Here is a 115,343-nt window from a genome sequence, read left to right as displayed (position 1 = left end):
AAGTTGTTTCTCCGCCAAATCCCATCGTACCAATGCCAAGCTTATTTGCATTCTCTAATACGTACTCTTCAAGCTTTTGTAATTCTGGAACTGAATTTACATCATCTAATGTACGGAATAATTGATTTTTTGCTAATTCGTAACCTGATGTGCGGTCTCCCCCGATACCGACGCCGATTACCCCAGCGCTACACCCTTGCCCTTGCGCTTGATATACTGCATGAAGAAGGCATTTACGAATTCCTTCTAAATCACGCCCAGCTCGTCCAAGTCCTTCTATTTCACAAGGCAAGCTATATTGAATATTTTTGTTCTCACAGCCCCCGCCCTTTAAAATTAAACGTGCATCAATGTAATCTTTTTCCCATTGTTCAAACTTAATAACAGGTGTACCTGGTCCTAAATTATTTCCGCTATTGTCTCCAAAAAGAGAATCAACAGAGTTTGGACGAAGTTTACCATCTTTTGTCGCCCGCTCAAGCGCACTATAGATAGCTTCCTTCAGTTTTAATTGATTCACACCAACTGGTGTATAAATTTTAAACGTTGGCATCCCTGTATCTTGGCAAATTGGCGAGATATTATCATCTGCCATTTTAATATTATTCGTAATTGTGCCAAGTGCCATAGCCGAACGAGTTCCTGCATTTTCTCGTTCTTTCGCTTGTTGAATTGCGCGACGAACATCTTTCGGTAAGTTCGTTGACGTTTCAACAATTAGTTGATACATGCTTTCTTGAAGCTTTTCCATTGTTACTTCCCCCTCAATTGTGAACGCTACCAAAACGTTATGAAATGAAAATTCCATTGTTATACTCTTCAGCTGTTTATTTATCCCGCTATTTGCGGGCAGTAAGACTCCCACCTCAAAATTCAGGTGGAGCAAAGAAGTTAGGTGGGAGATCAACTGCCCGTAAACGCCCGATTGGTTCAACTAATACTCAGTGGGGAATGACCCCCACTGAGTAAAGTTTCACTTTATTTCACGCCATTAAAGGTTAAATGAAATTTTTCACAACTTGATTATACCTTTTTTTCTATATTCCTTCTATTATCCGTACAGAAAAAGGCTGCCAATTTTGTAGTGGCAGCCTTTTTAATATATTATTCGTCTTTTTTAAATTGCTCACATTTCAGTTCTAATTCATCTAACATTGCAAGAAGACGATCTACATCTTCTAATTCTACCTCTTCTGGTTCAATCGTATCAATTACTTCAATGAACATATTTAAACGTTTTTTCAAATATACTAGTTGTGAATCTTTATCTTGAATTGCTTTTCCCATGAAGGCACTCTCCTTTTAATTCGAGTTGCTTTTATTATACCGCAAAAATGATGGATATGGGCATGTAATTTCATCAAATTTGTCGCAGTAATTCATTATAATGTAAGCCCTCTCTCTTTTTTCACAAAAAAGTTTCACTTTATAAAAAGCACATATTCTTCTATTATAGAGAATGGACAAATTGTTATTTCAATAGTCAAAGGAGTATTTCATATGACGATATCACAAATAATGAAGCCGATTACTCCTTCTTACGATCCATGGGAAGCGTATATGGACCTTGAAGAGTACGGCAAACTACTATTAACAAACGTTGAGTTTACAACGACGACGTTATGCAATATGCGTTGCGAGCATTGCGCTGTTGGTTACACATTACAGCCGAAAGATCCAAATCCGCTTCCGATGGAGCTTTTATTAAAACGATTAGATGAGATTCCTTATCTGCGTTCTTTAAGTATTACAGGCGGAGAACCTATGCTTTCAAAAAAATCCGTCGACAACTATGTAACACCACTCTTAAAATACGCCCATGAACGAGGCGTTCGCACTCAAATCAACTCAAACTTAACTATAGATTTAGCACGTTACGAACAAATTATTCCCTACTTAGATGTATTGCACATTTCACATAACTGGGGAACAATCGATGACTTCGTTGAAGGCGGATTTGCAATGATGGAGCGTAAACCTACTTATGAACAGCGCGCTAAATTATTTGAAAGAATGATTACAAATAGTAAAGCTCTATCAGAGGCAGGTGTACTCGTATCAGCCGAAACTATGTTAAACAAACGAACTCTACCACATATTGAACATATTCACCGTCAAATCGTTGAAGAAATGGGCTGTAAACGTCATGAAGTGCACCCAATGTATCCGAGTGACTTCGCTAGCACACTTGAAATTTTAACAAAAGAAGAAATTCGAAATGCAATTGAACATTTATTAGAGATCCGTGAAGAAAATGTATGGATGTTATTTGGAACATTACCTTTCTATGCATGTAGTGATGATGAACGTGATTTATACACATTGAAGAGATTACATGAAAGTAAAAATGTAACTGTCCGCAATGATCCAGATGGTCGTTCTCGTTTGAACGTAAATATTTTCGATGGAAATATTATCGTGACCGATTTCGGTGATGTCCCGCTTCTAGGTAATGTACAAACAAATACACTACAAGAAGCTTACGACAAATGGTGTGACTCAAAAACAGCAAAATCATTAAGTTGCCATTGTCCTGCCGTGAAATGCCTTGGACCAAATGTTCTTGTAAAAAATAGCTACTATCCAAAAGAAGATTTCTTATCAAAAACATCAAACATTATGTTATAAAGTGAAACTTTAATCAGTGGGGGTTTTATTCATCCCCCACCGATTATTAGCCTTCACCATTCGGGCGTTTACGGGCAGCAGGGCTCCCACCTAACTTCTTTGCTCCAGCCGAATTTTGAGGTGGGAGTTTTACTGTCCGGCAAATAGCGGGATAAATAAAAAACGTCAGCTTATAGGCTGACGTTTTTTATTTCATTGTGAATGTGATGAAGAAACAAATTTAAAAAATAAATGATCATGAATTGGAATAGCAGCTCCGATTCCTTGAGATGTAATATTTTTCACGACAAGTCTTTTTTGATTCCCTTTTAACACAAGGTAGACTTCTCCAAATGTTACTTTTCCTTTTTCATTTACTGCTGGTGTATACGCATATAAATATCCAATTTGACTTGGACTAATATTATAAACACGCTCATGTCCGGTACCATAACCAATGGTTGTTTTAAATGAAAGTGGCAATTGTACTTTTTCAAGCGCTTTTAGAAGCATCATTTTTTTCACATCTGTGGCATCTTTCATATCTGCTGTTAAATCACCTTCGATTGTCTTTTGGGTTTCTTGCTTATAGCGAAGTGGGTATAAGCGATCCCCTCCGCGATTATCGTACACATTGCGATTCACTTGCTTATATTCCCAATTAATCGATGTATCTATTGACTCATAATTTAATGCCCATTGACCTAAATAAATTTTCGCCCGGTATCCTACCGCAAGCGGTGCATTCGAAATTGTTGTTTCATTAAACATTCGAATTAAATCTGGATTTTCAATTTTGATATTTGCTGTTTTCAATAGTTCTTGCGCAAACTTACTTGGCTGTAAACGCGGTAAATCTTGTGCATCATTCGGAAATGTATTATCTTTTGAAATATTTAAAACAGATGAAGGCATTTTTACTTCTACCGGTGTCTTTGCAAAACTACTGTTAGGAAATAATAAAATAAACGAGACCATGGTTGAAAGACATATGCTGTATACTCGTTTCACCTGTCTGGCTCCTTCCTACATAAAGGTATATAAATCTGTATTTATTGTTTTCCCTCTGAAGCATTGTTATCCCTATTTTTCATAATAAATAAAAACCAATTCCCATAATGACATACGCCGCTAATAAAGTGCCTCCTTCAAACCAGTTTGTATCCCCATCATTTGAAATCGCAATGGTTAAGAAAACAGCTGTAATCATAGAAACAAGTTCTGGTATTGTAAAGACTAAAGGCATCTTTTGTGCAAAAAGCATCGAAAGAAGTACTAACACAGGAGCAACAAACATGGCGATTTGTAATGTAGAGCCTACTGCAATTTCTACTGCGATATTCACTTTATTTTTATATGCCATAATAATCGCAGATGCATGTTCTGCTGCATTACCAACAATTGCAACGATAATAACTCCTATAAATAACTCTGACCAGCCAAACGACTTTGCGACCGTTTCAAAAGTATGTACAAGGGCCTCTGACACATAAGCAACTGCAAGTGTTGCTATCGCTAAAATGAGTAGCGCTTTACCCTTTGACCACTCTGGCTCTTCCTCATGCGCTACTTCATCACTTTTATGTTGATATACACCACGGTGCGTAACTAACTTAAATAGCAATGCAGCAAGGTACATAATAATCATGATAATAGAAACACCAATACTTAATTGATACGTCTTTCCAGCATCCATCTTCATTGAAAAAATCTCTGGAATAACAAAGGCTACGACAACAGCGAATATTAATAAAGCTGAATTATGTCTTGCATCATAAACATTGAAACTTTGTCTTTTATACTTAAGGCCACCTATAAAGAAGGATAGCCCTCCTACCAGTAATAAGTTTCCAAGTACAGAACCAGTTAAGGAAGCTAAAACAACTTCTGTTAACCCTGCCTGAAGTGCAAAAATTGAAATGATAAGTTCAACGGCATTACCGAAAGTGGCATTTAATAAACCACCTATCCGAGGCCCAGAAACGATTGCTAAACTTTCTGTCGCCCTCCCCATAAAACCAGCTAATGCAATAATAGTAATGCAGTATACAGCAAACATAATGGTTTGTGGCCAATGAAGTGTTTTTCCGATTACAGAAAGTGGTACACCTATAAGCGCTACTGTAAGAAATATTTTATTAAACATGCTTTTCATCCTTCCATCGTATGTATTTCTCCTCGATATTATTATTATTCATCTCCTAACTTGTCCGATTTCATCACAATTACGTTTAAAAAATCGGATTGAAGAAAACAGTATGAAAGATATTTAAATTATCTTGTTCAGACAGAAAAAATTACGAATTATGAAAAGAGGCTAAAAATATGCACTTAAAAGAAAAAATCGCAACTATTATTCAAGGTCAACGTACTGGTGTATTATCTACTGTACGTAACGATAAGCCACATAGCGCCTTTATGATGTTTTTCCACGAAGATTTTGTACTATATGTTGCAACAGATCGAAATTCAAAAAAGATAACAGATATCGAAAAAAATCCCAATGTACATGTACTACTTGGACGTGAAGGAAAGAAATTAGATGAAGATTACATTGAAGTTGAAGGTATAGCTTCCATCGAAGAAGATCAAACATTAAAAAACAAATTTTGGACTAATAGCTTAAAACGCTGGTTACTCGGTGCGGAAGACCCTAATTACGTACTAATAAAAATCAATCCCGATACAATTTATTACATCGATGGTGCTGGTACGACCGAGCCCGAGTTTTTACGACTTTAAAATGAAAACAAGCCCTTTAAGCGGGCTTGTTTTGTCGAAAGGTTCTTCTAAAAAAAATAATAAAATAGGTGGAACTTTCTAAAGATTCTGTTATATAATAGCAGTAACTTAAATAAACTGTATTAAAACAGATTGAGGGGAGAAATAAAAATTGATGAAAAGAGAAGAACGAAAAAACATGATTGAGTTTATTGAAAAGAAAAAAGGGATTGAACGTGACGAATTATTATTTATGACGGATGATGAAGTAGAACATATTTATAATGTAACGTACTTTTTATATGAAGAAATAGCAGAGTAGCATAATAAACCCCCACCTTATTAAAAATATAGGGCGGGGGTTTATTTCGTTATTTATACATGAGAATGATTTTCATGTATAATAATGTAAGATTGGAGGAATTCCCCTATGAGTTCATGGCTATTATTCGCACTATTATCAGCAGTTGCCGCTGCCCTCGTATCTATTTTTGGAAAGATCGGCTTAGATGGAATCGATGCCAACGTCGCAACAACGGTTCGCTCTATTATTATGGCATTATTTATGGTAGGAGTTATTATTATACAAGGTAAATTTCAAAATATCGGTGATGTTCTCTTAAATAAAAAAGCACTGCTATTTATCACATTAAGTGGAATCGCTGGTGCTTCGTCATGGCTATTTTATTTTCTTGCATTAAAAACAGGAAAAGTTTCACAAGTAGCACCTATCGATAAATTAAGTGTAGTATTTTCCATTATTCTCGCGATGATTATATTAGGTGAAAAGTTAAACTTTATGACTGGTATTGGTGTAGTCTTTATTACAGCTGGTGTATTATTTATTGCTTTCAGCTAAAAAACCGCTATTATTAGCGGTTTTGTCTTTTCCTTATGTAAATCCACACAATCAATGTTACAATTGCCGAAACTAATAAAATCCATATTCCATAATGATGTAAACTATATTCAACAAAGCGCCACTTCTCTCCCAGTTTCCAACCTAGGCCAATAAAAACACTTATCCAAATTAGTGCACCACCGTAAGCATACAAACAAAAACGCCACCATGTTAAATTTGAAACTCCAGCAAAATATGCTGTTAAATGACGTACTCCTGGTATAAAATATCCAATCATTAAAAGAAATGGACCGTATTTTTCAAATAAAATATGTGTTTTTTCAATATGATGTTCCTTAATTCTAACTTTCGGACCATATTTTTTTAAAACAGGGAGCCCAAGTTTTAAACCTAACATGTAACTTAATGTAATGCCCAGCATTGCCCCTGCCATTCCACTTAAAAAAGCAGCTGTTCCTGACATAACTCCTTTTGAAATGTTATATCCAATAAAAGTTAATAAAAACTCATCCGGTATAGGTAATCCAACAATCCCGCCAGCTAGAGCTATAATAATTCCAAAATAACCATAATGTGCGATTAACTCGCCAATATGTTGTTCCATTCGGAAGACACATCCTATACACGATCGTTATTCCATATTGTGCCCATTCTATCTTTAAGACAAACATGGTATACATATTCACTATACATTGTTTTTATAATGAACTCTACTTCTATTCCATTCCTTAAACAGAGATTTAATCAGTGGGTTTTTTATCCATCCCCACTGATTATTAGCCTGCACCAATCGGGATTAAAAAATAAAAATTCATAGGCTTGTTTTTTTGTTACAATAAAGGAAAGTTACTTTTCGCAACGGTTTAACTCTCAGGAAAAATGATATATCTAGCAAAAACGTAGTTTGGTCTATATAATGCAACTTCTACCTAATAAAGTAACATGCACCCTTTTACATACAACATCATTTTTCTAAATTATACAGGGGGAACGAACATGACCATTGAAAAACAATTTATCCAAAAGATTTACTATAAAACATTTTTAACAGAAGAAACTTCCATTCCGGTAACGGAAGTACTCGGTGAAGCATATATAAATGAATCAAAAAATGAATTCTCCAATATATCTAATATTCGCTTCGCACAAGGTGAAGTTTACTTTCAAAATAACGACTTTGAAGCAGCAATATTTAAATGGGAGAAAGTAAATAATGAACTTGCTCTCTGGGCCATGAAGAATATTGCAGATGCTTATTTCGAATTAGGTTTCTTACCAAAAGCAGAGGAACTTTATAAATCTATTCAATCAGAAGATACAACTCTTACGATGGAAGTTTCCCTACAACTTCTTTCTCTTTATATCGAGCAAGACCGTCTAGGACTGGCATTTAAGACGATTAGTGAAGCTGTTGCATTTCAACCAGACTATCCGAATATTACTGCGATTGCTCGATCGTTCTATGAAAAACAAGAAGATTGGAATAATGCTATTGAACTCGCTGTTCAAGAAGGAATTCGAACAAAATCATTACACTGGTTCGATACTTTAATAAATTATGTGAACAGAGGCTTTACTAAAAAAATTAAACCTGAGTATTTCTATGAATCTTTAAAAGCCTTATATACAATTGATCAAGTTCAATTTAAAGAGCTTGTTATTTCACTTTGGAACAGTTATCAAAATGAATCATTACATCTACCTTGGATTCAAACAATAAATCACTTATTCTTACATATTGAAGTAGACGCTAATGATGATTGGAATGAAATTTCTACTCGCTATCAAGAGACGTATTTTGAATTGATTACTGGACAATATTTCATGCACGAATTACAAGGACTTGTACCAGATTTATTAACAAATTGGTTTAGTTTAACGAAAACCCAGGATTCTTTACTTGTCTCCGCAGCAGTATTAGCATGGAATGAAGTTTCACCGACAACTCTAGAATCATTACTCGTAAAAAGCGCAGGTGCCTTACTTTCAAATGCATCAGCTCATGCAAATGTTGATATGGCAGACGTATCAGCATTATTTGAAACGATTGCTGTATGGGCTGAGAAGAATGATGTAGATTTAGGTCATCAATTCACACTACTTGTTCGTGAGTTATACGATTTAACTGTTACACAACTTCTAGTAGCAGGCGCTAGCGATTATGATAAATCAGCCTTTATTAACTCTATTCTAGGAGAAAATATATTAAATGGGGCTATAACAACTTCAATTACATTTAAAGATGATAGTCAAACTGAAATAACTGAGCTTACAGAGCTAGATATACGAAATATACCAAACTTTGACGAACTTCATAACATACTAGCGGCACCTTCTCAGTCAGAACTAGAAAAAAAATGTATTGAAGTTAAATTACCAAGTAGATTTTTACGAAAAAATAAGTTTTCATTCCTTGTCACACCTACTGTGCATGGACAACTTGACAAAAACAGCTCTCACTTTGAATACTTACAGGCAGCAGATAGTCTCATCTATGTACTAAATTCAGCTTCACCATTACATGATGAAGAGCTCGATACATTATTATATATTCGTGAGCAAGTACCAAATTTACAAATTCAATTCGTCTTACAAACAATTGATACGAATACTAGTGAAAACATCACGAACAACATTAAAAAGAAAATACTCGTCCATTTCCCAGAAGCACAATTTTTCCCTTACTCTCCTTCACAAGAGAGTAGTGAACAGCTAGGTAACGTAACAGACTCTATTCTTTCTAACCTTACTCAGCGTAACGTTGAAAAAGAACGCATTGAAAAATTATTATGGTTTATCCAAAAAACAATCGCATACCTTGTCAATGAACGTGTGGAATTAGAAAATACGTTAGTGAAATCCGTCCGCTGGAATAAACATATTTTAGTAAAACTTGATGGTTTTATTAATAATCTTACTGCCATCCAAAAAGATAAAATTCGTTCCATTACAGAATCTTATCTCTTAACGAAAGAAGAGATTACGCAGGATATACATTCTCAAATTCCTGAATTGTTGCAGAGTTGCTCTGATCTTGTTCAAGAAGATAGTGATTTCAAATTGGTCCATGAAGAACTAAATGTAGCAATGAATGAAAGAATTCAAAAACATGTACAGCAAGTGCTTCTCCCTAAATTTACTCAATCTATTCAAGAATGGATTGAAACTGCTCATAATGAATTCATTCAAGCTCAGGCTTATTTAGATGAAATGGGCGATACCTTTAATAAGCTCTATGAGGAAGAGCGTATTAAACTTCCTTGTGATTTCAAATTACTAGATGACTGGGATAGAGATGTTGCAAGAATGACGAATAGAATTACAGTAGCTAACATCAATATTTTATTACGCTTTACACCGACACAATTTTTCTTAAAGAGTGCAGGGAAATTATTCGGTAATATGCAAAAAAATCAATCTATGCTATCAAATAAATATAAACAATATATTGAAACAGAAGATTATACAGAAGTTGCTCAGATGATTTCAAAACAATTTTTCCTTCAATTTGAAGTATTTGAAGGTGCACTAGAACGTGATATCATGATGTTCTTTAAAGACCCTCTTAGCATATTGAAACAAACCGTAGAAGCGGCCCAACTTGAAATACAAGAAGATGAGCAAACATTAACAAAGCTAAGAACGAACCCAGAAACTTATCATGATCCTTTAACACTCTTTAAATTGCAATTGTTACAACGAAAATTCATGTTAAATATCGACCGAAACAATGAAATCATTACTTCACAAGAAACAATAAATAAAACACCAACTGTTTAAATAAGAAAAACCAAGCAACTAATTCGCTTGGTTTTTCTTATTTCTAATTATCCATTTTCACATGTTCAAATGGATAATATATCGCCATGAGCTTTCCTAATACTTCTGTTCTATCAATGAGCCCTAAGCCGTTCCTACTATCCCTACTAACTAAACGATTATCTCCCATCACAAAAATTTTGTTTTTAGGAATTGTAATCGGTCCAAAATCTTCAGTTAAATTGATAAGTAATTTTTCTGCCTGTTTTTTATTATTCTTTAAATACTCTTCGTTTTTCACTTGATGATTCACATATAATTGATCATTCTTCATCTCAATTACATCTCCTGGCAATCCAATAACTCTCTTCACGTAGAAATTATCTGTCTTCACGACAATAATATCCTCTCTCTCATAACTTTCAAATCTCTTTGCAAGTTTATTAATAATTACTTTATCTCCATCTTGTAACGTCGGCCTCATCGATGCGCCTTTTACAGTCGTAGGAAAAAACAAAAAGATTTTTGCCAAAAACACCACTAAGCATGCAATCGCAATTATTTCAAAGAATTCACGCAAACGTTTTTTCTTTTGCATCATTCCACCATCTCATCATCTTTTTATTTTTATTATAAGTACTCCGACTGGTGAATTTCCACAAAATTCTGAATTATAACATTAGAATATTACAAATATAAAAATAATAACCCCCCATAAATTTACTATCCTTATATACTATATTTTCCATCTACTAAACAGGACTTTTTCTATGACATTCATACTTAGAAAATATTGAATACTGTATAAGTTAAAAAACAAATATAGTAGCATAGCAATAAAAAAGATACTCTCAAAATAGTCTATCAACTATTTTTGAGAGTATCTTTTTATAATCCTACATATACGATACACATCTGCGCTGCGACATATGTAAACCAAATCCAAAGTGGTTCATACTTCAGTTTGCGCCCCCCGATATCTGTCACACCGATAATAAAATCAGAAATCACAAACAATAAGCCACCAAGTGCTGGCACCCACCATATTCCTGTATTCTCGTAATATAAGGCGAATGCAAAACATGCCATTCCTCCAACCCACAAACCGTAAATTAGAGCCCCAATCGTAAACAATTTATCCTGTTTTTCATTTCGGATAAAAAAGAACCATCCTATAATTAGAAAGAGTCCGTATACGAGTAAACCGATCCAAAAACCATTCCATGAAATACCTGTTTGTAAAAATGCTTTCACATAGAAACAATGTGCAAGAGCGAAAGTAACCATTCCTCCAATTAATCGATGACCAATTGGAATTAATCCTGCCATAAATAAATCCCCTACAGTTGACAATGTCATACCGAGTGCAACCCACGTACTGTACTCAACCGATGGATCTTGTAACCATATCCAAATTGCACTTCCTGTTAAAGAAAAACTAAGAATAAGACGAACCGCTAAAGGTAACGGCATATTATTTCTCGTTCTTTTCGTCTGTCCTATTGCATAAATTGCTCCCATTAAAAAAAGAATAATTTGCCCGACTAACACAATGTAAAGTACATTCATAATATGTTCTCCTCAATAAATGCTTTTTCTATCTTTTTTTCGTTACATATAGCACGTTCTCCTTTTTCTATGTAAAAAAAGAAGAACAATACTGTTCTTCCATTTTAATCGTTTTTCTGTTCTCTATGCTAGTTGTTTTTCTTGCTCAACTTTCTTTTTAACCGGGTTACGATTTACTACAATAATTCCCGCTGCGACACATGCTAAACCAAATAGTACAAAGGAATGAATTGCTTCCCCTAAAATCAGACTTGATAGTAGCACACCAAACACTGGTATAAAGAACATATACATCGAGACTTTCCCTACTTTGTTATACTTCATAATTGTATTCCATATACAGAATCCCGCTGCTGATAAGAACGATAAATATATGAGCATAAGTATTGCATGTAGATTAAATGCGAATGGCATCATTCCAACTTGAAATGCACCTATACATATCAAACCAATTGATCCGAAAATCATCTGATATGCTGTCATATACCCAATATCTAACGTTTTACTACCTTCTTTCGCTAATATGTTTCCATACGAATACATCATCGCTGCTCCAAGAAGTAATAAGCTACCTATTCCAAAATGGAATGATAAACTTCCATCACTCGGTACATTCACTAAAATCACACCGCAAAAACCGATAGCTACTCCAATTACTTTTCTCCTATTTAGAGCATCATCTTTATATAAAAAGTGTGCGAGTAAAATTTGAAAGAATGATGATGTTCCTGAAATAATCGCTCCTTCAATTCCTGAGCTGTAACTCATTCCAATATAAAAACATATATATTGAAGAAAAGTTTGAAACAAGCCAATTTGAACTAACTGCTTTCCTGTTCCTTTTTTGAACTTCATATCTTTTCCTAACGCTTTAAAAAATAATAAGAGCATTACACCAGATAAGAAAAAGCGATAGCCAGCAAATAATATTTGTTCCCCGACTTCTTGTGGCTGAATTCCAAGTTCAACATAGCTTAATTTAATAAAGGGAAATGCGCTTCCCCATAAAAATGTTGCTACTATTGCAGCAATAAACACGCCAATCGGATGGGTAAAAAATTTCTCTGTCTTCAACTTGATGTCTTCCTTTCCGACCTTTTTATGAACAATATTCATATATACCAAAGGAAATGCGAAAACACAAGTTTTCAGTTTATCCTGCTATTCGCCGGGCAGTAAAACTCCCACCTCCAAATTCGGCTGGGGCAAAGAAGTTAGGTGGGAGCCCTGCTGCCCGTAAAAGCCCGATTGGTGAGGGCTAATAATCAGTGGGGGATGAACAAAACCCCCACTAATTAAAGTTTCACTTTATACTAAAACAAAAACATATCATCTAAGAAAAACATATGCTATACTATAGAATAATTACAACATAATAACTATTAAAATCAGATTCAACAGAAATGCTGCTATCCATTATGGATGGCAGCTTTCGTCGTTTTATAGGGGTTTCGATTTTGATTCTTTTTCTCAATAAGAATTCGGAAGGAGCGAGTATTAATGAACGCAGAAGTAAAAACATTACAAGCACAAAAAGATATTTCTCATCCCTCTTTATGGGATACATTAAAGAAACATTATGAACTTATATTTGCAATCGCATCTGGTATTTTTATTTTAGCTGGCTGGTTATTCACAAAAAATGATGCAATAAGTGCAGGTATTACTTTCTATATCCTTGCTTATGTAATTGGAGGATTTGCAAAAGCGAAAGAAGGTATTGCAGACTCAATTGAAGAGAAAGAGCTAAATGTTGAAATGCTCATGATTTTTGCAGCTATCGGCGCCGCAGTTATCGGTTACTGGGCAGAAGGTGCTATTTTAATCTTCATCTTTGCATTAAGCGGAGCAATGGAATCTTATACATTAAGTAAAAGCCAAAAAGAAATTTCAGCGCTTCTTGACTTACAACCTGAAGAAGCATTACGTATTTCACACGGAACCGAGGAACGTATTCCAGTTGGACAATTACAAATTAACGATATTATTTTAATTAAGCCAGGTGAGCGTGTTCCTGCTGATGGCACAATTCATACTGGTGAAACAAATATTGATGAAGCTGCTATTACAGGAGAACCTATTCCAAATGAGAAAAAATTCGGTGATGAAGTATTTGCTGGCACTGTAAATTTACGTGGAGCTATTGAAGTTAAAATTACGAAGCCGAGCGATCAAACATTATTCCAAAAGATTATTCGTCTCGTTCAAAGTGCACAAAGCGAAAAATCACCATCACAACTATTCATCGAAAAATTTGAAGGAACATACGTAAAAGGTGTACTACTTGTTGTTGCGCTTATGATGTTCGTTCCTCATTTCTTACTTGATTGGAGTTGGAATGAAACGTTTTATCGCGCTATGATCTTACTTGTAGTCGCTTCTCCTTGCGCACTAGTTGCAGCCATTACACCGGCAACTTTATCAGCGATTTCAAACGGAGCGAGAAACGGTATTCTCTTTAAAGGTGGTATTCATTTAGAACGTCTAGCTTCAGTAAAGGCGATTGCCTTTGATAAAACAGGAACATTAACACAAGGAAAACCTACTGTAACAGATGTATATGTTCGAGAAGGCATAGCAGAAAGTGAAGTACTTTCTATTACAGCAGCGATTGAAAGTCACTCTACACATCCTTTAGCAGAAGCGATTGTTAAATATGCAAAACATGCTTACGACATTACGATAAAAAAACCAGAAAACGTTGAAGATGTAACTGGTTTTGGATTAAAAGGAATATTAGAAAACAAAGCTTATAAAATTGGTAAAGCTGATTTTATCGGGGAAGAAATAAAAACATTCCATAATGGCATTTCTGCTTCACTTGAAAAAGAGGGGAAAACTGTCGTTTATATTAGTGATGAGGATGGTATTCTTGGACTGATCGCTTTAAAAGATACCCTTCGCCAAGAAACGATAGCGGCTATTCGTGATTTGCAAAGCATTGGTGTCGAAGCAATCATGATTACTGGTGATAATGAAGAAACAGCAAAAGCAATTGCCAATGAAAGTAATATAAAAGAATATTACGCATCATGTTTACCGGAAACAAAAGTTGAAACGATAAAGCAGTTAAAAGAAAAGTATGGCATAGTCGCCATGGTTGGAGATGGTATAAACGATGCACCTGCACTCGCTACTGCTAGTATTGGTGTTGCAATGGGTGAAGGAACAGACGTAGCATTAGAGACTGCAGACGTTGTTCTTATGAAAAACGAATTATCTCGTCTCTCTCAAGCAATCCGTTTATCAAAACGAATGAACCGTATTGTGAAGCAAAACGTTATCTTCTCTTTAGCTGTCATTGCAATGCTGATTTGTTCAAATTTTTTACAGTTTTTAGCTCTTCCCTTCGGTGTTATTGGACATGAAGGAAGTACCATCCTTGTCATTTTGAATGGTTTACGATTATTAAAAGGAAATAAATAACGGGTCCCTGATGAAGGACCCGTTTTTTTTAATGGTAGCTATTATGACCGTTCGCACTGCTGCTCGTTTTATGCTTTGGATGCGAACTGCTCTTTTGTTTATTGTTGCTTTTATTATTGTGATTCTTTTTATTATTACTCATGAAATATCCCCCCTGTTCCCTTTTATTATGGAACAAGAGCTCATTATTCATTACGGGAATTATTGTCACCCGTTCTATAATGATGGAGTAAACCATTAATTTCACCGCCAAGTAAAATTACCCACGCAGTTAAGTAAAACCATAACATTAAAATAATGATACCACCGAGACCACCATATGTATTAGCGTAATTTGCAAATTTATCTACATAATAGGCAAATGAGTACGATACCACAATCCACCCTACAGTAGCAAATAAAGCCCCCGATATGACTTCTCTTCGCTTTAATTTCCGATCAGGTGCAAACGTATATAAAAAGCTAAACAAAGCGACCAAAACGAAGAAACTCGCTACTAAACGTGCAATACTCCACACATAAGCAAAACTATCCGATAAACCAATTGCTTTAAACACTGCTGCACCAATTACTTGTCCGAATACTGGAACAATTAGCGCAAAGACAATCATAAAAATAATAGCTAATGTAAACACAATTGATAAAGCTCTTGTTTTAATAAAGGAGCGTGTTTCTGTTACATCATAAGCACGGTTAAAAGCATTCATAATCGCATTTACTCCATTAGAAGCAAACCATAACATCGATAGTAAACCGAATGATAATAAACCACCATTTTGTTCGTTTACAACTTTATCTACGTTTACTTCAATTAAGTTCATCGCATCTTCTGGTACGTACGGTTCTAATAAATTGAGCACACTTTCTGTTTGAAGGTCAATAAAGCCAAGAAGCGTAATTAAGAAAACAAGCCCAGGGAAAATCGCAAGCAAGAAGAAATAAGCGAGCTGTGCTGCTAAGCCCGCTACATCATCGCGCATCGTCCGGTCATATAAATCTTTCCCAAACGAAAAAGTGCGATTTCTTTTTGCTTTTTCTAGAAATTTTTTCATATGTTTTAGACGCTTTTCTTCTCTTCTTTATTTTGCTTTAGCTCAATGTATGCTTCAGTTTTTTTTTCCTCTGCATTTGAGTCCTTCATAAATAATTCACGCGCTTCTTTCATACCACCATCTTCAGCTACCACTGGCTCTTCTTCTGCTTTAAGCTCATCTACCTTTGGAGATACAGCTTGAATTTCAATCGTTTCCGGCTTTTCTACTGGCACAATTTTTTTCTTACTAAAAATTTCTTTCGTTTCTTTTAACGTTTCTACAACAGACGGCGTCAATTTTTTAATTTCTGCTACTTTCGCTTTCACTACATTGAAATCAGCAAGTTCGCGTCCTTTATCTGTAACAGTTTGCACTTTTTCTTTTATCTTCGCATTTTCACCAATTTCAATCATCTTTGTTTTTGCTTTTTCTGCCGTGTTTTTTACTTTTTCACGGTTTTCTTTCTTTAACATAGATACAGCTACACCTGCAGCTACACCAATCGCAATGTTTCGAGCAATATTATTTTTCTTTGCCATATTCCTTCACCCTTTCATTTCTTATATTAGAAAGTATTACTTTCTAAGCTTCCTCATATTCCTTGTTCATTTCGAATGAAAGCTAATAGCTTTACACACCCTTCTGTTACAAGGTCATACACTTCTTGGAAGTTCCCTGTAAAGTAAGGGTCAGGAACGTCTGTCCAGCCACCGTCTGGAACAAAATCGGACAGTCTACCAATATAGCCTCCAGTTTTATCAAAACTTTTTAAATCCGCTATATTCTTGTTGTCCATGGCAATAATATAATCAAACTTTGTTAAGTCTTCTTTTTCTACTTGCCGTGCTTTAATTCCTTCAAAAGAGACTTCATTTTCTTTTAAAATTTTTTGTGTTCCTTTATGTGGTGGATGACCAATATGCCAATCTCCAGTTCCTGCAGAATCAATGACAATTTTCTCTTCGAGTCCCTCTTTTACGACAAGATCTCGAAAAATTGCTTCTGCCATTGGAGAACGACAAATGTTCCCAAGACAAACAAATAATACTCGGACCATATTTTTGTTTCTTCCCTTCTTGGTGCATTTCTTACTATATACTTATATAGTATAAACAACCAATTATTAAATATAAAGGAAATCCCTACTAATTTAATAGGATTGAAAAGTTTCATTAACGAAAATGATAAAAAAATGTTAAGATAACCTTATGTTATTTTAAAGGGGGACACTTCGGTGGATTTATCCGTAAAATCAGAAGCAAACGTTGAATATATGGTAGAAGCTATTAAAGAAAAATTACGCATGGTTAATGCTGGAGCAATGAGAGCTGCTAGTTTTAACGCAGAAATGTACGAGGACTTACGTGACATTTATGAGCATGTTATGAAACGTGAAACATTCAGTATTAGTGAAATGCAAGCTATTACTGAGGAATTAGGTACATTAATTAAAAAATAACAAAGAGCCTCACGTATTCGAGGCTCTTTTAATTTCAACAAATTCATGACAACTCTTCTCTTTTCCTCATCACATTCTAAAATACTGTACAATGAAAGTAGAACCTCACCTTAGATTTTTTCTCCATACATACTACTCTAAAAAAATTGCCACACTACCATTGCTAACTGTTTTTACTGGGGGTGCTTACTTATGAGCAATTGGTACAGTAAGACGAAAAATCAAACATTAATCGACCTAGAAACAAATGAACAGCACGGTTTAACAGATGAAAACGTAAATGAACGTTTAAAACAGTATGGTCCAAACGAATTGACTTCAAAACAAAAACGTACTTTATGGCAGCGCGTTTTCGCTCAAATTAATGACGTCCTCGTATATGTCCTTATTATCGCTGCCCTTATTTCCGCCTTTGTAGGTGAATGGGCCGATGCAAGTATTATCGCGCTCGTTGTAGTTTTAAATGCTGTTATCGGTGTAATCCAAGAATCGAAAGCAGAACAGGCTTTAGAAGCATTGAAAAAGATGGCAACACCTAAAGCTATCGTAAAGCGAGATGGTGAGCTTAAAGAGATTCCATCTGAGCACGTCGTTCCAGGTGATATCGTTATGCTTGATGCTGGGCGGTATATCCCCTGCGATTTACGACTTATCGAAACTGCGAATTTAAAAATTGAAGAATCTGCTCTAACTGGTGAATCTGTCCCTGTCGATAAAGATGCAGTCTACCACCCTTCCATGCAAAGTGATGAGCAAGTACCATTAGGCGATCAAAAAAACATGGCCTTTATGTCGACGTTAGTAACATACGGACGTGGCGTCGGTGTTGCTGTCGAAACTGGAATGAAATCACAAATCGGAAAAATCGCAACTCTTTTGCATGAAGCTGAAGATGATATGACACCGCTTCAAAAAAGCTTAGCACAAGTAGGAAAATATTTAGGTTTTGTCGCTGTAGCTATTTGCGTTATTATGTTTCTCATCGGTTTTTTACAAGGAAGAGATACTTTGGAAATGTTTATGACCGCAATTAGTTTAGCTGTTGCAGCCATTCCAGAAGGCTTACCAGCTATCGTTTCCATCGTTCTTGCAATTGGTGTTCAGCGTATGATTAAACAAAACGTTATCATTCGTAAACTACCAGCTGTTGAAGCTCTCGGTTCTGTCACGATTATTTGTTCAGATAAAACAGGTACATTAACTCAAAATAAAATGACTGTTACTCACTTTTATAGTGATCGTGCATACGATCAGCTAGAAAATTTGAATGTAAATAATGCTGCACACCGTCTATTATTAGAAAATATGGTTTTATGCAACGATGCTTCTTACGGTGCCGACTCACAAACGGGGGATCCTACAGAAATTGCCCTTCTTGTTGCCGGAAGCTCTTTTAACATTCAAAAAGATTATTTAGAAAATAAACATGAACGTGTTAACGAATTGCCTTTCGATTCTGATCGTAAAATGATGTCAACTGTACATACGTACGATGAAGGCTACTATAGCATGACGAAAGGTGCTATTGATAAACTTTTACCTCACTGTACCCATATTTTTATAAATAATAAACTGGAGGTCCTAACAGATTCTGATAAAAATCAAATATTAGAAGCTGCCGGATCAATGTCGCAAGAAGCCTTAAGAGTACTTTCATTCGCATATAAACGATACGATTCAAACGATGTGGATATTAATCACCTCGAAGAAAATCTCATCTTTATCGGTCTTGTCGGTATGATTGATCCACCACGCACAGAAGTAAAAGATTCAATTATAGAATGTAAAAAAGCTGGTATTCGCACAGTTATGATTACTGGTGATCATAAGGATACCGCCTTTGCAATTGCCAAAGAACTTGGTATTGCTGAAGAAAAATCTGAAATTATGATTGGAACTGAATTAGATAACATTTCAGATACAGAACTAGCAAGTAAAATTAATCACTTAAATGTCTTTGCTAGGGTTTCTCCAGAACATAAAGTGAAGATTGTAAAAGCATTACGTGATGAAGGAAATATCGTTTCCATGACTGGTGACGGTGTAAATGATGCTCCCTCTTTAAAACAAGCTGATGTTGGAGTAGCGATGGGAATTACAGGAACAGATGTCGCAAAAGGCGCAGCAGATGTAGTTTTAACAGATGATAACTTCTCATCTATTGTGAAAGCTGTTGAAGAAGGAAGAAATATTTATCGTAATATTAAAAAGTCTATTCTCTTCCTACTCTCTTGTAACTTCGGCGAAATTATAGCTCTCTTTTTAGCTATTTTACTCGGCTGGGCAACACCACTACGACCTATTCACATTTTGTGGGTAAATTTAATTACAGATACACTGCCTGCATTATCACTCGGTGTTGATCCTGAAGATCCAGATGTGATGAAGGACAAACCACGACATGCGAAAGAAAGCTTATTTAGCGGCAGCGTTCCTTTTCTTATTTTCAATGGGGTTGTAATTGGACTTCTTACTTTAACAGCCTTTATCGTCGGGGCAAAGCTCTATACAGGAGATACAAATTTATTTCCTCTCTTCCCAGATCAAATTGATGAAGACGCTCTATTACACGCTCAAACGATGGCATTTGTCGTTCTTAGTTTTTCTCAACTCGTTCATTCATTTAACTTACGTTCAAGAACGAAATCAATTTTTTCAATTGGGATATTTACAAATAAATATTTAGTCTTCTCACTTCTAATCGGTGTTCTTATGCAAGTGTGTATCATCTCCATCCCACCTCTTGCCAATATATTTGGTGTGCATGCATTAACAATGCGAGATTGGGGATTTGTTCTCTTGTTAAGTATCATTCCGCTTGTTGTGAATGAAATCATTAAATTATTTAAGAGAAAACAAAGTGCAAATAGCGAATAAAAGGCAATGAGGAATATTCCTCATTGCCTTTTTGTTTATCCTTGTAATTCTTTTTTAATGTTTTCTGTTAATGTAGCCATACGCTTACGACTTTCTTCACGCTCACGTTTATTTTGCTCTTCAATTTGTTGTGTTTCTTGCATACCTCTTGAAATAATGTTCCAAGTTTCCTCAAGTGTTTCCATCTTAATACTAGAAGAACCTGATATTCTCGCTACTTCCACACTTTGAGTTGCGATATTTTGTGCATTTTTCTTAAGTAATTCATTTGTACGGCGATCAAGTTCAGCCATAGAGTCCGCAACAAGTTTTTGACGTTTCGCATTTACTGCTTGAATGATACCATTTTTAAAAATAGGAATCGTTGTAATAAATGCTGTATTGATTTTACCGATTAATTTATTGTTACCGCGTTGAATCATACGAATTTGTGGCGCTGTTAATAGAGCAACCATACGTGCTTTTTCTAAATCATCAATACGTTGTTCTAAAATTTCAACAGAGTTTTTAAGCGATTCTAATTCAATACCTGCTAACTGATCATTATTACGTATGCGCTCTTCGTACATCGGAACTAACTCTGTATTTAAACGCTCTAATAACATTTCCCCTGCTACTACGTATTTTTCTAAGTCTAAATAATACTTTAAGTTTTGCTCATATAAACCATCTAACGTACCAATTGATTTTTTCATTTCATCTTGATACTTCGTAATTTCTACGTATACTTTATCCATTTCGCGACCCATCGTCTGATACTTACTAAAGATTTGTTCAATCATTTTATCTGCTTTTTTGAACATACGTGAGAAGAAACCACTTTTCTCTTCTGCAAAGTCTTTACTATCAAATCTGTCCATAATTTTACCAAGCTGTTTTAATAATTCACCAGAGTCTTCTATTTTCGATAAAGACATTGTATGTAAAATTTGATCAGCGAAACGTGAAATCTCCATAGAAGGCTCTTTTCCAAGCTCGATTAATTCTAGTTGGTCTTTAATGTCTACTGCATTATAAATACGTTGTACTTCAGCATCTTGTCTAAGTTGCAAGCGAACGTCTTGTGCGGTTTGCTCATTCAATTCTGTTTTCGAATCTAGTACGACTGGGTTATTCATATGATATTCTCCCTTTCCTTATAAAAATGGACGAAATAGTCCTTTTATTGTTTGTGATAAATTTTTATAGGCTGATGAACCATGAAATTCAAGATCGAAATTAACTTCTTCAAGCCAATGTGAATCAAATGCTCCCGATTCAATATACGGTTCAATATCGTTTCTCCCCGTTGGATTAAAGTGGAATACATCTACTCCAATTTGATTTAAAAATAGTAATAACACAGCATCAGAACGACTTAATTCTCCGCTCTTCTCATTATTAAATATAACAATTTTCGGTACTTCTTGCGAATAATCAAATTTCTCAAGCTGCTCTAAAATGTTCGGTGGTATTTGCGAGAGTTGTGCGAAAACATACAGTGCTACATCTTGTTTCGTCTCTCTCGCAATTGGTTTACACATTTCACTTTCACACGTATGAATAATCGCTTCTGCAATACCATGTTGTAATCCTTCTGGTAAACGCTTATGCGGCCACCAGTGGCTGTTCATAATTAAATCCGGATGTAACTTCCCCCCGCGGTCCAATGCATCACGATAATGATATTGGAAATTCGCTTTTTGTTCTTTCGTAAACGGGAATGTATTAATTAAAAAACTGTTATCAAATGATGTAACAGCCTTTAATCGCTGGAAATATTCTTTATCATTCTTTGAAACGCCTGATATTTTTGCAAATAAAGAAGGAATATAAATATGCTTATTTTCAACAAAGAATGTTGGACGTACAAATGCCTTTTCTTTCGTAATTAAAAAGAGTTCATCGTACGTTGTTTTGAGCGTACGGGCTACAGGTGTATACGAACGGAATTGCCACGGTTTGTATAATAATGAATTATCGTGGTGAAGTACTTGCTCGATTTCTTTTGAAGCTTGATAAGCTACTGTTGCGACGCGTTCACGACGCCGATCAGGAAATGGTTCTAATGAAATACGCCCCGAATGAGATATGACAAAGGTCTTTCCTTCCTCATCTACACTCTCAAATCCATCTTTTCCTTCTGGGTGATAATAAAGCACATCGCAGCCGAGCATAATAAGAAAGTATAAGAAATATATACGACTCTCCGTCGCATCACCGTACCAAACGATACGCGGCATTTGTTTCTTATAATTAATCGTAGAGAACCACTTCGCTACGTAATTTTCACTTAATTTAATCATATCGATTAAGAAACGCCGGAATCCTTCTGTTTTTAAAGATTGATTATGTTGTTTCTCATACAATTTCAATACAGCAATAAACGTCGTATATATATAATGCTGTAAATCCGGATTGTCTACTTGCGGTAATAGTTGTTTCCCAGACAAATGTGCTACAAGCCTATTTACTGTAAGTCCATTCGGCGCTTCTTGATGTAATGCAAAAACTTCTTGAATATGGCGCAGTTTTTCGGGATCAATCACCTTATTTAAATTTTGTTCATGCAAAACCTCGATCCCTTTTGCTTCACTATAATCAAATAGCCCATTGAAATATTCATCTACATCATTCGGAACACCAAGAATGCGACTTGCTATGTAACTAAATTTCATCTCATTCTCTGTCAGTTCATATTGTGGGCGTTTTTCTAAAAGTGCTTCAAATTGCTTTAAATCTGATTCATCTTTTAATGCACATGGTTGAAGTGTAAAACGTGAAAACACAACAGTTCACCTCCAAAAACATTTACGTTTTTTCTAAAGTCTCTCTTCTATTATAAACTATTTTTAGTTATAAAAAATGGGCGCTCGCATAACGAGCAAACCCATTTCAATTATTTATGTTCATTTTTAGTAGCTGCAACTTCTTCTCGTGCTTGTCCACTATTCTTCATGTAGTGAATTATAAATGTTATTCCAAACGCTACAACTAAAACAATAAAGAACACTGTATGACTTACTTCAATATGAATGACAGATAACAGCATTTTTGCCGCAATAATTAAGATTAAAATATATGCTGTCGTTTCAAGTTCTGGAATACGCTCTAACAATTTTAAGAATACGCCAGCGATACCACGCATCATTAAAATACCGAGCATTCCACCTAATAGTAAAATCCAAACTTCATTCGATACACCAAATGCAGCAAGTACACTATCTACAGAGAATGCGATATCCATTAATTCAACCATCGCAACCGTTCCCCAGAAAACACCGAACATTCTGAAGAGAATACTATTTTGGTTCATACCATGGGCTTCCTCTTCTTCTGAAGTGCCTTTTCTTTTATCAATGAAATATTTAATTGACAGCCAAGCTAAGTAAAGCGCACCTAACACTTTTACCCATGCCAGTTTAATTAAGAACATTCCGATTCCAATTGCAATAAAACGGAATACATAAGCTCCAATCAGTCCATAGAATAATGCTTTTTTTCGTTTTTCTTCTGGAAGATGTTTTACCATTACCGCTAACACAAGTGCATTGTCAGCAGATAATAAACCTTCAAGTACAACAAGTGTACCTATTAACCCCCAAGATACTGGATCTTGTAACACTTTAATCCACATGTCCAAGTCGAAAAACTGAGCATACGTATCAAGGATTCCTTGCAAAATACTCATCTTACCTTTATCCCCTATTCTTTGCTAGATTTATAGAAAGGTCAAAAAAAGGAAACGAATGCCGTTTCCCTTCTTATGCATCCAAGCCATACGCTTTTACAAGCGCACCTAATCCACCTTGGAATCCGCTTCCTACTGCACTAAACTTCCACTGTCCATTATGACGATATAATTCACAAAAGACAACTGCTGTTTCAATGGAGAAATCTTCCCCTAAATCAAAACGAAGAACTTCTTCGTTTGTTTCTTCATTTGCTAAACGAACGAATGCATTTGCAACCTGTCCAAAGTTTTGATTACGGCCTTCACCATCATAAATTGTAACTGTAATAGCAATTTTATGAACATCTGCTGGAACCTTTTTCAAATCGACAACAAGTTGCTCATCATCGCCGTCACCTTCACCTGTACGGTTATCTCCTGTATGTAAAACTGATTCACAAGGAGACTGTAAATTATTATAGAAAATAAAATCAGTTTCCTTCGTACATTTCCCGTTCGCATCTAATAAAAAGGCAGATGCATCTAAATCGAAATCAGATCCACCATCATAAGATTTAATATCCCATCCAAGACCAATTACTGCTCTTGATAAACCTGGGCTTGTTTTAGCTAAATCAATTTTCTGTCCTTTTTGCAATTGAATAACCATATATATTCACCTCTATATTTTAATTTCAAAAAATATATCCATCAGTAAATACGCGTTTCACTGATGGATATATAAATCTATTACTCTACATCTAAACCAAAGTTATTACATAGAGAACCTAATCCACCTTGGAATCCACTTCCGATTGCATTGAATTTCCATTCACCTGCGTGACGGTATAATTCGCTTACTACTACAGCTGTTTCAATAGAGAAATCTTCTCCTAAATCGTAACGAATTAATTCTGCATTCTTTTCTTCATCCAGAATGCGTACGAAAGAGTTAGAAACTTGTCCGAAGTTTTGGCTACGGCCTTCTCCATCATAAATTGTGATTGCGAAGCAAATACGTTCGATATGTGCAGGCACATTTTTTAAGTCTATTTTAATTGTTTCATCGTCGCCTTCACCTTCACCTGTACGGTTATCTCCTAAATGCTCTACAGCACCATTCGCACCTTTTGGATTATTATAGAAGACGAAATCCTCTGCTCCTGAAACTTTACCGTTAGTACCTACTAAGAAGATACTAACATCTAAATCGAAATCGTTTTGTCCGTCATAACGATTCGTATCCCAACCAAGTCCTACAAGAACTTTCGAAAGACCTGGATTTGTTTTTGTTAAGTCTACCTTTTGTCCTTTTTTCAATGAAATTGATGCCATATACAATTCCTCCTTGGTTTATTTTATTGGTAACGTGATACAATCTCACTTAAGTTTTTATCTTGTGTTCCTTCTCCAACTGCTGAAAACTTCCATTCGTTTCCGTCTCGATACATTTCCCCTGCAATTAAAGTCATTTTGCCAGCGTAATTATCTGACAAATTATAACGTGCTAATTCTTCACCTGTTTGTGGGTTTTGAATACGAATATATGCATTGCGAATCATCCCAAAATCTTGACGACGATTTACACAGTCGTAAATATTTACAACGAATACTAAACGATTAATACGGCTCGGAACTTTATGTAATTCTACGAAAATTGTTTCGTCGTCACCAGCGCCTTCACCTGTTAAATTATCTCCTGAATGAATGATACTACCACAAGTAGAAAGTTTGTTGCCGAAGTAAACTAGATCATTTTTGTTTAAAAAACGATCCCCTTCTAACATAACAACAGATGCATCACAATCTACACTTGGTTTACTTCCAAATAAAGAAGACAGAAACCCACCTGATTGCCCAATTGGATCCCAGCCTAAGCCAACCTGCAGTTTCGCTACTCTCGGTTGTCCTTTCGTTAAATCAATCTTTTGTCCTTTTTCTAAAATAATAGGCATGAAGTTTCTTCCTTTCTACAAAGCATTTTCCAAATCGGAAAACATTGTATTCTCCTCTTATATTGTAGCATTATTTATCTAATGAGAAAAAGGATAAATTCTCAATTATATGAAAACAGATACTATATTTATTTATACTGATGTAATAAGTGGTAAATAGAACCAATCATTCCTGCACAATTGCCGCTTTGTGCAAGTTTAATCTCACAATTACTATAAATCTCTTGATTTAAGTATGTTCCTATCTCTTTCTTCACTTCATTTAAGAAATCATCTCCTCTTTCAGTAATTCCCCCACCAATAATAATTATTTTCGGATTAAAAATATAAGCAAGGTTACTAATTCCAATCGCCAAATGTTTAAAGAAAATCTTCACGGCTTGAGTAACACCGCTATCACCCTTATCATATAATTCGAAAATTGTTTTACCATCCCACTCCTTTTCACCTTTATATCTTCGTACAAGATGAATTAATCCCGAAATTGAGGCAACCTCCTCAAAAGTATTCCCTTCTATTAACATGTTCCCCCATTCCCCAGCGCCAAACGAATGTCCACGGTATAACTCCCCATTTATAACAATTGCTCCACCAATGCCCGTTCCAAGCGTAAGCATAATAAAATCGCTTTCTTCCCTCCCTGTACCTTTCCATTTCTCGCCTAAGGCTGCACAATTAACATCATTTTCAATAGATACAGGAACTTTTAATGCTTCTTGTAATCTCTCAACAATAGAAATATTAGCATAACGCGGAATATGATCCACACCTCCCGTTATCACTCCTTTATCAATATCAACAATTCCCGCTGTACTAATACCAATTCCGGAAATAGTATGTTCAGTCATTAACTTTTTTGATAAACATATAAGCTTTTGAACAATTTGTTCCCCGCCCAAGTGAATTTCTGTTGGGACCTTTTTATGCATTAGTACTACCCCTATTTCTGAAACAATTCCATATTTAATTTGCGTACCACCAATATCAAATGCAATATATTCTTTCATCCGTTGCCACTTCCTCTACTGTTATGAGTATAAATTCTCCATCACTCTACTATTTGCAAAAAATTTACATTAACTCTTTTCTCCCTTTAGAAATACACCACCTTTTTCTATATATAGTTTTTTTTGCATAAAACTCTTTTTCCTATGAAATATTACGAAGGGGTGTATTTTAGATGGAACAATAATTTTTTCTTCAGGAGGAAAACAATGACAAAAATCTTCATTTTAGCATCAACACTTTCTTTATCCTTTTTTAGCGGCTTAAATATTGGTAGTGCTGCAACTGAAAACTTCAATCCAATAACAAACGCTATTGTACAAAACAGTGATCATTTAGCAGAAGGAAACTCAAAAGATAATAATAAACCTCCAGGAAGCAACGGTTCTCAGGACGATAGTGGTTCTGGCGGCAATGGCTCTGGTGGCAACGGTTCTGGCGGTAGCGGCTCTGATGGCAGTGGTTCTGGTGGCAACGGTTCTGGCGGCAATGGCTCTGGTGGCAACGGTTCTGGTGGTAGCGGCTCTGGCGGTAGCGGCTCTGGTGGCAACGGCTCTGGTGGCAACGGCTCTGGTGGCAACGGTTCTGGCGGTAGCGGCTCTGATGGCAGTGGTTCTGGTGGCAACGGTTCTGGCGGTAGCGGCTCTGATGGCAGTGGTTCTGGTGGCAACGGTTCTGGTGGCAACGGTTCTGATGGCAGTGGTTCTGGTGGCAACGGTTCTGGTGGCAACGGTTCTGGTGGCAATGGTTCCGGTGGTAGCGGCTCTGGCGGTAGCGGTTCTGGTGGCAACGGTTCTGATGGCAGTGGTTCTGGTGGTAGCGGTTCTGGTGGCAACGGTTCCGGTGGTAACGGTTCTGGTGGCAACGGTTCCGGTGGTAATGGTTCTGGTGGCAACGGTTCTGGTGGTAACGGTTCTGGTGGCAATGGTTCCGGTGGTAACGGTTCTGGTGGCAATGGTTCCGGTGGTAACGGTTCTGGTGGCAATGGTTCCGGTGGTAACGGTTCTGGTGGCAACGGTTCTGGCGGTAGCGGTTCTGGTGGCAACGGTTCTGATGGCAGTGGTTCTGGTGGTAGCGGTTCTGGTGGCAACGGTTCTGGTGGCAACGGTTCTGGTGGCAACGGTTCCGGTGGTAACGGTTCCGGTGGTAACGGTGCTGGTGGCAACGGTTCTGATGGCAGTGGTTCTGGTGGCAACGGTTCTGGTGGCAATCGAGTTAAGGGCGATAGCAGTTCGCAAGATGGCAAAGGCTCTCAAGAGGGCAATCGAGTTAAAGGTGATAGCAGTTCACAAGGTGGTAACGTAAAAGATAATGCGACAAAACAAGGTGATAAGTTACCTACTACTGCAGCGCATTATCCTGCATCTATTTTAATGGGACTTTCAACATTCCTAATTGGTATGTTATTGTTTATTCGCCGTAAAAATGCAAAATAAAGACCAACATCCTTCCATCTAAAAAATACATGAAACAAATTATAAAACTAAAAAGGACTTTGGATTGTAGTTTATTATGCAACCCAAAGTCCTTTTGGCATCTATCAGAAAGAGTATTAATATGCTTTTCCCCAATAGACCATGTGCTTTGCTTCTTTACTACAGCAAATACATTCGTCAGCTAAATGTTCTTGTTCAAAAGGCATACAGCGTGAAGATACTCCAACTTCTTCTTTTAGTTTCTCTTCACAAGCTAGTTCTCCACACCACATCGCCTTAATAAACCCTTGCTTTTCATCAACTGCTTTTTTCATCTCTTCGAAATTCGTCACACTATACGTATTCTCATCGCGAAATACTTTTGCTTTATTAAATAAAGAATGATGAATTTCCTCAAGTAATGATGGAATACGTTCTTCTAATTGATCCATTGCTATAAATTCTTTTTCTTTCGTATCTCGCCTTACAAGTACAACTTGATTCTTTTCAATATCCTTTGGACCAACTTCTAATCGAATTGGAATTCCCTTCATTTCATACTCATTAAATTTCCAGCCCGGTGTTTTATTACTAGCATCTATTTTTACACGCGCAACCTTCTGAATACGTCCTTGTAACTCTGTTGCTTTTTCTAACACACCTTCTTTATGCTGAGCAATAGGTACAATAACAATTTGTACTGGAGCGACTTTTGGCGGCATTACAAGTCCGTTATTATCGCTATGGACCATAATAAGTCCACCTATCATTCTCGTTGATACACCCCACGAAGTTTGGTGTACATATTGCCACTTACCGTTACGATCTAAAAACTTAATATCAAATGCTTCAGAGAAATTCGTTCCAAAGTTATGAGATGTTCCTGTTTGAAGTGCTTTTCCATCATGCATTAAACTTTCAATCGTATAAGTTGCCTTCGCTCCTGCAAACTTTTCTTTTTCTGTTTTTTGCCCTTTAATAACCGGAATCGCTAAATACTCTTCACAAAAAGCAGCATATAGATTTAAAATATTTAATGTTTCAATTTGAGATTCTTCTGCCGTTTCATGAATCGTATGACCTTCTTGCCATAAAAATTCAGTTGTACGAAGGAATGGTCTCGTCGTCTTCTCCCAACGAACTACTGAACACCACTGATTATATAACTTTGGTAAATCATTATATGATTGAACAATTTTTGAAAAATGCTCACAGAACAAAGTTTCAGATGTAGGGCGTACACAAAGCCTTTCCGCTAACTTTTCATCCCCACCATGAGTAACCCATGCTACTTCAGGAGCAAATCCTTCAACATGATCTTTCTCTTTTTGTAATAAACTCTCTGGAATAAACATTGGCATGTACACATTTTCATGACCAGATTCTTTTAATTTTTCATCCATCACTTTCTGCATATTTTCCCATAATGCATAACCGTATGGACGTAAAATCATACAACCTTTCACACTTGAATAATCAACAAGCTCCGCTTTTTTTACAATATCGGTATACCACTGAGCAAAGTCTTCTTCCATCTTCGTAATGGCTTGTACTTGTTCTTTTACCATAGTCATTCTTCCTCCTTTAGAAAATAGAAAAAGCCCGCGTCCCCAAATAGGGACCGAGCTTTGTCGGCGTTACCACCCTGATTCATACACAAAAAATTGAGTATGCTCTCTTTTTGATAACGGGAATTTCCCGCTGCATATGCAGAACTCAAAGGTAGGTTCCATATCGTCTTTTAAGAATCTTCCAGCCAAAAGGATTCTCTCTCTGCAAAAAGGTAAGACATGTACTATTCCTTTTTCATCGTTATAACGAAATAAATTTGTTGAATATCATAATATAAATTCCACTCCAAAACAAGAGTGAATTTTCTTTTTTTTTATACATTCTTTTCAATTCTTACTGTTTTATACATAACTTTTCCGAACTATTTTTACAAGTTGATGAGCAACCATACCAATAAGTGTACCAATTAAAACGAAGAAACAAATAAATCCATATCCCATTCCTTCCCATCCACCAATAGCAATCATTGTTACAGGAAAGAAAGCTAAACAAAGAAGTACTAAACTAAGTGCAAATATAATATCAAACTGTTTGTCTGGAAAACGTTTCTTTAGTAAATATGACATAAAAAATACAAGGAGAATCGTGACTCCACCAATGATGTAAAAGATACCAAATCCATCTAACCAATCCACGGTATTCCCTCCTTCCATTCATTCCCTTATACTTATTATATGTTTAATTTTTCTGAAAATAAACAATAGAATTTTATTCAAAAATATATTTTTATTACCAGGTATTAATAGTAATATATAAGAATAGGTTTTATATAATCAGGAGGGAAACTTTATGGATAAAGCATTAACAAATCACGTCATTATTTTATCTTTCGACTGCTTATCAGCTTTAGATTTTCCTATATTACAAAAACTACCTAATTTCCACACTTTAATAAAAAAGGGCGCGATTGCGAAAAAAGTGGAGCCAATTTATCCTTCTGTAACATATCCAAGCCACTCAACAATCGTAACCGGTAATTATCCTAATAAGCATGGCGTTGTCAGCAATACATTACTTCAACCAGGACGTGAGTCACCAGATTGGCATTGGTATCGAAAGTCCATTAAAGGAACAACTTTATATGATGAAGCACGCAAAGCAAATTTAACGACAGCAGCCCTTCTATGGCCTGTTACTGGAAGAGCAAATATCGATTACAATTTACCAGAAATTTTTCCAAATAGACCGTGGCAAAATCAAATTTTAGTTTCATTATTTAGCGGTAGCCCGCTATATCAATTAGATTTAAATCGTCGTTTCGGCCATATACGAAATGGATTATCACAGCCTGAGCTTGATGATTTCGTCCTTGCTTCTGCCGTACATACAATCCATACGAAAAAGCCTAATGTTATATTTGTACATTTTACTGATTTAGACACTCAAAGACATTACCATGGCTTCGATTCCGAGGAAACAGTAGCTGCAATCCATAGACACGACGAACGCCTTGGAAAAATTATTCATGCATTAAAAGAAAGCGGGATATACGAAGAGAGTACAATTATTGCACTTGGCGATCATAGCGCTTTAAGTGAAAACAAAGCAATCCAACTAAATGTCCTATTCCGTCAAAAAGGACTTATATCCGTAAACAAAAGTGGAAAGTTACTAGATTGGAAAGCTTATTGCCAAAGCTGTGATGGATCTGCCTACGTGCATGTAAGAGATAAAAATGATACTGAAACGATTAAAGAGATTCAACTTCTTCTTGAAGGGCTTCTTCAGGATAAACAAAATGGAATTGAATTTATTCTGCACGATGAAGATGCAAAAGAACGTGGTGCTGATGGTAATTGCTTATTTATGCTAGAAGCCATGGAAGGTTATTACTTCATTGAAAATTATACAGGGGATTTCATAAAAGAAATTACTAAAAAAGATGTTACTTCTAGTAAGAAATATACATTTGGCACACACGGATATTCTCCAACAAAACCTAACTATGAAACAATTTTTATAGCTGCTGGGAAAGGCATTCAAAGTGGTGTTACAGTCCCGTATATGAGACTTATTGATGAAGGCCCGACTATTGCTAGATTACTCGGTTTGCACTTAGGTGAAACAGACGGAGCAATTGTAGAGGATTTGCTTCAATTGTAAAGAACTGTGTATATATGTAAAAGTTATGTAAAAATCATCACTGTTTCTCTTTTTACAATTTTTATTTTTGTACACTGTTAGTAGAACAAATTTAAGGGGGAACATTATATGAAAAAAATGTCCAGACAAGAAAAAAGCTGGATATTATATGATTGGGCTAACTCGGTATATTCGCTCGTCATTACAACTGCATTATTTCCAATTTACTTTAAAGCAGCTGCAAAAGAAGCTGGACTATCTGGTGCAACTTCAACAGCCTATTGGGGATATGCAAACTCGTTCGCTACACTTTTAATTTCTATACTCGCTCCTATTCTCGGCACAGTTGCTGATTATAAGGGATTTAAAAAACGATTTTTCACATTCTTCTTTGGACTCGGTATCGTATTTACAAGTATGCTAGCAGTTGTTCCAACATCTCAGTGGTACTTATTACTAGGATGCTATATGCTCGCATTAGTCGGCTTTGCTGGAGCAAATATTTTTTATGATGCATTTTTAATAGATGTTACATCTAAAGATAGAATGGACCGAATTTCTACAAGAGGCTTTGCATTAGGTTATATTGGGAGCACAATTCCTTTTATCGGTTGTATTGCTCTTATCATTCTTGCTCAAAAAGGAACTATCCCCCTATCGGTCGGAATTGCTAGTCAAATTTCCTTTGCAATAACAGCTCTTTGGTGGGGACTATTTACGATACCAATGCTAAAAAATGTAGAGCAAACACACTATATTGAACGTCATCCAAGACCAATTGCAATGAGCTTCAAGCGCCTTGCTGATACTTTTAAAAATATTAAAGAATATAAAACTGTATTTATGTTCCTAATAGCTTACTTTTTCTACATTGACGGGGTAGATACAATTATTACTATGTCTACTGCTTACGGAACAGATCTCGGTATTAGTGCAACCAATCTATTAATCATCTTATTTGTAACACAAATTGTCGCTTGTCCATTCGCTTTATTATATGGAAAACTATCAGAAACATTTACCGGTAAAAAAATGCTATATGTCGGCATTATTATTTATATCATTATTTGCATATATGCTTATTTCTTAAAAACGACACTAGATTTCTGGATTTTAGCAATGCTGGTTGCTACTTCTCAGGGCGGGATTCAAGCACTTAGCCGTTCTTATTTCGCAAAACTAGTGCCGAAAGAATCTGCAAATGAATTCTTCGGATTTTATAATATCTTTGGTAAATTCGCGGCAATTATGGGTCCAGTATTAGTAGGTGTCACAACACAATTAACAGGAAAAACGAACGCTGGTGTCCTTAGTATTATTGTCCTATTTATTATCGGTGGATTCTTATTAACTAGAGTACCTGAAAATGATACGTCTGTTACACCACCTAATCCGAAAACTAAAACAATATAAGAAAAAGATCCTCTTCAAACGCGAAGAGGATCTTTCCCTTTATTTTTAACGATAACGTTGTACAATTAAAGACTCTACAGCTTGTACAAAAATAGTTTATCGACAGTTGTTCCTAATACTTCTGCTAACCGGAATGCTAGCGCTAAGCTTGGATCATACTTATTATTCTCAATTGCATTTATCGTCTGTCTTGATACGTTACACTTATCAGCTAATGCACCTTGTGAAATATTATTTTCAGTGCGTAATTCATAGATTTGATTTTTCACACCGTTTCTCCTAACCTGTAAAATTATTTTTACAACATCAGTATATAGTTGGTACATTTCATTGTCAAAAGATCCCCCTAGAAAAAGGGAGCAGTTCTGCCCCCTTACAATAGCTATTTCGAAACCAATGAATTCGTCATTTCCTCCCGATTAACAACATCTACTTTCTTTATTTGCATACGTAAAACCGGACCTATTGCTAATAAAACAAGTGACATCGCTATACAAAATACAATAACTACTGACGTCATTTCCTTCAATCCTCTAGCTAGTGAAGTTCCTATTAACATGGCGCCCATAACAGTGATAAAATTGTTCCATTTACTCTGCCAATCATATTTTCTGGTACAAGTTGAATCATAAGCGTACCGACAACGATATTTAATCAAACGTTTGTTTAACTGTTTTTAAGCACATGTAAGCCAACTAATCAAACGTTTGTTTAAAAAGAAATACGCCCATATAAGGCGTATTCTCATCAATCCCCGCCACCACCGCAGCTACCTCCACTATCTCCGCCAAAAGATCCTCCGCAATCATGCGAGCCACCATCATGTGAACTATCACTATCAGATCCAGCAAAGAAAAATAATGGTGATGAGCTGTTAGACGTACTATGTGTATTACTCTTTTTAGTAAGATTTACTCTTCGTTTATTTGATCTAACTGATACTGCAATCATCCAAATTAAAACACAAAATAGTAATGCCGCTATAACAAACCCCATATAAAAACCTCCCTTATTTTTCTAACAACTGAAGTACTCTCTCAATATTTTCAAGTGAAATAAAGCGCGATTCACGAAGAATTTCTTTCCCATTATAAAATAATAAAACTGTCGGCCCTGTAAGTACTGAATACCGCCCTGCAATCTCTTGCATGTCTTGTAGTAATATCTCTACTTTCTCTACGTGATCATAATTCTCTAATACGTAATTTACTTTCCTTAACATGACATCACAAACACCACAATTTTCCGTTTTAATAAACAGGAGTACTAATTGTTGTTCTTCAATATATGTCGCTAATTCTTCTATCGTTTCAAATTTACTCATCTTATCCCTCTTCACGTAATTTACGAAATACTTATCTTGATACATACGAAATGCTGAACTATCTTTAACCTTTCTCTTTTCCATTACCTGCTGAAAGCGCAGCGTTTTTACCGTTAACTCTTCTTGTAATTTTTTTCTCTCTGCCTCATCATAACAGCAAGCGATTAAATCCTCTATTTTCAATATATCTTTTTGTATTTCCATTTCTAGTGGCATCCTTCCTGCATTTTTCAAGATTTTATAACTCATTCTTAATTCTGGAGGTACCATTGAAAAATCTTCTAATTGTAGTGGTTTTTCTTTTCCCGGAATACTATCAAGATCACCATTCCATATTGCTTGACGAATTTTTTCCTCAGCAATGTTCAAAAACACATCCACACTATCCACTACTTTACATATTTTTACTATTATTTTACATAAAATTTCATCATCCTGCTACGTCATTCAAGATTGACTTCATACAATTTTTCCAAGTTTCACTTTATTTAAACGATAATCGAACACAAATTTTGCACGTTAAAATTTGTAGTAAAACAAATAATCATTATGAAATTACTAATGCATAAAAAAACGGCGATATCCCTTCTCCTAAATCGATGACGAAGGCACAAAAACCCCCACCACACTTTTAATTTTGCGAAAAATCGAAAATAAATATTATAATAACCTATTATAATATTATTCAGTTTTCAATATGAAGTTTATGTGAAGTTCATCTGAATTTCACATGAATTCCCTTTAAGTTCTATTGTCTTCCCATACTAATCACATTATCCTTTACATATAGGAATCATTTCCATTCCATTTCAAACTATCTATATATATAAAGAAAGATAGTAGCCTATTAGGGAAAGGCATCTAGTATTATTATAAATATAACCAAAGAAAAAGCATTAGCTCATAAGGGCTAATGCCTTTTCTTGATTCATGCTGTTAAACGTTCCATTCTTCGATATTCCATATTTTCGTTATCCATGCTTCATAGAAAGATGGCTCATGTGAAACAATTAAAACCGTACCTTTATATTGTTTTAACGATTCCTGTAAAGCCGTCTTAGTCTCTGTATCCAAATGGTTAGTTGGTTCATCTAAAATTAAAACATTGCTTTTAGTTACGATAAGTTCGCATAATCGTACTTTTGTTTGTTCTCCTCCACTTAATAACTGAATAGGTTTTAATACATGTTCTTCTTTCAATCCGCACTTTGCTAATACTTGTCGGATTTCTTTTCTTGTCATGTCTGGTCTTCCTGCCCATACTCTCTCTAGTGCAGTTATTTCTGAGGAAAATTCCTCTTGTGCAAAATAAGCGGGTTTTACTCTTTCCCCAACAGAAACTGAACCGCTTAACGGTTTTATTTGTCCTAGTAATGTTTTTAACATTGTTGTTTTTCCAATCCCATTATGACCAATAATTGCAATCTTTTCCCCTTTTTTCACTTGAAAATCCAATTCTGGAAATAACGGTTCACCATAACCAATTTTTAGTTCCTCTACCTGTAATATACGACTCACTGGCTCAGTATAAACATTAAAATCAAAACGAGCACGAGATACATCGTTAACCTTTTCAACCTTTTGCATTTTCTCTAATACTTTTTCACGACTTTTCGCTTGTTTCGCTTTACGAATTTTATTTTTTTGAATAAAACTCTCTAAATGTGCAATTTCCTTTTGCTGTTTCGTATATGCTGCTTGTAATTGTTTCTTTTGCAGTTCATAATTACGCAGAAAACTCTTATAATCACCTACATAGCGATTAATTGTACGCTCCTCTAGATGATAAATAACATTCGTAATATTGTTCAAAAATATTTCATCATGCGAAATGATAATATAAGCTTTTTCATACATTCGTAAATATGATTGCAACCATTCTATATGTGCCGTATCTAAATAGTTAGTTGGCTCATCTAATAATAAAACATCCGCTTTTTCTAAAAGGAGTTTCCCAAGTAACAACTTTGTCCGCTGACCACCACTTAACTTTGAAATATCCTTTTCCAATCCTATTTCAAACAAGCCTAAGCCGGTTGCTACTTCCTCAATTTTTGTATGAATTTGATAAAAATTAGAATTCTCCAATATAGTTTGTAACTCTCCATACCTTACTAACAATTTTCCTACTTCTCCTGCTCCAGCCATCTCTTCTGTAAGTTTTAACATGTCACGTTCCAACTCATACAGGTTAGAAAACGCACTTTGCAAGTATTCTTCAATTGTTATGCCTTCTTGTAAATCTATATGCTGTTGTAAAAAGCCAATCTTCACATGTGGAAACCATTCAATGTTTCCATCATCATGTATAAGTTCTCCTGTTAATAAGCGTAATAATGTGGATTTTCCAATTCCATTTTTCCCTACTAGCCCAACATGTTCGCCCTTTAATAATCGAAAGCACGCATTATATAAAATGGTTTTCTCACCATATGAATGACTTACATTTTCTACTGTTAATATACTCATTTTTTTCTCTCCTTTTCTTATGATCCATAAGCTAAATAGAGAGAACAACAGTATAAAGCCTTATTTAGTTATACATATAAAAATGGGTAAGGTGAATACACCTTACCCATTACATATTATCGTAAGAAAGGATTAAGGTTCTTTACCTGCTGTCTTCAATTTAGCTTAATCTTTAAAAATGGGCAGACTTCTCCCGTATCAAGCTAAAACCATTTGAAGAACAGTTGATAAAGTCATTTTATCCTTTCACTCCTTTAACATTTGTTATATTAAGAGTATAAACCACTCTGTTATATTCTATTCTCTACTTTTTCTTTTGTTCCTTCTTCCAATTTATCTGATGTTAATGAATCCACTATTTCCCCTATAGATTTCATCTTTTTCCTCCTATATAAAAAAGCCTCTTAACAGCAATTATACCAAAAACTGTTAAAAGACTTTTTCTATTTTTTCATATAAGGAGCCAATACTCTTAAAATTTCTTCCTTATCCTTCTTTAACTCAAGCGATGTTAACATATCCATCGTTCGCGGCCTAAGTAATTTCACTTGTACCTCTCCAACAATTGATGCCGGTCTTTGAGATAAAATAAATACGCGATCAGAAAGCAAAATTGCTTCATCTAAGTCATGTGTAACCATAACAATTGTCTGCTTTTCTTGATGCCAAGAATTTAAGAGCCAACTATGTACTTCCATTTTTGTAAATGCATCTAATTTTCCAAAAGGCTCATCAAGTAGCATAATTGGCTTTTCACATAAATATGTGCGAAGGAAACTAATTCTTTGACGCATTCCACCTGATAACTCATCTGGATAATGGTCTGCATATTCATCTAGCTCAAACTGTTTTAATGCTTCCATTCCTTCTGTCAGCCTTTGTTTTTTAGGCTTCCCTTCGATTTCCAATGGAAGAACAATATTTTGTAAAGCCGATCGCCACGGTAGTAATAAATCTTGTTGCGGCATATAACTAACAACATCTTGTTTTTTTACATACTCCTCGTTATAAAACACTTCTCCACTCGTTGGCTCTTCAACACTCGCAATCATATTTAACAATGTGCTTTTCCCACAACCACTCGGACCTACAAAAGAGACAAACTCTCCCTCTTGTATAGAAGCACTAATATTTTCTAATACATTCTTTCCATCGAAAGCTTTTACAATATCTTTTATTTGTAATCCACTCATTTTTCACTTGGAAGGAATTCATTTGTAAAGGCATCTTTTACATCAATTTTCTTTTTGATAACTTTGTTGTCATATAAGAAATTCATGTAATTTGTCCAAATCTCTTCCTTCTGTACTCCCCACGCTTTTGCATCATCTTGATACTTTGTACTTAACCACTTTTGGCTTTCTTGTACTAATTCTTTATTCACATCTGGAACAGCTTTAATTAAAATATCCGCCGCTTCTTTCGGTTCTTTAATTGCAAAATCATAGCCTTCTGTCGTTGCAGTCATGAATTTTTTCACAAAATCTTTATCTTGCTTCGTATGTTTTTCACTTGTAATAATAACAGGACTATAGAAATCGAGCGCTGGATCTAAGTCTTTCACCATAATTGTATTTAACTCTTTTCCTTGACGCTTCGCTTCAATTCCATCCCATCCGTAATAAATCCATTCAAAGTCTGCATCGCGGCCAATTGATTTGAAGAAGTCTGTTTGTCCAAGAATAATTTTTTCGACTTTATTAAAATCAGCTTGATGTTTATCCATAATTGTCTTTAACGTCGCCTCTTCCGCTGGTCCTCCCCAGCCGCCGTAACGTTTACCTTCAAATTCTTTTGGTGACGTCATATTATCTTTTTTAAGTGATGCAAAAGCTGAAGTATTATGCTGGATAATCGCTCCTACAGATACAACAGGAATACCTTCAACACGAGCTAACGTTACATTTTCTTGTGCACTTATTGCAAAATCAGCTTTTCCTGAAGCTATCATTTGTTCCGCTGTAACATTATCACCTGGTTGAATAATTTCTACATCTAATCCTTGTTTTTTATAATAATCTTTCGTCTTCGCTACGTATAAACCAGTATGGTTTGTATTCGGGAACCAATCTAAAACGACTTTCACTTTCTTTTCTTTGCTTGTATTCTCTTCTTTCTTCGCCGTATTACATCCGGTAACACCAACTGCTAGTAATGCAGCTAACATAATTTTTAAACCTTTTTTCATTTTCTGCCGCCCTTTCTGTATATCCATGGTGCTGTTATTCTTGCCATAAATTCAACAATAAAGTACAGGAATAATGTCACCATGACGATAATCGCTGCAACACCAAATACTCGAGCTGTTAAAAAGGATTTTGTCGCTCTTGTGAGCATAACCCCTAATCCTTCACTCGCTCCAAGCCATTCCCCAATAATCGCTCCCATCACACTATATGTAACAGCAATTTTTAAACCTGAGAAAAAGTACGGGAGCACTGCTGGAAATTTTACTTTCTGATAAATTTGCCACTTTGTCGCCTTCATCGTTTGTAACAACTTCAGCATATTTTTATCTACCGTTTGGAAACCTTCTAAAATGCTAAGCGCAATTGGGAAGAAACAAACAAGAATAACAACCATTACTTTTGGCAACATTCCGTATCCAAACCAAATAATAAATAATGGTGCGAGCACAACGATTGGAATTGTTTGCGAAATAACGAGCAACGGATTCATTAAAATCCGAAATAAAGGGATGACATCCATAATGATAGCAATACTCGTCCCAAGTAAAATTGCAAAAAACAACCCAATTATTACTTCCTGTAACGTTTGCACTGTATTCGGTAATAGTAAATCTTTCATTCCAATTAACTCTTGCACAATTGCAGACGGCTTCGGTAAAATCCACGGCTCAATTTTAAATAATGAAACAGATCCTTCCCATATAGCAATGAGAAGGATAAGCCAAATTGTTGTGATTATTTTAGATCGCTTCTGGTTTTGCATATTCATCACGGTACTTCCAAACTTTTTCGTCAATCGTTACGCCCGTACTTGGACGATAGTGAATTTTAATAGAAGTGATCACTTCTTCTGCTCCAGCATCGACGCAAGCTTGTTGCGCACGTTTTATGACGTCAAGAAGTACATCTAATTCTCCTTCCAACGTTGTTTCCATTGCCCCTACTTCATAACGAACTCCCGACTGTTGTACAACTTCAATTGCTTTATCAACAACGGAATACACATCTTTGTTCTTCGCTTGTGGTACTACTGAAAATGAAATTGTAACTTGTTGTGACATAATAAAATCCCCCTTACAAAATATGGTTTCAAAAAAAGAAAAGGCTTTCCTACCATGTAGGAAAGCCTTGTATACAAGTTATTCTATAATAACTTATGCTACATCACTTTAAAGTAACTCCCTACGCTGGCATTATCCAGATCAGGTTGAGGGTCGATGTATACTTACATCCTCTCAGCCAATTGGCTCCCCGGTTCTTAATTCGTTTTCATTGTAGCATGATTTATTTTATTGAACAAACAAAAGCGTACATATCATTTCATTATTTTTGGAAAATATCCAACTTCTTCACCATGAGCTAATAATTGCTGAATAAATTCTTTATTAATCGCTGGCACTACCAGTTCTTTTTTCTTAATCCATTCATTCGTTCTACGAGTACCCATTACAATTTCAGATTGCTGTGCTCCATCTCCTGCAACTTGAGAAGCAATTAGCTCTGCTATTACTTCATCTTCCTTCGATAACATAAGCCCCATATTTATATATTGCGAGAGTGGAACCATTTCAAGATTGTATCCACATTCCTCAATTAGCTTTATAAAATGTTCAAATTCAATTTGATACGGGTGACAGATGTGTAACATTTCTCCAGCTATTTGTGAATCTTGTACATATGTTACAATCGATTTACTAGCAAAATCAATTGGTGTAAAATCAATTTTCCACTTTACTTTCGGAACTTGTCCAATAAGTAACATCGCTTTAATCAGACGATAAAATGCATTTCCTTCCATATTTTGTTGGAACATTCCTGTTTCTGAATGACATGCTAAATTACCCGCACGATAAATATTTCCTCGTACACCATCTTTTATCGCTTCACGAACAAGGTTTTCTGCCTGTAGTTTACTATTAGAATACACATTCTCCAACACTACATCGTAGTTAAAATCACCTGTTTTTTCATATATATCCCATTGATCCATCGCTAATTCTATCGGAATACCAATTGGACAAACTTTCATATTGTCATTTAATATCCAAACTTTATAATTATCCGCTGGCTTTCCAATTGGAATACTAGCAAATTTATCATTTAACTCCGCTGGAATTGGATAAGTAGTTGTTGTAATTGTGCATTCTGTCGGACCATATGCATTATTCAATTGAACATGAGTACCAATTCTCTCCCGCCATAATTTCACTACTTCAGCAGTAAGCATTTCTCCACCAACTGCAATTCTCTTTAATGAATCCAACTTATATTTACTTTCATCTGGAAGGTATGTTGCTACTTGTTGTAAGAAAATTGTAGCTAATCCTAAAATAGATGTTGCCTTTTCTTTATAAATTGCATTTGCAAAAGCATCGACTGAAAGTCTTTGCTCATCTAATAAAACATATACATTTCCACCACAGAATAATGAAGCAAATAACTCCCAAATAGACGCATCAAAACTAAATGATGGAAACTGTGCAAAAACATCTTCTTCAGTTAATCCATAATGTCTTTGCATCCATGTACATAAATTAACTACTCCGCGGTGCGTTAACATTGTTCCTTTCGGATTTCCTGTAGAACCTGATGTGTAAATCATATATGCAATATCATCAAGATGAATTGATGAGCATACATCCGTATTTGGAAATTCCTCAATATCGTAAAGAGACAACTCTTGCATACCTTCATACGGAATTTTCGTTTCCTTCGTTAAAACTAATTTAGATTGACTATCTTCAATAATATCCTGCACACGGTTTGCAGGATAATCTGGATCGATTGGTATATAGGAAGCGCCTGTTTTTAAAATTGCTAATAAACTTACTACCGTATCAATACTTCGCTTCATAAAGATACCGACAGAATCGCCTTGTTTCACTTCTAACATCCTTAAATTTATATATTAGACTATTAATTAAAGAAAGAAAGGTGCAGATTATATCTACACCTTATATTTTTTATTAACTTTTAAATTCTCCAATCAACTCTTGTAACTCCTGTGAGAGCCAACTTAAAGAAGTAGCTAATTCTGCTATATCTTGCACAGACATTTCTTGCTCCTTCATACTCTCTTCAACGTTACTACTACTGTTTGCATATGTATTTGCAATATGAGATAGCTCATTTACAACTTGTACAATATTTTGGCTATTTTGCAGAATATCACTTGAATTGCTAGAAACGGCTCTAACTTGATTTGTAACAGATTGTGCTGATTTTGAAATTTTCTCGAAGAATGAACCGCTACTTTGAACAAGTGTAATTCCAGACTCTACCTCTTTTGAACCTTTCTGCATTGAAACTACAGCATCTTCTGCTTCAGCCTGTGTTTCCCCTATTAATTTAGCTATATCTTTTGCTGATGCTTCTGTTTGTTCTGCTAATTTACGCACTTCATCAGCAACAACGGCAAACCCTCTTCCAGCTGCCCCAGCACGTGAAGCTTCAATAGAAGCATTTAAAGCTAATAAATTCGTTTGATTTGAGATACCTGTAATTACAGTTACAATATCACTTATTTGTTTTGATCTTGTTTCCAACGAATAAATGATAGAAGATAAATCTTGTACTGCTTTTTGAATTGAACTCATTTGATTAATAATTTGTTCAATAACTCCATTACCCTCAACCGAATGTTGCTCCATACCTTCTGAAGTAGTGGCAACTTGTTTCGCAGCCCCTGTTATTTCTTCCATCTTATGTTCCATTTCATGTACAATCCATAAACATTGTTGTACAGAAGTTTCTTGCGACTGAGCACTAGCTCTTAATCCTACAATAGAACCCGCAATCTCTTGAACTGCCATACTATTCTCCTCTGTACTTGCTGACAATTCTTGCGAAGATGAAGAAACCTGTTCTGCCGTCTGCTTCACTTTATCTATAATTCCTTTAAACTTCTCAATTGTGTTATTAAAATACGAATTAATAATACCGATATCATCTTGTCTTTCCACTAATTCAATACTTAAATCTCCTTCACCCACTTTACGTAATCCTTCACGTAAATCTTGTAATGGAGCAAGTGAATTACGTACAATCAAGAATTGAATAAAAGTCGCAATTAAAACTGAAATACAAATAAACATTAAACCTTGCATAATAAATTTCTTCTTTGTACTAGGAACAATAGACGCATCTAAATCAGCTGCAACAATTGCAACAATATTTTCTTCTCCATCTGTAATTGGCTCTAATATTGTTACCCATGATCCCAGTTCATCTTCATATATTTCCGTCATTTGTGCTTTTTTCGTGGCTATTACTTTATCGTATGCCTTCATCCAACGAACTGGTTGTTCATAATAGTCTCCTGGTTTTACTTGAACAGCATTCGCTAATTCTGTAGCCAAACCAACTACTTGAAGCTCACCTTTTGCATTTGTTTTTGCTCCAACAACATACGTTTGTCCAACACTTTTCAATTCTTTTGTAACTTCATCTAACTGCTCTGTTAATTTAGCTCTTTTTTCTTTTTGTGCCGTCGGGTTTTTCGCGACATCTCTTACTACTTCTGCCTCTAATTTATGTAATACCGTGTCTCCCGTTTCAATAGACTGTCTTTCAAATATAGACATCATACTATTTTGAAACATATTAAAACTTAACGCCCCCATACTACCAACAAGCGTTAAAATAACGAGTACAGTTAACAATACATTCTTTTGAAGAAACGATAGCTTATGCCAATATTTTTTCATTCACATTACCTTCCTTAATTCAGTTAATACAAAATAATAATTTCAAAACACACCCTTTAATTGATAACCACTCTCAAATATAAACCCAAAAAAAAAAGACCAATGAAAAAGCATTGGTCAAAACCAACCCTATCCGTCCGGTAACTGGCTAGCATAGTCGTTTGACCTTAGCCCCTGTAGTTTTGCGTCCTCATGTTTCCATCAGTTTGCCTTTCTCGCTGAACGAGTTGAACGATATGGGAGTTCTATGAGAATTTAAATATTCTCTTTCAAAGATTACAACATAAAAATTAAAATGTCTACTTATTTAGAGATCTAAATATGAAGTTTTAATGTATTATTTTTTCGAAATAATTTAACAAAATACGTGAATGTTACATTTCTTGTGTTATATAATAAAAAACGTATATAACACAAGGATTATTCCAGGTATTTATTTAATTTTCATTCAAATTAAACTATTTGGATATATCTTAACTTACGAATTTCGGAGGTAGTTTATCATGTTTTGGCTACAATTTCTTACTTTACTACTCTGCATTTTTATTGGCGCACGCTTAGGCGGAGTTGGTCTAGGAGTAATGGGTGGCGTTGGTATGGCAATACTTGTTTTCGTCTTCCACTTACAACCTACAGCTCCTCCTATTGATGTAATGCTTATGATTTTAGCAGTAATTACAGCTGCCGGTGCTTTGCAAGCTGCTGGAGGAATGGATTATCTCGTCTACCTTGCTGAGAAAGCATTACGAAAAAATCCAAAGCGCATTACATTTTTTGCTCCTATTGTTACTTATTTATTCACGCTATGCGCAGGAACTGGTCATGTCGCTTATTCTGTACTTCCCGTTATCGCCGAAGTATCTCGTGAATCAGGAATTAGACCTGAACGACCAATGTCAATTGCCGTTATCGCTTCCCAGCAGGCAATTACAGCTAGTCCAATATCGGCTGCAACAGTTGCACTTTTAGCAATGTTAGCCGACTATAAAATCACCCTGTTAGATATTTTAAAAGTCAGTATCCCTTCTACTTTCATCGCTTGTATGGTAGCTGCATTCGTTGCTAGTAAAATGGGAAAAGAATTAAATGAAGACCCTGAATACTTGAAGCGATTAAAAGAGGGAATGATTCCTAAACTTGAAGAGAAAAAAGAATTTGTAGGTTCAAAAGGCGCGAAATTATCAGTTATTCTTTTCCTAGTCGCAACTTTCCTTGTTGTACTTCTAGGTTCATTTGAAACACTTCGTCCAGGATGGATGGTTGATGGGAAATTAGTTCGTCTGTCAATGCCAAACACAATTGAAATGGTCATGTTAACCATTGCTGCTCTTATTATTATTTTCTGTAAACCAAATGTGGAAAGCATTGTAACTGGTAACGTCTTTAAAGCAGGCGCAACAGCAGTTGTTGCTATTTTTGGTATCGCCTGGATGGGAGATACGTTCTTCAACGGAAACTTAAATATAATTCAAGGATCAATTCAACACTTAGTAACAAGTGCACCATGGCTATTTGCTATCGCACTATTCATTCTATCTATTTTACTGTATAGCCAAGCAGCAACAGTTCGTGCTTTAGTGCCACTTGGACTATCACTTGGTATTCCGCCGGCATTACTTATTGCAATGTTCCCTGCAGTAAATGGATACTTCTTCATTCCAAACTATGGAACAATCGTTGCTGCCATTAACTTTGACCGTACTGGTACAACAGGCATCGGTAAATATGTATTAAATCATAGCTTTATGATTCCGGGCCTAATTGCAACATTCACTTCTATCGGAATTGGAATGCTCTTAATTTCAATTATGTTTTAAATAAAAGCACAAACCTAAAATTTTAAAGGGTTTGTGCTTTTTTAATCAAACGTTTGTTTAAATAAAGTGAAGCTTTAATCAGTGGGGATTTTGTTCATCCCTCACTGATTATTAGCCCTCACCAATCGGATCTTTACTTGCAGCAGGGCTCCCACAAATAGCAGGATAAACGAAACAACCCATTTTGCGACTCTACAAACTCTTATTTACTTCCTCAGCTAATTTCTTCGTACTTTCATACGCAGATTCTGCTAAGCTAATCGCTGAAATAACTGAAACACCATTCGCTCCCGCTTCTATAACAGAAGCAGTATTTTCAATTGTAATCCCACCAATCCCAACGATCGGTATTGTAATCTCTTGTTCCCTAAAATACTTTAGACCTTTCGTTCCTTGAACCGCTTTCGTATCTTTTTTCGTACTCGTCGGGAAAATTGGACCAACTCCTAAATAATCGGCTCCATTTTCAATCGCCCAGCGTGCTTCTTCAATTGTATGTGTAGATACTCCAATAATTTTATCTCCCATTTTTTTACGAACAGATGTAATTCCTTCATCATCTTGTCCAACATGCACGCCATCTGCATCTAACTCGAGGGCTAGTTCCACATCATCATTTACGATGAATGGTACACCGTACTCCTTGCAAAGTGCTTGTAATTCTTTCGCAAAATCAATACGTTTCTCTCCCGTTAAAGCCCCTTCTCCCTTTTCACGAAATTGAAAAATTGTTATACCACCTTCTAGTGCATCTCTCAATACTTGCAGTGGCTCCTTCGTACAATTGTTACTTCCCATAATAAAATATACTCGTAATAACCTAGACATTTCATCCATTGTAATACGCGACATCGAGTTCTCCTCCTTACTGTATAACCTCAATCTTTCCATACTTCTCAATATCATCTGAAGTTGTATTCGCTAACTGATTTAAAAACTCAATTTGGAAACTTCCTGGTCCATTCTCTACTGTTTTCGAAGCCGCTATTTCTGCTGCTACTCCATAGAATGTTAATGCAGCTACTGCTGCCTTTACATAATCCTTTTCTACCGCTACAAATGCTCCTATTACAGAAGTTAGTAAACAACCTGTTCCAGTAACTTTCGTTAAAATAGGATGGCCATTTCGAATAAGAATAGTTCGCTCTCCATCTGTAACAACATCTTCTTCTCCAGTAATTACTGCAACTGTATTTAATTCATCCGCTGCCTGTTTTGCAATATTTACAACATTACCATTTCCAGTACCAGCGTCTACACCTTTAATTTCCCATTTCTCATTAATAACATTAGCAATTTCAGCTGCATTTCCACGAATTATCGTTAAATCGATTTCAGCTGGAATATATCTCGCAACTTCTGTTCGATAAGAAGTTGCTCCTGCCCCAACTGGATCAAACAATACTGGTACATCATTCGTATTTGCTGATTTACCAGCAAGTAACATCGCTTCTACCTCTTCAGGACGAAGTGTACCCATATTTAATACAAGGGCTCCTGCAATGCTAGCCATTTCTGCTACTTCTTCTTTTGCATACGCCATTACAGGCGATGCCCCTAATGCTAATAAACCGTTTGCTGTAAAATTTGTTACAACAACATTTGTAATATTATGCACGAGTGGATTAGACTCTCTCACCAATTCCACGATTTTACTAATTTCTTGTACATTCATTCTATTCATCTCCTAACTTTAATGATGGGAGATACACAAAAAGGCACTTTGCGCGTACGCAAAGTGCCTGAACATGTGCTTTTACACTCTCCCTACGCTGGCATTATCCAACAGGTTCAAATGGTCAATGACGGACTAGTAGTCATACTCTCAGTTTGCATCCACAAACTCCCATGTGTTTATTATTCATCTACTTCAAAGTCTACTCTTATTCTAATAAAATGACAAGCTCTTTACTTCCTTACATAAAATGGGGCTTTAATCAAAAAACATACAAACCTTAGGCGCAACTGAATCTCAAGAAGATGTGTGCTATATTTAACGTATGGAAATTTGAAAGGATGTTTTTAATATGGTAAAAAGCGTTGTAATTGCTGAAAAACCTTCCGTTGCACGAGATATTGCTCGCGTACTGAAGTGTGATAAAAAAGGAAACGGCTATCTTGAAGGTAGTAAATATATTGTAACTTGGGCTTTAGGTCATCTCGTTACATTAGCTGATCCAGAAAGCTATGATGTGAAATATAAAAATTGGAATTTAGAAGATTTACCGATGCTACCGGAGCGTTTGAAATTAACAGTTATTAAACAAACTGGTAAACAATTCAATGCTGTGAAAAGCCAACTACTTAGAAAAGATGTAAATGAAATCATTATAGCTACTGACGCCGGTCGTGAGGGAGAGTTGGTCGCACGCTGGATTATCGATAAAGTTAAAATGCAGAAACCGATTAAACGTCTATGGATTTCATCTGTTACCGATAAAGCAATTAAAGATGGCTTCGCAAATTTAAAACCAGGAAAAGCATATGAAAATCTATATGCTTCAGCTGTCGCACGTTCAGAGGCTGACTGGTATATCGGGCTTAATGCGACTCGAGCATTAACTACTCGCTTTAATGCCCAACTAAATTGTGGTCGTGTTCAAACACCTACTGTAGCCATGATTGCAAGCCGTGAAGATGAAATCAAACATTTCAAAGCTCAAACTTACTATGGTATCGAAGCTCAAACAGCTGAGAGATTAAAGCTAACTTGGCAAGATACAAAAGGAAATAGCCGTAGCTTTAATAAAGAAAAAACTGATGCAATCGTGAACAAAATTAGTAAGGAAAATGCTACTGTTGTAGACATTGATAAAAAACAAAAGAAATCGTTCGCTCCTGGTCTTTACGATTTAACTGAACTACAACGTGATGCGAATAAAATATTTGGTTACTCTGCGAAAGAAACATTAAACATTATGCAAAAATTATATGAACAGCATAAAGTTTTAACGTACCCTCGTACAGATTCACGCTATATTTCATCTGATATTGTCGGAACACTTCCAGAGCGTCTGAAGGCTTGCGGAGTTGGAGAATACCGTCCTTTAGCACATAAAGTATTGCAGAAACCTGTAAAATCTAATAAATCATTTGTTGATGATAGTAAAGTAAGTGATCATCACGCAATTATTCCAACAGAGAGCTATGTAAACTTCTCAGCTTTCACCGATAAAGAACGTAAAATTTATGACTTAGTTGTAAAACGTTTCTTAGCTGTTTTATTCCCGGCCTTTGAATATGAACAACTAACATTGCGCACGAAAATTGGTGACGAAACGTTCATCGCACGAGGAAAAACGATTTTACATGCTGGTTGGAAAGAGGTTTATGAAAATCGATTTGAAGATGATGATGCAATCGATGATGTAAAAGAACAAATCTTACCTCGTATCGAAAAAGGCGACACATTAAACGTAAAACTAATTGTCCAAACATCAGGTCAAACGAAAGCACCTGCACGCTTTAATGAAGCAACATTACTTTCAGCGATGGAAAATCCAACAAAATACATGGATACGCAAAACAAACAACTTGCTGATACGTTAAAGTCAACTGGTGGATTAGGTACTGTAGCTACACGTGCTGATATTATCGACAAGCTATTCAATTCATTCTTACTTGAAAAACGTGGTAAAGATATTCATATTACTTCAAAAGGCCGTCAGTTACTTGATTTAGTGCCAGAAGAACTGAAATCTCCTACACTAACTGGTGAATGGGAGCAAAAGTTAGAAGCTATCGCTAAAGGAAAGTTAAAGAAAGAAGTATTCATTTCAGAAATGAAGAACTATACGAAGGAAATTGTTACTGAAATTAAATCAAGCGATAAAAAATATAAGCACGACAACATTTCAACGAAGTCTTGTCCAGACTGTGGTAAACCAATGTTAGAAGTAAACGGTAAAAAAGGTAAAATGCTTGTATGCCAAGACCGCGAATGTGGTCACCGTAAAAATGTATCCCGCACTACAAACGCACGCTGTCCTCAGTGTAAAAAGAAACTAGAACTTCGTGGTGAAGGAGCAGGCCAAATTTTCGCATGTAAATGTGGCTATCGTGAGAAACTTTCTACATTCCAAGAGAGACGTAAAAAAGAATCCGGCAGCAAAGCTGATAAACGTGACGTCCAAAAATATATGAAACAACAGAACAAAGAAGAAGAACCATTAAACAATCCATTCGCAGAAGCATTAAAGAAATTAAAATTTGATTAAACAAAAAGGTTCCTACCACTATCGGTAGGAACCTTTTATTTTAATGAATAATTTTACTTCCTTTTGCGTTCTCAACAAACTTTTCACTTGATTTGTTAATTGGTTTTTTCAGTAATAATGCAGCCACAACCATGATTACTACGAAAGCACTTAACACAAGTAAATCTCTAGTTACTATATCCCAAAGCATTCCACCTACGGTTTCACGAATTGCACTAATAGCATATGTGAACGGTAAGAACGGATACAGTGCTTGGAAGAACGGTGGTGTCATTTGAATTGGGAACGTGCCGCCCGATCCTGCTACTTGCAGTACCAGTAAAATAATTGCCATCGATTTCCCAACGTTTCCGAAAATAGAAACGAGTGAGTACACGATACAAACAAATACTCCCCCAATAAATAAACTAAATAACACAAACCAGAATTTATCGACTACGTACGTACCGAGTAAGAATATATCACCCATCGATACGATAAACGCCTGTGAAAGACCTATCGTTAAGAATGTTAATAAACGTCCAAAGTATATTTCATGGCTCTTATAATTAGCGCCCTCTTCATGTACTTCTACCGTTAATAGTGAAACCATTAATAGTGCGCCTACCCATAATGCAAGCACTGTATAGAATGGTGACATTGCTGAACCGTAGTTCGGCATTGCAAATAATTTATTCTCTTTTAAATTCACTGGATTTGCAAAGTAGTCACTTTGCTTTTCAACATCGTTTTTCAATAAGCGTATGATGTCTTTTATATCCTCTTCAGATTCAAAATCACGAATTTTATCTGCTAATTCTTTAATCTTTTTCTCAGTCTCCGGCATTTCAGCTTTAATGTCTGCTAATTTCTTTCTACCGTCTACTAAGCCTTTTGATGAATCTTCTAGTAATTTTTTAACATCTGGAAGCTTTTTGTCTGCATCATTTAAAATTTGAGTTGTATTTTTCGACATCTCTTTTGTACGAGCAATTGCTGTATTGAAGCCTGGTACAATTTCTGCATCATACGTCGATAATACATCTGTTAATTGAGCTGATCCGCCTTTTGCTGCATTGTTAATACTTTCAATTACATCTTTTGTAGGCTTCTGCCCATTATTAATAAGTGTAATTCCCTTATTCGTTGCATCTACACCTTTTTGTAAACTACTTTTCGCTTTATTTAACTTTGTAATTCCATTATTAAGGTTTTTATCACTATTCACATCTGCTAAAACCTTATTTGTGCTTTCTAGAACTGGAATCATATCGTCAATTAAACCGATGCCAGATTGGAATTGACCATTTAAGCTGTTTAAAGCCGCTTTTGATCCTTCTAAACCGTTAACACCTTTATTCTGTAAATCCTCCATTGCTTTTTGGACGCTAGATTTAGTACTTTCAATACTATTTTTCGCTTTATCGTAATCTGCTTTTGCATTATCATATGCTGCATTTGCATCAACTTTAGCTTGATCTACTGTACTAACTGCTTTTTGATAATCTGCTACAAATGTTTCATTGTAATCTTTTTCAGCTTGATCAATTAATGCATTTGCTGCATCTAATTTTTGATTAGCTACATCTGTTACATCTTTCTTTACTTCTTGTCCTGTACCAATAACATTTACAATATCTTTAATTCCGTTATTCGCATTTTCCATGCCGCCTTTAAGCTTAGTTAAGCGATCCACTCGTCCTTGGAAAAAGCTTTTACCAAAATCAGTCGTCACGGATTTCTGAAGTTCAGTAAATACATTGATAAGATACGCAATGCCATCTGTACGAGCTTGCAATTGATCTGATACAGCATTTAAATCTTTCTTTGCTTGTTCTGGATCAAATTTTCCATTTTGCAATCCATTTACAACACTTTTCCCATAAGCTGTTCCTGCACGGGATGAACTTAAAACATTATTGACTGTTTGATTAATATTTTGCGCTATATTTTTATAACCATCACTATTCAACTTAGAAAGGTCCGGTCTCGCGGGGAATTCAGGTAATCCATTCATTCCAGACAAATCAGGAATAGCTAAATCCACACCCGGATTCATTAAAAAGTCAGTAAATGCAGCTGCACTATCCATAACACCTTTTGCTACTACTAAATCATTTCTTATCGTACCTGGAGCATTTTTCAACGTTTGATCTTGATTCGCAAAGAACTTATCTAAATTTGCCAACGCTTCTTGCCCATCATTTATTACACTCTCTACAACAGGTAGATCTTTTTGTGCTACTTTCACGATATCTTCCGCTCGAGTTGCATCATCTAACGCCTTATCCATAAGTGTATTCATTTCTGGGAACTGCGCTTCTAACTTAAATACAAGATCTTTTACCTTCTCGATACTTGGTAAGTTTGTTTCTAAATCGATTCCAAGATCATTGAAGATTTTAAAAATCTCACCGTTTGCTGTTTTAACAAAGTTTTTACTAACCTCTTCTGTAAGACCCGATGCACCTTTAGCTGTAATCTTCGGTGCAATGGCATTCACTTTTTCATTTACGTAATAATCAATTTCCGGTTTCTGTGGATTTTCATTCAAGACTGTTGCAATCTTTTCAGAAAAATCTTTTGGAATAGTAATACTTGCGGAATAATCTCCACGCTCTACTCCATAAATTGCTTGCTTTTCATCAACAAACTTCCACCCGAAATTTTTGTCCTTCTTAAGTGAATCTACAATTTCTTCCCCGATGTTAATATCTTTCCCTCTTAAATTTGATCCAACATCTTGGTTAGAAACTGCAATCTGGATTCCTTTCGTATTTCCGTAAGGATCCCAAGAAGCTTTAATGTTAAACCATGCATATAACGATGGTAAAATCATTAACCCTAAAACAATAACAATTGCAGCCCAATGTTTGGCTACATTCCGTAAATCTGTCTTATAAATACGCCAAATCTGTTTCATATAAGCAATCACCTAATTATATATTTTTCTTTCTTTAGAAAATGATACATACATTTTGCAATTATATCACTTTCTACATCGTGGATTAAACGAAAACATACTATTTTTCCCATTAAATATTTCACTTACTTCATTATATAACGAAGTTAAAAAAGTATGCATACAAAATGACCAAATTAGTTTTACATTCAATAATAACAAATATATAGGAAATGTCATAAAAAATACAAGTATTTTCTCTTGGGAATACTTGTATTTATCAAAAAACCCTCCCAGCTTTTCATTATCTGTGAGGGTTTCTTCTATTATATATCTAATTGTACTTCTACACCGAAATGATCAGAAATTACATTTCGATTTGTTCCATTAAAAATGACTTTTGAAGAATTAACTGTTTTACTTTGATTGCTTAATATTAGGTCGATTCGTAATTTTTGTTTATTTTCATCCCAACCAGCAATCTCTCCTTGGACAGTTGTTCCTTCATCCTTCTCTATCGCTAGTTCATATGTGTCATATAAACCTTTTTGCATCGTATACTCATAACCCTCTCCTTCCAAACGAGCATTGTTATTAAAATCACCCATTAAGAAGAAAAGTTCATTGCTATTTACACGCTCCATTAAACGATCAACTTGGTCTTTGAATGATTCTTCTTCATCATTCCACCAACCGAGATGGCAAGAATAAAACGTTATATTCTTATCATTATAAGCAATTGTTGCACTTACAATTTTGCGTGTTTTCCAATACGTTGTATCCTTATTTTTTGAGACAAAGAACGTATCTTCCTTTACAATGTTGTGCTTTGTTATAATTGCTAATCCTTCTTCGTACACATCATATCCAATATGAGAGGAATCCCAAATAATATTGTATTCTTTTACGTTTAATGCTCTTAACTCTTCTAGCAGTAAAAGTCCAAAATTATCTTTTTTCTTGTTACCGCATACATTTTCAGCTTGTATAGACTGACTTACTTCTTGTAATGCGATCACATCATAATCTTCTTCTTGAATTGCTTTAGCAAGATACTTTATTTTTTCAATTTGATTCTCTTCTTGCCAAGAGTGACAATTTAAAGTTAGCAATTTCATATTATTACGCACCTAACATATCTTGAATGTCTGACTTTAATACGTCAGCTTTCGGGCCATATACGGCTTGTACACCTTTATCTTTAACAATAAGTCCTAAAGCACCATTTTGTTTCCATTGTGCTTCTGGTGCAACAACATCTAAATCTTTTACTGTTATACGTAAACGTGTCATACAAGCATCTACGTCAGCAATATTATCTTTTCCGCCCAATAAATCAATAACTTTTGTTGCTAATGAACCATCTTGTACATTTCCTGTTCCTTCTGATGACTCATCTTCATTATCAATATAGTTACCTGCACGTCCTGGTGTTGGTAAATTGAATTTTTTAATTAAGAAATTGAATAACGTAAAGTTAAGACCGAAGAACACTAATGAAACAATGACAAAGTTAATTAAATCTCTTGTTAATCCTGCATTGACCATCATTGGTGTACGTGTAATTAACTCAATAAATCCAAATGCATGAACACGTAAATCAATTAAATCTACTAATGCGAATGCAAGTCCTGTTGTAATTGCATACACAACATATAATACTGGCGCAATAAACATGAACATGAATTCAATTGGTTCTGTTACACCTGTTAAGAATACTGCTAATGCAGCTGATAAGAACATTGGTTTATATTTTGCACGTTTTTCCTTATCAACATTACGGAACATCGCAAATGCAATCCCCATTAACGCTGCTGTTGAGCCGATAACTTGTCCAGCTTTGAAACGAGCTGGTACAACGTTATTTAATAAATCGTTATATGCTTTCGTATCTCCATTTGCTAATAAGTTATTTAAATCTGTAATCCATGCAAGCCATAATGGGTCTTGTCCTGCTACAACTTGTCCAACTTTTGAACCAGTTAACATCGTATATGTTCCGCCTAGCTCTGTGTAGTTCATCGGAATCGTTAACATATGATGTAATCCAAACGGTAATAATAAACGTTCTAACGTTCCGTATACAAACGGTGCAACAATTGGTGCACTGTCTTTAGATGCTGCAATCCAGCGACCAAATTCATTTAATCCACTTTGGATAAATGGCCATACAAGTGATAATACAATCGCAGTAACTGTAGACCATACAATTACAACGAATGGTACGAATCGTTTTCCATTAAAGAATGCTAATGCCTGTGGCAGTTTATTATAGTTATAGTATTTGTTATATAAAGTAGCTCCTAGGAAACCTGTGATAATCCCTACGAAAACTCCCATGTTTAATGCTGGTGCACCAAGTACAGAAGTAAAGTAATCTTTTACAAGTAAATCTCCTGCTAATGATGAAGAAACTGTCGCTTTTGAATCCGCTAACATTTGAGCGTTTACGCCAAATATAGCTCCTGTAATTCTGTTTGTTAAGACGAATGCTAATAGTGCTGCAAATGCACCACCTGCGCGATCCTTCGCCCAAGATCCCCCAATTGCTACTGCGAATAAAATGTGTAGATTTGTAATAATTGCCCAACCGATGTCTTCCATTACTCGAGCAATTGTATGAACTGCGTTAATATCCCCAGAAGACATCCCAATTAACTTACCGATCGAAATCATTAAGCCCGCTGCTGGCATTACAGCTACAACAACTAATAATGCCTTCCCGAACTTTTGCCAAAAATCAAAAGACGTAATTTTCATCTGTTCTTCCTCCCCTTTATTTATAACAACATAATGATTTAAATTATAATTTCTGTTTCTCTTATGAAAACGATTCCTTCTTTTTTGTTACGCAACCGTTTTCATAAATCTATTTTAATAAAAGCGTTTTCACATTGCAATAGAAATTTATTTTTTTTAATAAAAAAAGATGCTCCAAGAGCATCCTTTTTTATTATGAAATGCGATAAGCCCTTGTTTCATAAGGTTTTAACGTGATTGTAGTTAATTTATCATGCTCGGCAACTTTATAGTTATTTAAAAGCAAACGTTTGCGTTCTAGTGCAAATTTCTCCTCATTATACACTGCTTCCTCTTTCGAGATATTACTAATAACAATAATTTTTTCATCGTTTAATGTACGAGTATATGCGTAAATTTGCGGATTATCTTCTAAAAGTAAATCATACGTACCATAATTTAATACATCGTTCTCTTTTTTCAAGGCAATCATTTTTTTATAGAAATTGAAAATAGATCCCTCTTCATTTTTCTGCTTTTCAACATTAATTTCTTCATAATTTGGATTCATGCCAAACCAAGGTGTTCCCGTTGTAAAGCCAGCATTACTTTCAGCACTCCACTGCATAGGTGTACGTGAATTATCACGGCAAGAAGCCCATATAATTTCCATCATATCTTGATGCGATACTCCTTCTGCAATTTTCTCACGATATAAATTTTTAACTGCTACATCATCATAATCTTCAATATTTGGGAACTGAACATTTGTCATACCAATTTCTTGTCCTTGATAAATAAACGGTGTGCCGTGCATAAAGAAATACATCGCACCTAAAGCCGTTGCACTTTCACGCCAATATTCTTTATCATTTCCCCAAGTAGACACAATACGTGGCTTATCATGATTTTCAATGTATAAAGCATTCCATCCCTTATTTTCTAAACCTTTTTGCCACTTTGTTAATACTTTTTTCAACTCAACAACGTCAAGATCTTTCTTCTTTTCTGCATCCCATAAGCTTAAATGCTCAAACTGGAATACCATATTGAATTTACCGTTCTCTTCTCCAACCCAAAGATCAGCATCTTCAACTTTCACACCATTTGCTTCTCCAACAGTCATAATATCGTATTTAGCAAATGTATTTTCTTTTAATTCTTCTAGTAATGGCTGAATACCATCTACATTCATATGTTTGTCAAAAGAAGGCACATACTTTAACCCTTTTGGGTTTGGCATATCCTGTAAACCATCTTCTTTTTTTATGTGGCTAATCGCATCGACGCGGAAACCATCAATACCTTTATCAAGCCACCAATTAACAGTATCATATAAAACTTCACGAACTTCTTTATTCTCCCAGTTTAAATCTGGTTGTTTACGCGAGAATAAATGTAAATAATATTGCTCTGTCACTTCATCATATTCCCATGTAGAACCATTAAAGATACTTTCCCAATTGTTTGGTTCCGCGCCGTCTTTACCATCATGCCAAATATACCAATCACGCTTCGGATTGTCTTTAGAAGAACGTGACTCAATAAACCACGGATGTTCATCACTTGTATGATTAATAACTAAATCAATAATAAGCTTCATATCACGCTTATGAACTTCATCTAGTAATGCATCAAAGTCTTCCATCGTACCAAACTCATCCATAATATCTTGATAGTCACTAATATCATAACCATTATCGTCATTAGGTGATTTATACATTGGACAAATCCAAATTACATCTATACCTAAATCTTTTAAATAATCCAGTTTTGCAATAATACCTTGTAAATCTCCAATACCATCACCATTTGAATCCATAAAGCTACGTGGATAAATTTGATAAGCGACAGCTTCTTTCCACCATGTCTTATTCATACTAATTCTCTCCTTTTGCATCCCATCGGATTTTTTTATGCAAACGTTTTCGTAACACTATCATAACAAAATATGAATAGTTTGCAACTGTTTTCATTGAACTCTATGTAGATTCCTGATTCTTATGCTTTATTTATTTCTCACAAAGATAAAGTGGAACTTTAATCAGTGTGGGCTGTCCATCCCCCACTGATTATTAGCCCTTACCAATCGGACTTTTACGAGCAGCCCTATCTTCTTGCTTCAGCCGGATTGTCTTACTGCTCGGCAAATAACGGGATAAATCTAATCCTTCTCCTCTTCTCGTCCATGCGTGTTAAATATACTCTTCATATACTAATACAAGCTCATATTATTTCAGAAAGGAGATATAAATTGAAACAAACAAAATTAACTGGTCGTATCGTCGTTCCCTCGGATCCTGAGTATGACATAGCCCGAATAAATTTAAATTTAAGCATTCCAAAATTCCCTTGTATTATTGTTTTTTGTCAAAATAAAAATGATGTGTGTAACGCCTTAAAATGGGCACGTGAGCGTCATATACCATTTCGCTTAAGAAGTGGACGTCATAGCTACGAAAACTTCTCTCTTTTAAATGGCGGGCTTATTATTGATGTGAGTGAAATGAAGCAAATTACGGTTAGTACAAGGAAATTAACAGCAACAATCGAAGCTGGTGCAAATCTCGGAACTGTTTATAAAGAACTTTGGAAATATAGTGTTACAATACCAGCTGGCACAAGTGCAAGTGTCGGAATTGTGGGGTTAACACTCGGCGGTGGCATTGGCATGCTTTCACGCTTATTTGGACTAACATGTGATCAATTAGTAGAAGTCGAAATGGTACAAGCGTGCGGAAAATTTGGTGCAAAAATCATTCGCGCAAATGAACGAGAAAACTCTAGCCTGTTTTGGGCATGCCGCGGCGGTGGGGGTGGGAATTTCGGGATTGTTACTTCCTTAACTTTTCGAGTCCATCCTATAAAAAACGTCTCAATTTTCTCGCTTACATGGGAATGGGAAGACTTTATTGCTGCATTTCAAGCTTGGCAAAACTGGGCACCTTATATAGATGAACGTCTCACTTCATCAATTGAATTATTCTCCAAACAACGAAATAAAATCGAGGTGAAAGGTGAATTTGTTGGCTCTCCCTCTGAACTCTATCCTCTATTATCTCCTCTTCTTGAAACTGGTAACCCCTCTCTCTTTATAGATGAAGTTCCTTATATAAAGACTGTTCAATTCTTTAATAGTGGTAATATCCCTGAAAAATTTAAGCGCTCTGGTTCCTATGTATATAAAACGATTCCCCTTAAAGGCATTCAAATCATGCAACATTTTCTTTCTCATGCACCAAATAAAGATGCGAGTATTTGGCACCAATCACTCGTAGGTGCTGTGGAAAATATTTCTTCGAATGAAACAGCTTATTTCCACCGCAAGGCAATTATTGCTCAAGAATATATTACTTCCTGGAAATGCAACGATGAAGAAAACCGAAATATACGCTGGGTTAAAGATTTACGGGAAAGCTTAGATCCTTACACACTGGGAGACTATGTCAATTGGCCGGATATCGACATAAAAAATTGGCAAACTAGTTATTATGGCTCTAATTTTCAAAGGTTGCGTAAAGTGAAGACAGCATATGACCCTTGTAATGTTTTTCGTTTTCAACAAAGCATTCCTCCTTCCCATATGTAAAAAGGAAGAACAGAATTCTGTTCTTCCTTTTTACATTGAAAATCGTTCAATCGTTTGTTTCAAATCAGCTGCTTGCTTCTCTAAATCCTTTAATAATCGATCGATTATCACCATGTTTTTAGATTGTTGTCTCGTTACACGTGTCACTTCTTGTGAACCAGCTGACGTTTCCTCAGCAATTGCTGCTACAGCCTTTGTTTGTGCTCCTGTTTGATGAATGTGACTCACTTGTTCATTCATATAACTACTAATTTGCTTGGTTGCATCGGCTACTTCCATAATACTTGATGACATTTCTTTTAAAATTAATTCAGTAGCTTCCCCGCGTTTCGCCTCTTCTTTAGCTTTTTTCACTTGCTCGGTCATTTTCATCGCGACTTGTTGCACTTCATCTTGCATATTCCGTAATAACTGCGATATGTTTCTTGCAGAATGATCACTTTCATCAGCAAGTTTACGTACTTCTTCTGCTACAACTGCAAAGCCTCTTCCATGTTCTCCTGCACGAGCTGCCTCAATAGAGGCGTTGAGTGCTAATAAATTGGTTTGGCTAGCAATCTCACTCACAACAGAAACAATATGTTCAACTTGTTTCATTCGTTCTTCTAACTGCTGTACATTTCGCATCGAATCTTCATTTTCTTTCGCCAATGTTTGAATACCTTGAATTAAAGAATTAAAGACACGTGTACTTTGTCCTAAAGCTTGAACCATTTCTGAAGACAACCCGTCAGACTGTTTTGCTTTTTCTTCTACTTCACTCGCAATAGAAGTTGTTGTATCAACAGTAGAAACAATCGCCTGAATCGATGCTGCTGATTGCTCCGCGCCGAAAGAAATCTCTGCAAGGGTCTCAGATACACCTTGTGCTTGCTTCGTCGCTTCCCCTGTTTGTTTTCTAATTTGCTGAACTTGATTATTTGTATACGAAAATGTAGTATCAATATTTTTTACCATGCCCCTTAAGTTCCCTAGCATCATATTAAATGCAACACTTAAAGATTTAATCTCATCATCTACTTTTGGCAACGGGACATCTTCCCGAATATCACCATCAGCCGCTTTCCTTGCAGCTTCCTCCAACTTTCGAAGTGGTTTAATTAAAAATATTGCTGCTCCATACGCTAAAATTCCAGACCATACTACACCTAATAACATGACGATAATATTATAAACAGTTCGACTTACATAAATTTGAAAATAATCATATATAACGTAAATAAAAAATAAGCTTGTTGAATATGTAATGAAAGCTAAAACTGTAGTGAATAGCATAAGTTGTGTACGTAAGCCAAAGGAAAATGTCTTCCTTTCTTTTTCCATCTCTTCTTTCCCCCTTATTGTAAGTACTACATATATATTATTATCCATATTTTCGTTATAGAAAGATATAGGGATTTTAAAAATCATTATTTCTTTGAATATCAAACTATATGAAAAAAATAAAGGATTCTGACAATTTATGACTAATAACAGAAATACGGGGCAACATTTGTAAATATATTTTTGACTGGGGGTTTTGTATGATTCAAGTTCGAAATCTAGTAAAATCATTCGGATCACTTGATGTTTTAAAAGGAATTGATTTAGAAGTAAAAGAAAAAGAAGTTGTTGTTTTAATCGGCGCCAGTGGTTCCGGCAAAAGTACATTACTTCGCTGTCTTAACTTTTTAGAAATGTACGATGAAGGTGAAATTCACTTACAAGGTGAGCGAATTGATCCAAAGCATTCAAATTTAAACAAAGTCCGTGAAAATGTCGGTATGGTTTTTCAGCACTTTAACCTATTTCCTCATATGACCTCACTAGAAAACATCATAGAAGCACCTATTCACGTAAAAAAATTGGAGACAGCAAATGCAAAGGAGATTGGAAATCAACTCCTACAAAAAGTCGGCCTACAAGATAAAGCAGATGTAACTCCCCACCTCCTTTCCGGTGGTCAAAAACAACGAATTGCGATTGCACGAGCTCTTGCCATGAATCCTAAAATTATGCTATTTGATGAACCTACCTCAGCTTTAGACCCTGAACTTGTTGGAGAAGTGTTGCAAGTTATGAAAGAACTTGCTGAAGAAGGAATGACAATGGTTATTGTTACTCATGAAATGAATTTCGCAAGAGATGTAGCTGACCGCGTTATCTTTATGGATGACGGGAAAATTGTAGAGGATGCTTCGCCAGCGCAATTTTTTTCCGCTCCATCGCATGAACGGGCAAAGCAATTTTTACGCAACGTTTTATAATGTAACTTCTGTTTCAAACATAAAGAAATTCATTCATACGGGACACAACTAATTGTCCAAATAAAATATCTCCATAGCATATTGAAAACAATCCGTATGATCAATATATAGGAGGGGTTTTATGAAAAGAAAACTATTAACCATTGTTGCGAGTATTACATTATGCACATCCTTCATACTGGGAGCCTGTAGTAAGGAAAGCTCTACCACTTCATCTAATGGTCAAAAAGAATTTCGTTATGCGATGAGTGGTTTATACAAACCTTTTAACTATAAAGAAAATGACGGGAAACTTGTCGGTTTTGATGTAGAAATAGGTGAAGCTCTCGGGAAAAAGATGGGAATGAAACCTGTTCCTGTTACAAATCCTTGGGAAACATTGATTCAAGGTCTACAATCAAAAAAATATGATGTGATATTAGGAAGTATGGCAATTACAGAAGAACGATTAAAAGCCGTGAATTTCTCAAATCCATATTATCGCTCTGGTGCACAAATTTTTGTAGCTAAAAAGAATACATCTATCTCTTCTCCAGAGGACTTGAAAGGGAAAAAAATAGGTGTTGTAAAAGCAAGTACTTTCAAAACCCTTGTTGCAAAACATACAGATCAAATTACAGAATATGATAGTGATATTACTGCACTTATGGACTTAGAACCAGGACGTGTAGACGCAGTTATTACTGATCAAATGGTTGGTCTTCGTATGATTAAAGAAGGTAAATCAAATATAAAAGAAGCTGGAAAACCGTTAAACCTTGATGAAATGGGAATTGCTATTCATAAAGACAATAAAGACATGGTCGAAAAGGTAAATAAAGCGCTAGATGAAATCATTAAAGACGGCACGTATGAAAAGATTAGTAAGAAATGGTTTGGGCGTAATATTCTTGGAGACGAGGCAAAAACAAAGTAAGTTAGCCATTTAGAGATTTCATAAATTATGCCCCACCTTGTATGTGGGGCATTTCATTCCCTACTAAAATCCATACAATATGAGGTGACACATATGTTTGAAATTTTTATCTCTACCTATCCCACACTCTTAAAGGCTACTATTGTCACATTACAATTAACATTAACATCCTTATTACTCGGTTCACTAATTGGATTACTAGTCGCTTTCTTTCGAATCTCTAACAATAAGGTTTTAAATAGTATTGCTCATGTATACATCGCCATTATTCGTGGTACACCTTTAATTGTTCAAATTGCCATTCTCTATTTTGGGATTACATCCGTTGTTGTTTTTACCCCTTTTTGGGCAGGAGCAATTGCTTTAGCAATTCATAATGGGGCGTATATTACAGAAATTTTCCGCGGATCAATTCAATCCGTTGATCGGGGACAATTGGAAGCTGCTCGCTCTTTAGGGATGCCTTACCCTTTAGCGATGCGCCGGATTATATTACCACAAGCATTTCGTCTATCTCTTCCCCCTCTAGGGAACCAATTTATTATTGGATTAAAAGATTCTTCACTTGTCGCTTATGTAGGAATGTCCGAATTATGGGGATCCGGTTTATCAATTGCCGCAGGTAACTTCCAGCAATTAGATACATATATCATTGTTGGTGTATACTATCTCGCACTAGTTCTTCTATTTACTTATTTTGTTAGTCTTCTAGAAAAACGACTACAACGGAAAGAAAATAACTCTGTCCAAGTCAAGACAAAGAACAAGAAAGAAGTTTCTTTATAACAAAAAGCAAGCTCTAAAAGAGCTTGCTTTTTCATCGTAAAATATATCTATTATTGATTTGCTTTTTTTATAGTCTCTTTTTCCTCTATATGTTCCTCACGATATGAAATATTATGAGGATCCAATCCATTTCCTAAAGAACCATAGAAATGCTCCCTATGCGGATCAACTAATTCACTTCCGTGATAATACACACGTGGTGTATTCCAAAGTGCTGCCAATGCTTTTGTCATCGGCATTTCGTGATAGCGTTCCGGCCACATTTCTTTAATTTTATCTTTTACTAATGGATAGTATTTAGAACTCATAGCAGGAAACAGATGATGTTCTGTATGGTATGAGAAATTGAAATGTAAAACGTCTACCCAGCGCGGCACTGTTACTGATAAACAGTTTGCTAATGGATCATTTACTGGAACAATTGGATTTAAGCGGTGATTTGTTGCGATATACGCCATTACAATAAAGTTAGCAATTAACAACGGAATCACGTATGCAAAGAACCACTTTGCAGGTCCCATAATAAACAATAAACTAATCCAAACTGTCCAGGGCAAAAGAAGTTGAAGCCATACAGATTTTTGATTGGATGACTTAAATTCTTTTATAAAATGAAAGAACATTCGAGTCGAATGTAACGTAAATTGAATTGTTAGTGACAGAAAACTAAAGAATGAACGTACATGAAGAGGCATGCGATATACCCAACTCAAAAACTTACTCTTTTTCAGTTTCTCAAATGTCGGCCATGCATCTGGATCATTCTCTTCATGCTGTGTGTGAACATGATGCGTTGCATTATGCCACTTTCTCCAAAGTTTTGGGCCAGTTGATAATGGCATAAATGCTATCGCACCTAAAAAATCACGAAGCCATGCCTTTCTTACAACTGTTCCATGTAAAATTTCATGTCCTAAAAACCCAAGTGAAGCAAAACATAATCCAAGAACAATTGCAATTCCTAGATTTACCCACACATTCAATTCAAATACACCGATCGTTATTAAACCAGCCAATGCCACAAGTAAATAAGCCAGTCCACCAAATAAACGATTAGGAACTGGTTTAAATGCTTTTTTCGGCAAATGTGGTGATACACGCGCTGCATACCACCCAAACGTATGAAGCTCCTTCATCCTTTTGCCCCTTTCTTATGCCGCGCCCTGCGCAACTTGCATATATTAATTCTTGCTTCCAGATTGATTTTACTACGTGATCCAAAAAGCATTTATCATAAGGAAAATATACTCACTCTATCGTCACTTATTTTTCCGCTTTTATTATCAATGAAAAACATTTCTCTTTTTACTCTCTATCAACCTTTCCACATGATGAATCATAACAATAGAATTTCTATATTGTCAACAACTTTTATGACCTAGTAATAAAAGTTGGTTATATTTTTATAATTATACTTTATTTCACTAAAGAAAAAGCATAGATTTCATAAGGCTTTATCCGCTATATATACACATCCACTTAAACAACACAGACTCTATCTCATTCAAGAACTCTCTATGTAATCAACAAATGGAATCACTTGAATTTAGCTTTATATAAATCCTACTTCTTCATACTGCCCCAATAAAATAATTATATTAAAATAATTTTATCTTTCGTTTAATAAAAATAGAACGCTACGAAAACAACATACATGAATTCCATATAATATGGAAATATTAAAAGGAAAATTGTTCTAATTTAGGAGGTTTTCAAAATGACAGATGACACATTTCCGCAGTTACCATCATCCTATTGGATTGAATCTACTCAATTTCCTACTTTTCCTCATTTATCCGAAAATATAAAGACCGAAGTTGCCGTTATCGGAGCTGGTATTACAGGCATTACCACCGCCTATTTACTCGCTAAAGAAGGAATGAAAGTCGTTTTAATTGATTCTGGTTCTGTTTTAAATGGAACAACTGGGCATACAACCGCAAAAGTAACAGCCCAACATGATCTCATTTATGATGAATTAATAAACAATTTTGGTGTTGAAAAAGCTCAACTTTACTACGAATCAAATAGTAAAGCTCTACAATTCATAAATGAGACTGTACAAACATATAAAATCGACTGTAATTTCACAAATGAAGATTCTTATTTATATACAACTACCAATAATGGCCTGCGAAATTTAACGAAAGAATATGAAGCCTATCAAAAGTTAAATATACCTTGTGACTATGTTCAATCTCTGTCGATTCCTATTCCCGTACAATCTGCACTTGTGATGAAAAATCAAGCGCAATTCCATCCCCTCCTTTATTTAAAAACACTTTTAGAAAAGTTTGTGGAAATGGGCGGAATGGTTTATGAGCAAACAACAGCTATTGATGTGGAAAAAGGAGATTATCCACAAGTAATTACAAAGGGTGACCATCGCATCACTTGTAAATATATTGTCTCTTGTTCACATTTTCCTTTTTATGATGCTAATAGCTTTTTCTTTACGCGAATGTACGCAGAACGCTCCTATGCTCTCGCAATAAAAGCAAAAACAGATTATCCAGGGGGCATGTATTTAAGTATCGATGATCCAAAACGCTCCATACGTTATACGACAAGCAATGGAGAAAAGCTGATATTGATTGGCGGAGAGAGCCATAAAACAGGCCAAGGAATTAATACGATGCTTCATTACGAAGCACTCTATTCTTTTGCTGAAGCAACTTTTGGAGTAGATGAAGTTCCCTATAGATGGTCAGCACAAGATTTAATCACGCTAGATAAGCTTCCTTATATCGGACATATTAACGAAAGGAATCCAAATATATTTGTGGCAACTGGATATCGTAAATGGGGAATGACGACTGGAACTGCAGCAGCTCATTTACTGAAGGACTCCATTCTAAAAATCCACAGTCCATATAAAGAACTGTTTGCACCATCACGCTTTCATGCAAATCCAGATATAAAAACTTTCCTCTCTCAGAACATTGATGTTGCTAAACACTTAATTGAAGGAAAAATTGAAACCGCATTACGTAAGCCAGAAGATCTTGAAGTTGGCGAAGGATCTGTTGTACATGTCAACGGTAAACGAGCAGGTGCTTATAAAGATAAAGAAGGAAAATTACATATCGTCGATACAACTTGCACACACCTCGGCTGTGAAGTTGAATGGAATAACGGTGATTGTACGTGGGATTGCCCTTGTCACGGTTCCCGTTTTTCAATTGATGGGGATGTTATGGAAGGTCCAGCAGATCAACCATTAAAACGAGTTGATAACGAATAATTACAGATTCAGCGTGAATTTTCATTTACTCCCTTTCGTAAGACTAATCGTAACTAGCGCCGTTTTCTTTACTCCTAAAACACAAAAAAGAGCACAAACTCACTTGTGCTCTTTTTCATATACTTCAAACAACATATTTCGAAATAATGTATTCAAACTCTCAATATCAATCCCTAATCTCTTTTCAATACCTTTCACGTATTGCTGATAATAATCAATTTGTTCTTCTAAAAATTGATTTAGCACCTCAATTTTCAATCCAACGTCCAATTCAGTACCTGCTTTTTTCTTTATTAATAACTTTTCAATTTCATCTAACACGCTACGTTCTAATATTAATTCTGTAATCAATCGATCAAATTCTACAGGAGGCAAAGTCGATTTCTCCTCTAACCATTTACAAGCTAAAATAGGACGTAATACATAAAAGTACTTTTTCAACTTTACATTCTCACCTTGCAAAAATTCACGATAGTTTTTTGAAGCCATATGTAAGTAATGATATATCGTTGATTTCGGATTAAAATCCTTTTCACTCATTTGCTGAAGTTCTTCTGGAAGGTTAGAGTTTTTCGAATAAAAAATCGGTGATCTAATCCATTCGAGTAACGCTGGATTAGATTTTGCAAATAGTTGCAATGCCTTTTTAAGATCCCAGCCACTTATGTCTAAATCATCACTAATTGGATATTCGATTACATCACGCTTATCATGGATTGATAAATACCATTCTACAGGGTGTATATAAACAAACCTAACATCATAATCACTATCTTTCGATGGAAATCCCCACGCCCGGCTCCCTGATTCTACAGCGAATAAAATTTTCACATCATTCTCTTTTTCAATTCTTTCTAGTTCCAACTCAATTTTCTCTCTCATTTCATACCCTCCCCATTTTTTGATCATTTCCCTGGAAATTCGACAAATATAAGACCAATTTTACCACATACTAAAATAGCTGTCAGAAAATTCCCGACAGCCTAACAAAACACCTATTTTTTCTTTTCGATTACAGTAATTGCAATTCGTTCAATCTCTTTTTGGATTTCTTCTTTATATGCATCGACTTTTGAAAAATCCATAGCGGCAATATAAATTCGTTCTAATTTATCACGAACTGATTTTGCCTTTGCTAAGAAAGACATCGCCTCATTCATTTTTGTTTTATACTGAATTGAAACGTCGCGAATTTCCGTAGCATATTTTTCATCTGTCCCTGGTGCAACAATGAGATCATACATATCGATAATCTCATCCCCCTCACGGCTTGGGAAGTACTCATGCGGTGCTGTGCTATCAAAAATGGCAAATCCTAATTCCCTTACAATAATCATATCGAGACTATTTGGATCAAATCCACAATGATACACTTCTACTTCAAAACCTTTTTCTTCTGCTGCCTTAGCTAATTTTTTAAGCATCGTTGATTTTCCAGAACCTGGGCGACCTTTTATAAAATAGCGATGCGGAAGCCCTTCTGTCAAATTAGGAACGAAATCAACTGCTCCCTTCGGTGTAGCAGCCCCTAAGAAACGATGTTTCACAATTGATTTCTTCCCGCCTTTATCTGCAAATAATTTCTGTATAAGCTGATCTGTTAATTCGTTTGCTTTATTAAAATCAATGTTATTAATATATATTTTCTCCCACTCATCATGTATAACTAGCGCCTCTTTAAAACACCCGTAAGCTGCTTGAAAGGCTTTGCTTGCTTCTGAAACAAATCGTTCAATCTCTATTTTCTGCTTTCTTAATTTATCTGAGTCCCAAGCAACGCCTAAATTTATATACTCTTCTACAACTCCAGGCATTTTCGGCTCAATAACGTGCGGTGATGTACCGTCAACAATCCCTACTTTTAATTTTGGAATAATCACACCATCAACTGATTTATTGTCAGAAGAACAATGTAAAAATTCAATATTATACCCTTTATCGACCCATTCACGCCCTATTGCCTTTATTAAAGAAGATTTTCCCGTTCCTGGGCCTCCCTTTAAAATAAACAACCTGTCTAACCCCTTCAAATTCTCTTCGTATAAGCTGTGAAATCCTCTAGCTGTATTTCCACCGGCATAATAATTCAATACATTCCCTGTCACTGCACTCACTCCTTCGCAGCATTCTACTTACATAAGCTACAATATGCGAAAATCTTTATTTGGGTGAATACCTATTTTGTATTGCACTAAAAAAGCAAAGATCACTTTTGACCTTTGCTTTTATATTTTTTATTTAAGTTAAGAAAGAATTGTTCCACCCTTGGACGTACCCAAGCTAAATAATCTTTATCTTTCTTCTTTGTACAAGCTATCTCTTCTCCATCTATCATTCCGACAAGCTCTAGCTCTAACAGTTGCCTCGTGAATGCTAGCATATTTACTTCTTCTGCCGGATACTCTTCTTTTAATTTCTCCTCAATTTCTCCTAATGAAAAACCGTCACGCATCATTGCTAGTGCATCAATCCAAAGTGGCGGCATTTCATATGTTTCTCCTGTAATTGTATCTTTTACAATATAATTTAATCTCTCTTTTCGAAATTGAATTGTATGTAAACATACAGTTGAATTCAATGTTAATTCCATCATACCACCCCTTTCATCATATCTGCATAGAAAAAAGGATGCGCGTGCACCCCTACTTTTCTTTTCATAACACTACCGAACCGTTACATGAGCTAAAAGCTCTATGTCGATATTTTCCTCCATTATAAACGAAGTGTTTTATAAAAAAAACCCTTCTTTAAACATTTTATAAAATGTTTATATTTACACAACAAGAACACTTTTCTGAAAAGTAATTTCTTCTAATGTACTACACTGTTGGTAAATAAATTTCTACTTTCGTTCCTACCCCCATACTACTTTGAATCGCGATACTCCCTTGATGTTCTTCAATAATTTTATATGTAATCATTAATCCAAGTCCTGTACCATTCTCTTTTGTTGTATAAAAAGCTTTTCCGATCTTTTCTATTTCCTCATTTTCTATCCCAAAACCTTGATCTTCAACAGAAATACACAAGTTCTCTCCAACTTTTTCATATGCATGAATCTGAATATCCCCACCTTCTGGCATCGATTCAATTCCATTTTTGATGATGTTTAACAACACTTGTTTTAATTGCTTATCATCACCATTTATAACGGGTAAATTTCCATCTACTTGCAAATGAAATTTCACTTTATATTGAGTCGCATAGCTTTCCATTAACTGTACAACATATAAAAGGATTTCCCGTATATTACACCCTTCATAATTTGTTGGTTTCGGTTTTCCTAATAACATCAATTCACTAACAAACTCATTAATTCTCTCAATTTCTTGCAGCATAATCTCATAGCTCATCGTATCTTCAAGATTTCTTTCTTTTTGAATCTGTGTAAATCCTTTTAAAGCTGTTAATGGATTTCGAATTTCATGAGCGATTGTTGTAGACATAGTCCCAATAACAGCTAAATTTTCTGTCTCTTTCATATTGTTCATCATCTCAAAAACTGTCCTTACATAAGATTGAAATCTCTTTAATAAAGAATGCGAAATGATGAAAAAGAATATACATAATACAAGCGGAATCACAACTTTTACATCTTGTAATATCAAAGTAAAAAATACATATTTTCCAATTACACTACAGGAAACGAAATAAAAATATTTTCTATTCACGAAAATCGGTGCAAATAAAATTAAAAATATTTCAACCATATTTCCCTGTTCAAAAACACGATCACTGTGTAAATAAATCATTAAGTTATTAATAAGATCAATAAGCATGTACCCAATTAAAAATAAATATTTTACAAAATATACATAACCTTGTTTTTGAAGATATATTGAAATAGGAAATAAAGATATTACTAATATATATACACCTATTCCCATACCACCTTCTGGCCACCCTACCCTTGCTTCATTAATATTCATAGCAGGATAAACGAAATAATAAATAACATCATATAAAAAGAATATAATATAGAATAATAATATAAATACTTTTAAAGCTTCTCTTTCTTCATAAATCAAGCTCTTGTATTTGTTCATATAAAAACTCCTCTTGATCAATACCAAAAAAACATTTCAACTATTATCTCTTTAAATTATAATTATGAAATTGCTTTCAGTGCAACATGTAACCTTCTCATACTATAAAAGGAAGGAGATACAGCTCCTTCCTTTTCAGTCACAATTTATATCCATCTTACCCTATCATTTAGCAATCCATCTGTAAAATTATTATGTCCTACTACAAAATCCTTCATATATAAATTTAAATATTCCCCATACTTACTTTCAGTATTTAATAATAATTCTTCTACATAATAAGCACCTTGTCCAAAAGTATCTAACAGTAAACTACATAAACCAGCATAAATTCCACACCCTACTTGAAAGTACGTCGCATTTGTTTTATATTTTTGAAAAACTTGGCTACTATTCATTACATTATACATGTATGTCTCATTATTTTCATAAACGAGTAACACACCGACTAAATCTTCTCCTATAATATCATCTTCTGCTGGATTAAATACTTTACGATTCCAATTCCATAAATCTTCCACTTTATCTAAGTTCTGTCTAATTAAGTTTGTTGTATACTCATTAATCCGATAAAGAAAACCCACTTCCATATTAAAAGATTTTCCCAAGATTAATACTTCTTCATGCGGCATTAAGCAACCATAAAATTCTTTTTCACCTAAATTCACTTTATACTCTGAAGCATATACATCCTCATAAAAGTAAAGTGGACGATGATGGCTCATATACATAGGATAACTCCATATCGCTTCATCAAGAAAACGCTCTACTGCCCATGATGCATAAAGTGTATGAGGTTTTATTAGCCCTTTATCACCCAAAAATGAATTATCATGTTCTACAATATAGCATGCTCGCGGCTTTTCATTTGGACGTTCTTTCATAAGTTCAACAACCATCCATTGAACAACACCCGGATTCATACCTGAGCCTATAATCGCTCTTGTATTTGTAAATGTTTCTTTCTCCTTCTCAAACCTCGTATACCTTTCAGTAAGCTGAAAACCAAGTAAACTATCGTCTTGATCTACTGCCTCATTTTCCAAAGCCGAATTAATGTAACAAATGCCAAGGTCATTACAACAACTCAGTACCCTAATCGTATCTGCCCCTGAAACATCAATAACAACCTTCGTTCTTTTTTCTTTTAAATGTTGTTTAAATTTGACTACATCTTGAAGGTTTATTTCATATAAAAAAAATTGCCCTTTCAGATTTGGAAACAACTCATCATAATAACTTTTATCTTTTTGTTTTATATCCACCAAATGGAAGTTCACATTCTTTATAACTTCATAAATTGGATCTTTTTCATTTACTACCGCTTGATTCAAAATTGCTAACACTGCTTTTGCTGCCCCACCAGCACTGCCAAGTAATGTAATCGAAAACGCATTTGGAAACTGCTCCACAAACAAAACCCCTTTAATAGATTAGTTGAGCAGTACTTCCTCAAAAAATGAATTGAATACAATAAAAGATAGCTCGTACAGATTTTTTATAATTTCGTACAAGATTACCTCTTCATAAGTAAAAAACAGTAACATACTTATATATTCAATTCGCTTTCCCCCTCATACCCAAATAGCGGTAAACAAATAGGCTCGACCTTTTCTTCCGCATATATAAAAGAAAAAGCCAGCCCTTTAAACTAGCCTACGGACAATGGACAGATTTCACATGTTGAATATTCACGTACATTTTTGCGTCACGTGCTTTTAATATTTCAATATGTCCTTCATCAATTTTCGCCATTTTTCCAATTTTATTAGATTCCTCACCTAAATCAAACACCATAATTCTCCCAGCCATTTTAATAAGCTGTTCTTCAAACGTTCTAGCTAAAGTAATATTTAAGGGATTTACGGGGAGTTCATTTTTATTGAGGGAATAAGGTACTTGGTTCTCTTTATAAGGAATTAACCATTTCAAATGCTTTAAAGATATATATACCGTTCTATAAACTGGGCTATAAAAAACAATATAATCGTTCATTACACTTGTAACATAACCGTGTATTGGAGCATTTCCTGCCACATAAATTTCTGTAAAAATTCCTTTAGATGTACTTAATACTTTTCTCAAAGAAATTGAAGGTGATTCCCTCTTAATTACAGAATCCACATCTGGTTTTAATATTTCTTCATCATACTCTCTTAAAAATCTATAATATTGAATATGATATAAAGATATATATACATAGTCTTGTCCATTGTAAAGAACAACAATATCATTCCCTACATCAATTAATACACCTTTAAATCTTTTTTCACCGATTAATTTAACGTATATATTTTCTCCAATATTTTTGTTTAACTCATTCATCTATATCCTCCTTTCTATGGAATTGCACTTTTCTGTCTTCCATTTCTAAAAAATAATCAGGGGCAATGTTCTGTCTTTTAATAGTAAGAATTCTTTTTCATATACCGCGAAATTATTGCAGCGAAATATGAAATCGTTCTTCACTTTCAATCATAATGCCCCTCTTATTTATTAAACATTATTCTTTTTCATTCTTTTTACTTTTAACTACTTGACTCACACTCTTAATATGAGAATTAATTACATAAATGACTTCATCACAGTTTACTAGTGTAATACAATTATCATGTATATCACTTAATAAACCTTCCACACACTCTGGTCCACCACGATTAATCTTTATCCACTTATACTTCAAGTCATTTAATACATCTAAAAAAGTATCTTCATCAGCGTAGAAACATGAACCATAGTCTCCTTGTGCTTCTTTCACTTTCTTGACTAGACTCTTCACATGTTTCAGTTGATAATACACCACTTCTCCAGGAGGTAATTGTAGTGTAAGGTAATCTTTTCCTAACACTGACAGTACACCTACTCGACTTTCCGGTCCGCGAAGATTTACTTTTACATTCTCACCGACTAAACCTTTGATTTGATCACAGCATACTACACCCTTCAAATTCGTATCCTCCTTTCTGTATTATCTTCCTCTACTTGATTGTCTTTGTGCGCGAGCTCGACTTGAATTATTGCTGTTTTCATTACTTTTCTCATCGCTACTCTCATCACTACTCTCATCGCTCTCTCCACTTACTGGTGCATTATAATTAACACTTTTAATATGAGATAGTGCAATTAATACAACTTCTTCTTTTATAATTAACGTTACATGATCGCTAGAAACATCTTGTAAAATACCTTCAATTTTCTCTGGACCACCACGATTAATTTTTACCCAGCGGTATTTGAAGCCTTGAAGTAGCGTTTCAAAGTCTTCTGCACTGTCTTCTTCCGGCCATACAGAATCACCTATCCCACCCTCTTTCGTATTTTTTGTAATGCTTTTCAGATGGCGAAGCTGGTAGTAATGGTACTCTCCTTTTTCATTCTGTAATACGAAGTAGTCCGCATATACTGATACTATTGCTCCTTTTTGAGATTCTGGTCCACCTCTGTTTACTCTTACATAAGATCCAATTAAACCTTCCAAAAAATCCCAATTAAATAAACTCACGAGAAAACCCCTTCCATTAATTTATAAGCTTTTGCACTGATAGTATATGTATCTGTACAGGTTACGTTCTCTATGTTTGTCCCCGCTATGAAAAAATATGCTTTTAACATGTAGTACTAATACCTACGAAACCTTCCTCCGCTTAAATGAATCCTAGGGTTTCCGGTAATTTTTTATATCTTAATACAAAAAGATCCCGTAATAAGATACATTCCTGCATATCTTATTACGGGATCTTTTCATAAATTTAATCTTCGTCCTTAACATCCATATCTTCCGGAATTGGTTCGTTTAATATTTCTTCCACTAACTGTTTATATTTCTCCATTTGCTCTAAATGTGTATTAAATTGTTCTTTATTTAATAAATATTGCTCTCCATCGAACAACGCACGAACTTTCTTTTGCTGAATCAAATCTTCAACATAAGATTTTGGTAAATTCAAATACTCCGCAGCCTCTTCTATCGTTATATACAATGTGTTCATTCCTTTATTATTTTTTCATATATATACTGTATCTTACTTTATTTTTGTAAACAAATAAAAAAGATTTTGTAAATACAAATTAAAAAGCAGGTAGATGCATTCCATATATTGTATAATAGTATAGTAAGTATTTTTTTAAATATAGAATGGTATTACCCATTTACACAAAGGAGAGTTAACATATGGCTACTCGTCACATCATTACAATGTTAGAAAAAACATTACAAGTTGAAACAGAAAACACAATTTCTCATCTATCTAATTCTTTATCCGATCGTATTCTTTCACAAAGTGCAGCAGTACATGAAAACAATTGCTATCATACAATTGGCGAATGGTACAAAAATCATTTCTTATTCCAACAAGATGATTTCCTTTGGGCTAAATACGTTTTCTATGACGTATATTGTGAGGCTATAAAAAAACAAGGTCATCTTACAAAACGCGTTCGCCAAATATTAGAATCATTAGCTCGAAAACACGGAAAACAATACATTGCGTCTATACTAAATATACCATTTCCTAATGAACAGGAAAAAGGGACAGCATAAACCAATCCTAGATTCATTGTTTTCTAGAGAGATTACAAATAAAACGTTCATGCCACATGAACTAATGAAACCGGTGTCATGATAATGATTGAAGATATAATAAACAGGAAAACCCCCATTTACCTCTCTCGTCCATACGAATAGAGAAGTAAATGGGGGTATACTTGTTTCTTTATTAATTCATCATCTGCTTTATCAATTCTCGATTTCTCTTCTTAAATACTTCATTATGCGAAGAAACCATTCCGTACTCACTTGCATCTGGTTGAATAAATTGTTTCGCTTTATTCACAGCATTTCCAGCATCTTGGAACGCTCCTGCGATTAAATGTAATTTTCCGTCATGCTTTAAAATATCTCCAGCGGCATATAACCCGTCTACCGAGGACTCACTATTTGCATTCCCTGCAATATAATAATTATCAACAATAGCGACATCTAGCTCACTATTTTCCAATAATGTAATGTCACGTTCATATCCATGATTAATAATAACTTCTTCAACAGATAAATGAGAAACCTCTCCAGTTTCATGATTTGTTAATTCTACATGTTCAATCGCTTCATGGTTATCACCGGCAATTAATTTTGTAATCGATGTATTAAAGAAACATTCTGCCGAACTGTTCATAAGTTGTTTTACTTGTGCTTCATGACCAGATAATTCTTCTTTTCTATATGTTAAATAAACTTTTTTCGCAATCGGTTCTAATTCATTTGCCCAATCAATTGCAGAGTTCCCTCCGCCTGAAATAATTACCGTTTTATCTTTGAAACGTTTTAACGATTTAACTGTATAATTTAAATTTGAGACTTCGAATCTCTCAGCACCTTCAATTGATAACTTTTGTGGATTCAATATACCACTCCCAGTTGCGACGATCACTGTTTTTGAAAAATGTTCTTCCCCAGAGCTTGTTTTCAACGTAAAAATACCCTCTTCATTACGAATAATTGATTCTATTTTTGTATTCAATACAACTTCAGGTTGAAATGTTAATCCTTGTTGTACAAGTTGCTCAATTAATTTCTCACCCGTAACCGGTAACACTCCGCCAATATCCCAAATCATTTTTTCTGGATAAACATGTATTTTTCCACCTAACTGTGGTTGAAATTCTATTATTTTCGTTTTCATCTCTCTGAGTCCACTATAAAAAGCTGAATAAAGCCCTGCAGGTCCTCCACCTATCACAGTTACATCAAACAATTCTTCTCGATTCATTCGTGCCCACTCCTCAGCTATTAGTCATTGATTATCATTCTCAATAAAATATAACCTGTTTCCGCAAAATTTACAATCAAAATTACTATTGACAATACACCTATATAAAATTATATTATTTAAAGAATCAATAGTGATAATCATTATCAGTTTGTTAATAATTAGCAAATTTGGGATTACATCTTCTTTCATTAATATGGTCAATACTATATTGTGAAATCTCATATTCAAGATTTTTAATAAATATTTTGTATTCTGTATTACCACTACTCTTTCAAAAAGATTGCAGTTAAACAAATTATTGTATACACATATCATCTATTTAAAGGAGAAAGACGATGAAAAAATTATTTATTTCACTAACAGTTCTGTTCGTCCTTGTTATGAGTGCTTGTAGCAACGGTTCAACAGACAAGAAGAACGACGCAAAAGGTAAAAAATCAGAAACAATTACATACCAATCAGAAAATGGTAAAGTAGAAGTTCCAGCAAATCCACAACGTGTTGTTGTCCTATCATCATTCGCTGGTAACGTAATGTCATTAGGTGTAAACCTTGTTGGGGTAGATTCATGGTCTAAACAAAACCCACGTTTCGATAGCAAACTGAAAAATGTCGCTGAAGTATCAGATGAGAATGTTGAAAAGATTGCAGAATTAAATCCAGATTTAATCATTGGTTTATCAAATGTTAAAAATGTTGATAAGTTAAAGAAAATCGCTCCTACTGTAACATACACTTACGGAAAAGTTGATTACTTAACACAACACTTAGAAATCGGTAAATTATTAAATAAAGAAAAAGAAGCAAAAACTTGGGTTGATGATTTCAAGAAACGCGCACAAACAGCTGGAAAAGACATTAAAGCGAAGATTGGTGAAGATGCAACAGTTTCTGTTGTTGAAAACTTCAACAAACAGCTTTACGTATATGGCGAAAACTGGGGCCGTGGAACAGAAATTCTTTACCAAGAAATGAAATTAAAAATGCCTGAAAAAGTAAAAGAAAAAGCTTTAAAAGAAGGATACTACGCATTATCTACTGAGGTATTACCTGAGTTCGCTGGTGATTACTTAATCGTAAGTAAAAACAAAGATACTGATAACTCATTCCAAGAGACAGAATCATATAAAAACATTCCAGCAGTGAAAAATAATCGTGTATATGAAGCAAACATGATGGAATTCTATTTCAATGATCCACTTACATTAGATTTCCAACTAGACTTCTTCAAGAAGAGCTTTCTTGGTCAATAATACAAACATGAGGAATTCTTAATTTAAGAATTCCTCTTCCTTTATTCTATGAAAAGAAAAGATGTGAAACTGATGAAAAAAGAGCAAGACAACCTACGTTCCAACGCTTTTACATACAAATTAATTTTGAGTATCATTGCATTCTTTCTTATTTTTATGTTTGCAATGGTATTAGGTGCTGCAGATACTTCTATAAAAGACGTATGGTTAGCACTCACTTCCTCTGCTAAAGGAGATAAGCTATCCATCCTGCGTGAAATACGTTTACCACGTGAAGTTGCTGCTATTTTTGTAGGAGCTGGACTCGCTGTTTCTGGTGCAATTATGCAAGGATTAACTCGAAACCCACTTGCCGATCCGGGATTACTAGGCTTAACTGGTGGCGCAAATGCCGCACTTGCACTAACACTTGCTTTCAATCCTTCTATAAGCTACCTTTACTTAACACTAGCTTGCTTTATCGGTGCTGCAATTGGCGCTATTATGGTATTTGGAATTGGCATGGTGAAAAAGGGCGGACTTTCCCCTCTTCGAATTGTATTAGCTGGTGCTGCTGTTTCAGCATTTCTACTTGCAATCTCAGAAGGTGTTGGCATTTACTTTAAAATTTCACAAGATGTATCAATGTGGACGGCTGGGGGCGTAATTGGAACGAGTTGGAGCCAATTAAAAATTATTATTCCGGTTATTTCAATAAGTATATTTATCGCTATCTTACTTGCAAAGAAATTAACAGTTCTTAGTTTCAGTGAAGAAGTTGCCGTTGGACTCGGTCAAAAAATTATCGTTATTAAAACGATTTTATTTATCATTATTATCTTGCTTGCTGGTGCTTCTGTAGCACTTGTCGGAAACATGGCATTTATCGGACTTATGGTACCCCATATGGTTCGTCCAATCGTTGGACCAGACTACCGTTTTGTTATACCAATGTCAGCGATTGCTGGTGCTTCCTTTATGCTGCTCGCAGATACAATCGGACGTACAATTAACGCTCCGTATGAAACACCAGTTGCTGCAATCGTCGCAATTGTAGGATTACCATTCTTCCTATTCATTGTACGTAAAGGAGGAAGAACTTTCTCATGATGCAATCTATTCTAAAGAAACAACGCCTTATCATACTTGCATTACTTATACTTACCATCACAACAATTGTAATTGGAATGGGACTCGGTTCTGCCGCTCTCTCCTATGACAGATTAATCCCAACACTTATGGGACAAGGTACATTTAAAGAAGAATTCGTTTTATATTCTTTAAGGCTACCTAGAATCGTCATTACATTATTAGCTGGTATGGCTCTCGCTTTATCAGGTGCTGTATTACAAGGTATTACCCGAAACGATTTAGCTGAACCTGGTATTCTCGGCATTAACGCTGGTGCTGGTGTTGCAGTTTCTGTTTTCTTTCTATACTTCCCGATAGACGTAGGTTCATTTCTTTACCTACTACCAGTTGTTGGATTTATCGGTGCGTTTCTAACAGCTGTTCTAATTTACGTATTTTCATATAGTAAATCCACCGGCCTTCAGCCAATACGATTAACATTAACCGGCATCGGTTTTTCATTTGCACTATCTGGAATAATGATTGTCCTTATTTCATCCGCTGATCGTATGAAAGTGGACTTTATCTCCAAATGGATTGCCGGAAACATTTGGGGAGATGACTGGACATTTGTTTTAGCAATGCTTCCTTGGCTAATCGTATTAATCCCATTTGTCTTCTATAAAGCAAATCGATTAAATATACTAGCATTAAACGAGCCAGTAGCAATCGGTGTTGGAATTGAAATTGAAAAAGAGCGAAGATACTTATTAATCGCAGCCGTTGCACTTGCTGCCGCTGCTGTTTCTGTAACAGGAGGCATTAGCTTTATCGGACTTATGGCTCCTCACATCGCGAAATCTTTAGTAGGTCCAAGGCATCAAATCTTCATGCCAATCGCTGTTTTAATTGGTGGATGGCTATTACTATTTGCAGACACAATCGGACGAAATATCGTTGAACCTAACGGTATTCCCGCTGGTATTGTCGTTGCTTTAATTGGTGCACCTTACTTTATGTATTTGTTGCTCAAGAAAGTATAAAGAAACACCCTCAAGATTTTTTTCTTGAGGGTGTTTCTTTACGTTTATTTACAATATTACAGTTATTACTCGCTTGCTCTTATACATATCGATGAGCTCTACAAAAATAAATAAACAATGTCTCTTGTTATATATAAGAATCACACTATCCATCAAGATTATAATCGTCATATACTTCAATAATTGATATAACTCGTTCTTGCTGAATATCCCCCTTAATATATTCAGCAACAAAAAACATATAAAGGATATTTTTGTATTTAAATGGTAGAAAAAACCCTTTTAATAATATATTATTATATAGTACTTTTATTATATTAAAGGAGGAATACTCTTATATGGAGGCTTTTTTAGGTTTAACATCTTTAATTGGTATTATTGTATGCTTAATCATGGTTATAATATCACTGATTAAAAAGAACAATCAAACTAAACGGTGGTTAAAGTATACGGGACTGTGTTTTGGAATACTCTTCATTACTGTTGCCTTAGGGTCAAATAATTCGTCAAACTCTAGCGATACATCAGCTAAAGCTTCTGAAGACTCTAAAGATAGTGCCAAAACCAATACAACAAACACCAAAAATCCCCAAGTAGATACATATAAACAATACCTATCATCTTTACCTGGGCAACATTCTTCTCTAAATAAAACTAGCAGTAAATTTATTAATGGGCATTCAAATTTATTTCCAGCAAAAACAGATGCCGATGTAAATGCAACTAAAGGCTTAATTGATCATTCAATCAGTTATAAACATTTAGATAAGAATATAACACCTTACTTAGAAAAATTAATACCTATTAATGGAACCGTAGTAGAAATTAAAGAAGATCCTTTCAATAACGAAACATTTACCTATGTTCACATATTAACTGACGATTATGAAAGCTTCCAACTTATATTTTCAGGTAATTTAAAAGATATATTTAAAGACTCTTATGTAACAGCAGTCGGATTACCTCTTTCTACAAATGCTTTTGATAATGTGAGTGGTGGTACTACACAAAGTATAATTTTATTAGGAAGCACTATAGATATTGCTGCACAATAAAAACAACAGGAGGTAAACAAAATGAAAGCTATCGCTATTATTCTTATCTTAATTGGCATTTTCGGTATATTAATGGGCGGCATGATGTTCGGAGATATCGGTATTGCTGCAATTATTGGTTCATTAGCAGCATTATTCTCTGGAATTGGTTTCTGGAAATTGGATTCTCAGCTAAAAAATATATCTAAATAATTAAAACCCTAAAATAGCTGTAAGTATATTTTCTTTCACAGCTATTTTGATACAGATTCATTAGTATTGAAAAGTATTTTCCAGTGGATCGATGAGCTTAACCAATTCAATATTTATAAATAAAAAATCTTCTGCAATAGATTCTCAGTACTATTGCAGAAGAAAAATAATCTATAGCTATCTACTGCTGTCCATATCCTTCAAACTTCTTCGCCAAATTCTCCATCTCGTCTTCTGGTAATAACTTCGGTTCTCCGACACTTTTCGTTTGATAATAAATTTGAGCACAAAACTCTATTTCTTCTGCAATAGTAAACGCCATTTTTATATTATTCGCACCGGCCATTAAACCATGATTCGCAAGTAAAACTGCACGACGATCAATCATGCCTTCAAAAGCAGCCTCTGCTAATTGCTTCGTACCAAATGTTTCATACGGTGCACAGCGAACATTCGGACCTGCAAAAGCAATTAAATATGACACAGCAGGAAGTTCCCATCCTAATGATGCGATTGTCTTCGCATAAGGAGAATGTGTATGTACAAGCGCATTTATATCTTCACGATTTCTATAATAGATAAGATGCATATCTAATTCACTTGATGGTTTTCTCTCTCCCTCTATCACTTCACCATCTAAATTCAATATAACTACATCTTCAGGCGTCGTTTCATAATAATCTAGACCACTTGGGCTAATTGCAACAAGACCTTGTTCACGCTTAAAAATACTAATATTACCGCCAGTCCCCTTTGTTAAACCACTAGAAATCATTTTCTTTCCGTACGCTACAATTTCTTCCCTTTCTTTTTGCAGTAACATATACATCCCCCTAAGTATGAAGCTTATGATGACTATTTTTCTAAAAAACTATCTACTTATTGAAATAGCTTTTTTAAATTCTCCGTAAACGGTGCTTTTACAATTCCTTTTTCCGTAATAATCGCTGTTACATTGTCAGATGGCGTGACATCAAATGCCGGATTGTATACTTTACTTTCTTGCGGAGCAGAGTATTGTCCGAAACGATTGATCACTTCAGAAGCATCCCTTTCTTCAATTGGAATTTCTTTTCCTGTCAGTGTTTTCAAATCAATTGTCGGCGTTGGTGCGGCTACATAAAACGGAATGTTATAATATTTAGCCAAAATCGAAACACCTAATGTTCCAATTTTATTTGCTACATCCCCGTTTGCTGCTACACGATCACATCCAACGATTACTGCATCGATTTTCCCTTGTGACATGACCATTGCCGCCATATTATCTGTAATGACCGTTACATCAATTCCCGCTCGCTGCAGTTCTAATGCTGTTAACGTTGAACCTTGTAATCTAGGGCGTGTTTCATCCGAATAGATTTTTAAGTCCCATCCTTTTTCTTTCGCTAAGTACATTGGAGCTGTCGCAGTACCATACTTAGTCGTTGCTAAAGCACCTGCATTACAATGCGTTAATATCCCCATGCCATCATGGAATAATGTTAATGCATGTTCTCCAATTTGACGGTTAATTTCTTCATCTTCTCTATGAATCTCTTTTGCTTCTTCTAATAATCTATCTTTCAACTGCGCAATTGATAAGTGAGCATTCTCTTTCGCTACACTTTCCATTCTTTCAAGCGCCCAAAATAAATTTACTGCCGTCGGTCTTGATGTCGCTAAGTATGCACATACCTTTTTTACTTCCGCTATGAATTCTTCCGCCGAACTTTTCGCAACTTCCTTTACCCCTAAATACACACCGTAGGCTGCTGAAACACCTATTGCCGGCGCTCCTCGTACTTTCATTACTTGAATCGCATCCCACACACCCTCAGCCGTTTTAAAAGATTCATAGACTACTTCGTTCGGTAATACCGTTTGATCCAATAACACTAAAGCATCATCTTTCCACTGAATTGGTATTAATTGCTCTGCCATCATCTTCTCCCCTTATTTCGCACTATGCATTGACTGTTTTTTTAACGTTTCTACAAAACTGCTACCTGTTTTATATTGATTCGCTTGTAAAATAAACTTCTTCGCTACTTGAAGACAAATTCGCTCCGCTCTAGCACGCGCCGCGTCATTCTCAATACAAATAATATCCTTTACCTTCGCTAGACCAACAATACGACGAATTAACTCAAGACCCGTCACTGCAGCTGTATCCTCTAATACAGATTGTAAATAAACTCGGTTAAAGCCTTCTTCCTTCGCCATAATCTCTGTCACATGAATATCCCAAGCATCTAAAAACTTCTTCTTAAATAAATCAATTACATCTATCATGGTAGATTCTATCCAGTTCATATATGTATCTTTCTCAATACCAGATTGCATCACTGCATCTGCATTCACCCATGCAAACATTAAATTTGCCATTATATTTCCAACGTCATATCCCATAGGTCCATAAAAGGCAAACTCAGGATCAATAACCTTTGTAGAATCACTTTTTACAAAAACAGAACCAGTATGTAAATCACCGTGAAGTAGCGCTTGTGCATTCGTCATAAAAGAAAACTTAAGTTTTGCTACTTCCATACGAAGCTCTTTATCACTATAAATATGCTCTCTAATCCATCCTTCATTTAATTGAAACAATTCGTTTCGTTTATTATGATTTGTGAATGGCTCTGAATATACGAGGTCCTCTGTAATCTCACATAACTCAGGATTTATATAATTCTTCACGAGTTCCTTCTTCTCTTTATGATTCATTACAACATCTGATGTTAATAGAAGAGTGTTTACCATAAAAGTAGTTAAATCATCAGCAAGCTTCGGAAACATTTGATGATTTATGAGTGCTGTGCGCAATATTGTGTGATCTGATAAATCTTCCATCACGCAACAATTCATCACACTATCGAACAAATATACATTTGGCACGAGTCCAGGTGCTAACTCTCCTTCTAATCGCAAAACATCTGATTCTATACGGATTCGATTCGTCGACAACTTAAACTCATCTGAAATACGCGCTGTATCCCCAGCTTGCTTTACAATGACAGAAATGTTCTTCTGTTCATCCCAAACGCGGAACACATAATTTAAATTACCATCACCTATTTCTTTACACTTTAGCCCCTTTGCATGTTCGAACTTAGGTAATTTCTCTTGCACATATGCAATCACATCTTTAGCTTCCATTAAAAAATACTTCGTGAACTTAGACATGGTTTCCCCTCCACACTAAATGTAAACGTTTTCTAAAAGCCGTAAAAAATAATAGACTGAAATTTTTTCAATCTATACTATATCTTCTCTATTGCAATACATATCTCGCTTTTATTATATCTTGTTAGAAATGAGCGTCAATGTTTCTATTTCTCATTGCAATATACTTCTTATTATATATATTTAAGATGACAATAATTGTTCACAAAGATTCCGATACATTTTGTTTTATTTATTGCACAATTCTTTGTAAAATAGAAGTAAGCAGTTCCTTTTCAAATCCACAACTTCTAAGAAATATTTCCTTCCTAAGAATTTATACTTACACCATGTCTCTAACATACACACTACTCTTTCAAACACTCATTGAAAATTTATGACTTAAAAATTACCTTTTAATTCCCTAACAACCTTAATTGAGAATAAATATTAATTAAATTGGTATAAAGTTGGTTTATTCTCTTGACAAAATAACCACTTCTATATGATAATTAATATCGAATTAGAATTATTATAGTTAATTAAAAAATATATTTTATGAGCAAACTAATTTCCGATGCTCAAAACCAACCTTTAGGAGGAATTTTAATATGTTATTAATCGGCACAGAAGTAAAACCGTTTAAAGCTAATGCTTACCATAATGGAGAATTTATTCAAGTTACTGACGAAAGTTTAAAAGGAAAATGGAGTGTAGTTTGTTTCTACCCAGCTGACTTCACATTCGTTTGCCCAACTGAACTTGAAGACTTACAAAACCAATATGCAACTCTAAAAGACTTAGGTGTTGAAGTATACTCTGTATCTACAGACACTCACTTCACTCACAAAGCTTGGCATGATAGCTCAGAAACTATCGGCAAAATCGAATACATTATGATTGGTGACCCAACTCGCACAATCACTAGCAACTTCAACGTTTTAATTGAAGAAGAAGGTCTTGCTGCTCGTGGTACATTCATCATCGATCCAGACGGCGTTATCCAATCTATGGAAATCAATGCTGACGGTATCGGCCGTGACGCAAGCATTCTTGTTAACAAAATTAAAGCAGCTCAATACGTACGTAACAACCCAGGTGAAGTTTGTCCAGCTAAATGGCAAGAGGGTTCTGCAACACTTAAACCAAGCCTTGACCTTGTAGGCAAAATCTAAGGAGTTCGATCAAAATGATACTAGATGCAGATATAAAAACACAACTATCCCAATACCTTCAGTTAATGGAGAACGATATTTTACTTAAAGTAAGCGCAGGAGACGATAACGTATCTAAAGATATGTTATCTCTAGTAGATGAATTAGCTACTATGTCATCTAAGATTACAGTAGAAAAAGTTGAACTAGAGAGAACACCAAGCTTTAGCGTAAATCGCCCTGGCGAAGACACTGGTGTCGCATTCGCTGGTATTCCATTAGGACACGAATTTACTTCATTAGTGTTAGCTTTACTACAAGTTAGTGGACGTGCTCCAAAAGTTGAACAAAAATTAATCGATCAAATCAAAAACATTCAAGGCGAATATCATTTTGAATCTTATATCAGCCTAAGTTGTCATAACTGTCCTGATGTTGTACAAGCTCTTAACGTAATGAGCGTTCTAAACTCTGGTATTACACATACTATGATTGATGGCGCTGCATTCAAAGAGGAAGTAGAAAGCAAAGACATCATGGCAGTACCAACTGTTTACCTAAACGGCGAATCTTTCGGAAGTGGTCGTATGACACTTGAAGAAATTTTAGCTAAAATGGGTAACGGTCCAGATGCATCAGAGCTTTCTGATAAAGATCCATACGATGTTCTTGTTGTTGGTGGCGGCCCAGCTGGTGCAAGTGCAGCAATTTATGCAGCACGTAAAGGCATCCGCACTGGTATCGTTGCTGAGCGCTTCGGTGGTCAAGTAATGGATACTATGGGTATTGAGAACTTCATCAGCGTAAAACGCACTGAAGGTCCTAAGCTAGTAGCAAGCCTTGAAGAGCACGTAAAAGAATACGACATCGATGTAATGAATCTACAACGTGCGAAACGTTTAGAGAAAAAAGAACTTATTGAAGTGGAACTTGAAAACGGCGCTATTCTGAAAAGTAAGAGCGTAATCGTTTCAACAGGTGCTCGCTGGCGTAATGTTGGCGTACCGGGTGAAGCTGAGTTCAAAAACAAAGGTGTAGCATACTGCCCACACTGTGACGGTCCATTATTCATCGGAAAAGATGTAGCGGTTATCGGCGGTGGTAACTCTGGTATTGAAGCAGCTATCGACTTAGCAGGTATTGTTAAGCACGTAACTGTTCTTGAATTCATGCCAGAATTAAAAGCTGATGCTGTATTACAAGAACGTCTTAACAGCTTACCAAACGTAACTGTTCTGAAAAACGTTCAAACGAAAGAAATCACTGGTACTGATAAAGTAAACGGTATTTCTTACATCGATCGTGAAACTGAAGAAGTTCATCACGTTGAATTACAAGGTGTATTCGTTCAAATCGGTCTTGTGCCAAACACAGACTGGTTAGGCGAAACAGTTGAACGCGTTCGCGGTGAAATCGTAACAGACAAGCACGGCGCTACAAACGTACCAGGAGTGTTTGGTGCAGGTGACTGTACAAATAATCCGTACAAACAAATCATCATCTCTATGGGTTCAGGTGCAAATGCAGCTTTAGGTGCATTTGATTACTTAATCCGTAACTAATTATATAGACGTGAGTAAAAGACGCGCTACCTATTGGTAGTGCGTCTTTTTTATTACATTGTATGTAAATGGTCGTCAAATGCCTTCCAACATATTAAATCATACGGTGGTTCTATATCCAATACTACATTTACATCTTCTGCTACTACTTGTATTCTTTTAGCTGGGTTATCTCTTTTTCCTGAAGAATAAATAGCAAGCTTAATTATTTCCTGGTTTCCATCTTCATAAATCCTTTTCTTTAAGTCTAATTGATCAATTTGTTCTTTTGAAGGAATCTCTTTCCCTTCCCAATCACACATTTCAAATAGAGGATATCGATCCCCGTACCATTCCTCAATAATCTCAATGACTTTAAGAATAATATAATTCCCCGATACTAATTCGTAACTAACAGCATCACCTGCTTTTAAAGAAGTATTAGCTATAAATCTCTTCGGTACTTTTTTAGCTTGTAGCTGCGGAGAATGTAACTGTTCTCTTAGTTTATTTAACACTACTTCACGTTTTCTCTGTAATGTAGGTTCATCCTCCCAGCGGGCTAAATCTGCACCACTCTCTATTATTTGCAATGCCTCATGTTTAACATTCTCTTGAAGTCTTCCTAACTTCCATTGTATGCAAGCAAACGCTAGCCAAAAAACAATAATCTCTTCATCATCTAGTTCAGTCTGGTATCCCTCAATTACAATCCTACTTGCTTCTTCATTTGAATATTCATTTCCTAACAAATCCTTATAAAGTAACTGAATATCTTTAGCAATATCATCTGACAATATCGCTACTCCCCAAGCCCCCATACATTAACTCTCCAATCTATACACTAAAAATCTCTCATTCCCATTCTTCTCATAAGCACCCGGTAATCTAACTTCTCTCTTCAATTCAAAAGCAGTCTGATTCTCCAAGAAGAAAATATAATCTTCAGAAGGATAGTATAAAATAATATCCACTTCCCTCTCTATTTCCTCTATCGAAAGCAAAATGTTATTTACTACGTTCATAAACACTTGGACAGAAAATGGATTGAAGAAATAAAACCGGTTATCACGTGGATCAATCTCATATTCCTGTGCTAAACAACATTCAAATTGAATTTTATCTTTACTGTTTCTTACCTTCCTTGCATAACGCTCACGGTTTTCCATTGCTTCTTTATAAAACGCTTCATTCATTTCAATTCCAACCGCTGATGCATCGCACTTATGATGCATGTAAAAATTCAATCTCCCTTTTCCACACCCAAAGTCTACAATTCGATCGCTACTTTTTATTTCATATTGATTCAATAACTCATCCAATCCGCTATACGGTGTCGGTTCATAACGGTGATAGTGCATAGATTTATTAAACCCTTTTTGCTCACCAACGGTTTTTATATTTAATACAGCATCGTAATATTGTTCGTTCATTTTTTTCTCCTATTAACAAATGGTACTTATTATTATACACCATGTACTAGAGGAGAATTTTTCATCAAATTAATTGGTACGTGAAATTATACCGCCGCAAAATCGAATATATCGACTTAACGACAAATTCCTACAAAAAACAGGAGCTTTCTAGCCCCTGTCTTCCAGCACTTTCAATACAGTCTGTTTCAATATTTCTACTCCATCCATTATACAGCTATGATCAAACTTCATATACGGATGGTGTAATCCAGGTTGTAAGTTCGCCCCTAGTCCAAGCATGACAGCTTTTAAATGCGGTCTCTTCACTGTGTAGTAATGAAAATCATCGCTTCCTGTCGTATACAGTGGTCCAGTACATCCCTCTTCCCCGTATACTTCAAGAATACCTTTTCGCATGAAACGCTCAGCTTCTTCTGACACTTCAGCTCCTGGTGCGAGATCAATCCACTCATAAGAAAGTTTAGAACCCATTGATTCAGCTGACTGAATTACTTGCTCTATTTTTCGCTTCAATTCATCTAGTAATATGTTATTTTCTGCTCTTACATCTAAACTAAAATGTCCGTTACCTGGAATAATATTTAGATTATCACCACCAGCTTGGCATCTCGTCATCTTAACAGAATAAGACGTCTGCGGCGGTAACCATATATTTTTCAATCCAATATTGATCATCGAAATGACATCAATTGCATTTATACCTTGATGCGGGCGTGCCCCGTGTGCATCATCTCCATGAATCATACCTTCTAAAAATCCTGCTGCTCCGTGACGAATAGATGGTGCAGCTTGTTTCAAAGGCAGTTCTTCAATCGGTCTTAAATGAACACCAAATAAGAAATCAGCATCATCCACGGCGCCCTTCTCTACCATCTTTAAGGAACCATTTCCTTTTTCCTCTGCCGGCTGAAAAATAAATCTAACAGTACCGCTATCCCATCTCATATTTTTCAATTGTAAAATAAGGCCCATCACAATCGTCATATGAGCATCGTGGCCGCATGAGTGATTCGCTTTAAATTCTCCGTCTACTTCTTGCCATAGTGCATCCATATCAGCACGAATCGCGATAACTGGATTCCCTCTTCCGATTTCAGCAATCACGCCAGGGCAATCATCAAATATTTTATATGAAATTCCTTCTTCTTTTAGAAAGTTAGTAATATAAGCTGTCGTTTCATATTCCTTCCAGCTTACTTCAGGGTTTTCATGTAAATGCTGAAAAATTTCAGTTAAACGCTCTTGTAGTTCTAATGTTTTCAAAGCTTCATTCTCCTTCCCCTAATTACAAACCATTCAGATTAATTATACTTATGAAAAACAGATGTTTTTATGAACATATTGAATTTTAAGAAAAAAGTCAATTATTTATTTTTTAATACCGTTAATACCCGATTTCAACTCATCTTATAAAGATATCCATACAAATAGAACATTCGATATTTTCTGTTTTTATGTTGACGCTTACATCTATTTTTAGTTATTATAACTTAATAACGTCTATTTTGCGACAATTCTAAAAATACAAACATACATAATGAGGAGGCAGTTTATGAAAAGAGAAATACCTTTTGGCATAGCAATAATCCCTATTATCATTACAGTTGCAGTTATGATGGTTACAATTGTTGTATTAGAACAAAGCCCTCACGTCCCACTTATTATCGGTACAACCGTTGCTTCGATCGTCGCTTGGCGATACGGTTACAAATGGAATGACATTGAAGAATCGATGTATAAAGGAATTCGCCTTGCATTACCCGCTATCGTTATCATTATTCTTGTAGGTTTAACGATCGGTGCTTGGATTGGCGGCGGAATCGTCGCTACTATGATTTATTACGGCTTAAAACTTTTAACTCCATCACTATTTTTAGTTTCAATTACAATTATTTGTTCTATCGTTGCATTAGCAATCGGTAGCTCTTGGTCTACAATGGGAACAATCGGTGTTGCTGGAATGGGAATTGGCCTAAGTATGGGAATCCCAGCTCCAATGGTTGCTGGCGCTATAATTTCCGGTTCTTATTTTGGCGATAAAATGTCACCGCTTTCAGACACGACAAACTTAGCAGCGGGATTAACAAATACAGATTTATTCACACATATTCGTCATATGTTATTTACTACAATTCCAGGTTTAATTATTACTCTTATCGTCTATGCTTTCTTAGGAAGAAGCTTCGGCGATAACAATATCGATGCAAAAAGCATCGATCAAACGTTACAAGTATTGCAACAAAACTTTGTTATTTCGCCTTTCCTATTAATTATACCCGTAGTCGTTATGGTATTGGTCGCTAAAAAAGTCCCTGCTATACCAGCTATTCTCGTAGGTGTTATTTTAGGATTCTTATCACAAGTCTTTATTCAAGGTGGCTCTGTCTCATCAGCTGTCGGTGCACTCCAAAGTGGATTTGTCATAGACACTGGAAACAAGCTAGTAGATGAACTATTTAACCGTGGTGGCTTAAGCTCTATGATGAATACAGTTTCTATGACAATTGTCGCTATGACTTTCGGCGGAGTACTAGAACATACTGGCATTCTTCGCTCAATTGTAAATCAAATTTTAAAATTAGCGACATCATCAAAAGGACTTATCGCTTCTACCATCGCATCTTGCTTTGCAACGAATCTTACTTGCTCTGAACAATATATTTCGATTGTTGTTCCTTCAAGAATGTATGCAAATGCGTACACAGAAAAAGGACTACATTCTAAAAATTTATCCAGAGCATTAGAAGATGGTGGAACATTAACTTCTGTTTTCGTACCTTGGAATACATGTGGTGTATTTATACTCGCAACACTTGGAGTCGGTGCATTCGAATATGCTCCTTATGCTATATTGAATTTCATCGTACCTATTATCTCAATCATTTATGGTATAACTGGCTTCACAATTACGAAGCTATCTGATATTGAAAAAGCAGACCTACTGAAAAAGCAAAAAGCACAACTAGAAGCTTAAAATTTTTGAAACGAATACAACGGTAAATTTAGCTCATATATTGCACGAGGGCGCCCTTGTTGATAGGGCATTTCCTCGCCGCAAATATTGGCATATCTGTAATCAACTAATTTCTTTAACAGCCTTTCCGTCGATCGCCGAGTCACTTGTAAGTACTCAGAAAGATCCGCCGCTGTAAATTTCAATGATGGATGCGATTGACTAAACTGAATAATTTTTGACAAGTTTGCAGGACTAAGCTTCGTTTCCTTCGCTATTTTCATTAATTCAGGATTATCGTTTTTTAAACTTTGTACTCTCTGTTCTTTCGGGAACGGACCAAATAATTCTTTATCACTTGTTAGTATATAAAAGCAGCTTTCTATCGGATTATTCTTTGCGAAACCTCGAGCGATTTTTGCATTTTGTTCCGCTTCATTTACTGTTTTTCCGTAACCAAATCCAATAGATACTGCGTCTTCTATATTCATAAATAAACGATCTATCGTATTTGTTTTTATACTCAATTCAATATCACCACGAGTTGTATACAAAATAAAAGTCATTTCATCAACTTGTTTAAATGAACCACGTAATTCTTTTGAAATTACATTTAATTTTTCAAGCGAGCTTTCTTGTAACTCTATAAAGGATATAATACAAGCACCAACAGTAGCTGAATGGCTTTTTGCTAACTCAGCTTTTATTTTTGCATCTTTTAACCCGTGTATAATTGATTGCGTCGGGTCTATCATACGCTCTGAAGGAATACCTATTTTTTGAAGTTCGTCGTAGACAGCGTGAATACTAGTTAAAGCTAAATCGACCTCTCCAGATTGATATTTAGCTAAATGAAAATCAATGATGCTCTTAATTTCATCATTACTCCATAACATATTTTCATAATCCATCACTTGCGGCGTTTCTTTCAGACCGATATCATGGAACACATTTGTAATAAACGAACGATCTACTAAATCAATTGAAATTTTATGAGGTTGGATACTTTGATGATATATTATAGAAAGGAGTGAAGATGCGACAGTTGTCTCGTCTTGCTGTAAGTACGTACTTGGAATTCGCAATTGTTCTCTTATTTCTTTTGCCATATAATAAGGTAGGGCACCTGAGAAAAAGATAGCATCACAAGGTTTTAAACGCTTTAATATTTCAGAAGATTCTGCCGGGTGAAGGTAAATATATGGATCAATCTCTATTTCTTCTAGTTTATGAGCAATAGGTAAAAGATTCTCCATAAACTCTTTTGAACCGACAACTGCAATTTTTATCATCATTTTCTCTAACTCCTTATCATTAATTAACGACTATTTAACGTCAACTATATCAAATGTACAAAACCATTGTAAACAGGAAGGGGTCTTTATTCAATGAAAATTACAGCTATTCACCTTTACGCAATTCGTTTACCGCTTCGCGATCCGTTTGTTATTAGTTATGGTTCTTATTCTGATATGCCTTCTATTATCGTCAAAATGGAAACAGATGAAGGTATTATCGGTTACGGCGAAGGCGTTGCTGATGATCACGTTACAGGTGAATCATGGGAAAGTACTTTCCATGTTTTAAAACATACACTAGCTCCTGCTCTTATCGGGAAAAACCCAATGAATATCGAGAAAATACACGATATGATGGACAACACAATTTACGGTGTTCCTACAGCGAAAGCTGCGATTGACATCGCTTGTTTTGATATAATGGGCAAAAAACTAAATCAACCTGTATATCAACTAATTGGCGGACGCTACCATGAAGAATTTCCTGTCACTCACGTCTTAAGTATCGCCGCTCCAGAAAATATGGCTGAAGAAGCAGCTTCTATGATTAAAAAAGGTTACCAATCTTTCAAAATGAAAGTCGGCACGAATGTAAAAGAAGATGTAAACCGAATTGAAGCTGTACGTGAACGTGTAGGAAATGATATCGCGATTCGCGTTGATGTAAACCAAGGCTGGAAAAATAGTGCAAACACATTAACAGCACTTCGTTCATTAGGACATTTAAACATTGACTGGATTGAACAGCCTGTTGTAGCCGATGATATTGACGCAATGGCTCATATTCGTTCTAAAACAGACCTTCCACTTATGATTGATGAAGGACTAAAAGGCTCTCGTGAAATGCGCCAAATCATTAAATTAGACGCAGCTGATAAAGTGAATATAAAACTAATGAAATGCGGCGGCATATATCCAGCTGTAAAACTTGCTCATCAAGCTGAAATGGCAGGCATTGAATGCCAAGTTGGATCCATGGTCGAATCATCTGTTGCCTCTTCCGCAGGATTCCATGTCGCTTTCTCAAAAAAAATCATTACTAGCGTCGAGCTAACAGGACCATTAAAATTCACGAAAGACATCGGAAACTTACATTACGACGTACCATTTATTCGCTTAAACGAAAAGCCGGGACTCGGCATTGAAATAAACGAAAGTACATTACAAGAACTAACCGTCTTTCAAGACGTTGTACGCTAAAGGAGGACTAACACATGACGATTCTTTACGAAGGAAAATTAAAACAAAACAACGATCCATTTCACGTTACATTACTATCTTTAGAACATATGGAACAAATTTTATCATTACAAAACGTTGTAGTTGAAGCGCTAGAAGATAAAGGTCGTTTACAACCACTCTCGCTAGAAGAATTTCAATACATTCTAGAAGGAAACGGAATGATGATCGGTGCCTTTATACAAAACGAGCTCATCGCATTTCGAGCCCTACTAGTCCCTCCTATCGACGATGAACATTTAGGACTTGATATTGGCCTACCAGAAAGCGAGCTACACCGCGTCATCTATCAAGAAATCTCAAACGTTCATCCAAACTGCCGAGGAAATGGTATGCAAAAAATATTAGCCACAGTCATCATGGATGAATTACAAAAAGAAGACAGCAAATACGATTACGTTTGCTGCACCGTTGCACCTTTCAACATTCCTAGTTTAAAGGATAAGTTCGCGCAAGGAATGGAAATTGCTGCGCTGAAGGAGAAGTATAGCGGTAGTATGCGGTATGTTTTTGTGAAGGAATTGCGTAAGGATACCGAAAGAGATTGGACGGATGTTAAAGATATTCCGATGAGTGATGCTAGTGAAAAGCAAGCGTTACTTTCGGAGGGGTATCGTGGATATGAGATGGAGAAAATAGATGGGAATTTCGTTGTGAAGTTTGGACGATAATTCCTACACCCGTAAAAGGAGATGTCCACTGTGACATCTCCTTTTACTTTCTCCTCATTCAATAATTACCTGGTAAATGAGATTATATGAGCGATTTTTTGAATATATTGACCGCAACTCCAAATATATCAGCGATTTTTGAAATATATCGACTTACCGACAAATATTTACAATAATCGCAACCTATATAAAGCGCATTACTAAACCGTCATCTTCCAACTCGATAACGCTAACCAGTTTTCCATTTCCTTATAATCAGGCATTATCTTCCCAACAAGACGCCAAAAAGATCGATCATGATTTAAATGAACCATATGACACATTTCATGAACAACTACATAGTCAATTACCCTCTGTGGTGCCATCGCTAGCTTCCAATTGAATGTTAGTTGTAGATTTGAATCACAAGTTCCCCACGTACGACTACTATCTGTAATACGAATAGAACGCGGTTTTGTTTTAAAGTTGCTTTGATGTGCTTTAATACTCTTTTCTACTAATGCCTTGCACTGTTTATAGTAAAAACGTTTTAAAGCTTGTTGTATTTTCTCATCCTTAAGCTCATTCACATAAATGTGTAGCTTATCCCCTTCAAAAACTGCATTGTCTTGCGTAATACTTGCATCTTGAGAAATCTGTATCGGATACGTACTCCCTAAATACAGAAAGCCCTCTCCTTGATCATAATCCTTTTCCTGTGGTCCAAGCGCCCGCTCCTGCATTTCCTTACGTGTTTTCTGAATCCAATCCCATTTCTCCTCTAGCAACTGGACTAAGTATTCAACAGGTGTCCCTTTCGGAGCTTGCACCTCAACATTTCCGTAAGAATCTACAAAAAGACGTACTGATTTTTTCTTCTTATAAGTTATATGAAAATTAATTGTCTCACCTGAATATGTATGTATCATTTCATCACCTAGCATATTTGTTTATGTTATTTTTATAAATAAAAAAGAGTAGGCTACAAACGACCTACTCTAGCTATTATACCATTTACTGTTTTAACATAAATGTTATAATGCTTATTTCTTATCCTCTATAGCTTACAGCTAATCCCTTTAAGAAATTCCTTGCGTATCTATCACCGCACTCTTTGTAATTCTTATGGCCTTCTTTTCTTAGTAGAGCGCTTAATTCCCCTTTTGTTACGATGACTCCTACGTCTTCTAATATATCAAGCATATCTTCACTTGTTAATGATAGTGCTATCTTCAATTTTTTTAGAACGAGATTATTAACACTTCCATTACTCTTTAAAGACATCGCTTGTCTATCCGATTGCCCTGGTTTTGGATCTTGTTTTCCTCTTTTAAAAGTAATAAAACCATTCAAAAATGACTCTAACATAACATTATTGCATTTTATTTCGTAATCATATTCAACTACATCAATATCATCAACTTCATCATAGTAACTGTTTTTTAATTTTGTCAGCATCTTTCGCACTTCTTCTTTTGTTACTTCAACGCCACCAAGTTTAAATATCTCCACCATATCTGTATCTTTTATATCCAGAGCATATCTTACTCGAATTAATATATCATTATTACTTATAGCCATTGTTTGTCCTCCTGAAATGTTGATTATAGTAATGCTTTTAGCATGTGTAAATGAATGTCGTTAAGTTACTACTTTAACATTTTAGAGGTTGGTTTTGTAGTCTTAGGTGGATTAATGCTTTTGGGGATGATTTTAAAACAGCAACATATGTTGTTTAGGTACTTTTAATTATCCATTTTAACCCAATTGAATTATAATAATACTAGAGTTAATATGGGAGGGAATCAATATTGAATTATCTAATTGGTTATAAAGATGCTGAACGAAACTTCGGACACGAGGACCCAATGCTAACAGAATATACATATGGAGAGTCAGTCAGGATTTAATACCAAAAAGCTCCAAAAAGCACAAAAAAGATGGGGTAATCGTGCAAAATTACGGATGGGAATTTACTATTAATTAACACACTTGAAAATGGACTAACCTGATATAGTTTAGTCCATTTCTTTTTATGCAACTCTAATTTAGTGGGCAACTCAAACATGAATGTTACGCAAAATTCATGTGAAATATATTGATTATGTTTACTTATGTTTTACTTTTTATTTGTGGTTCGGTTCACCGTAACTAATCTAAATAAGGTTATTTTTCATTATTTTCATAATTAAATTTAACTAAAAAAGTAGTGCCTTCCGATCCTGTTTGAATTTCTATTTTTGCATTATGACGGGCAGCAATGGCATAACATATGCCTAACCCCAATCCAGTTCCATTATCTTTGGTCGTGTAAAATGGAGTACCCAGTTTTTCTAATACTTCAGGCTTAATACCTTTTCCTTGATCTCGCACTGCAAGCACCACGCAATTTTGATCTTCCTTGTAGGTGCTAATGGTTAGTACTTTCCTTGCGCTCATCGCTTCTAAGCCATTACGGTATAAATTTATTAATAATTGCCGTATCTCATTGCGATTTAAAAGTAATTCCGGAATGTCATTTGTATCGACTTGAATATATTTATTTTGATTATACGTATCAACCTTTATTAAAGGAATAATATCGTGAATAATTGCATTTAAATCTAACATCTGCAAATCTGATTTCCTTGTATTACCCATTGATAGAAATTCAGTAATAATAGAATTGGCACGATCAAGTTCTTCAATCATTAATTTAAAGTACTTATTATGTTTCTCATAGGTGTTCTCTTCTTTTAATAACTGCAAAAATCCCCGTACTGCGGTCATTGGATTTCTAATTTCATGACTGATACCTGCTGCCATTTGCCCTATTAACTCTATGTTGGATAACCTTTTCAATTCCTGCTCATATTGCTTTTTTTCCGTTATATTTTTAAAAATACAACAAATACCATCATCATATGGGTAGGCAATCACTTCGTGCCAATATTCATCAGAGGTAGAAAGAATTTCGAAGTGCACTGTAGTTCGCTCTGACATTGCACGATGAAATTCCTTATACATAACTGTGTCGACACTACTCCGGAAAACCTCCCATACATTCTTGCCTAATACATCTTTTGCTGTTTTTCTTTGTGGAAAATATTGATGTTTATTTACGTACGTAAATTCCCATTTATTATTCAAAGTAAAGAGTCCATCCGTAATACTTTCAATCACACTTGTAACTTTTTCATTAGCAGCTGCTAGTTCTCTCGTTCGTTCTGCCACCATGCTTTCAAGTTGATCCATATATAACAAGTTTGAAAACGTAGGAGCTGTGGCATCAACGATAGATTTTGCCAGTTGAATTTGAGAATTATCATAATTATGAGCTTTTCCCTCTTCGCCAACGACGATTGCCCCTAATACTTCTCCCATTGAAACCAATGGAATCATCAGTAAACCCTTACTATCTATATTTTTTGTTTGAATAACCCCTTGGATCTTGGCTTCATAGCTTTTCTCCATCCAATCTGCTTCTGTCCAATCACAGTCCGAGCTTAACTTCGTTGTCTTAATCGTTGTTTTGTCTAGCGGGTCTAAAAGGTGGGCAGCCATGTTTTTACTCTCTAAAACCTGTCCTAAGTAAAAAAAACATTTATCAAAACTCTCCTGTATCGAGGAACACATTGATAAATCACGGGTAACATTTAGTAACAGCTGCTTCTCGGCAATAAGGTTTTCTTTTTGTGTTAAATTATTTGCGTTTTGAATTGCGACCGCAGCCATATTTACATAAGCTTCAACACTTTGAATTTCTGAATCTGTTAAATTCATTGGAGTTCCATAATCAAATAGAAAAACCAGACCAAATAACTCTTGCTCAAATGAAATAGGCAGAGCTAATAAGGACTTAATTTTGAACGCATCAACTGGTCTCGGATCTGGCCGATGGTCCTTTGAGGTATCAGGGATATAGATGTTTTTTTTTGTTTCAATAACTTCTTTTGCCAATAAGTCTATTTCAGGATCAATGATCTGAGTATCGAGCGTTACGCCATTGATAGTCTCTGGTTTTCCTGCAAACCCTCTAAACGTTCCATCTTCCTGGGGTAAATAAATTCCAACAGCGTTGCACTTAACAATCTCCTCTGATATCGCTACTGTTACACGCTGCAATACTTCACGTAGTTCTAATTTTGTATTTATTATTTTCGTTATATTCGCGAGCCTAGAATATCTCGTCTGATCACTTAACATTTACATAGCCTCCAATTATAGGCACAATAAAATAAACATGATAATATCAGTGAAAATCAAGACCAACTTGTCATTTCAGATTTTCTCCTGTATTCTTTTCTTACCCTTGTTTTACGTAGAATACCTCACTTACTTATGATACGGGTCACAGTAACTATTCTATGAGCGATTTTGAATACTACTAGTTTTTACATGCTTTTAAGTAAAATTCAAACTTTTGAGCAGCGTCGGATAATGACCCAATAGCATAATATCCTTCTTTAGTGATACCTACACACCCAATTAATGGAGAAGATAGGAAATCTAACATTTGTTTAATTTCCTCTAGAGTCGGAGAAGGTTTTATTTCGCTTTTATGCTTCAATAATAAATATATCTCTCTCGGTTGCATAATTCCTTCTGTTAAAGAATCCTCACTCTCCTCTGATAAACATTGCATAAGTGATTGAAGTAATATACCATCTCGAATTATTTTAGATTGATCACTTTCTAACGGACGAATATCAACTAATCCTTTTTGATTAAAAATTTTTCGATATGACTCTGATTTCAAAGGAACTTCTATATGCATTTTTATCAAATCTTCCAACGTTTCTATATCAAGGAGTGCCACATTATGTTTGGTTGCCCTTTCTATTAATCTTTCTCCTTGGAATTCACGTCCTACTACTAATGAATAATCTGCTTTATGCTTCTTCCTATGATCGACTATTGTATCAAAATTAATTTGACTCTCCGTAATTCCTCCGCTATAAGTCGTTTTTGCATCTATAGCTACTTTATAAGTGAATTTTGGAGAAGTTGGTGCTTGTATTAAAACATCTGTTTTACCAGACCCACCTAACCAATCAGCCTTAAACCCTAGTAAAATAAATGCTTTCGAAAGTACTTCTTCAAAGCGATTGGGATTTGCAGAGTCCCTTGATGAAACTCTTAGTTCATTTAATATTTTTTTTACTGTATCTTCATTTAATTTGCCTGCAATATTTTCATCTAGGTTTAACTTAGGAGAATTATTAAGTTGATAGCAATTTTTAAATCTTTCACAAAAAAGAATACCTCTATTAGTTAGTGTATAAGCACTTACACCATGTTCTTGAATTAAACTAGCATTTTTCAAAATGTGAAGTCTTTTACTGATATTTGAAGAATCTTCACTGGGAAAATTAAAAGAAACCTTCGCTATTATAGCAAGTTCTTTAGTACTTAGTTCTTTCTTTTGCAATTCAAATAATATTTCAAATACAAATGCATATTTTTTATTTACACAACAAGCAAAGTCTAATTCAAAATTATCTTTAGTAAATAGATTACCTAATTCAGTAGATTTATATAACGTTTTTGATATTCTTTCTATAAATCCTAAATGAATTAAAGTTGCTAAATACTGTTTTGCTGAAGTTTCTGAAATGCCAAATGTGCTTGCTGAATATTCTAGAATCACATTTAATTCTGTGGCCTGCTTCACCAAAAATAAATAATCTAATGTAGTAATATGTGCTACTTGCATACTACCTGGAAAGTATCCCAAACCTGTTTTTCTATTATCCAGATCTCGCTTTGAAATTTCGCACATTTCTTCTGCCCATGAAGAAACTATAATATGATTTTCAGAAATTGTTGAGTCAATTTGTTTTTCTAGTTCCTCTTTTTTTACAAATCCAGATATCTCCAAAAAATTTATCCCTAATTCTGTTATAGAGTATGTCATTGAAAAATCCTGATAAATAACTAAATCTAAGTCTTTCAACCAATTCAATCTAGCTAGAATTTCTGATTTTGATTTCCACTCTAATTTATAATCTAATGCAGCATACTCTCTAATATCCTTTATATTTTTAGGACTTTCTTTAAAAAATGCTAATATTTCAGAGATAAATTTAATATTACCATTGAGAATTAGTGCCAAATATAAGTTATCTTTAGTATCCAACCAATATTCTATTTCCTCAGAAGTAACCCATCCTGTTGAAATTTTCTTTACAATCCCAGAGGGTCTTATAGGAATTAGTAAATCCTCCAATGTATTTTTGCTATTACTTCCATCTATTTGAATTTTAGTATTTAGTGGGGTGCCATTTTTCAATTTTTCTAATATTAAGCGTAAAGAATGCGGAAAACCTTTTTCTCCTCTAGGTATGTTAGGCATTGCAGAAACTTTTGTTTCCCAACTTCTATTAATTATGGTGGGTTCAAAACTCATACTTTCCACTCCTATATGAAATATTTAAAGGGGCCTAATCAACTAAGACTAGACTCATTTCTTAGTAAATCAAAAACCCCACTCACTTATGACACGGTTCACCTTAATTAAAATGAAACAAACACTCCTAAAACCGCTCCCCCATCCCCTCTACCTTTCAAAAATTACACTGTTTCACTATTTACAGCCTTATCAACACTAGCCTCAAACTTATCAAGCAACGCACGCACTTCATCAGTTGATTTCGTGTTCATCAATTGATTTCTTAGTTCAGCAGCTCCAGGGAAGCCTTTTACATAAATTTTGAAAAAGCGATGAAGCCCTGTGATTGAGCGTGGTAGTACTTCTGCATATTGATCTTGAAGATCAAGCTGCAGTCTTAGAAGATCAAGGTGTTCTTTACTGCTATGCTCTCTTGGTTCTTTTTCAAAGGCAAACGGATTTTTAAAGATACCTCGTCCGATCATAACGCCATCAATACCATATTTTCCAGCAAGTTCCATTCCAGTTTGACGGTCAGGAATGTCTCCGTTGATTGTTATTAGCGTATTTGGTGCAATGCGGTCACGTAATTTTTTAATTTCCGGAATTAGTTCCCAGTGCGCATCTACTTGGCTCATTTCTTCTCTTGTACGTAAATGAATAGAAAGGTTCGCAATATCTTGTTTAAAAATGTGCGTTAACCAATCCTCCCACTCACTTAACTCTTTAAAGCCAAGTCGTGTTTTTACGCTGACAGGTAGTCCGCCCGCTTTTGCTGCTTGAATTAGTTCTGCCGCAACGTCTGGACGTAGAATAAGGCCACTACCTTTTCCTCTTGATGCTACATTCGGTACAGGGCAGCCCATATTAATATCGATACCTTTAAATCCTAGCTCTGCCATACCAATACTCATTTGACGGAAATATTCAGGATTATCTCCCCAAATATGCGCCACTATCGGCTGTTCATCTTCTGTAAAAATTAAACGGCCACGTACACTTTTCATACCTTCTGGATGACAATAGCTATCCGAGTTTGTAAACTCTGTGAAAAATACATCTGGGCGACCAGCTTCACTTACTACGTGACGGAAAACAACGTCTGTCACATCTTCCATTGGTGCAAGTACAAAAAATGGTCGTGGTAAATCACGCCAAAAATTATCTATCATTTCAAATTCAAATCCTCTCACTATGAATACATCTTCAAACTCTCAATTTATAATTTGTGAAAATCAGCAATATTTATTTTAACTAAAATCGTTGCTGAATGGTATTTTTATAAACCAAAAAGCAGATGGTATAGATTCTCCTATATCAACTGCTTTCCTATTATACCAACTTAAGCCAAGCCACACACTCTACATGAGTAGTATGCGGGAACATATCAACAGGCTGTACTTCCTGTGTTTTATATCCGCCTTCTTCTAGTACTTTTAAGTCACGTGCTAATGTTGCTGGGTTACATGATACGTATACGACGCGTTTTGGCTTCATGTCGATGATTGTGTTTAGTAATGCTTCATCACAGCCTTTACGCGGTGGGTCTACGACCATTGTGTCGGCGATTACGCCTTCTTTGTACCATTTTGGAATGACTACTTCTGCTTCTCCTACGCCAAATTCAGCATTTGTCATGTTGTTTAGTGCTGCGTTTCGGTTTGCGTCTTCGATTGCTTCTGGAACAATTTCAACACCGTATACTTTTTTCGCTTTTTGCGCTAGGAATAAGGAGATTGATCCGATTCCGCAATAGGCATCGATTACTGTTTCGTTACCATCTAATTTTGCGTATTCTAACGTTTTATCGTATAGCACTTTCGTTTGTTCTGGGTTTACTTGATAGAATGAACGTGCTGAAATCGCAAATTTAATGTCACCGATAAAGTCATAAATATATTCTGATCCGTACAGTACTGTCGTCTTATCTCCGAAAATAACGTTTGTACGTTTCGTGTTTACGTTTTGAACAATCGATTTTACTTCTGGGAATTTCGTTGCGATTTCTTCAATGATTGCTTCTTTATTTGGCAGTTCAGCTGTACGTGTAATGAAGACAAGCATAATTTCCCCTGTTACTTGTCCGTAGCGGGCCATTACGTGGCGAAGTGTTCCCTTGTTACGCTCTTCGTTATACGCCGAAATACCGTTTTTTTCACAAATACGTTTTACTTCTTGAATTAATGCATCGTTTTCTTCCGCTTGAATTAAGCATGATTCCATATTAATGATATCATGCGTTCCTTGACGATAGAAACCAGCTACAAGTCCACCTTCACGTTCTCCAATTGGCACTTGTGCTTTATTACGGTATACCCACGGGTTTTTCATGCCAAGTACAGGATGAACAGGAACATCACTTAATCCGCCGATGCGCTGCATAACGTCACGTACTTGTTTTTCTTTCGCTTTTAATTGTCCTTCATATGTTAAGTGCTGAAGCTGACAACCGCCGCACTCGTTGTACACGGGGCATTCTGCATCTTTACGATATGGACTTTCTTGATGAAGCTTCATTAAACGACCAAACGCGAAGTTTTTCTTCACTTTAATAATTTTAATTTGTGCTTCCTCACCTGGTAATCCGTTTTTTACGAAAATAGGATATCCCTTCACTTTCGCAACACCGGCACCATCATGTGTTAAATCTTCAAACACTACATCTATAAACTCGTTTTTTTCAACTGGTGGCGTCATTTTTGTACTCATTTTCCGACCTCTCTTTTTCATAACACTGCGTTACATTTTATCATACTTATATGGTCTATTTCTATTGGAAGAAAAAAAGCTATTGACGATAGTTCTCTAGTAATGTTACGCTACTACTAATTTAATACGGACGATGTTACCTCATATATAGTCGATAATATGGATCGAGAGTTTCTACCCGGCAACCTTAAATTGCTGGACTATGGGGAAAACTAATGAATATTAGCCTATGTATAAAAAGGACTCCTATTGATTAGCTTTCTCTCATAGATGAAAGTGAATCCATAGGGGTCTTTTTTTTATTTTTCAAAAAGGTCAGACATCTTACGTATGACATGAAACTTCCATTACTTTATTTTTAGTAATATAACGAGCGTTTTATGTAAAAACTTTATACGAACTTCTGAAAGGGGCAACTACATGCAATATGTAATGAGCATTATCGGTATTCTTGTCGTTTTAGGTTTATGCTTTGCTTTGTCAAACAATAGAAGTAAAATCAACTTCCGTGCAATTGCTATTATGATTAGTTTCCAAATTTTAATCGGTTGGTTTATGTTTGGCACAAAGATCGGACAGCAAATTATCATCTTCATTAGTAAAGTTTTCAACAAACTAATTAAACTTGGTACGACAGGTGTCGATTTTCTCTTTAATGGAATTCAAAGAGATTTTGTCTTTTTCTTAAACGTATTACTAATTATCGTATTTTTCTCAGCACTACTTTCTATCTTTAGTTATTTAGGTGTTTTACCATTCATCGTTCGTATTGTCGGCGGTGCACTTTCAAAAATTACTGGTTTACCACGCGTTGAATCATTCCACGCAGTAAATTCTGTATTCTTCGGTTCAAGTGAAGCGTTAATCGTTATTAAAAACGATTTACAGCATTTTAATAAAAACCGTATGTTTATCATTTGTTGTTCAGCAATGAGCTCCGTTTCTGCTTCTGTTACAGCATCATACGTTATGATGTTAGATGCGAAATATGTATTAGCAGCTCTTCCGCTAAACTTATTCTCAAGCTTAATCGTTTGTTCGTTATTAACACCAGTTGATACGAAAAAAGAAGACGAAGTGATTCAAAAATTTGATAGAAGCTTATTCGGAGATAGCTTTATCGGCGCTATGATTAACGGTGCGCTTGATGGGTTAAAAGTAGCTGGTATCGTTGCCGCATTAATGATTGCCTTCATTGGTGTTATGGAAGTTGTAAACTACGTAATTAGCGCCGCTTCAGGTGCAATGGGATATGCTGTTACTTTACAACAAATCTTCGGTTATATACTTTCTCCATTCGCATTCTTAATGGGTATTCCAACTCAAGATATCATCCCAGCTGGTGGTATTATGGGTACGAAGATTGTCTTAAATGAATTCGTAGCAATCCTTGATTTAAAAGGCGCTGCTGCAACATTATCTCCACGTACAGTTGGAATCGTTACAGTATTCTTAATTAGCTTCGCAAGTATTAGCCAAATTGGTGCGATTGTTGGTACAATCCGTGCCCTTTCTGAAAAACAAGGAAGCATCGTATCTAAATTTGGTTGGAAAATGCTATTTGCATCAACACTTGCTTCTATTTTATCTGCAACAATCGCTGGATTGTTTATTTAATAAAAAATCACCTTCGCTTAGACAGCAAGGTGATTTTTTTATTATCATCATTTAAGAAACTGAAGAAAACTCTAATGCCTCTTCCTTATTAATAATTTCTCCCTTATATTCACCTTTCACCGAAATATCAATAATTGATTTATTTCCTGTTTCCATTTTCCCTAAAGAAAACATATATATTAAGTCATCTTTTTTTAACATCCATTGTTTTCCGTGCCAAGGACCAGTTAACTTCTGTTCTGGCGATGCCAGTATTTCTCCAAAATATTCACATTCGCCTAGAGATGTTTTTACTGTATTCTTCTCCGTATCAATAACTATATATTTAAGAAGTTTTATACTTTCACTTGAAAAAATCTCTACTTCATGGTCACTTTTTTTCTTGAATTTCAGCTTTCCATCCTTTGTATTAACCAATTTACTTTGATCAATTGCATTTAGTACAAACTCATACTCTTCTTTTGTAACACCGAAATTAGGATGATATGGAAAACTTTTTTTCTCTGCATGCTCTTCTACGTATTTTAAATACCATTCCATATTATTCACTAGATGCTCTCTCATTCTTTGACCAATATTCCCTACCTTTTTAAGAGCATCTGGATCCATCTCTAATGTCATAATATCCGCCGTCACTTCCGCATTCATAAGATGCGGCGGAATATACTCTTCCACACTATTCGCTTTACTCGTTTCACTTTGACAACCGACTATGAATAGCGATATGAGAAGGATATATACTATTTTTTTATATTTCATTTCTATTCTCCACTCCATACATCATTCTTACTTAAATTTATAGCGGTTTTATTATAGTCCAAAACCCTTATATTTTAATATAAACTACTCTACATATGCAAAATTGCATATTAATAAACCTTTCTCTTACTTTAAAATTAACTTAAATCTTTTACCAAAATATACAAATTACAAATGAACAATGTTATAATTTGTAAAAAAATACATTGGAGGATATTATGAAAGCTCACGCCCTTTTCGACTTCTTACACTTACTAGTTTTAAGCATGAAAAGCTATTATGTATGGGGAATACCTATCTATGTCTTTATTATTCCTCTCATTTTTGTAGTAGGTTATATTATTATCAATTCCAATAAGAAACGAAAGAATACATCGATTCAAAGTCATTAATCTATCGCCCTAATAGCTCCTCCTAAAAATCATATTCCCCTCATTTTCTTCAAATGATATGATGAACAAGGGTATATCCCCACCTCTCTTATGGCGGTGGGGATTTTAATGTAAGTATGCAACATAATACACAATAGAAGGTGATTTTATGAGAAAATACGCAGCGATTGCTTTATGTACATCTGCCATTCTAGCAGGATGTAATACTAGCAATGTAGAGCCTAAAAAAGAAAAAAAGGTTCAAGAGGTTAAGAAACAAGAAGAGACGGTGCGGGAACAAGGTAAAATTTCTTATAATCCAATTACGCACGAATCTACAAACGCAAATATTCATATTACAGACATAAAGGATTCTTTAACTGAAGTACAATATAAAATTTGGCGCACTGCTGATGGAAAGGAAAGTGCTAAATCTTTTTCTTCTAAAGAGAAAAAGCAACAATTTACACTTCCCTTTGATATAAAAGAATTTGAAGGAAAACGCGGTGAATATCAAATTGAAGCTACAGGAACAACAGAGGGCGGAAAAACTATTCCACTTACGAAATCTACTATTACTTTCGAGCAAAAAGTTCCTGTTCTTATGTACCACGCAATTGATGATTATCATGGACAAGGTATTAAAGATTTATTCGTATCACCCGCTAACTTTGAAGCACAAATGAAGTATTTAAAAGACAATGGTTATACATTATTAACATTTGAACGCTGGAGCGATATTAATAAAGTAAACAAGCCGATTTTCGTTACATTTGATGACGGTATGAAAAATAATATGAATGCATTTCGCATTTTACAAAAACTAAAAGATGATACTTTTAAACCAGCAGCAACGGAATATATGATTGTTGATAACGTTGATGTAGAAGGCGCCCTTTCTACATCTGAAATAAAAGAAATGGTTGATTCAGGTATTTTTTCTGTACAATCTCATACAGCGAAACATGCAGACTTGCCGAAAATTACAAACTATGACGAAGAGTTAAAAGGATCAAAAGAAAAGCTAGAGAAAATAACAGGTAAGCCTGTTATCGCAATTGCTTATCCATTCGGTCATGTAGACGATAAAGTTGTCGCAGAAACAAAGAAATACTATCAATTTGCAACAACAACGAAGCCTGGACAATTCATTACGAAGGGTGAACCTGATGAGTTGTTAAAAATGAAGCGTGTTCGCATACACCATACAACGACTGTAGAACAATTTGCTTCTTCGATTAAATAACTATTAGAGCTCAATACATTTTGAGCTCTCTTTTTACGTTATATTTATATATATTTTTAGAATTTTCTTGTATTATATATAGTAAGAAATCTTTCAAACTAAAGGAGATTATACATATGTCATTTGAACAAACGTTAGAGAAGTATGCTGCCCTTGCAGTCAATGTTGGTGTTAATATTCAGCCCGGACAAACTTTATCAATTAGTGCACCTCTTGAGGCTGTACAGTTTGTACGCCTCGTTACAGAAAAAGCATATCAATCTGGTGCAAAACACGTATATGTGGATTGGAATGATGAGACGTTAACACGCTTAAAGTTCGATCTAGCTCCTGAAGAAGCTTTCTCTGAATTCCCTTCTTGGAAAGCACATGCTCGTGAAGAGTTAGCAAAAGAAGGCGCTGCATTTATGTCCATCTATGCAGAGAATCCTGATTTATTAAAAGGTGTAGAACCAAAGAAAATTGCAACAGCTCATAAAGTAGCTGGAGAAGCGATGAAAGTATACCGTGATTATGTACAAGCTGATAAAGTAAGCTGGTGCGTAATTTCTGTTCCTACGAAAGAATGGGCTGCAAAAGTATTCCCTGACATAGCGCCAGAAGAACAAGAAACAAAACTATGGGATGCTATCTTCAAAGCTACTCGTGCTGATTTAGAAAATCCTGTGGAAGCATGGAAAGAACATGATGAAACACTACATACAAAAGTAGATTACTTAAACGAAAAACATTATAAAGCTCTTCACTATACAGGCCCTGGAACAGACTTAACAATTGAACTTCCAGAGAAGCATGTATGGGCTGGTGCTGGTAGCTTAAATGAAAAGAACGTACCATTTATGGCTAACATTCCAACTGAAGAGGTATTTACAATGCCACTTAAAACAGGTGTGAACGGCCAAGTGTCTAGCACAAAACCGTTAGCATTTGCAGGTAACATTATCGATAACTTTACGTTAACATTTGAAAACGGACGTATCGTAGACTATAAAGCTGAATCTGGTGAGGAAGCTTTAAAACATTTAGTGGAAACAGATGAAGGTTCTCACTTCTTAGGCGAAGTAGCTTTAGTACCTCATGATTCACCAATTTCAAACACAAATATTTTATTCTACAATACGCTATTTGACGAAAATGCATCTTGCCACCTTGCAATTGGAAATGCTTATGCATTTAACTTAGATGGCGGGAAAACAATGTCTAAAGAAGAACTTGCTGAAAATGGTGCAAACGCTAGTATTACACACGAAGACTTCATGATTGGATCAGCTGAGCTTGATATCGACGGTATTACAGCTGATGGAAGACATGAACCGATCTTCCGTAAAGGTAACTGGGCGTTTTAAGTTAACCATTATAAAAACACATTGGATTACCCAATGTGTTTTTATTTATTCGGCTTCAATTCAAATTTTATCGTTCTATTCTCATGCGTAAACTCAGGCCTGTATGTAGCGATATATGTATTTTCTTTCGTTACATCAAATAGCATTACATCTTGAATTTTTCCATCCGGCGCTACCTTTTTACTAGTGAAACTATCATATTTATACTCTTTAAACTTTGTACCTTTCTTATCTGTAATCTCAAATTCGTAAAATGCAAAAGGTATTTCTTTTTTACTATTATTTTTCACCGTGAAAACAATCCCTAAAATATCATCTTTCTTTTTATCTGTAGTGTAATCTGGATACCCTAATTGAACTGAATCGAGAGTTACTTGCAAACCATCCACGTCCACCGTCTCTCCTATTTTATAAACTTTATCTTGAACGTCCTCTTGTTTACTTTCATCGCTATTTTTAGTTTCTGTGCAAGCACTTAAACTAAAAGCCATGCCACAAATTAAAACAATTCGGCTCACCTTCTTTAACATACCCTTCCCCCCATATGAGACAAGATTTTTATATTTATCCCGCATTAACGGGCAGTAAAACTCCCACCTCAAAATTCAGTTGGAGCAAAGAGGTTAGGTGGGAGATCAACTGCCCGTAAACGCCCGATTGGTGCGGGCTAATAATCAGTGGGGAATGAACAAAACCCCCACTGATTAAAGTTTCACTTTATCATAGCAAAACTCTTTACGTTTTCTTGTCATATTTTGTCGTAGTAATTGCTAACTGCACAAATAGAAAAAAGCTATCTTCTACAAAAGATAGCTTTCATGATGCCGATGACACTTTCAGTCCAATTACTCCTAAAACAATAAATAAAATGCAAAATGCTTGGAATAAATTAATATGCTCTTTAAAAAAGTACACACTAATAATCGTAATAAGAAGTGTCCCTAAGCCCGACCAAATCGCATAAGCAATACTTAAGTTAATCTTCTTTACGACGATAGCAAATATACTGAAACAAATACCGTAAAAGACAAAAATAAGTACACTTGGAACGAGCTTTGTTAAACCGTTCGATAGTTTCATCGCTATCGTTCCAGCTACTTCAAAAATAATTGTTACGAGTAATAATAGCCAATATACCATACTAGAATCTCCTTCTCTGTTACCTTATAGAGATTCTAGTATACTACTTATAGTCCTAACGAAATATATTTAATTTCTAAATATTCCTCGATGCCGAAATGGCCTCCTTCACGGCCGATACCACTTTCTTTAAAGCCACCAAATGGCGCTTGTGCAACTGATGGAAGGCCATCGTTTAAGCCGATAATTCCGTATTCTAACGCTTCGCTAATTTGGAATGCTTGACTAATATCTTTTGTAAAAATATAAGCAGCCAAGCCATATGGTGTATTATTTGCTCGCTCAATTACTTCTTCAACTGTTTTAAATTTAGCAACTGGTGCAACCGGTCCAAATGTTTCTTCATTCATACAGAGCATCGTGTCATTTGCCAATCCAATTACTGTTGGCTGAATGAAATAACCATCTAACTCTGCAAATTTATGGCCACCGTATAAAACTTCTCCGCCCTTTTGAATTGCATCTTCAATATGTTCTTGTACTTTCGAAACTGCATTCGCATCAATAAGTGGACCTACAGTTGTTCCTTCGCCGAATCCATCTCCAACTTTAAGCTGCTCTACAGCTTTTGTGAACTTTCCTGCAAATTCTTCGTACACTTCTTCTTGAACAAAGACGCGGTTTGTACATATACACGTTTGTCCTGCGTTACGGAATTTCGAACCAATTACCGCTTCTACCGCCTTATCTAAATCAGCATCATTCATAACAATAAATGGAGCGTGACCACCTAATTCAAGCGAAACCTTTTTCATCGTTTGCGCAGCGCTAGCCATTAATTCTTTCCCAATTTCAGTTGATCCTGTAAAGGAAACTTTTCGAACGCGCTCATCTTCCATCCACGTATCAGCAATTGCTTTTGCACTACCTGTTACAATATTTATTACACCTTTTGGAATGTCTGCTTCATGTGCTAATTCAACTAACTTCAATGCAGTTAATGGCGTTTGACTCGCTGGTTTCACAACTGCCGTACAGCCTGCTGCAAGTGCTGGAGCTACCTTTCTCGTAATCATAGCAGCTGGGAAGTTCCACGGTGTAATAGCTGCCATAACTCCAACTGGTTGCTTCATAACTAAAATACGCTTATTCGGGTGAGAAGCAGGAATCATTTCACCGTATATTCTCTTTCCTTCTTCTGCGTACCATTCAACAAAACTATTTGCATAATTCACTTCACCAAGCGCTTCTGCAAACGGCTTTCCTTGTTCTCTCGTCATGATTGCTGCAATTTCTTCTTTATTTTCATCAATGAGTGTGAACCACTTTTTTAACTTTACTGCACGATCTGCTGCCGTTAATTTTGACCATGATTTAAAAGCTTCATGTGCAGCATCAACCGCTTGCTTTGCCTCTGTAATCCCGCCCTTTGGTACAGTTGCAAATACTTCCTTTGTCGCTGGATTATTCACTTCGATTTGTTCTTGCAGTGTAATCCACTCACCATTTATATACATCGCCTTTTTCTCTAAGTTTACGAACATCGCTTTTTTATCCAATGTTTTCTTCCTCCTCTATGAACTTCTTAATCTTCCTAGTGGCAGCAGATTGACTTATTTGCAAAAACTCAGCCACTTTATAACTTGATCCATACGTTTTATACGCTTTAAGAATAATATTTCTCTCTACCTCTTCCAACATTCTATAAAGACTTTGTCCGGATTGTTCAACCGTTGTCTCTTGCATAGATAGTGGCAAATCTTCTACCGTTACAAAATCATCAGCAGTGATAACAATTCGTTCAATTACATTTTCAATCTCTCTATTATTTCCTTCCCAAGGGTACCCTACAAACATTTGTAACGTACTAGGAGCTAACTTCACATCACGTCCGTACTTTTTATTAAAATGCTGTAAATAATGATAGATGAGCGGCAAAATGTCTTCTGTTCTCTCCCGAAGTGGCGGAATTGAAATTGGAATGACATTCAGACGATAGTATAAATCTTTCCGAAATGTTCCTTGTTTCACCATCGTACTTAAATCTCTATTTGTTGCCGCTACAATTCTAACGTCCACCTTTTTTAATTCTCTTCCACCTATAGGGCGAAACGTTTTTTCTTGCAATACTTGCAAAAGCTTCGCTTGAATTTCAAGCGGCATTTCACCAATTTCATCTAAGAAAAGGGTCCCTTTATGCGCTGATTCTAATAGCCCCTTTTTCCCTTCACGATTTGCACCTGTAAAAGACCCACCTGAATATCCAAAAAGCTCAGATTCGATTAAATTCGTCGGCAATGCCGCACAATTAATTTCATAGAAACTTTCATTCTTCCGGTGACTCACTTCATGCAAATGGCGTACTAATCGGCTTTTCCCCACTCCAGTTTCACCTAATACGAGAACTGTGCTATCTACCACAGATACTTTTTTTATTGTTTCGATTATTTTTTGCATAGCGATGCTTTTAAAAATAAGCCCTTCATGCTCATATGTTTCTCTTAATTCTTTCTTATATGTCTTTAGCTGATTATCCATTTCCTCTACCTTTTGACGTAATTGATAGAGTTCAGTAAGATCACGAGAATAACTAATCACTCTTCTTAAATTTCCCTCATCATCAAAAACAGGCCTTGTACGAACATGCAAATACTCTCCTGATTTCGTTGTTTGAACAAGTTCAACTGGCCTTTTCTTTTCAATTACTTCTAACGTTGCAGACGGATAAAAAATTCCTTCTTTCTGTAGTTCTTGTACATGCTTTCCTACTAATTCCTTAGCAGAGAGCTGGTAATGTCTTTCACACATACTATTTACACGTACAACGATTCCCTTATCATCCGTAACAAAAATTTCATCAAATGCATATTCAAATACATCTTGTAAATCCATCAACATTCGTTCCTTTTCTGCAACCATTCTAGCCACTCCCTACTTCAAATCCATCGATTCACTTTACTACCTTTATTATAAAATGAATTTTCTGCATTTTATATAGAGTCAGCTAGAATGTTTTCAATTTGTTATTTATACAAATCTATTTATATTTTTCAACACATAATTCGCTGCCTTGAAAAATACATAATGCCATCGCAACCACACCCTCACTTTGTTTTAGCTTGGCATGGGGCAGGAAAAGGGCCTGACCGATTCTATGCATGGCCAGATGCTCTCTTCCGCCTAAAAAGAAAAGCTTTATGCCCTTTTTTAAGTTATCCCAATTTTTTATACACGAGCGATATTTGCTTGCTCATAACAAGCTAGCAATGATTCTTCAATTATTGTTAAACCTTCCTCAAGTTGCTCATCTGTAATAACTAATGGCATTAACACACGAATAACATTTCCATATGTTCCTGCTGATAGTAGAAGTAATCCGCGTTTATTTGCTTCTGCACATAAATTAGACGCTAATGTTTTATCAGGCGCTTTCGTCTTGCGATCTTGAACGAGCTCGAATGCACACATTGCCCCTAAGCCGCGCACATCACCGATGCAATTATATTTATTTTCCATCTCTTGGAATCGGTTCATTACGACTTTCCCTAATTCTATCGCTCTATCATTTAATTTCTCTTTTTCTATTACATCAAGCACAGCTAATGCAGCCGCACATCCTAGTGGGCTTCCTGCATACGTTCCGCCAAGTTCCCCCGGTGCAGACTCATTCATAATTTCTTTACGCCCAATCACGCCGCTTATCGGTACACCAGCACCTAATGATTTAGATACCGTAATTAAATCTGGAACGACATCATAATGATCAATTGCAAAGTATTTTCCGGTACGACTAAAGCCTGTTTGAATTTCATCAGCTACAAATAAAATACCGTGCTCTGAACAAATACTGCGTACTTCTTGAACAAATTTCTTACTTGGAACGATAAATCCGCCTTCCCCTTGAACAGGCTCCATTACAACAGCTGCAATTGTTTCTGGCGCTACTTCTGATATGAAGAAGTTCTTAAACTCTTCAATGATAAAATCATCATACTGCTCTTCTGTTAACCCTTCTGGGCGACGGTATTCATATGGGAATGGCGCTTTATATACTTCTGGAGCAAATGGGCCAAATCCAAATTTATATGGTTTTACTTTACTTGTCATCGTCATTGTCATTAATGTACGCCCATGAAATCCTTTAGAAAATGCGATAATTCCAGGTCTCTTCGTATATTTACGAGCAATCTTCACTGCATTTTCAACCGCTTCTGCCCCACTGTTTAAAAACAGCACTTGTTTATCGAAATTACCTGGCGCTAATGCTGCCAGTTTTTCTGCCAATTCAATATATGGCTCATACATCATCACATTAAAACCAGTGTGAATATATTGATCTACTTGTTTATGAAGCGCTTCTTTAACAGTAGGATGACAATGTCCTACATTAATTGTCCCGATTGCTCCTGCGAAATCAATATACTGGTTTCCATCCACATCTGTTACGAGTGCACCATTTGCAGACTGTACAAATGTTGGAATACCATTACTTACTCCTTTTGGTACTATATTTTGGCGGCGTTCTAATAAAGACGCTGCTTTCGGCCCTGGAATTTGTTCATTTACTTTAGCAAATTTTTTTGTATTCATTGTGTACCCCACCCTTTTCTATACAATGTTTTCTCTTTATATTGCAAAATGTATGCCAACATTCTTTTCCAGCATTCATCCTACGTGCCTTCTATTTCAACATAAAAAATAAGTCTACAGGGACTCATTAAGAGTCCCTGTAGACTTATTTTTCTTACACATTAGACTTTCCTTGCTCCCAAATAAACTCACCTGAATGAGAAATAAAATCCCCAACAGATTGTACTACTAAATCCGCAAGTGGTTCTAAAGTTTGACGATCTCCTGTACCAGATAGTACTCCAATTGCATAGCAATCACCGTTTTTAGCTAAATGTAAATCAGTTGGCGTATCTCCAACGACTGCCACTTCACACGACTCTAAACGAAACTTTTCACAAAAAGATTCTATAATTCTTTTATCCGGCTTTTGTGCTGGAAATGTATCTGAAGCTACAACATAATCAAAAAAGGACTCTAATTGATATTGTTTTAAAAATAATTCTGTTGGTGCAAAATCATCAGCTGTCACAACACCTAAAATAAATCCTCTATCCTTTAAAATTTGTAAAATTCTCGGTAAATCCGCCGTCATTTTCATATAGGAACGGTGCTCGTACATAAGAGAAAATAACTTTTCACTTACCCACTCATGCATCTCCTCTTCCTTAGCTGACGCAATATACTTACAAAGCCCCTTTGCAACATCAAGGCTTGTTCCTGCCGCTATTGCGCTACGAGGGTTCACCAATACCCCTTCCACGCCGATCTCTTTTAATAAAGTAGGCTGCATTGACTTTGGCAGTTCATATAAATTTATACATTCCGCCACAAGTTCTTCAGCCACTTTTATCCAAATTGAATGAAAATCCATTAATGTCCCATCTTTATCAAATAGTATTGCTTTTACCTTCTCCATAGCA

The 115,343-nt window shown here is 35.5% G+C and carries 99 protein-coding genes, 4 pseudogenes, 4 riboswitches and 1 other annotated feature (1 of these 108 running past the window's edge); of the genes and pseudogenes, 32 read left to right on the top strand and 71 right to left on the bottom strand.

Annotation, left to right across the window (positions count from 1 at the left end):
* Positions 1-751, bottom strand: partial view of a class I fumarate hydratase gene (fumA, locus tag JTF23_RS14755; protein WP_087945984.1) — the beginning only. Its footprint begins 773 nt before the window's first position; only the first 751 of its 1,524 coding nucleotides appear in the window; the start codon lies at positions 749-751; its stop codon lies off the left edge, out of view.
* A 353-nt stretch (positions 752-1,104) separates the two neighbouring features.
* Positions 1,105-1,287, bottom strand: coding sequence for an SE1561 family protein (locus JTF23_RS14750; protein ID WP_002091170.1), 183 nt, complete (start codon positions 1,285-1,287; stop codon positions 1,105-1,107).
* Positions 1,288-1,500: 213 nt separating this feature from the next.
* On the opposite strand from JTF23_RS14750, the gene yfkAB reads away from it, so the two are divergent.
* Entirely contained in the window at positions 1,501-2,628 is a 1,128-nt protein-coding gene (yfkAB, locus tag JTF23_RS14745) for a radical SAM/CxCxxxxC motif protein YfkAB (RefSeq protein ID WP_204209079.1), read from the top strand.
* Between the two features lie 192 nt (positions 2,629-2,820).
* Here the strand turns inward: yfkAB and JTF23_RS14740 are convergent, their stop codons facing one another.
* Together JTF23_RS14740 and cax are read right to left on the bottom strand one after the other, a co-directional pair.
* Positions 2,821-3,618, bottom strand: coding sequence for a YfkD famly protein (locus JTF23_RS14740; RefSeq protein ID WP_204209078.1), 798 nt, complete (start codon positions 3,616-3,618; stop codon positions 2,821-2,823).
* A gap of 79 nt (positions 3,619-3,697) precedes the next feature.
* Positions 3,698-4,753: a calcium/proton exchanger gene (cax, locus tag JTF23_RS14735; protein ID WP_002113759.1), complete on the bottom strand. Its 1,056-nt coding sequence runs from the start codon at positions 4,751-4,753 to the stop codon at positions 3,698-3,700.
* 179 nt (positions 4,754-4,932) lie between these two features.
* On the opposite strand from cax, the gene JTF23_RS14730 reads away from it, so the two are divergent.
* From JTF23_RS14730 to JTF23_RS14720, 3 genes are all read left to right on the top strand, one after another.
* Entirely contained in the window at positions 4,933-5,349 is a 417-nt protein-coding gene (locus tag JTF23_RS14730; protein ID WP_002125015.1) for a pyridoxamine 5'-phosphate oxidase family protein, read from the top strand.
* A gap of 154 nt (positions 5,350-5,503) precedes the next feature.
* Positions 5,504-5,650 carry a BH0509 family protein gene (locus JTF23_RS14725; RefSeq protein ID WP_000817786.1) on the top strand — a complete coding sequence of 49 codons (147 nt, stop codon included), beginning with the start codon at positions 5,504-5,506 and terminating at the stop codon, positions 5,648-5,650.
* Positions 5,651-5,758: 108 nt separating this feature from the next.
* Positions 5,759-6,187, top strand: a complete 429-nt coding sequence (locus tag JTF23_RS14720; protein WP_002113746.1) for an EamA family transporter — start codon at positions 5,759-5,761, stop codon at positions 6,185-6,187.
* 13 nt (positions 6,188-6,200) lie between these two features.
* Here JTF23_RS14720 and JTF23_RS14715 read toward each other — a convergent pair whose 3' ends face one another.
* Positions 6,201-6,794, bottom strand: a complete 594-nt coding sequence (locus JTF23_RS14715) for a DedA family protein (protein WP_002159407.1) — start codon at positions 6,792-6,794, stop codon at positions 6,201-6,203.
* Positions 6,795-7,186: 392 nt separating this feature from the next.
* Here JTF23_RS14715 and JTF23_RS14710 point away from each other — a divergent pair, with 392 nt between their 5' ends.
* Entirely contained in the window at positions 7,187-9,970 is a 2,784-nt protein-coding gene (locus JTF23_RS14710; protein ID WP_204209077.1) for a tetratricopeptide repeat protein, read from the top strand.
* A 43-nt stretch (positions 9,971-10,013) separates the two neighbouring features.
* Here the strand turns inward: JTF23_RS14710 and lepB are convergent, their stop codons facing one another.
* The 3 genes from lepB to JTF23_RS14695 all read right to left on the bottom strand — a co-directional run bounded on the left by lepB (position 10,014) and on the right by JTF23_RS14695 (position 12,592).
* Positions 10,014-10,550: a signal peptidase I gene (gene lepB, locus JTF23_RS14705; protein WP_002159410.1), complete on the bottom strand. Its 537-nt coding sequence runs from the start codon at positions 10,548-10,550 to the stop codon at positions 10,014-10,016.
* A 287-nt stretch (positions 10,551-10,837) separates the two neighbouring features.
* Entirely contained in the window at positions 10,838-11,518 is a 681-nt protein-coding gene (locus JTF23_RS14700; protein WP_002159411.1) for a lysoplasmalogenase, read from the bottom strand.
* A gap of 123 nt (positions 11,519-11,641) precedes the next feature.
* A complete protein-coding gene (locus JTF23_RS14695; protein WP_088077378.1) occupies positions 11,642-12,592 on the bottom strand; it encodes a DMT family transporter in 951 nt (316 codons plus the stop codon).
* Positions 12,593-13,018: 426 nt separating this feature from the next.
* On the opposite strand from JTF23_RS14695, the gene JTF23_RS14690 reads away from it, so the two are divergent.
* Positions 13,019-14,944: a heavy metal translocating P-type ATPase gene (locus JTF23_RS14690; RefSeq protein WP_002113732.1), complete on the top strand. Its 1,926-nt coding sequence runs from the start codon at positions 13,019-13,021 to the stop codon at positions 14,942-14,944.
* 185 nt (positions 14,945-15,129) lie between these two features.
* Here the strand turns inward: JTF23_RS14690 and JTF23_RS14685 are convergent, their stop codons facing one another.
* From JTF23_RS14685 to JTF23_RS14675, 3 genes are read right to left on the bottom strand one after another with little or no spacing between them, the layout of a single operon-like run.
* Positions 15,130-15,996, bottom strand: a complete 867-nt coding sequence (locus JTF23_RS14685; RefSeq protein ID WP_204209076.1) for a YihY/virulence factor BrkB family protein — start codon at positions 15,994-15,996, stop codon at positions 15,130-15,132.
* Positions 15,997-16,001: 5 nt separating this feature from the next.
* Complete coding sequence (locus JTF23_RS14680) at positions 16,002-16,517, bottom strand: DUF4075 domain-containing protein (protein WP_002115844.1); 516 nt, start codon at positions 16,515-16,517, stop codon at positions 16,002-16,004.
* A gap of 53 nt (positions 16,518-16,570) precedes the next feature.
* Complete coding sequence (locus JTF23_RS14675; RefSeq protein WP_002159414.1) at positions 16,571-17,035, bottom strand: low molecular weight protein-tyrosine-phosphatase; 465 nt, start codon at positions 17,033-17,035, stop codon at positions 16,571-16,573.
* 177 nt (positions 17,036-17,212) lie between these two features.
* Here JTF23_RS14675 and JTF23_RS14670 point away from each other — a divergent pair, with 177 nt between their 5' ends.
* Together JTF23_RS14670 and JTF23_RS14665 are read left to right on the top strand one after the other, a co-directional pair.
* A complete protein-coding gene (locus JTF23_RS14670; RefSeq protein ID WP_002113714.1) occupies positions 17,213-17,437 on the top strand; it encodes a DUF1128 domain-containing protein in 225 nt (74 codons plus the stop codon).
* A 192-nt stretch (positions 17,438-17,629) separates the two neighbouring features.
* Positions 17,630-20,314 carry a cation-translocating P-type ATPase gene (locus tag JTF23_RS14665; RefSeq protein ID WP_204209075.1) on the top strand — a complete coding sequence of 895 codons (2,685 nt, stop codon included), beginning with the start codon at positions 17,630-17,632 and terminating at the stop codon, positions 20,312-20,314.
* 35 nt (positions 20,315-20,349) lie between these two features.
* On the opposite strand, the gene JTF23_RS14660 is transcribed toward JTF23_RS14665, so the two are convergent.
* The 7 genes from JTF23_RS14660 to JTF23_RS14630 form a co-directional block, all read right to left on the bottom strand.
* Complete coding sequence (locus JTF23_RS14660; RefSeq protein ID WP_002115838.1) at positions 20,350-21,432, bottom strand: toxic anion resistance protein; 1,083 nt, start codon at positions 21,430-21,432, stop codon at positions 20,350-20,352.
* 18 nt (positions 21,433-21,450) lie between these two features.
* Positions 21,451-23,082, bottom strand: coding sequence for a YceG family protein (locus JTF23_RS14655; RefSeq protein ID WP_002159417.1), 1,632 nt, complete (start codon positions 23,080-23,082; stop codon positions 21,451-21,453).
* Between the two features lie 110 nt (positions 23,083-23,192).
* Complete coding sequence (locus JTF23_RS14650; protein WP_002113704.1) at positions 23,193-23,984, bottom strand: TerC family protein; 792 nt, start codon at positions 23,982-23,984, stop codon at positions 23,193-23,195.
* A gap of 73 nt (positions 23,985-24,057) precedes the next feature.
* A complete protein-coding gene (locus tag JTF23_RS14645; protein WP_044444321.1) occupies positions 24,058-24,636 on the bottom strand; it encodes a TerD family protein in 579 nt (192 codons plus the stop codon).
* 80 nt (positions 24,637-24,716) lie between these two features.
* Entirely contained in the window at positions 24,717-25,301 is a 585-nt protein-coding gene (locus JTF23_RS14640) for a TerD family protein (protein ID WP_204209074.1), read from the bottom strand.
* A 23-nt stretch (positions 25,302-25,324) separates the two neighbouring features.
* Positions 25,325-25,921: a TerD family protein gene (locus JTF23_RS14635; RefSeq protein WP_002029589.1), complete on the bottom strand. Its 597-nt coding sequence runs from the start codon at positions 25,919-25,921 to the stop codon at positions 25,325-25,327.
* Between the two features lie 128 nt (positions 25,922-26,049).
* On the bottom strand, positions 26,050-26,928 hold the full coding sequence (locus JTF23_RS14630) for an ROK family protein (RefSeq protein ID WP_204209073.1): 879 nt from the start codon (positions 26,926-26,928) through the stop codon (positions 26,050-26,052).
* Between the two features lie 207 nt (positions 26,929-27,135).
* Here JTF23_RS14630 and JTF23_RS14625 point away from each other — a divergent pair, with 207 nt between their 5' ends.
* Entirely contained in the window at positions 27,136-28,362 is a 1,227-nt protein-coding gene (locus JTF23_RS14625; protein WP_204209072.1) for a cell wall anchor protein, read from the top strand.
* Between the two features lie 116 nt (positions 28,363-28,478).
* Here the strand turns inward: JTF23_RS14625 and proS are convergent, their stop codons facing one another.
* Both proS and JTF23_RS14615 read right to left on the bottom strand, forming a co-directional pair.
* The gene (gene proS / locus JTF23_RS14620) at positions 28,479-29,909 is read right to left on the bottom strand and encodes a proline--tRNA ligase (protein ID WP_204209097.1); all 1,431 of its coding nucleotides are present in this window, start codon (positions 29,907-29,909) and stop codon (positions 28,479-28,481) included.
* A gap of 45 nt (positions 29,910-29,954) precedes the next feature.
* Positions 29,955-30,160: a binding site (T-box leader), on the bottom strand.
* Positions 30,161-30,254: 94 nt separating this feature from the next.
* Positions 30,255-30,548, bottom strand: a complete 294-nt coding sequence (locus tag JTF23_RS14615; protein ID WP_002151635.1) for a YesK-like family protein — start codon at positions 30,546-30,548, stop codon at positions 30,255-30,257.
* 154 nt (positions 30,549-30,702) lie between these two features.
* Here JTF23_RS14615 and JTF23_RS14610 point away from each other — a divergent pair, with 154 nt between their 5' ends.
* Both JTF23_RS14610 and JTF23_RS14605 read left to right on the top strand, forming a co-directional pair.
* Positions 30,703-32,016, top strand: coding sequence for an alkaline phosphatase family protein (locus JTF23_RS14610; RefSeq protein ID WP_204209071.1), 1,314 nt, complete (start codon positions 30,703-30,705; stop codon positions 32,014-32,016).
* Positions 32,017-32,124: 108 nt separating this feature from the next.
* Positions 32,125-33,408, top strand: a complete 1,284-nt coding sequence (locus tag JTF23_RS14605; RefSeq protein ID WP_016103438.1) for an MFS transporter — start codon at positions 32,125-32,127, stop codon at positions 33,406-33,408.
* 74 nt (positions 33,409-33,482) lie between these two features.
* Here the strand turns inward: JTF23_RS14605 and JTF23_RS14600 are convergent, their stop codons facing one another.
* The 12 genes and pseudogenes from JTF23_RS14600 to JTF23_RS14550 form a co-directional block, all read right to left on the bottom strand.
* Complete coding sequence (locus tag JTF23_RS14600; protein WP_078173516.1) at positions 33,483-33,734, bottom strand: helix-turn-helix transcriptional regulator; 252 nt, start codon at positions 33,732-33,734, stop codon at positions 33,483-33,485.
* Between the two features lie 56 nt (positions 33,735-33,790).
* A pseudogene (locus tag JTF23_RS14595) lies at positions 33,791-34,062 on the bottom strand (MFS transporter); the annotation flags it as partial.
* 93 nt (positions 34,063-34,155) lie between these two features.
* A complete protein-coding gene (locus tag JTF23_RS14590) occupies positions 34,156-34,404 on the bottom strand; it encodes a hypothetical protein (RefSeq protein ID WP_204209070.1) in 249 nt (82 codons plus the stop codon).
* Positions 34,405-34,417: 13 nt separating this feature from the next.
* On the bottom strand, positions 34,418-34,732 hold the full coding sequence (locus JTF23_RS27860) for a thioredoxin family protein (RefSeq protein WP_002113668.1): 315 nt from the start codon (positions 34,730-34,732) through the stop codon (positions 34,418-34,420).
* A 1-nt stretch (position 34,733) separates the two neighbouring features.
* Positions 34,734-35,113, bottom strand: a pseudogene (locus tag JTF23_RS27855) (DnaJ family domain-containing protein).
* 555 nt (positions 35,114-35,668) lie between these two features.
* Positions 35,669-37,201, bottom strand: coding sequence for an ABC-F family ATP-binding cassette domain-containing protein (locus JTF23_RS14580; protein WP_204209069.1), 1,533 nt, complete (start codon positions 37,199-37,201; stop codon positions 35,669-35,671).
* Positions 37,202-37,644: 443 nt separating this feature from the next.
* The gene (locus JTF23_RS14575; RefSeq protein WP_002159430.1) at positions 37,645-38,394 is read right to left on the bottom strand and encodes an ABC transporter ATP-binding protein; all 750 of its coding nucleotides are present in this window, start codon (positions 38,392-38,394) and stop codon (positions 37,645-37,647) included.
* Positions 38,391-39,389 (bottom strand): ABC transporter substrate-binding protein, encoded by a 999-nt coding sequence (locus JTF23_RS14570; protein ID WP_204209068.1) that lies wholly within the window; start codon positions 39,387-39,389, stop codon positions 38,391-38,393. The genes JTF23_RS14575 and JTF23_RS14570 overlap by 4 nt, the downstream gene beginning before the upstream one ends.
* Entirely contained in the window at positions 39,386-40,159 is a 774-nt protein-coding gene (locus JTF23_RS14565; RefSeq protein ID WP_002113653.1) for an ABC transporter permease, read from the bottom strand. The genes JTF23_RS14570 and JTF23_RS14565 overlap by 4 nt, the downstream gene beginning before the upstream one ends.
* Positions 40,131-40,451 carry an MTH1187 family thiamine-binding protein gene (locus JTF23_RS14560; protein WP_000082898.1) on the bottom strand — a complete coding sequence of 107 codons (321 nt, stop codon included), beginning with the start codon at positions 40,449-40,451 and terminating at the stop codon, positions 40,131-40,133. Before JTF23_RS14560 ends, JTF23_RS14565 begins: the two co-directional genes overlap by 29 nt.
* A 101-nt stretch (positions 40,452-40,552) precedes the next feature.
* A riboswitch (TPP riboswitch) is annotated at positions 40,553-40,654 on the bottom strand.
* Between the two features lie 51 nt (positions 40,655-40,705).
* On the bottom strand, positions 40,706-42,295 hold the full coding sequence (locus JTF23_RS14555) for an AMP-binding protein (RefSeq protein WP_374100902.1): 1,590 nt from the start codon (positions 42,293-42,295) through the stop codon (positions 40,706-40,708).
* A 61-nt stretch (positions 42,296-42,356) separates the two neighbouring features.
* On the bottom strand, positions 42,357-44,096 hold the full coding sequence (locus JTF23_RS14550; protein ID WP_204209067.1) for a methyl-accepting chemotaxis protein: 1,740 nt from the start codon (positions 44,094-44,096) through the stop codon (positions 42,357-42,359).
* Between the two features lie 136 nt (positions 44,097-44,232).
* Positions 44,233-44,317: riboswitch (cyclic di-GMP riboswitch) on the bottom strand.
* A gap of 282 nt (positions 44,318-44,599) precedes the next feature.
* Between JTF23_RS14550 and JTF23_RS14545 the strand changes: the two genes are divergently transcribed.
* A complete protein-coding gene (locus JTF23_RS14545) occupies positions 44,600-45,913 on the top strand; it encodes an anaerobic C4-dicarboxylate transporter family protein (protein ID WP_016103429.1) in 1,314 nt (437 codons plus the stop codon).
* Positions 45,914-46,105: 192 nt separating this feature from the next.
* On the opposite strand, the gene thiE is transcribed toward JTF23_RS14545, so the two are convergent.
* Both thiE and thiM read right to left on the bottom strand, forming a co-directional pair.
* The gene (gene thiE, locus JTF23_RS14540; RefSeq protein ID WP_204209066.1) at positions 46,106-46,765 is read right to left on the bottom strand and encodes a thiamine phosphate synthase; all 660 of its coding nucleotides are present in this window, start codon (positions 46,763-46,765) and stop codon (positions 46,106-46,108) included.
* Between the two features lie 13 nt (positions 46,766-46,778).
* On the bottom strand, positions 46,779-47,588 hold the full coding sequence (gene thiM, locus JTF23_RS14535; RefSeq protein ID WP_204209065.1) for a hydroxyethylthiazole kinase: 810 nt from the start codon (positions 47,586-47,588) through the stop codon (positions 46,779-46,781).
* Between the two features lie 72 nt (positions 47,589-47,660).
* Positions 47,661-47,773: riboswitch (TPP riboswitch) on the bottom strand.
* Positions 47,774-47,940: 167 nt separating this feature from the next.
* Between thiM and topB the strand changes: the two genes are divergently transcribed.
* A complete protein-coding gene (topB, locus tag JTF23_RS14530; RefSeq protein WP_204209064.1) occupies positions 47,941-50,130 on the top strand; it encodes a DNA topoisomerase III in 2,190 nt (729 codons plus the stop codon).
* A 40-nt stretch (positions 50,131-50,170) separates the two neighbouring features.
* Here the strand turns inward: topB and JTF23_RS14525 are convergent, their stop codons facing one another.
* From JTF23_RS14525 to JTF23_RS14510, 4 genes are all read right to left on the bottom strand, one after another.
* Entirely contained in the window at positions 50,171-53,032 is a 2,862-nt protein-coding gene (locus tag JTF23_RS14525; RefSeq protein WP_204209063.1) for a YhgE/Pip domain-containing protein, read from the bottom strand.
* A 305-nt stretch (positions 53,033-53,337) separates the two neighbouring features.
* On the bottom strand, positions 53,338-54,129 hold the full coding sequence (locus tag JTF23_RS14520; RefSeq protein WP_016103423.1) for an endonuclease/exonuclease/phosphatase family protein: 792 nt from the start codon (positions 54,127-54,129) through the stop codon (positions 53,338-53,340).
* Between the two features lie 4 nt (positions 54,130-54,133).
* A complete protein-coding gene (locus JTF23_RS14515) occupies positions 54,134-55,771 on the bottom strand; it encodes a PTS transporter subunit IIBC (RefSeq protein ID WP_204209062.1) in 1,638 nt (545 codons plus the stop codon).
* Between the two features lie 193 nt (positions 55,772-55,964).
* Positions 55,965-57,629, bottom strand: coding sequence for a glycoside hydrolase family 13 protein (locus JTF23_RS14510; protein WP_204209061.1), 1,665 nt, complete (start codon positions 57,627-57,629; stop codon positions 55,965-55,967).
* A gap of 375 nt (positions 57,630-58,004) precedes the next feature.
* On the opposite strand from JTF23_RS14510, the gene JTF23_RS14505 reads away from it, so the two are divergent.
* On the top strand, positions 58,005-59,339 hold the full coding sequence (locus tag JTF23_RS14505) for an FAD-binding oxidoreductase (protein ID WP_204209060.1): 1,335 nt from the start codon (positions 58,005-58,007) through the stop codon (positions 59,337-59,339).
* 30 nt (positions 59,340-59,369) lie between these two features.
* Here the strand turns inward: JTF23_RS14505 and JTF23_RS28485 are convergent.
* Positions 59,370-59,951: pseudogene (locus tag JTF23_RS28485) on the bottom strand (methyl-accepting chemotaxis protein); the annotation flags it as partial.
* 360 nt (positions 59,952-60,311) lie between these two features.
* Positions 60,312-60,497 (bottom strand): annotated as a pseudogene (locus JTF23_RS28480) (HAMP domain-containing protein); the annotation flags it as partial.
* A 365-nt stretch (positions 60,498-60,862) separates the two neighbouring features.
* On the opposite strand from JTF23_RS28480, the gene JTF23_RS14495 reads away from it, so the two are divergent.
* The 3 genes from JTF23_RS14495 to JTF23_RS14485 all read left to right on the top strand — a co-directional run bounded on the left by JTF23_RS14495 (position 60,863) and on the right by JTF23_RS14485 (position 63,287).
* Positions 60,863-61,585, top strand: a complete 723-nt coding sequence (locus tag JTF23_RS14495; RefSeq protein ID WP_002113623.1) for an amino acid ABC transporter ATP-binding protein — start codon at positions 60,863-60,865, stop codon at positions 61,583-61,585.
* A gap of 121 nt (positions 61,586-61,706) precedes the next feature.
* Positions 61,707-62,501, top strand: coding sequence for an ABC transporter substrate-binding protein (locus tag JTF23_RS14490; RefSeq protein WP_070138681.1), 795 nt, complete (start codon positions 61,707-61,709; stop codon positions 62,499-62,501).
* A 93-nt stretch (positions 62,502-62,594) separates the two neighbouring features.
* Positions 62,595-63,287 carry an amino acid ABC transporter permease gene (locus JTF23_RS14485; protein WP_002159445.1) on the top strand — a complete coding sequence of 231 codons (693 nt, stop codon included), beginning with the start codon at positions 62,595-62,597 and terminating at the stop codon, positions 63,285-63,287.
* 50 nt (positions 63,288-63,337) lie between these two features.
* On the opposite strand, the gene desB is transcribed toward JTF23_RS14485, so the two are convergent.
* Positions 63,338-64,423, bottom strand: coding sequence for a Delta(10) desaturase DesB (gene desB, locus JTF23_RS14480; RefSeq protein WP_204209058.1), 1,086 nt, complete (start codon positions 64,421-64,423; stop codon positions 63,338-63,340).
* 581 nt (positions 64,424-65,004) lie between these two features.
* Here desB and JTF23_RS14475 point away from each other — a divergent pair.
* Positions 65,005-66,531 (top strand): FAD-dependent oxidoreductase, encoded by a 1,527-nt coding sequence (locus JTF23_RS14475; RefSeq protein ID WP_002159447.1) that lies wholly within the window; start codon positions 65,005-65,007, stop codon positions 66,529-66,531.
* A gap of 99 nt (positions 66,532-66,630) precedes the next feature.
* On the opposite strand, the gene JTF23_RS14470 is transcribed toward JTF23_RS14475, so the two are convergent.
* From JTF23_RS14470 to JTF23_RS14430, 9 genes are all read right to left on the bottom strand, one after another.
* Complete coding sequence (locus tag JTF23_RS14470; protein ID WP_204209057.1) at positions 66,631-67,413, bottom strand: nucleotidyltransferase domain-containing protein; 783 nt, start codon at positions 67,411-67,413, stop codon at positions 66,631-66,633.
* Between the two features lie 113 nt (positions 67,414-67,526).
* Complete coding sequence (locus JTF23_RS14465; RefSeq protein ID WP_204209056.1) at positions 67,527-68,636, bottom strand: PRK06851 family protein; 1,110 nt, start codon at positions 68,634-68,636, stop codon at positions 67,527-67,529.
* Positions 68,637-68,737: 101 nt separating this feature from the next.
* A complete protein-coding gene (locus JTF23_RS14460) occupies positions 68,738-69,121 on the bottom strand; it encodes a hypothetical protein (RefSeq protein WP_033710503.1) in 384 nt (127 codons plus the stop codon).
* A gap of 229 nt (positions 69,122-69,350) precedes the next feature.
* Positions 69,351-70,577 carry an ATP-binding protein gene (locus JTF23_RS14455; protein ID WP_204209055.1) on the bottom strand — a complete coding sequence of 409 codons (1,227 nt, stop codon included), beginning with the start codon at positions 70,575-70,577 and terminating at the stop codon, positions 69,351-69,353.
* A 146-nt stretch (positions 70,578-70,723) separates the two neighbouring features.
* Complete coding sequence (locus JTF23_RS14450) at positions 70,724-71,989, bottom strand: hypothetical protein (RefSeq protein WP_016103415.1); 1,266 nt, start codon at positions 71,987-71,989, stop codon at positions 70,724-70,726.
* Between the two features lie 244 nt (positions 71,990-72,233).
* Positions 72,234-72,902 carry an LSm family protein gene (locus JTF23_RS14445; RefSeq protein ID WP_002159453.1) on the bottom strand — a complete coding sequence of 223 codons (669 nt, stop codon included), beginning with the start codon at positions 72,900-72,902 and terminating at the stop codon, positions 72,234-72,236.
* 178 nt (positions 72,903-73,080) lie between these two features.
* On the bottom strand, positions 73,081-73,524 hold the full coding sequence (locus JTF23_RS14440; RefSeq protein WP_078173532.1) for a spore coat protein: 444 nt from the start codon (positions 73,522-73,524) through the stop codon (positions 73,081-73,083).
* A gap of 21 nt (positions 73,525-73,545) precedes the next feature.
* Positions 73,546-74,079, bottom strand: coding sequence for an LSm family protein (locus JTF23_RS14435; RefSeq protein WP_016103413.1), 534 nt, complete (start codon positions 74,077-74,079; stop codon positions 73,546-73,548).
* A gap of 247 nt (positions 74,080-74,326) precedes the next feature.
* Positions 74,327-74,566 (bottom strand): helix-turn-helix domain-containing protein, encoded by a 240-nt coding sequence (locus tag JTF23_RS14430; protein WP_080018159.1) that lies wholly within the window; start codon positions 74,564-74,566, stop codon positions 74,327-74,329.
* A 182-nt stretch (positions 74,567-74,748) separates the two neighbouring features.
* Here JTF23_RS14430 and JTF23_RS14425 point away from each other — a divergent pair, with 182 nt between their 5' ends.
* Entirely contained in the window at positions 74,749-75,117 is a 369-nt protein-coding gene (locus JTF23_RS14425) for a hypothetical protein (RefSeq protein WP_002159456.1), read from the top strand.
* A 175-nt stretch (positions 75,118-75,292) separates the two neighbouring features.
* On the opposite strand, the gene JTF23_RS14420 is transcribed toward JTF23_RS14425, so the two are convergent.
* Positions 75,293-76,342 carry an NAD(P)/FAD-dependent oxidoreductase gene (locus JTF23_RS14420; protein ID WP_002159457.1) on the bottom strand — a complete coding sequence of 350 codons (1,050 nt, stop codon included), beginning with the start codon at positions 76,340-76,342 and terminating at the stop codon, positions 75,293-75,295.
* A gap of 338 nt (positions 76,343-76,680) precedes the next feature.
* Between JTF23_RS14420 and JTF23_RS14415 the strand changes: the two genes are divergently transcribed.
* The 5 genes from JTF23_RS14415 (at position 76,681) to JTF23_RS14395 (ending at position 80,938) form a co-directional block, all read left to right on the top strand.
* Positions 76,681-77,598, top strand: a complete 918-nt coding sequence (locus JTF23_RS14415) for an iron-hydroxamate ABC transporter substrate-binding protein (RefSeq protein ID WP_002159458.1) — start codon at positions 76,681-76,683, stop codon at positions 77,596-77,598.
* A 48-nt stretch (positions 77,599-77,646) separates the two neighbouring features.
* Positions 77,647-78,687 carry a FecCD family ABC transporter permease gene (locus JTF23_RS14410; protein ID WP_002139451.1) on the top strand — a complete coding sequence of 347 codons (1,041 nt, stop codon included), beginning with the start codon at positions 77,647-77,649 and terminating at the stop codon, positions 78,685-78,687.
* Positions 78,684-79,691, top strand: a complete 1,008-nt coding sequence (locus tag JTF23_RS14405; protein WP_002201931.1) for a FecCD family ABC transporter permease — start codon at positions 78,684-78,686, stop codon at positions 79,689-79,691. The genes JTF23_RS14410 and JTF23_RS14405 overlap by 4 nt, the downstream gene beginning before the upstream one ends.
* 338 nt (positions 79,692-80,029) lie before the next feature.
* A complete protein-coding gene (locus JTF23_RS14400; RefSeq protein ID WP_002201932.1) occupies positions 80,030-80,746 on the top strand; it encodes a hypothetical protein in 717 nt (238 codons plus the stop codon).
* Between the two features lie 21 nt (positions 80,747-80,767).
* A complete protein-coding gene (locus JTF23_RS14395) occupies positions 80,768-80,938 on the top strand; it encodes a hypothetical protein (protein ID WP_000643652.1) in 171 nt (56 codons plus the stop codon).
* Between the two features lie 181 nt (positions 80,939-81,119).
* Here the strand turns inward: JTF23_RS14395 and JTF23_RS14390 are convergent, their stop codons facing one another.
* The 3 genes from JTF23_RS14390 to mtnK are packed head-to-tail and all read right to left on the bottom strand — an operon-like array spanning position 81,120 to position 84,103.
* Positions 81,120-81,761 carry an L-fuculose-phosphate aldolase gene (locus tag JTF23_RS14390; RefSeq protein WP_002201933.1) on the bottom strand — a complete coding sequence of 214 codons (642 nt, stop codon included), beginning with the start codon at positions 81,759-81,761 and terminating at the stop codon, positions 81,120-81,122.
* A 56-nt stretch (positions 81,762-81,817) separates the two neighbouring features.
* Positions 81,818-82,861 (bottom strand): S-methyl-5-thioribose-1-phosphate isomerase, encoded by a 1,044-nt coding sequence (mtnA, locus tag JTF23_RS14385; protein ID WP_002201934.1) that lies wholly within the window; start codon positions 82,859-82,861, stop codon positions 81,818-81,820.
* Between the two features lie 12 nt (positions 82,862-82,873).
* Positions 82,874-84,103: an S-methyl-5-thioribose kinase gene (gene mtnK, locus JTF23_RS14380; RefSeq protein WP_002201935.1), complete on the bottom strand. Its 1,230-nt coding sequence runs from the start codon at positions 84,101-84,103 to the stop codon at positions 82,874-82,876.
* 590 nt (positions 84,104-84,693) lie between these two features.
* Here mtnK and ahpC point away from each other — a divergent pair.
* Together ahpC and ahpF are read left to right on the top strand one after the other, a co-directional pair.
* Positions 84,694-85,257: an alkyl hydroperoxide reductase subunit C gene (gene ahpC, locus JTF23_RS14375; RefSeq protein WP_002115711.1), complete on the top strand. Its 564-nt coding sequence runs from the start codon at positions 84,694-84,696 to the stop codon at positions 85,255-85,257.
* A 14-nt stretch (positions 85,258-85,271) separates the two neighbouring features.
* A complete protein-coding gene (ahpF, locus tag JTF23_RS14370; protein WP_002201936.1) occupies positions 85,272-86,798 on the top strand; it encodes an alkyl hydroperoxide reductase subunit F in 1,527 nt (508 codons plus the stop codon).
* Positions 86,799-86,851: 53 nt separating this feature from the next.
* Here the strand turns inward: ahpF and JTF23_RS14365 are convergent, their stop codons facing one another.
* The 3 genes from JTF23_RS14365 to JTF23_RS14355 all read right to left on the bottom strand — a co-directional run bounded on the left by JTF23_RS14365 (position 86,852) and on the right by JTF23_RS14355 (position 89,476).
* Positions 86,852-87,598 (bottom strand): hypothetical protein, encoded by a 747-nt coding sequence (locus JTF23_RS14365; protein WP_002201937.1) that lies wholly within the window; start codon positions 87,596-87,598, stop codon positions 86,852-86,854.
* Between the two features lie 3 nt (positions 87,599-87,601).
* Positions 87,602-88,210 (bottom strand): SAM-dependent methyltransferase, encoded by a 609-nt coding sequence (locus JTF23_RS14360; RefSeq protein ID WP_002201938.1) that lies wholly within the window; start codon positions 88,208-88,210, stop codon positions 87,602-87,604.
* A gap of 150 nt (positions 88,211-88,360) precedes the next feature.
* A complete protein-coding gene (locus JTF23_RS14355) occupies positions 88,361-89,476 on the bottom strand; it encodes a M20 peptidase aminoacylase family protein (RefSeq protein ID WP_002159466.1) in 1,116 nt (371 codons plus the stop codon).
* 289 nt (positions 89,477-89,765) lie between these two features.
* On the opposite strand from JTF23_RS14355, the gene nhaC reads away from it, so the two are divergent.
* Entirely contained in the window at positions 89,766-91,187 is a 1,422-nt protein-coding gene (gene nhaC, locus JTF23_RS14350) for a Na+/H+ antiporter NhaC (RefSeq protein WP_002010164.1), read from the top strand.
* Here nhaC and JTF23_RS14345 read toward each other — a convergent pair.
* Entirely contained in the window at positions 91,184-92,461 is a 1,278-nt protein-coding gene (locus tag JTF23_RS14345) for a transcriptional regulator (RefSeq protein ID WP_204209054.1), read from the bottom strand. The two genes, nhaC and JTF23_RS14345, sit on opposite strands and share 4 nt — an antisense overlap.
* Before the next feature lie 93 nt (positions 92,462-92,554).
* On the opposite strand from JTF23_RS14345, the gene JTF23_RS14340 reads away from it, so the two are divergent.
* Together JTF23_RS14340 and JTF23_RS14335 are read left to right on the top strand one after the other, a co-directional pair.
* Positions 92,555-93,664 (top strand): mandelate racemase/muconate lactonizing enzyme family protein, encoded by a 1,110-nt coding sequence (locus JTF23_RS14340; protein WP_002201941.1) that lies wholly within the window; start codon positions 92,555-92,557, stop codon positions 93,662-93,664.
* A gap of 14 nt (positions 93,665-93,678) precedes the next feature.
* Positions 93,679-94,374, top strand: a complete 696-nt coding sequence (locus JTF23_RS14335) for a hypothetical protein (protein WP_002201942.1) — start codon at positions 93,679-93,681, stop codon at positions 94,372-94,374.
* A 200-nt stretch (positions 94,375-94,574) separates the two neighbouring features.
* Here JTF23_RS14335 and JTF23_RS14330 read toward each other — a convergent pair whose 3' ends face one another.
* The 6 genes from JTF23_RS14330 to rlmD all read right to left on the bottom strand — a co-directional run bounded on the left by JTF23_RS14330 (position 94,575) and on the right by rlmD (position 103,432).
* Complete coding sequence (locus tag JTF23_RS14330) at positions 94,575-95,282, bottom strand: M48 family metallopeptidase (protein WP_002201943.1); 708 nt, start codon at positions 95,280-95,282, stop codon at positions 94,575-94,577.
* Positions 95,283-95,403: 121 nt separating this feature from the next.
* Positions 95,404-95,934 (bottom strand): YehS family protein, encoded by a 531-nt coding sequence (locus JTF23_RS14325; RefSeq protein ID WP_002010158.1) that lies wholly within the window; start codon positions 95,932-95,934, stop codon positions 95,404-95,406.
* A 585-nt stretch (positions 95,935-96,519) separates the two neighbouring features.
* Positions 96,520-98,538: a GAF domain-containing sensor histidine kinase gene (locus JTF23_RS14320; protein ID WP_204209053.1), complete on the bottom strand. Its 2,019-nt coding sequence runs from the start codon at positions 98,536-98,538 to the stop codon at positions 96,520-96,522.
* Positions 98,539-98,719: 181 nt separating this feature from the next.
* Positions 98,720-100,741, bottom strand: coding sequence for a hypothetical protein (locus JTF23_RS14315; protein WP_002201945.1), 2,022 nt, complete (start codon positions 100,739-100,741; stop codon positions 98,720-98,722).
* Between the two features lie 164 nt (positions 100,742-100,905).
* The gene (locus tag JTF23_RS14310; protein WP_002201946.1) at positions 100,906-101,895 is read right to left on the bottom strand and encodes a tRNA dihydrouridine synthase; all 990 of its coding nucleotides are present in this window, start codon (positions 101,893-101,895) and stop codon (positions 100,906-100,908) included.
* A 160-nt stretch (positions 101,896-102,055) separates the two neighbouring features.
* A complete protein-coding gene (gene rlmD / locus JTF23_RS14305) occupies positions 102,056-103,432 on the bottom strand; it encodes a 23S rRNA (uracil(1939)-C(5))-methyltransferase RlmD (RefSeq protein ID WP_002201947.1) in 1,377 nt (458 codons plus the stop codon).
* Between the two features lie 121 nt (positions 103,433-103,553).
* Positions 103,554-103,655, top strand: a riboswitch (purine riboswitch).
* Between the two features lie 197 nt (positions 103,656-103,852).
* Between rlmD and JTF23_RS14300 the strand changes: the two genes are divergently transcribed.
* Positions 103,853-105,049 carry a NupC/NupG family nucleoside CNT transporter gene (locus JTF23_RS14300; RefSeq protein ID WP_002201948.1) on the top strand — a complete coding sequence of 399 codons (1,197 nt, stop codon included), beginning with the start codon at positions 103,853-103,855 and terminating at the stop codon, positions 105,047-105,049.
* A gap of 51 nt (positions 105,050-105,100) precedes the next feature.
* On the opposite strand, the gene JTF23_RS14295 is transcribed toward JTF23_RS14300, so the two are convergent.
* Complete coding sequence (locus JTF23_RS14295) at positions 105,101-105,808, bottom strand: hypothetical protein (RefSeq protein ID WP_002140208.1); 708 nt, start codon at positions 105,806-105,808, stop codon at positions 105,101-105,103.
* 540 nt (positions 105,809-106,348) lie between these two features.
* Between JTF23_RS14295 and JTF23_RS14290 the strand changes: the two genes are divergently transcribed.
* Positions 106,349-107,425: a polysaccharide deacetylase family protein gene (locus JTF23_RS14290; RefSeq protein ID WP_002201949.1), complete on the top strand. Its 1,077-nt coding sequence runs from the start codon at positions 106,349-106,351 to the stop codon at positions 107,423-107,425.
* Between the two features lie 116 nt (positions 107,426-107,541).
* On the top strand, positions 107,542-108,771 hold the full coding sequence (locus JTF23_RS14285) for an aminopeptidase (protein WP_002201950.1): 1,230 nt from the start codon (positions 107,542-107,544) through the stop codon (positions 108,769-108,771).
* 41 nt (positions 108,772-108,812) lie between these two features.
* Here the strand turns inward: JTF23_RS14285 and JTF23_RS14280 are convergent, their stop codons facing one another.
* From JTF23_RS14280 to JTF23_RS14255, 6 genes are all read right to left on the bottom strand, one after another.
* Positions 108,813-109,301, bottom strand: coding sequence for a DUF4352 domain-containing protein (locus JTF23_RS14280; protein ID WP_002201951.1), 489 nt, complete (start codon positions 109,299-109,301; stop codon positions 108,813-108,815).
* A 286-nt stretch (positions 109,302-109,587) separates the two neighbouring features.
* The gene (locus JTF23_RS14275; protein ID WP_002113527.1) at positions 109,588-109,911 is read right to left on the bottom strand and encodes a DMT family transporter; all 324 of its coding nucleotides are present in this window, start codon (positions 109,909-109,911) and stop codon (positions 109,588-109,590) included.
* Between the two features lie 47 nt (positions 109,912-109,958).
* Complete coding sequence (gene gabD, locus JTF23_RS14270; RefSeq protein WP_002201952.1) at positions 109,959-111,410, bottom strand: NADP-dependent succinate-semialdehyde dehydrogenase; 1,452 nt, start codon at positions 111,408-111,410, stop codon at positions 109,959-109,961.
* Entirely contained in the window at positions 111,403-112,770 is a 1,368-nt protein-coding gene (locus JTF23_RS14265) for a sigma-54 interaction domain-containing protein (protein WP_002159480.1), read from the bottom strand. Before JTF23_RS14265 ends, gabD begins: the two co-directional genes overlap by 8 nt.
* Positions 112,771-113,076: 306 nt before the next feature.
* The gene (gene gabT / locus JTF23_RS14260; RefSeq protein ID WP_002159481.1) at positions 113,077-114,441 is read right to left on the bottom strand and encodes a 4-aminobutyrate--2-oxoglutarate transaminase; all 1,365 of its coding nucleotides are present in this window, start codon (positions 114,439-114,441) and stop codon (positions 113,077-113,079) included.
* Between the two features lie 154 nt (positions 114,442-114,595).
* On the bottom strand, positions 114,596-115,339 hold the full coding sequence (locus tag JTF23_RS14255) for an HAD family hydrolase (protein ID WP_002201953.1): 744 nt from the start codon (positions 115,337-115,339) through the stop codon (positions 114,596-114,598).
* Between the last annotated feature and the right edge of the window lie 4 nt (positions 115,340-115,343).

It is taken from the genome of Bacillus sp. RIT 809 (assembly GCF_016892495.1).
In the GTDB taxonomy this organism is placed as follows: Bacteria; Bacillota; Bacilli; order Bacillales; family Bacillaceae_G; genus Bacillus_A; species Bacillus_A cereus_U.
The sequence above is the reverse complement of the archived record's forward strand: the minus strand, read 5'-3'. Positions and strand labels throughout refer to the sequence as shown.

What these genes read in the sequence shown, in the direction of transcription:
- JTF23_RS14750 (WP_002091170.1), bottom strand. Translation starts at nt 1,287, where the DNA reads ATGGGAAAAGCAATTCAAGATAAAGATTCACAACTAGTATATTTGAAA.
- yfkAB (WP_204209079.1), top strand. Translation starts at nt 1,501, where the DNA reads ATGACGATATCACAAATAATGAAGCCGATTACTCCTTCTTACGATCCA.
- cax (WP_002113759.1), bottom strand. Translation starts at nt 4,753, where the DNA reads ATGTTTAATAAAATATTTCTTACAGTAGCGCTTATAGGTGTACCACTT.
- JTF23_RS14730 (WP_002125015.1), top strand. Translation starts at nt 4,933, where the DNA reads ATGCACTTAAAAGAAAAAATCGCAACTATTATTCAAGGTCAACGTACT.
- JTF23_RS14725 (WP_000817786.1), top strand. Translation starts at nt 5,504, where the DNA reads ATGAAAAGAGAAGAACGAAAAAACATGATTGAGTTTATTGAAAAGAAA.
- JTF23_RS14720 (WP_002113746.1), top strand. Translation starts at nt 5,759, where the DNA reads ATGAGTTCATGGCTATTATTCGCACTATTATCAGCAGTTGCCGCTGCC.
- JTF23_RS14715 (WP_002159407.1), bottom strand. Translation starts at nt 6,794, where the DNA reads ATGGAACAACATATTGGCGAGTTAATCGCACATTATGGTTATTTTGGA.
- JTF23_RS14710 (WP_204209077.1), top strand. Translation starts at nt 7,187, where the DNA reads ATGACCATTGAAAAACAATTTATCCAAAAGATTTACTATAAAACATTT.
- lepB (WP_002159410.1), bottom strand. Translation starts at nt 10,550, where the DNA reads ATGATGCAAAAGAAAAAACGTTTGCGTGAATTCTTTGAAATAATTGCG.
- JTF23_RS14700 (WP_002159411.1), bottom strand. Translation starts at nt 11,518, where the DNA reads ATGAATGTACTTTACATTGTGTTAGTCGGGCAAATTATTCTTTTTTTA.
- JTF23_RS14690 (WP_002113732.1), top strand. Translation starts at nt 13,019, where the DNA reads ATGAACGCAGAAGTAAAAACATTACAAGCACAAAAAGATATTTCTCAT.
- JTF23_RS14685 (WP_204209076.1), bottom strand. Translation starts at nt 15,996, where the DNA reads ATGAAAAAATTTCTAGAAAAAGCAAAAAGAAATCGCACTTTTTCGTTT.
- JTF23_RS14680 (WP_002115844.1), bottom strand. Translation starts at nt 16,517, where the DNA reads ATGGCAAAGAAAAATAATATTGCTCGAAACATTGCGATTGGTGTAGCT.
- JTF23_RS14675 (WP_002159414.1), bottom strand. Translation starts at nt 17,035, where the DNA reads ATGGTCCGAGTATTATTTGTTTGTCTTGGGAACATTTGTCGTTCTCCA.
- JTF23_RS14665 (WP_204209075.1), top strand. Translation starts at nt 17,630, where the DNA reads ATGAGCAATTGGTACAGTAAGACGAAAAATCAAACATTAATCGACCTA.
- JTF23_RS14660 (WP_002115838.1), bottom strand. Translation starts at nt 21,432, where the DNA reads ATGAATAACCCAGTCGTACTAGATTCGAAAACAGAATTGAATGAGCAA.
- JTF23_RS14650 (WP_002113704.1), bottom strand. Translation starts at nt 23,984, where the DNA reads ATGAGTATTTTGCAAGGAATCCTTGATACGTATGCTCAGTTTTTCGAC.
- JTF23_RS14645 (WP_044444321.1), bottom strand. Translation starts at nt 24,636, where the DNA reads ATGGTTATTCAATTGCAAAAAGGACAGAAAATTGATTTAGCTAAAACA.
- JTF23_RS14640 (WP_204209074.1), bottom strand. Translation starts at nt 25,301, where the DNA reads ATGGCATCAATTTCATTGAAAAAAGGACAAAAGGTAGACTTAACAAAA.
- JTF23_RS14635 (WP_002029589.1), bottom strand. Translation starts at nt 25,921, where the DNA reads ATGCCTATTATTTTAGAAAAAGGACAAAAGATTGATTTAACGAAAGGA.
- JTF23_RS14630 (WP_204209073.1), bottom strand. Translation starts at nt 26,928, where the DNA reads ATGAAAGAATATATTGCATTTGATATTGGTGGTACGCAAATTAAATAT.
- JTF23_RS14625 (WP_204209072.1), top strand. Translation starts at nt 27,136, where the DNA reads ATGACAAAAATCTTCATTTTAGCATCAACACTTTCTTTATCCTTTTTT.
- proS (WP_204209097.1), bottom strand. Translation starts at nt 29,909, where the DNA reads ATGGTAAAAGAACAAGTACAAGCCATTACGAAGATGGAAGAAGACTTT.
- JTF23_RS14610 (WP_204209071.1), top strand. Translation starts at nt 30,703, where the DNA reads ATGGATAAAGCATTAACAAATCACGTCATTATTTTATCTTTCGACTGC.
- JTF23_RS14605 (WP_016103438.1), top strand. Translation starts at nt 32,125, where the DNA reads ATGAAAAAAATGTCCAGACAAGAAAAAAGCTGGATATTATATGATTGG.
- JTF23_RS14600 (WP_078173516.1), bottom strand. Translation starts at nt 33,734, where the DNA reads ATGTACCAACTATATACTGATGTTGTAAAAATAATTTTACAGGTTAGG.
- JTF23_RS14590 (WP_204209070.1), bottom strand. Translation starts at nt 34,404, where the DNA reads ATGGGGTTTGTTATAGCGGCATTACTATTTTGTGTTTTAATTTGGATG.
- JTF23_RS27860 (WP_002113668.1), bottom strand. Translation starts at nt 34,732, where the DNA reads ATGAGTAAATTTGAAACGATAGAAGAATTAGCGACATATATTGAAGAA.
- JTF23_RS14580 (WP_204209069.1), bottom strand. Translation starts at nt 37,201, where the DNA reads ATGAGTATATTAACAGTAGAAAATGTAAGTCATTCATATGGTGAGAAA.
- JTF23_RS14575 (WP_002159430.1), bottom strand. Translation starts at nt 38,394, where the DNA reads ATGAGTGGATTACAAATAAAAGATATTGTAAAAGCTTTCGATGGAAAG.
- JTF23_RS14570 (WP_204209068.1), bottom strand. Translation starts at nt 39,389, where the DNA reads ATGAAAAAAGGTTTAAAAATTATGTTAGCTGCATTACTAGCAGTTGGT.
- JTF23_RS14565 (WP_002113653.1), bottom strand. Translation starts at nt 40,159, where the DNA reads ATGAATATGCAAAACCAGAAGCGATCTAAAATAATCACAACAATTTGG.
- JTF23_RS14560 (WP_000082898.1), bottom strand. Translation starts at nt 40,451, where the DNA reads ATGTCACAACAAGTTACAATTTCATTTTCAGTAGTACCACAAGCGAAG.
- JTF23_RS14550 (WP_204209067.1), bottom strand. Translation starts at nt 44,096, where the DNA reads ATGAAAAAATATTGGCATAAGCTATCGTTTCTTCAAAAGAATGTATTG.
- JTF23_RS14545 (WP_016103429.1), top strand. Translation starts at nt 44,600, where the DNA reads ATGTTTTGGCTACAATTTCTTACTTTACTACTCTGCATTTTTATTGGC.
- thiE (WP_204209066.1), bottom strand. Translation starts at nt 46,765, where the DNA reads ATGTCGCGTATTACAATGGATGAAATGTCTAGGTTATTACGAGTATAT.
- thiM (WP_204209065.1), bottom strand. Translation starts at nt 47,588, where the DNA reads ATGAATGTACAAGAAATTAGTAAAATCGTGGAATTGGTGAGAGAGTCT.
- topB (WP_204209064.1), top strand. Translation starts at nt 47,941, where the DNA reads ATGGTAAAAAGCGTTGTAATTGCTGAAAAACCTTCCGTTGCACGAGAT.
- JTF23_RS14525 (WP_204209063.1), bottom strand. Translation starts at nt 53,032, where the DNA reads ATGAAACAGATTTGGCGTATTTATAAGACAGATTTACGGAATGTAGCC.
- JTF23_RS14520 (WP_016103423.1), bottom strand. Translation starts at nt 54,129, where the DNA reads ATGAAATTGCTAACTTTAAATTGTCACTCTTGGCAAGAAGAGAATCAA.
- JTF23_RS14515 (WP_204209062.1), bottom strand. Translation starts at nt 55,771, where the DNA reads ATGAAAATTACGTCTTTTGATTTTTGGCAAAAGTTCGGGAAGGCATTA.
- JTF23_RS14510 (WP_204209061.1), bottom strand. Translation starts at nt 57,629, where the DNA reads ATGAATAAGACATGGTGGAAAGAAGCTGTCGCTTATCAAATTTATCCA.
- JTF23_RS14495 (WP_002113623.1), top strand. Translation starts at nt 60,863, where the DNA reads ATGATTCAAGTTCGAAATCTAGTAAAATCATTCGGATCACTTGATGTT.
- JTF23_RS14490 (WP_070138681.1), top strand. Translation starts at nt 61,707, where the DNA reads ATGAAAAGAAAACTATTAACCATTGTTGCGAGTATTACATTATGCACA.
- JTF23_RS14485 (WP_002159445.1), top strand. Translation starts at nt 62,595, where the DNA reads ATGTTTGAAATTTTTATCTCTACCTATCCCACACTCTTAAAGGCTACT.
- desB (WP_204209058.1), bottom strand. Translation starts at nt 64,423, where the DNA reads ATGAAGGAGCTTCATACGTTTGGGTGGTATGCAGCGCGTGTATCACCA.
- JTF23_RS14475 (WP_002159447.1), top strand. Translation starts at nt 65,005, where the DNA reads ATGACAGATGACACATTTCCGCAGTTACCATCATCCTATTGGATTGAA.
- JTF23_RS14470 (WP_204209057.1), bottom strand. Translation starts at nt 67,413, where the DNA reads ATGAGAGAGAAAATTGAGTTGGAACTAGAAAGAATTGAAAAAGAGAAT.
- JTF23_RS14460 (WP_033710503.1), bottom strand. Translation starts at nt 69,121, where the DNA reads ATGGAATTAACATTGAATTCAACTGTATGTTTACATACAATTCAATTT.
- JTF23_RS14455 (WP_204209055.1), bottom strand. Translation starts at nt 70,577, where the DNA reads ATGAACAAATACAAGAGCTTGATTTATGAAGAAAGAGAAGCTTTAAAA.
- JTF23_RS14445 (WP_002159453.1), bottom strand. Translation starts at nt 72,902, where the DNA reads ATGAATGAGTTAAACAAAAATATTGGAGAAAATATATACGTTAAATTA.
- JTF23_RS14430 (WP_080018159.1), bottom strand. Translation starts at nt 74,566, where the DNA reads ATGAACACATTGTATATAACGATAGAAGAGGCTGCGGAGTATTTGAAT.
- JTF23_RS14425 (WP_002159456.1), top strand. Translation starts at nt 74,749, where the DNA reads ATGGCTACTCGTCACATCATTACAATGTTAGAAAAAACATTACAAGTT.
- JTF23_RS14420 (WP_002159457.1), bottom strand. Translation starts at nt 76,342, where the DNA reads ATGAATCGAGAAGAATTGTTTGATGTAACTGTGATAGGTGGAGGACCT.
- JTF23_RS14415 (WP_002159458.1), top strand. Translation starts at nt 76,681, where the DNA reads ATGAAAAAATTATTTATTTCACTAACAGTTCTGTTCGTCCTTGTTATG.
- JTF23_RS14410 (WP_002139451.1), top strand. Translation starts at nt 77,647, where the DNA reads ATGAAAAGAAAAGATGTGAAACTGATGAAAAAAGAGCAAGACAACCTA.
- JTF23_RS14405 (WP_002201931.1), top strand. Translation starts at nt 78,684, where the DNA reads ATGATGCAATCTATTCTAAAGAAACAACGCCTTATCATACTTGCATTA.
- JTF23_RS14400 (WP_002201932.1), top strand. Translation starts at nt 80,030, where the DNA reads ATGGAGGCTTTTTTAGGTTTAACATCTTTAATTGGTATTATTGTATGC.
- JTF23_RS14395 (WP_000643652.1), top strand. Translation starts at nt 80,768, where the DNA reads ATGAAAGCTATCGCTATTATTCTTATCTTAATTGGCATTTTCGGTATA.
- JTF23_RS14390 (WP_002201933.1), bottom strand. Translation starts at nt 81,761, where the DNA reads ATGTTACTGCAAAAAGAAAGGGAAGAAATTGTAGCGTACGGAAAGAAA.
- mtnA (WP_002201934.1), bottom strand. Translation starts at nt 82,861, where the DNA reads ATGGCAGAGCAATTAATACCAATTCAGTGGAAAGATGATGCTTTAGTG.
- mtnK (WP_002201935.1), bottom strand. Translation starts at nt 84,103, where the DNA reads ATGTCTAAGTTCACGAAGTATTTTTTAATGGAAGCTAAAGATGTGATT.
- ahpC (WP_002115711.1), top strand. Translation starts at nt 84,694, where the DNA reads ATGTTATTAATCGGCACAGAAGTAAAACCGTTTAAAGCTAATGCTTAC.
- ahpF (WP_002201936.1), top strand. Translation starts at nt 85,272, where the DNA reads ATGATACTAGATGCAGATATAAAAACACAACTATCCCAATACCTTCAG.
- JTF23_RS14365 (WP_002201937.1), bottom strand. Translation starts at nt 87,598, where the DNA reads ATGGGGGCTTGGGGAGTAGCGATATTGTCAGATGATATTGCTAAAGAT.
- JTF23_RS14360 (WP_002201938.1), bottom strand. Translation starts at nt 88,210, where the DNA reads ATGAACGAACAATATTACGATGCTGTATTAAATATAAAAACCGTTGGT.
- nhaC (WP_002010164.1), top strand. Translation starts at nt 89,766, where the DNA reads ATGAAAAGAGAAATACCTTTTGGCATAGCAATAATCCCTATTATCATT.
- JTF23_RS14345 (WP_204209054.1), bottom strand. Translation starts at nt 92,461, where the DNA reads ATGATGATAAAAATTGCAGTTGTCGGTTCAAAAGAGTTTATGGAGAAT.
- JTF23_RS14340 (WP_002201941.1), top strand. Translation starts at nt 92,555, where the DNA reads ATGAAAATTACAGCTATTCACCTTTACGCAATTCGTTTACCGCTTCGC.
- JTF23_RS14335 (WP_002201942.1), top strand. Translation starts at nt 93,679, where the DNA reads ATGACGATTCTTTACGAAGGAAAATTAAAACAAAACAACGATCCATTT.
- JTF23_RS14330 (WP_002201943.1), bottom strand. Translation starts at nt 95,282, where the DNA reads ATGATACATACATATTCAGGTGAGACAATTAATTTTCATATAACTTAT.
- JTF23_RS14325 (WP_002010158.1), bottom strand. Translation starts at nt 95,934, where the DNA reads ATGGCTATAAGTAATAATGATATATTAATTCGAGTAAGATATGCTCTG.
- JTF23_RS14320 (WP_204209053.1), bottom strand. Translation starts at nt 98,538, where the DNA reads ATGTTAAGTGATCAGACGAGATATTCTAGGCTCGCGAATATAACGAAA.
- JTF23_RS14315 (WP_002201945.1), bottom strand. Translation starts at nt 100,741, where the DNA reads ATGAGTTTTGAACCCACCATAATTAATAGAAGTTGGGAAACAAAAGTT.
- JTF23_RS14310 (WP_002201946.1), bottom strand. Translation starts at nt 101,895, where the DNA reads ATGATAGATAATTTTTGGCGTGATTTACCACGACCATTTTTTGTACTT.
- rlmD (WP_002201947.1), bottom strand. Translation starts at nt 103,432, where the DNA reads ATGAGTACAAAAATGACGCCACCAGTTGAAAAAAACGAGTTTATAGAT.
- JTF23_RS14300 (WP_002201948.1), top strand. Translation starts at nt 103,853, where the DNA reads ATGCAATATGTAATGAGCATTATCGGTATTCTTGTCGTTTTAGGTTTA.
- JTF23_RS14295 (WP_002140208.1), bottom strand. Translation starts at nt 105,808, where the DNA reads ATGAAATATAAAAAAATAGTATATATCCTTCTCATATCGCTATTCATA.
- JTF23_RS14290 (WP_002201949.1), top strand. Translation starts at nt 106,349, where the DNA reads ATGAGAAAATACGCAGCGATTGCTTTATGTACATCTGCCATTCTAGCA.
- JTF23_RS14285 (WP_002201950.1), top strand. Translation starts at nt 107,542, where the DNA reads ATGTCATTTGAACAAACGTTAGAGAAGTATGCTGCCCTTGCAGTCAAT.
- JTF23_RS14280 (WP_002201951.1), bottom strand. Translation starts at nt 109,301, where the DNA reads ATGTTAAAGAAGGTGAGCCGAATTGTTTTAATTTGTGGCATGGCTTTT.
- JTF23_RS14275 (WP_002113527.1), bottom strand. Translation starts at nt 109,911, where the DNA reads ATGGTATATTGGCTATTATTACTCGTAACAATTATTTTTGAAGTAGCT.
- JTF23_RS14265 (WP_002159480.1), bottom strand. Translation starts at nt 112,770, where the DNA reads ATGGTTGCAGAAAAGGAACGAATGTTGATGGATTTACAAGATGTATTT.
- gabT (WP_002159481.1), bottom strand. Translation starts at nt 114,441, where the DNA reads ATGAATACAAAAAAATTTGCTAAAGTAAATGAACAAATTCCAGGGCCG.
- JTF23_RS14255 (WP_002201953.1), bottom strand. Translation starts at nt 115,339, where the DNA reads ATGGAGAAGGTAAAAGCAATACTATTTGATAAAGATGGGACATTAATG.